The sequence below is a fragment of the Sphingomonas brevis genome (genome assembly GCF_023516505.1).
GTDB classification, from domain to species: domain Bacteria; phylum Pseudomonadota; class Alphaproteobacteria; order Sphingomonadales; family Sphingomonadaceae; genus Sphingomicrobium; species Sphingomicrobium breve.
The window spans coordinates 2,058,671-2,145,000 of sequence record NZ_JAMGBB010000001.1 but is presented as its reverse complement, the minus strand read 5'-3'; the positions used below and the strand labels follow the sequence as shown (position 1 = coordinate 2,145,000).

Sequence of the window (86,330 nt, the reverse complement as noted above, 5' to 3'; positions counted from 1 at the left end):
TGTACCGGAAACCGCCCGGCAGGGTGCCGTCGGCGCCGAAGGTCAGACGCCGGGCGCGGGTGCTCCAGCCGAGGTTGGCGAAATTGACGCCGGAATTCGTGCCGCGAAGATCGTCGCCGTTGGGGAAGCCGACATAGCCGGCGTCATATTGCAGCAGGCCCTTGGGCTTGAAGCTGAAGCCGGCGTCCTTGTCCTCCAGCTGCGGCGCACCCTTCCACGACGGAAGCGCCTTGGCCTGGGCGGTCTGGATCTGGGTGATGGCCTCTTGCAGCGCTTCCACCTGCGCCTGGAGCAGTTCGATCTTGGCCTGGGCGTCGTCGAGTGCCTGGGCTCCCTGTATGGCCGCATCCGCGGTCGCGTCCGACGCGTCGGGCTGCGCCTCGGGTTCCTGCGCGAGCGCCGCCGTGCTGATAAACAAGGCGCTACCGGCCAGCAGTGCGCGAATGAAAATGATACGCTTCATTATATTCCCTTTCCCCCGCCTCACCCCCGGTGAGGCCTGATGTGCGTCGCCCGAAGGCGACACACATGGCTTGCGTGACGAAGAACCTTTACTTGAGTTCGGCGAATTTGACTGGGGTCAGATTACGCGCGGCCTGCTGCGAGCGGGCACGGATTGGCGCCGGGGCCGAAACCAGTCCGCCGGCCAGCATGTAGCCCTTGGGGCCGATCGCGCTCTCCTTGGTCATTTCGGCAACGAAGGCGCGGATCGCCGGGATGGCAGCGACGTGCGCATTCTTGACGTAAATGTAGAGCGGACGAGCGCCCGGATATTGGAACGCCGCGATGGTCTGGTAGGTCGGCTGAACTCCGTTGACCGCCACGCCCTTGATGGTTGCCGCATTCTCTTCGAGGAAGCTGTAGCCGAAGATGCCAAGCGTGCCCGGATTGGCGCCAAGCTTCTGGACGATCAGATTGTCGTTCTCGCCGGCTTCGATATAGGCGCCGTCGGTGCGGATGCCGGTGCAGATCGCTTTGAACTTGGCTTCGTCGGCCTTTTTCATCGCGGCCATCGCCGGATTGGCTTCGCACGGCGGGGTCAGCAGCAACTCACCCAGCGCATCGCGGGTGCCTGACGTGGTTGGTGGACCGTAAACCCGGATAGGGAGCGCCGGCAGCTTGCCGTTGACGTCCTTCCAGGTCTTGGCCTTGTTCGGCTTGCCGTAAGGTGTCTTGGCCAGCGCCAGGTAAAGATCCTTTTGCGTCAGGCCGGCGATCCCGGTCGCCTTGGCGGTCGCGATCGCGACGCCATCGAGGCCGATCTGGATTTCGGTGACGTCCTTGACGCCGTTGGCCGCGCACAGCTTGGCTTCCGAAGCCTTCATCCGGCGCGAGGCGTTCTCAATGTCCGGGAAGCGTTCGCCGACGCCGGCGCAGAACAGCTTCATGCCGGCACCCGTGCCGGTCGATTCGATGATCGGCGTACCGAGGCGGGGGTTGGCGCGAGCAACTCGCTCCGCGGCCATTTTGGCGAACGGATAGACGGTCGAGCTGCCGACGGCGCGCAAGCTGCGCGCATCGGCCATCGCCGGAAGTGAGAATGCGGCTACCGCGGTAGCGGCATAGATATATGTCTTCGAGGTCATGTGACAGGTCCCTTTGAGCGAACACCTCCGTTCGCCGACAGGGAGCGGACTAGGCCGGAGCCGAGACGCGATCGTGACTGTAATATTACCGTTTCGTGACGGTAACGGTCGAGGTTTTTCGGCAACAAAAAAGGGGCGGCAAGATGCTCTCGCCGCCCCTGGCTATTCAAAATAAATGAAGGCCTCAGGCCGCCGGAGCGACCTCGTCCCCGTCATCGTCGACCCGCGGCTTACGGGCGCGGCGGCGCGGCTTGGGCGCTTCTTCTTCCTCCATGTCGACATCGATCGCGCCGATCGAGGGAGGCAAAACGCCGAGCGAAATCCGTTCGTCGCTCTCCTCTTCGTCGCGCTCATCGCGATCTTCACGCCGGGCGCCATTGGCTCGGGCCTCGCGATCGCCGCGGTCGCCACGCTCGAACCGCTCGCGGCCGCGCTCGCGGTCCCGGCGAGGCCGCTGGCGAATCTCTTCGCCATCGTCGTCAACTGATTCGCCCTCGGCGACCAGCTCCTCGTCACCTTCGATCCCGTCGTCCTCTTCATCGCGGCGCGGACGGCGCTGGGCCTGCTGCTCCTCGAAGCGCGAGCGGTTGTCCTCAAGCACGCGGAAATAATGGTCGGCATACTGAAGATAATATTCGGTCTGGACGCGGTCGCCGGCGAGCTGCGCGTCGCGCGCCAGGCTCTTGTACTTTTCCAGCAGCTGGGCGGCGTTGCCGCGCTGCCGATTATCCTGGCGATTGGCGCCGGCGTTACCGGGCATACCCTGCGGACGCTGTCCGCCGCGGCCACGACGACGGCCGCCCTGACGATTGTTGATCAAATTCTGTTTCCCTGTCGCACTGGCGCCGGTCTCAACCGGTCGCCGCTCAATCTTCCCTTCAACGGAAGTGTGGTCTCCGTCGCGGCGGCCCGGCCCGCGCCATTGCGCAAGTCGACCCTCCCTTTGCCGTCAAACGCATCTGCGAAAGCGCGGCGATGTCGTCGGAGGTAGGTGGCGGGGGCGCATCATTTTCTAGGGGAGCGGCCCCGTCCCTGGACCCCGATGTAATGGTGACCGCCAGAAATTCCAAGCCTTTTCGACTAACCGCGGATGATCAGCGCCCGCGGACGGTCGGCGAGATCGAGAGCAAGCGCCGGCGACAGGCCCTGCTCCATCAGCAGCGCCGACGCCGCCTCGGCCTGATCGAAGCCGATCTCGATCGCCGCCAATCCGCCGGGCGCCAGCAGCCGGCCGATTTCAGGCGCCAGCCTGCGATAGTCATCAAGGCCTTCCGGGCCGGCGAACAGGGCTTCGGCCGGCTCATATTCGCGGACGCCAGGACCGGTTTCGGCGCCGGCGGCGATATAGGGCGGATTGCATAGCAAGAGATCGAACCGCGCATCGATTCCCTCGGCCCAGTTGCCGATCCGGAACTCGGCGCGTCCGCCGACACCCAGCCGGTGAGCGTTCCGCCGGGCATAGGCCAGCGCCGCATCCGACGCGTCGATGCCAAGGCCGGTTGCCTTCGGCCATTCGTCGAGCGCAGCGAGCAACAGGGTTCCCGGGCCAGTCCCGAGATCGAGGATGCGGCTTGGTCCAGCCGTCCCGGCGAAATGTTCCACCGCCGCGGCAATCAGCGTTTCGCTGTCCGGCCGAGGCACCAGGGCGCCGGGTCCTACCTCCAGGTCGATCGTCCAGAATCCACGATGGCCGGTGATATAGGCGACCGGCTCGCCCGACCGGCGCCGCTCTACCAGGTCGAAAAATGTCGCCGGAGTTTCGCCGCGCGGTTCGTCTAGAATCAACCGGTCGCGGCCAATGCCAAGTGATGCCGCCATCAGCAGTTCCGCATCGAGCCGCGGAGTGTCACTGGCCGACGACAATATTTGCGTCGCGCGGCTCAACGCCCGGGGGATCGCGGTCACGCCTCTTCCAGGCTGGCCAGCCGCTCCGCTTCGTCTTCGGCGACGAGCGCCTCAACCAGCTCGCGAAGGCCCGGACCTTCAAGAATCGCGTCAAGCTTGTGCAGGGTCAGGTTGATTCGATGGTCGGTCACCCGCCCTTGCGGAAAATTATAGGTGCGAATCCGCTCCGACCGGTCGCCTGAGCCAACCATCGATTTGCGCGCCCCGGCGCGCTCCGAGGCCAGCCGCTCGCGCTCCAGCTCGAACAGGCGGGTGCGAAGCACCTTCAGGGCCTTTGCCTTGTTCTTGTGTTGCGATTTCTCATCCTGCTGAATCACGACCAGGCCCGTCGGCAAATGGGTGATGCGGACCGCGCTGTCGGTCGTGTTGACCGACTGTCCTCCGGGGCCCGACGAGCGATAGACGTCGATGCGAAGGTCCTTGTCGTCGATGTGGACGTCGACATCCTCTGCCTCCGGCAGCACCGCCACGGTCGCCGCCGAAGTATGAATCCGACCGCCGCTTTCGGTGACCGGCACGCGCTGGACGCGGTGCACTCCGCTTTCAAACTTCATTTTGGCGAAAACGCCGGCGCCGCTGATCGAGGCGACCGCTTCCTTATACCCGCCCACATCAGCACCCGAGGTGCTGATCAGCTCGAATTTCCACCCCTGTTCCTCGGCAAAGCGCTGGTACATCCGAAGGAGGTCACCGGCGAACAGCGCGGCCTCATCGCCGCCCGTGCCGGCCCGAACTTCAAGCATCGCGGCGCGATCGTCGGCTGCATCCTTCGGCAGGAGCTGGACGGCCAGGGCGCGCTCCGCTTCCGGCAGCTTGACCTTTATCTCCTCCGCCTCGTGAACCGCCAGCTCCTTGAGCTCCGGCTCGGCGGAGGGATCATGAGCAAGGCCGGTCAACACTTCCAGCTCGGCGCGCAGGCGCCGCACTTCCCGCGCGGCGGCGGCGACCGGTTCGATCTGGGCATATTCCTTGCTGAGGCGAACGAAATCCTCCGGCGCCAGATTCGGCGCGGCCATCGCCTCGGCGAGATCGTGCTTCTTCGTCTCGATCGAGACGATCCGGTCGAGCGAGATGGTTTTCATGCGAGCAGCGCCTCGACTCGTGGCTCGTCGTTCGATTTGACGCGGCGAGTCACCGCCCCCTCCGCAAATCCCAGTACAACGATTTCCTTCGCACCCTTTTTCACGGCCCGATCGAACCGCTTGCGCGGGCTTCCGGTCGCGATCAGCTCGACCGCAAGGCCGGCGGACCTAAGCCGGGATGCCGCGGCCAAGGCCGCATCCATTGCCGCATCGTCCTCGACCACGATTGCGGCATCGATCGCCTCCGGCGCGGGTTGGCCAATGAGCATTGCTAGCCGCTCGATCCCGGCCGCCCAGCCAATTGCCGGTGTGTGTGGGCCGCCGAGCGATTCGATCAGCCCGTCGTAGCGACCGCCGGCAATGACCGCGCCCTGCGCGCCGAGCTGGTCGGTGACAAATTCGAACGCGGTGTGCCGGTAATAGTCGAGACCGCGAACCAGCATCGGGTCGAGTTCGTAGCCGACGCCTGCCGCTTTCAGCCCGTCGCGCACCTTGCCAAAGAACTCTTCGGCCGGGGCCGTCAGCTTCATTTCCGGGGCGGTATCGACGAACGGCCGATCGCGGGGGTCCTTGCTGTCAAGGATTCGAAGCGGGTTTTTCTCCAGTCGATCCCGGCTATCATCGCTGAGGTCCGCGCGATGGGCAGCGAAATGGTCGATCAGCGCACTCCGCCAGGCATTGCGGCTTTCGGCATCGCCCAGCGAATTGAGCTTGAGCGTAACGGCCTTGATGCCAAGCTCGGCCAGCAGCTGCGAACCCAAGGCCAGGATTTCCACATCGGCCTGCGGCTCCGCCGCGCCGATAATCTCGGCATCGAGCTGGTGAAACTGACGGTATCGGCCCTTCTGCGGTCGTTCGTAACGGAAAGCTGCGCCATGAGTGGCGACCTTGAGCGGCGCAAACTGCTGCCAGCCCTCGCTTAGATAGGCGCGACAAATGCCGGCGGTGAATTCGGGCCGCAGGGTGATGCTGTCGCCCGAACGATCTTCGAACGAATACATTTCCTTGGAAACGACATCGGTGGTCTCGCCGATGGTGCGGGCGAAAACGGCGGTCGGCTCGATCAGCGGTACTTCGACCCGCTTGAAGCCATACAGGCGGCGCACACGATCGAAGGCCGCAACCACTTCGTGGAAGCGGTCGGCCTCTTCGCCAAGCAGGCTTTGCGTGCCCCGGATCGGCTGCGGTGTTTCAATCTTTGCCATTGCTGTGCCGGGCGATAGCGGCAAGCAAGTCGTTCGCCAACTGCCTGCCCGGCCCAGAATTCCGGGCCGGGCTGCCGGGTCGGCGTTATGCTTCGCCGGCGATGTCCGGGCGCGAGCGGGCGTCGGGCGCCAGCCACCGGTAGAGGCTGCCGCCAAGCACCGCGCCGATGATTGGCGCGACCCAGAATATCCATAGCTGCTGAAGCGCAAGCCCGCCGACCACCAGCGCGGGTCCCGTGCTTCGCGCCGGATTGACCGACGTATTGGTGACCGGGATCGACACCAGGTGGATAAGCGTCAGGGACAGGCCGATCGCCAGCGGGGCGAAGCCGGCCGGTGCCTGGCTATGCGTCGAGCCCATGATCACCAGCAGGAAGAAGGCGGTCATGATGATCTCGATCAGCACTCCGGACATCATCGAATAGCCGCCCGGTGACTGGCTTTCGACGCCGTTCACGGCGAGCCCGTTGGGGGCGAGCATAAAGTCCGGCTGGCCGCGGGCGATGCAATAGAGCGTATAGGCAGCGACAATCGCCCCAAGCACCTGCGCGACAATATAGACCGGCATGTCCTTGGCATCGAACCTGCCCCCGGCCCAAAGCCCGACCGTTACCGCCGGATTGAGATGGCAGCCCGATACATGGCCGATCGAATAGGCCATGGTGACTACTGTCAGGCCGAACGCGAGCGACACGCCCAATAAGCCTATGCCGACGTTCGGAAATGCCGCCGCGAGCACCGCACTTCCGCACCCGCCAAGCACCAGCCAGAAGGTGCCGAGAAATTCCGCCACGCCCTTTTTCGTCATGCTGTTCATGATGCCCCTCTCCCTGTTAGAAGCCGGGTTTGGGTGTGCCGCAGCACTGCAGCCTTGAACAGCGGGAAATCCCCGAGGGGTGGTCTTAAAGGCCGCGCGCCGCTAGAGGCGCGCCCATCATGAATATCGACCTGATTCCCGTGGGGCCCAATCCCCCACAAACCGTCAACGTGCTCATCGAAGTGCCGATCGGCGGAGAGCCGGTCAAATATGAGTTCGACAAGAAGAGCGGCGCGATGGTCGTCGATCGCATCCTGCATACGCCGATGCGCTATCCGACCAACTATGGCTTCATCCCCCAGACGCTATGCGGCGACGGGGATCCGCTCGATTGCCTGGTGATGACCCGCTGGACGCTCCAGCCCGGTGTCGTGATCGCGGTTCGCCCGGTCGGCGTGCTCTATCTGGAGGACGAAGCCGGCGGCGATGAGAAGATCCTGGCCGTGCCGATCACCAAAATCTCGCCCTATTATCAGGATGTCGAAAATTACACCGATCTGCCGCCGATCGTGGTCGAGCAGATCGAGCATTTCTTCACCCACTATAAAGACCTCGAGCCCGAGAAGTGGGTTCGGGTCGGTACCTGGGGCGATGCCGAGGCGGCGCGCCAGGTAGTGCAGCAGTCGATCGAAATGGCGAAGACCGGGAAGGTCTCCGCCTAATTCGATTGTTGCTCCTGTCTCCGTTGCCGCTGCTGCTGGATGAAGCGGCGAGGGATGAAGAGCTTCCTGAACGTAAGGCCGAACGTCCGCCCGACAGGCTCGAGCAGGTCGGGCTGGTAGCTTGACGGCGTAGTGCCGCTGTCGTCGCGTACCTTCGGCCGGTTGTTCAGCACATTGTCGACATCGAACCGGATTGAGGCGCCGCGGAAGAACGGGTGCTTCGCGACAAGATCGAAATTCTCGCTCAAGTTGGCGAACAGCCTTAGGTCCAGGTCGAAGTAGGGTGAGAATCTGAGGTCGCCGGACGAGCTGTCGACAGTCGTCCCGCTGCGCCAGTTGCCCTGCAACCGAGCGCCATATCCATTGTTGTAATAGCCGGTTTCGAACTGGATTTCGTGCCGAGGCCGTCCACCCAGATTATTCACCGGCTCCCCGTGAAGATAGTCGAGCTTGGGAATGCCATCGGCAATGGTGACCTCATCGACCAGGTTGAGCTGGTGGGTGAGCGAGAAAGTCAGCCGCCCACCCTGGCGGCGGCCGCCACCGAACCGACCGCCGCCAGGCCCCCCGAAACCGCCGCCTCCCCCGCCGGGGCCCCGCGCCGCGCCTTCGCTATCCGGCGGCGGCGGCGTACTATTGTCACCCTGCCGCGTGCGCTCGGCGGCGAAGCGTTGGCGGAAGGCGTTGATGGCGGCTTGCGACGGCCGCTTCGAGGCCAACGGCTTGGTGAAGTCGAATCCCCAGCGGAACGTGTCGCGGCGCGATTGCTCGAAATTCACCGGCGTCTGGTCGACGCGAACCAGCTGTCCGATCGTCTCGCCCGGTTCCGGCGGATTACGAGTGAAGCGGTCGGGGAACGCGTCTTCAAGTGCCTCGCTTGCCGCGGGGAAGCCTGCCTGCGGATGATCGATCGTTTCGTGGACATAGTCGGCGCGAAGGCGCAGGTCGGTCTCGGCAAACGGCTGCCAATGACCGCCGATCTTGAACACGTTGCGCGTATCGGAACGAAGGTCGGGATTGCCGCCCGTGACGGTGGTCACCAGCACGGTGTCACCGGTCGCAAAGTCGAAGAAGCTGACGTTGGGTGTCTCGAGCGGAGGATCGCCAAGTTGCTGCAGCGATGGCGCTCCTTGCTCGCGGGTCCAGCTGGCGTTGAAATTGAGCCTTTGCGCCGGCGTCCAGCTGAGCCCCGCGCCGAGGCTGGTAAGCGTTCCGAAGTCGCTCAAATGGGTTAGTCCGGCATTGGCGTTGGCCGTTAGTCGGCCAATCGCCGCACTGCGCTTGGTGATTGGCAAATCGAGACTCGCCGTGCCTTCAAGCGTTCCGCGATTCAGATCGGATTTCGACCGATCGCCGTCGTGCGTCGCTTCGCTGTCGATGCCGGTCAGGCCGGTCCCCAACCGGAAAGTGGCAGTGGCTTCCCCCGCAGGCAGCGCAAACAATGGTCCCGTCGCGGTTCCATCGAGCGCGAGGTTGTAACGGTTTGATCGGCTGCGATCGCGTGGAAGCATCTCGACCGGGCCGAGGTCGCCAAAGGGGTCGAGCGTCGGGTCGCCGGCATCAAGCCGATCCTGAAGGTCGGTCAGGTCGGGCCCATTGTCGGTGCGCGTGATGCTGTGATTGAGTTCGGCATTGCCGGTGGACGACAGGCGCCACTTCCCACGCTGAGTGTTGAGTGCGGTCCCCAGCCGAACCGAGTCCGTCCGGCTTGTGCGGGTCAGTGGCGCATCGTCCGGAAAAGCGCGCTCGATCAGTTCGCCGCCATCGTCAAGAGTTCCGGTAGGGACTCCGAATCGCGACTTGCTCGATTCCCGTTCGGCTTCAAGATTGATGGTCGCAGACACATCGCCGAGGATGGTGCGGTTGTGGGTGCCTGACAGGCGGATATCGGTATGGGAAGCAACCAGGGTCCGGAACGGCCGGGAGTCGACGGCGTCGGTTTCCGGCGCGACCAGGTCGAGTTCGATATCGCGTTCGTTTTCGTAGAGCGGCGAATTCCCCTCCGCATGGGCGTTGAAAGAGGTGCGCGTGCCGTCGGCGACGATCAACCGGGTGACGTCGCCCAGGCCGGAGACATAGCCCCCGTCGGTGGCGCCCTTGCCGCGGATCTCGGCACTGGTCGAATTGAACCTGCGGCGAAGGACGATGTTCACCACACGCTGGTCCGCGGGATAGCCATATTTGAGCGCGACTTCCTCAGGCAGGATTTCCATCCGCTCGATTGCCTCGGGCGGCAGGTCGCGCATTTCGCGAAACCCGGAGATGCGCTGGCCGTTCAGCAGCAGGATTGGCCGGCCCCCGGCACGACCGCGGGCGCTTCCAATTTGCGAGGCGATCGAGTCCAGAAGTTCGCTGACACTGGTTGCGCCGGTGGCGCGGATGTCGCGCGAATTCAGCGTGTTTTCCGGCGGAATATCGCCGACCACCGAACCGCGAGGCCGCTGGCCCTGGACGACAATCTCCTCGCCCGCCGCCTCCCCATATTCATCTTCCGATGGAGCCGCCGCGGCAGCGTCAGGCTGGGGGGTCGACGGCGGCGGGGCATCCTGGGCGACGGCTCCAGCCGAAGCTGTTGACGCAAGCAGGATGAAAAGCAGGGGTTGGGCACGCGGCATTGGTCAGGGAACTCAGTCAGGGGAAACTAGGTCCCTGCTGACTTCATTTGGATGAAGTCCGCATGACTGGCAGGCCGCGCTGTGGCGGGCTTTCGACGAACGGGCCTAGCCCTTCAACGCCTGCACCGCCGCCAGCGTCTTGGCGACATGGTCTTTCCAGTCGAGTTCGGAATGGACCATCACGATCCGTCCCTTGCGGTCGATGACATAGCTTGTGCGATCGGTCAGCTCGGGCTTCTGCTTCAAGACCACGTCATAGGCCTTGATCGTTTCCGGCGACGCCGTGGCGACGGGGAATTTGCTCCGGCATGCCTCGGTCGAGAATTTCTTGAGCGTATCGAGATTGTCGGCACTCATTCCCACTACCCGGGCCCCGGCCTTGCGGAATTGCGGCATGGCGTCGGCAAAGGCCTTGGCTTCCAGCGTGCAGCCCTGGGTGAAGGCCTTGGGGAAGAAATAGAGCACCAGCGGCCCGCGCTGCAGCTGGTCTTTCAAATGCAGCTTGAACGGCTTGCCGCCGACCGCGCCATAGGTTGTGAAGTCGGGCGCCTGGGCACCGACCGGCAAGGCAGCGCCGAGCGGCTGGGATGATAGTGCGAAGGTGGCAAGGGCGACGGTCAGCAAAGCGCGCATCGGGGCGACTCCTACGGCAATTTGGCGGCACGCTAATCCTACCGAGCCGCGATGGCTAGCAGCCGTCGGGAAAACCGGCGCGCTCGGGATGCTTGGGAGTGATGGTGCGAAAGAAGGCAAAGGCCGGCTTCATGTCGGCCTGATATTGGCCGGTCGGGTGGATCAGCGCCCCGAACACTGCGCGCCGCGTCGGATAATCGGGTCCGGCCGCAAGGATCGGAACACCGGCCTTCAGCGCGATCTGGTAGAAGCCGCTTTTCCATTGGGTGGTGAAGGAGCGGGTGCCTTCGGGCGCGACCACCAGGATGAAATCGTCATGGGCGCGGAATTGATCGACGACCTGGCTGACGAGGTCTTGGGATTTGCTGCGGTCGACGGGGACGCCACCGAGCGCGCGCATGAAGCCGCCCAGCGGCCAGCGGAACAGGCTATGCTTGCCGACGAAGCGGATCTGACGGCCGACCGCATGGACCGCGCCCATGAACACCAGGAAATCCCAGTTCGAGGTATGCGAGGCGCCCATGATGACGAACTTGCGATCGGGCGGAAGTTGGCCGGAGATGCTCCAGCCGCTGCGGTAAAACCATTGCAGCAACAGCCAGCGAACCAGCCGTTCCAGCCAATTGAGTTGGAGATTGGTGTCGATCAGCCGAGGACCGAGCCGATGATCCAAATGGCGGACATGGCGATCACCACCAGCAGCAGCGATATGCCAAGGACATAGCGGACTCCCTGCGCTTTGACGGCTCCGCTAGCTTCGGTCTCGTTGAGATGGACCTCTTCGCCTTGCCGTTCCATCGCCGCCTCCATCTTATACTTGTCAAACGAGCGGTCGAAGGCGATGGTGCCACAGCTAAGGCAGGAAAAACAGATGGTGAGGTTGGCTGGCGACAAGACCTTAGCGGTCTTCCGAAGCCAGCCAGCCGGTTAGGATGTAGATCAGGATGGCGACCGGGCCGGTCATCAGCGTGGCGACGATAACGCCGAGGCGGACGATGAGCACATCGACCTGGAGCCAATCGGCGAGTCCGGCGCACACGCCCATGACCTTGGCGCGGCTTTGATTGATAACGAAGCGACCGTTCATGGTCTGACTTCCTTTGCGTCTGTTGCGATTCAGGCGATCGGCATCGAAGTAGCGGCCGAAACGAACAGCAACGACGTGATGAACGCGCCGGCAAGGCTAACTGCGAGCTGGCGACCGTCGAGGAACGAATAAGTCATTTTCAAAACTCCCTTGTGTCCAAGCCCGCGATTGGGCTTGCCACTACTATTGCAGGGAGCGTGCCAATTGAAAATTATCGTTTGTTTTCAATGATTGTGATGATATTGCCAGCCGCAGAGTTGGGAAGTTTCCTGAACATTTAGCAAGATTCACCGCGGCGGCGGTCAAAATTGGTCGAAATCGCTCGCTCGACATGTTCGCCCTGTCCGTTTCCGGACAAAGATTTCGGACCGATGAACAAACTTGGCCGTGGGCAATGGTTCTGCAGGTGGTCGGCTTAGCCCTGGAGCGTTCCCTGGGGAGCAGGGCGCGGCGCGCGCTCGGCGGCCGGCGCCTTGGCCGGACGGCACTGGGCGTAGAGGGTCGGATAATCGAAGTCGCCATTTTCATTGAGCGCGGCAGGAGTTGCGGCGAGGCAGGCCTGGCGGCTTTCATAACGGGTCGACAGGGTTGCCACGGGCGTGCAGCCGGCCGACCCGTCGGCGCATCCCAAAATAGCGATGACGTAGAAACCCGGTCCCATATCGTTACCTCCAACCCGATAACGGCGAATAAAAGCCGCTTGTTCCAAACGGTTCGTCGCATCCGTTGCGGAAGGGCGAGCTCGCCCCTACGTCCAAGGAGATGAGCAGCGGCGCCCCCCAGATCGAAAAGCCCAACGGCGGCTTTTCGGTGCTTTGGCGGTTCCTGCCGATGCTGTGGCCCAAGGACGATCTTGAGCTTCGCGTCCGGGTCATCATCGCAATGGTGCTGGTCCTTGCTGGCAAGGCGATCACGCTGGCGATGCCGTTCGCCTACAAGGCCGTCGTCGACGCAATGAGCGGAGACAGGCAGGCATGGATGGCCGCGCTGATGCTGGTGTTCGCTTACTCAGCGGCCCGGTTCGGCGGCGTGCTGTCGGATAATCTGCGCAACGCCATTTTCGAAAAGGTCGGGCAGAGCGCCGCGCGGCGTCTGGCGGCGCGCGTGTTCCGTCACGTTCATTCGCTGAGCCTGAGATTCCATCTGGAGCGGCGCACCGGAAGCCTGACCAAGATCGTCGAGCGCGGCACCAAGAGCATCGACATGATGCTCTATTTCCTGCTGTTCAACATCGCGCCGACGGTGATCGAGCTGGTCGCGATCTGCGTCATCTTCTGGCTGAAATTCGGCCCCGGACTGGTCGCGGCGACGATGGTGTTCGTCGCGCTTTACATCATCTTCACCCGCAAGGTGACCGACTGGCGTACCCACCTGCAGCGCGAAATGAACGACGTCGATAACAAGGCGATCGGGCGGGCGGTCGACAGCCTGCTAAACTACGAGACGGTCAAATATTTCGGCGCCGAGGAGCGCGAGGCACGGCGCTATGACGACGCTATCGCCAGCTTCACTCGTGCCGCGGTCCGCAACGAGGTCAGCCTGGCCTGGCTCAATATCGGCCAGAGCCTCATCACCAATTTGATGATGGCCGGGGCGATGGGTTTCACGGTCTGGGGCTGGAGCCAGGGCAGGTTCACGCCGGGCGACGTGGTGCTGGTCAATTCGTTGCTGATGCAGCTGTTCCGCCCGCTCGACATGCTCGGCTGGGTCTACCGTTCGATCCGCCAGGGGCTGATCGACATGGAGGCGATGTTCGATCTGACCGATACGCCGGCCGAGGTGGTCGACGTAGCCAGCGCGCCGGCCCTGACCGTCGGCGACGGCCATGTCCGGTTCGAAGAAGTGGCCTTCGGCTATGAGCCAGAGCGGATCATCCTCAAAGGCGTGACGCTCGACGTTCCGGCCGGGACGAGCATGGCCGTGGTCGGGCCGTCGGGTGCAGGCAAGTCGACCCTCGCCCGGCTGCTCTACCGCTTCTACGACCCGACCGCGGGCCGGATCACGATCGACGGGCAGGATATCGCCAAGGTCCAGCAGTCGAGCCTCAGGAGCGCAATCGGAATCGTCCCGCAGGACACGGTGCTGTTCAACGACACGATCGGTTACAACATCGGCTATGGCCGCGAGGGCGCCGGCCAGCCGGAGATCGAGGGCGCCGCCAGGGGCGCGGCAATCGACACGTTCATCGCCGCCTTGCCGCAGGGCTATGAGTCGATGGTCGGCGAGCGCGGGCTCAAGTTGAGCGGCGGCGAAAAGCAGCGTGTGGCGATCGCGCGCACCTTGCTGAAGGACCCGCCGATCCTGATCCTTGACGAGGCAACGAGTGCGCTCGACAGCCGCACCGAGGAAGCGATCCAGTCGACACTCAACGCCGCCGCGCGCGGCCGGACGACGATCATCATTGCCCATCGCCTGTCGACCATCGTCGGCGCGGACCAGATTGTGGTGCTCGACGCCGGCCGGGTAGCCGAGCGTGGCACACATGCCGAGTTGTTGGCGAAGGGCGGGCTTTATGCCGAGCTATGGGCGCGGCAAGCCGCGGAGCGCGAGCTTGAGGAAGTTGTGGAGGGGTAGGCGATGGCCAGGATCGTGTTCGGGATGAACCAGTCGCTCGATGGCTATGTCGACCATGACCGGTTTGGACCTGGCCCGAAACTGTTCCGCCACTTCATCGAGCAGGCGCGCGAACAGGCGGGCAGCATCTATGGCCGCAAGCTGTACGAGATCATGGCCTATTGGGACGAAGACCGCCCGGAGTGGGACGAAGCGGAGCGCGAGTTCGCGCAAGCCTGGCGAGCCCAGCCGAAATGGGTCGTGTCGCGCACGCTTACGTCGGTGGGACCCAATGCCACGCTGGTCGAAGGCGATTTGGAAGCCGCGATCCGCAAACTGAAGACCGAGGTCGACGGCGAGATCGAGGTCGGCGGCCCGGACCTCGCGAAAAGCCTGACCGAACTCGGCCTGATCGACGAATATCGCATCTACCTCCACCCGGTCGTGCTGGGTGGCGGCAACCCCTATTTCCACGGGCCCCGCCCGCCGCTTCGGTTCGTCGCCAGCGAACAGGTCGACGAGAATGTCATCCGGCTGACCTACGTTCCTGCCTGACCCCCAACTACCCGGTCCATGCAGCGAAATGGACGCGGCGTCAGCGATCCGTCATATTTGCAGTCAACGCGCCGACTCGGCGGTGGAGGGACGATGCACCGGCAGCTCGACGACAAGACATTGGTCAACGGCCAGATTTCGCCCGCTGACATCAAGGAATTGAAGGCGCTGGGCGTAACCCTGATCGTCAATAACCGACCCGACGGCGAGGACGTGGGCCAGCCGGAAAGCGACGATATCGAAGCGGCGGCAAAGGCGGCCGGGATCGATTACCGCCATGTCCCGATCGCGCGGGGGCTGGGCCCGTCGGACGTCGAGGCGATGCGCGAGGCAATGCATGCGACCGGCGACGGCAAGATGTTCGCCTTTTGCCGCTCCGGCAATCGCTCGACGCTGGCCTGGGCCGTGGCGCGAAGCGAGGACGGAGCGCCAAGCGAGGAGCTGCATCGACAGGCAAATGAAGCCGGCTTCGATCTAGGACCGGTGGCCCATTTGTTGAGGGATTAGTCGCGCTCTTCGCGCAGGATCTGGGCGGCCTGCTCAAAATCCTCGTCGAGCACCATTAGCCTGACGCTGATCAAGCCGCCGCCGCCGAAAAAGCTGTTTGCCTCCGCATCGAAAATGATCGTGTCGATGCCCTCGGCTTCCAGCGCCAGCCGGGCGAGATCCGCCTCGACCCGCGTTCCGAAGGTCGCCAGCGGGACCAGGCTCAAGCAGCAGATCCGCCGACGGTGATGCCGTCGATCAACAGACTCGGCTGGCCGACCCCTGCCGGCACCGACTGACCACCCTTGCCGCACATGCCGACACCCTCGTCCAGCGACATGTCGTTGCCGATGCCCTTGACCCGGGTCAGCACGGTCGGACCGTCGCCGATCAGGGTCGCACCCTTGATCGGTGGCCCGAGCCTGCCGCCTTGAATGCGATAGGCCTCGGTGCAGCCGAACACGAACTTGCCGCTGGTGATGTCGACCTGCCCGCCGCCGAAGCTCTTGGCGTAAATGCCGTCCTTGACCCGGCCGATCAGCTCCTGCGGGTCATCCTGCCCGCCAAGCATGAAAGTGTTGGTCATGCGCGGCATCGGCGCGTGGGCGAAGCTCTCACGGCGGCCGTTGCCGGTCGGCTCCATGCCCATCAGGCGGGCGTTGAGGCGATCCTGGAGATAGCCCTTCAATATGCCGTCCTCGATCAGCACGGTGCGCGAGGTCGGCGTGCCCTCATCGTCGATGCTCAAGCTGCCGCGGCGATTTTCGATCGCGCCTTCGTCGATCACCGTGACTCCAGGCGCCGCAACCCGCTCGCCGATGCGGCCGGAGAAGGCCGAGGTGCCCTTGCGGTTGAAATCGCCTTCGAGGCCATGTCCGACCGCTTCGTGCAGCAGCACGCCGCACCAGCCGTTGCCGAGCACAACCGGCATTTCGCCGGCCGGGGCGGCCACGCTTTCAAGGTTGACCAGCGCGAGGCGAAGGGCCTCGTCGATCGCCCGGTTCCAGGTCGCGGGTTCGAACAGATGGTCGTAATGGTAACGGCCGCCGAGGCCGAAGCTGCCGGTTTCGCGGCGGTCTCCCTGCTTGGCGACGATCGAGACGTTGAGCCGGACCAGCGGTCGGACGTCGGTGGCAATGAAGCCGTCGGCACGGACGATCTCAACCACCGACCAGCTGCCGGACAAGGCGACGCTGACCTGGGCGACGCGTGGGTCGCGGGCGCGGGCGGCGGCGTCGATCGCCTGGCACAGCTCGACTTTCCTGGCGAAGGGAATCGCCGACAGCGGGTCGTCGGAGCCGTACATCGAGCGGTTGGTGCGAGCCGGTGCGGCGGCGGCAGGCCCCTTGGCCGGATCGAGCAGCTTCAGCGTCTGGGCGGCCCGGTCGATCGCGGCGGTGCTGATCTCATTGGCGTGGGCGAAGGCGGTCATCTCGCCGGTAACACCGCGCAGGCCGAAGCCCGAACCGGTGTGATAATCGGCGGCCTTCAACCGGCCGTCGTCGAAGCCAAACGCTTCCGACACCCGATATTGGAGGAACAGCTCGCCATCGTCATGGGCAGCGAGGTGGCGGGTTGCCAGCGACGCCGCCTCGGCCGGATCGAGGGTCCGGTAGAGATAGTCGCGCGGGTTCACTGGCCGGTGTCGGCCGGTCCGCCTTCCAGCACGAAGCGGCGGTCGCAATAGCCGCAATCGACAAAGCCGATGCTGTCGTCGATCTGGTAGTAGACGCGGGGGTGGCCGAGCGCGGCCTCCACCTGGCCGGAACCGTCGCAGGCGACGCGGTGATGTTTGGTGCGAATAACTTCAGGGGGCGGCTGCATAGGCCCTATGACCTAGCATCCGCCCCCTGCCGCTTCAATAAGAGTGGGGTCTTATTGAGCGGGTAAGCTTATTGATAGTTGGCGGTCAGATCGAAATCCGCCGCGTAGACACCGGCACCCTGCGTCGCCGCGATGGTGAAGGTGCCGCCGACGCCAACCGAATAGGCGCCAAGCGAATCCATCGTGCGGGTCGTGCTGCCGCCCTGGTCAAGCACCAGCACGCCGGCCAGCGAGGTGGTCGCGTCGCGATAAAGCAGGCCACCGGCCGGCTGCGACAGGACCAGGTCGACCGTATCATTGGCCGGACCGGCACCCGAGAAGATGGCGCGCTGGCCACCGTTCACGCCGACTTCGGCGACGCCGCCGGTAACGCTGCGGCTGCCGTCGTCGGCATCGATGGTGACGCTGCCGCCGCCGCCGAGCGGATCGACGAGGATGGTGCCGAAGTCGAGATCCTGGACCCGGTTCAGCGTCAGCGGCTGAAGGATGGTTCCGCGGGCCTCGGCCTGGGCGGTTGACGAAACGACCTGAGCGCCGGCAGGCGACGCGAAGGCAACGGTTGCGGCCAGGGCCGCGAGAGCAATATTCAAGCGCATGTCTTGGTTCCCACACATTTAAGGTGAACCGAATATCGGCCATGCGCCTCAACATCGCTTCAATGCATAAGGTTTACGGCTGTTTACCGCCGAATCTTAACCAATTCGGATGCCACGCTCCCCGGCCCGGCGGCGATTGCTCTCGGCAAGCCGGCAATCGGGGCAAACATGGTTGCCGGAAAATTAAGGATGACCGGTAAGCCAAATTCCTCATTCACCAGTTCGGCTTTCGCGAGCCGGCAGGCACCGCTATGCGAATCACCATGACCGACGCGACCGAGCCTGCGATCCGCATACAGGAGCTCAGCAAGACCTATCGGTCGAAGGGCAGCGAACCCAAGCGCGCGCTCGACGCGGTCAGTTTCGATGTGCCCCGCGGGCAAATCTTCGGCCTGCTCGGGCCCAACGGCGCGGGCAAGTCGACGCTGATCAACATTCTCGCCGGGCTGGTCGTGAAATCGGGTGGGTCGGCCGAGATCTGGGGCTTCGACATCGACCAGCATCCGCGCAACGCAAAGCGGTCGATCGGTATCGTCCCGCAGGAGATTTTGTTCGATCCCTTCTTCACCCCGCGCGAGGCGCTGGAGATCCAGGCCGGGCTCTACGGCGTGCCGAAGGCGGAGCGGATTACCGATGCGCTCCTCGCCGCGGTGCATCTGACCGACAAGGCCAATGCCTATGCCCGCACCTTATCGGGGGGCATGAAGCGGCGCCTGCTGGTCGCCAAGGCGATGGTCCATTCGCCGCCGATCCTGGTCCTCGACGAGCCGACCGCGGGCGTCGATATCGAGCTTCGCCAGCAACTGTGGGACTATGTCCGCGGCCTCAACCAGCAAGGCGTGACGGTGGTGCTGACGACCCATTATCTCGAGGAAGCCGAGCAGCTGTGCGATCGCATCGCGATCATCAACCACGGCAAGCTGATCGCCAACGAACCGACCCGCGAGCTGATCGCCAAGGCGCAGGACAAGGCGGTGGTTGTCGAGGTCGACCGGGACATTGCGGCAGCGCCCGATGCTTTTTGCTTCGAGCGGATCGACCTGACCGGCCCGCGGACGCTGGAAATCACTTATCGCAAGGACAAGGTGAATGCCGGCCAGGTGCTCGACGCGTTGCAGCGGGAAGGGTTTGGAATAGTCGATGTATCGACCCGCGATCCCGACCTGGAAGATGTGTTCCTAAGCCTGACGCGCGAGGCGGCAGCTTGAGCGGGCCAAAGTCCAAAGGCGGCTCCTTCGACGTGCTGGTGGTCGGCTCGGGCGCTGCCGGGCTCACTGCCGCGCTGAACCTGGCGACGACGCTAAGGGTCGGCGTGATCGCCAAGGGCAAGCTTAACGAAGGCGCGAGCGGCCTTGCCCAGGGTGGGATCGCGGCCGTGCTGGAGCAAGGCGACAGTTTCGACGCCCATGTTCGTGATACGATGATCGCCGGCGCCGGACTCAATAACCAGACGGTGGTCGAGCATGTGGTGAGCGAAGCGCCGCACGCCATCGCCCGGCTGGTCGAGCTGGGCGTTCCGTTCGCGACCGAGAATGGCGAGCTCCACCTGACCCGGGAGGGCGGGCACAGCCATCGCCGCATCGTCCATGTCGCCGACGCCACCGGCTGGGCGGTTCAGCAGGCACTGGAAAGAGCGGCGGCGGCCAATTCCAACATCACGCTCATTCCCGACATGGTGGCGATCGACCTCATCACCGGCCGCCACGCCGCGGAGTTCTCGACGTCAGGCGCGGTGCACGGCCTCTACGCCCTGAACCGCAAGACCAGGCGGGTCGACGCGCTGACCGCCCGCGCAACGATACTCGCCACAGGCGGCGCGGGCCGGGCCTATCTATTCTCGACCGCGCCGCGCGGCGCGACGGGCGACGGCATCGCCATGGCGTGGCGCGCGGGGTGCCGCATCTCCAACATGGAATTCATGCAGTTCCACCCGACCTGCCTCTACAACCTCGAGGTCAAGAATTTCCTGATTACCGAGGCGGTGCGCGGCGAGGGCGGAATCCTGAAGCACCCGGTGACCGGCCACCGTTTCATGCCCGACTATGACGAGCGCGGCGAGCTTGCCCCGCGGGACATCGTCGCCCGGGCGATCGACCATGAGATCAAGCGCGACGGCCTCGACTATGTCCATCTCGACATCAGCCACCGCGAGCCCGAGTTCGTGAAAGGGCATTTCCCCAATATCTACGAAAAGCTGATCGGGCTGGGCATCGACATCACCAGGGAGCCGATCCCGGTCGTCCCGGCCCAGCACTATACCTGCGGTGGAGTAGTGATCGACATCCATGGGCGGACCGATGCGCCGTGCCTTTATGCCGCCGGGGAAGTGACCCAGTCGGGGCTGCACGGCGCCAACCGCCTGGCGTCCAATTCGCTGCTGGAATGCCTGGTGTTCGGCGAGGGCGCGGCCAGGCATATCCTTGGACATTGGGACGATCTGCACCAGCCGCCACCGATCCGCGGCTGGGACGAAAGCCGGGTGACGGACAGCGACGAGGAAGTGGTCATCACCCAGACCTGGGGCGAGATCCGCCGCTTCATGTGGAATTATGTCGGGATCGTCCGCACCACCAAGCGGCTGGAGCGGGCCAAGCGGCGGATCGACATGCTGCGCCAGGAAGTCAGTGAATATTACAAACATTTCCGGGTGACGCCGGACCTGATCGAGCTTCGCAACCTGCTGGAGGTCGCCGATCTGATCGTGCGCTCGGCGCTGTCGCGCCATGAAAGCCGCGGGCTGCACTACACGCTCGACTATCCGAAGACCGCCAAGGAAGCAGTCGACACGGTGCTGGTGCCTTAGGTCAGGCGCCGAACAGCAGTTTCACATGGTTGCGGAACAGGCGCGTCTGCTTGCCCATCAGAGCCTCGTCCTTAAGCGCCTTGGACATGATGATCGCGCCTTCGACGATAGTCGTCAGCTGATCGGCCAGAGCGCCGACGTCGACCTCCGATCTCGGCGGGTTCTCGGCGATGATTTCGCCGAACCAGCGCTGGAATCGGTCGCGCATCCTCAGCAGATATTCGACATTCATCCGCTTCAGTTCGCGGTCGAAAATCCGTTCCTGATAGGTGACCGTCGCGACCAGGCAGCCGGGATGGATCGTCTCCATGTCATCCATCATCTGCGCGTAGAGATTGAGGAAGATGAGGAGGGCCTGGAGCGGATCGTCGCTCAGTTCCCGGGCGCGCTGCTCAAGCCTATCGATGATTCCCTCATCCTCCGCCAGGAAACGCTCGAACAGCTCCCGCGCAAGGTCGTTCTTGTCGCGGAAGTGATAGAAGAAGCCGCTCTTGGTGATGCCGGCTGCTTCGACCAGCTCCTCGATCGAGGTCGCGGCAAAACCCTTTTCGACGATCGCTCCATAGGCAATGTCGAGGATTCGCTCGCGGGTTCGCTCGCCCTTGCTTTGCCCGCCCGAATCATACTGTACCTGGGGTGCAGTTTTCTCCACCAGCTTTTCCGCCATCCTGCCCTGCCTGGCTGCCCAAGACGTGCAAGCTACACAAATCGCACATGATTTTACAGTCTCGGAAAAACCGACCGCGCGCTTGCTAGAGCCGTGCACCGCTCGCCCGCTATCAGCGCCGCCGATCGAAAGTCAGGGAAAATGAGATGATTGGTATCTATCACTATGTCGCGCTGGCGCTGTTCGCGGGCTTCGCCCTCACCGAACTGGCGGCGAAGGGAAGGCTATTCCCGAACGTGCCCGGTTGGCAGATGAAGGGCGCGGCCTTTGCGCTGCTCTATTTCGCGGTCGGGACCTACGCCCCGCTGATGTGGGACGGCTGGCTTGGCGAGTATCGCCTGCTTGCGGCCGATACGCTGCCGCTCTGGGTACAAATCGCCGGCGGCTTCCTGCTGCTAGAGCTGGGCGTATATTGCTGGCATCGCACGATGCACAATGTGAAGCCGCTATGGCGTTGGTTCCACCAGATGCACCACAGCGCCGAGCGGGTCGACATTTGGGGCGCCTTCTATTTCCATCCATTCGACATGATCGGCTGGACTCTGCTCGGCAGCCTTGCCCTGGTGCTCGGATTTGGGGTCAGCGCCGAAGCGGCGATCACCATCAACCTGATGGCGACATTCTGCTCGATGTTCCAGCACGCCAACATCCGGACGCCGCACTGGCTCGGTTATCTGATCACCCGGCCCGAGAGTCATTCCGCCCATCATGAGCGCGGCATTCATGCCCGCAACTATGGCGACGTGCCCTGGTTCGACATGCTGCTTGGCACCTTCCACAATCCGAAGGAATTCGTCGGCCAGGTCGGATTTTACGAAAGCGGATCGAGCAAGGTCGGCGCAATGCTGGTCGGACGGGAGATCGCATGAAGCGCTTGCTTGCTATGGTGATCCTGGCAATGCCGAAGCCGGTTCGTCGAATGGGCCATTGCCGAGGCACGCGAACTGGTTAGGTTCCGGCGCATGAAATCATTGCTCCGCACCGCCGCCCTGATCGCACTGATCGCCGCCCAACCGAGTTTCGCCCAGCCGGCACCGAGCCCGGCCGACGCGCAGTTGAAGGCCCTTTACGAAGGCTATGCCGACTGGACGCAGAAGGAATATGGCTTTTACGCCGACGCCAAGGGCGAAAACCAGCCGGCCGGCTACCTGCCCAAGGCCGACCCGGCGACGCAGCAGGCCCGGGCATCGCACCTAAAGCAGGTGCTGGCCCAGCTCGACGCCATTCCGGCCGCTGAGCTGTCGCCGGCCGAGCGGGTCAATGCCGGCGTGCTGCGCACTATCCTGGATGCCGCCATCTCCGACGCGAAGTTTCGCGAATGGGAAATGCCGGTCAACAGCGACAGCAATTTCTGGACCTATCTCGACGAGCGCGACCCGCTGACCGATGGCGATGCCTACCGCCGCTACATCGCGCGGATGCGCGACATCCCGCGCTATTTCGACGAACAGATTGCCAATATGCGCGCCGGCCTGAAGCGCGGCTTCACCCCGCCGGCGGCGACGCTGGTCGGGCGTGACGGATCCATCTCCTCCTTCGTCACCGACGATCCGGCGAAGAGCGCTTTCTATTCCGCCTTCGTCCAGATGCCGGGAACGATCAGCGCGGCCGACCAGGAGAAGTTTCGTGCCGAAGGCCGGGCGGCAATCGAACAAGCGGTCGTTCCGGCTTACCGGAAGCTGCTGACCTTCTACCGCGACACATATGCGCCCGGCGCCCGAAAGACCGTGTCGGCGCGTGACCTGCCTGACGGCGACGCTTATTACCGGGCCGAGATCCGCGAATATACGACGCTGGGCGTCACGCCCGAGGAGGTCCACCAGCTGGGCCTCAAGGAAGTCGCTCGGATCGAAGCCGACATGCAGAAGACGATGCGCGACAGCGGGTTCAAGGGAAGCTTCGCCGAGTTCCTGACGTTCCTCAGGACCGACCCGCAGTTCATCGCCCGCAATCCGGACGATTTGCTCGGCGTGTCGGCTTACGCCGCCAAGCGGGTCGACGGGAAGCTGAAGGACTATTTCGAGCTGCTGCCGCGGCGGCGCTTCACGATTATCCCGGTGCCCGATGCCCTGGCGCCTTTCTACACGGCGGGCCGCGGCGGGCTCGAGAGCTGCCAGATGAACACCTACAACCTCAAGGTCCGGCCGCTTTACAATATCCCGGTGCTGACGCTGCACGAATGTGCTCCGGGCCACAGCTTCCAGGCGGCGCTGGCGGCAGAAGGGCAGTCGCTGCCGCGCTTCCGGCGCAACATCTATTTTTCCGGCTATGGCGAGGGATGGGGCCTCTACACCGAATATCTCGGCATCGAGATGGGCATTTACCGCAACCCCTATGAGCGGTTCGGCCAGCAAAGCTATGAGATGTGGCGCGCGGCGCGGCTGGTGATCGACACCGGCATCCACCGCTACGGCTGGTCGCGGCAACAGGCGATCGACTATCTCGCCGGGCACACCGCCCTGTCGACCCATGAGGTCGAGACCGAGGTCGATCGCTACATTAGCTGGCCGGGCCAGGCGCTGGCCTACAAGCTGGGCGAGCTGACCATCCGCCGGTCACGGGCCAAGGCCGAGGCCGAGCTCGGCACCCGGTTCGACATTCGCAAGTTCCACGACATGATCCTGGCGCTGGGATCGGTGCCGTTGCCCGAGCTGGAAGCGCAGGTCGATGCGTTCATCGCCAGAGCCAAGGCTGCCAAGCCCAACTAGCCAGAATAAGCGGTCGGTTGACTGGCGTAACGATTTTTGTTTCTCTCGCCGTTGGGGGATTGGATGGATCGATGGGAGGGGAGCCCATGTCCGTTGCATTCTCGCTGATGGCCAAGTTCCGTCACCGGCTGCTGTTCGCGCTGTCGCCTTCTTATCGGCGCATCCGCGCTCGGCTGGATGAGATCACGACCGGCTAGGCCGGCCTATCGCAACTTGCTGACCTTGAGGCCGTCGAGCTTGGCGCGGCCCTTGATCGATTCCTCGCTTCGGGTCAGCGCCTTGCCAATCGCCTTGAGGCTCATCCCCTTGCCCGCCAGCCGGTGAAGCTTCTGGATCTCATCGCTGGTCCAAGGCTGCTTATGACGTTCGAATTTTTCGCCCATAATCTCCCTTTCCTTGCAGGGTGGCATCGCGCGCCCACCCTGCTAAACCCCCGCCTTCATGTCCGAAGCGCAGAACCACCTCTACCTCGTCGATGGCTCCAGCTACATCTTCCGCGCCTACCACCGGCTGCCTCCGCTGACCAATCGGCACGGCGTGCCGGCCGGTGCGGTCTATGGCTATACGGCGATGCTGTGGAAGCTGGCCGACGGGCTCAACAAGGCCGACGGGCCGACCCACATGGCGGTGATCCTCGACGCATCGGAGGAGACCCATCGCAACAAGATGTACGACCAGTATAAGGCGAACCGGCCGCCGCCGCCCGAGGACCTGGTCCCGCAATTCCCGCTGATCCGTACCGCCACCCGCGCCTTTTCCATCCCGTGCATCGAGGAAAATGGGTTGGAGGCCGACGACATCATCGCCTGCTACACCTATGCGGCCGTGCGCGCGGGGTGGAAGGTCACCATCGTCAGCTCCGACAAGGACCTGATGCAACTGGTCGACGACGGCAATGTCGACATGCTCGACACGATGAACGACCGCCGCATCGGGGTCACCGAAGTTCATGAAAAGTTCGGGGTCGGGCCGGAGAAAGTCGGCGACGTGCTGGCGCTGATGGGCGACAGTGTCGACAATGTGCCCGGCGTCCCAGGCGTCGGGCCCAAGACCGCGACCCAGTTGATCCAGCAATATGGCGACCTGGAAACGGTGCTGGCGAGCACGGATGAGATTACCAAGCCGAAGCTCAAACAGAACCTCATCGAGCATGCCGAGATGGCGCGCCTGTCGCGGCGGTTGGTGGAACTGGTATGTGACAGCCCGCTGCCCGAGCCTCTCGAAGAGCTGACGCTGAAGGGGATACCGCCGGAGCCGCTCAGGGAATTCCTTGAGGATATGGGGTTCAAGTCGCTGCTGAATCGCGTCGGCAAGGAACCCGGCGCGTCGAGCGGCGGTGCCCGGCCAATTGACGTCATGGCGTCGCAGTCTGCACCCAAGCCATTGGAAAAAGAGAAGATTACGGTCGACCGGACGCAATATGAATGCGTCATCAGCGACGAGGCACTCGACCGCTGGATCGCCGAGGCGCGGCACAAGGGCTATGTCGCGATCGACACCGAGACCGACGCTCTCGACAATATGGCTGCGCGGCTGGTCGGGGTCAGCCTGGCGACCGAGCCCAACAAGGCCTGCTATGTCCCGATTGGCCATGTCGGCGGCGACCTGCTGAGCGATGCACCCAGGCAGCTTCCAACCGACCTGGTGCTTGGGAAGCTGAAGGGCCTGCTGGAAGACCCGGCGGTGCTGAAGATCGCCCATAATCTTAAATATGACTGGGTGATGCTGCAGAGGTCGGGGATCGACGTCGCGCCTTACGACGACACGCTGGTGATGAGCTTCGATCTTGACGCCGGCCGGTCGAACCATGGGCTGGACGAGCTGGCCCAGGCGCATTTCGACCATGAATGCATTGCCTTCAAGTCGGTCTGCGGGGTCGGGGCGAAGCAGATCAGCTTCGACAAGGTGCCGCTGGGCGCGGCGACCGAATATGCCGCCGAGGACGCCGACATTTGTTTGCGCCTGTGGCTGCGGCTGAAGCCGCGACTGGCGGAGGAAGGATCGACCCGGGTCTACCAGATGGTCGACCGGCCGCTGGTGGCGACGGTCGGCAAGATGGAGCGCCGCGGGATCAAGGTCGACCGCGAGTATCTGGCCAAGCTGTCGGGCACATTCGCGACCGAGATCGCGGCGCTTGAGCAGCGGGTATATGAGGCGGCGGGCGGGCCGTTCACCATCGGCTCGCCGCAGCAACTGGGTGCGGTGCTGTACGACCGGATGGGATTGTCTGGCGGGCGCAAGGGCAAGAGCGGCCAATATTCGACCGACGTCAACGAGCTTGAGCGGCTGGCCGGCGAGGGGGTCCAGGCGGCGCGGCTGGTGCTCGACTGGCGGCAGCTGACCAAGCTCAAATCAACATATACCGACGCCCTGCAATCGCAGATCAACCGCGATACCCAACGGGTGCATACCAGCTACAGCCTGTCGGGCGCGCAAACCGGGCGCCTGGCCTCGACCGAACCGAACCTGCAGAACATCCCGATCCGGACCGAGATCGGCCGGCAAATCCGCGATGCCTTTGTCGCGGAGCCGGGCCATCAGCTGATGAGCGCCGACTATAGCCAGATCGAGCTGCGGCTGGCCGCGCACATGGCGGACGTGCCGCAGCTGAAGGAGGCGTTCAGCAAGGGTGCTGATATCCACGCGATGACCGCCGAGGAATTGTTCGGGGTCGTGGATCGCGACACAAGAGGAAAGGCCAAGACGGTCAATTTCGCAATCCTCTACGGGATCAGCAGCTGGGGCCTGGCCGGGCGGCTGGGCGTACCTAAGGAGGAGGGCAAGGCGATCATCGACCGCTATTTCACCCGCTTCCCCGGAATCCGCGCCTATATTGACGAGACGCTGGCGTTCGTTCGCGAGCATGGCTTCACCCGCACCCTGTTCGGTCGCAAGACGCATTTCCCGAACATCCGCGCGCCAAACCCAAATTTCCGGGCGGGCGCGGAGCGGGCGGCGATCAACGCCCCGATCCAGGGCACCAGCGCGGATTTGATCAAGCGGGCGATGAACCGGATGGATGATGCGCTGGCCGATGCCGGCCTGTCTGACGTCAAAATGCTGCTGCAGGTCCATGACGAGCTGGTGTTCGAAGTTCCGCAAGGCAAGGAAGAAGCAGCCGCCGCAGTCGTCCGCGAGGTGATGGCCAAGGCCGCCGAGCCTGCACTCAAGCTCGACGTGCCGCTGGACGTCGAGGTCGGCTGGGGATCGAACTGGGGCGAGGCGCATTGAGCCAAGCCCAATCGACCGAGACGGCCCCATCGGCCGACCTAGCCGCGCTGGCGCGGGGCGGGCGGATCAACTTCTTCGGCTTCATCCTGCGGCTTATGGCGCGCCTGCCGTTCCTGTTCATTGCCGGCCGGATGTACGGCGCCGAAGAGCTCGGCCGCTTCGCATATGCCGTCCTGATCCTGGAATTCGCCTCCCAGTTGGCAACGCTGGGATTGAAGCGCGGGCTCGCACAGCAGCTGGCCAAGACCGACAAAGACCATGCACATGTGGTCGCCGACGCGCTGCTGGTGGCAGCGGTCGGATCGGCGATCGCAATGACGATCCTGGCCCTGTTCCCGCAGGCGATGTTCCCCAATTCCGAAATCCACGGGATGGAGTGGGCCCTGCCGGTCACCATCTTCGCGCTGGCCTGGTCGGATATCTGCCTTGCGGCGCTGGCCTATCGCCATGACGTCACTTCTACGGTGCGGGCGCGGGCGATTGTCGAGCCATGGACGATCTCGATCGTGGCGTTCGGCTGGTATTTCATCTCGAGCCGGGACGGACTGATCATCGCCTATGCGTTGTCGATGGTCGGGGCATTAGTCGCTTCGGTCATCCCGTTCCTCAAAAGCTATGGATTGCCGCATGACTGGCGTCCTGATCCCGGCACCTTGTGGCGCCTCGCCCGGCGTAACCTGCCGGTGGCGGCGGCCGATGCCGTCGAATGGGGATCGCGCCGCGTCGACATCGCAATGCTCGGCCTGTTCTTCGCGCCCGGCATTGTCGGCATCTATTATGTTGCGCAGCAAGTCGCTTCGCTTCCAGCCAAGCTCAAGACCAGCTTCGACCCGGTCCTGGGCCCGGTAATCAGCCGCAACCTCGCCAAAGGCGACAAGATCGCCGTCGCCAAGCAGGTCCGCCAGGTCGGATTCTGGGTGATTGCCGCCCAGAGCTGCGCAGCCCTGGCGCTGGGCATCCCCGGCGAGGCGGTGATGGGCTTGGTCGGTGCCGGATTCGTCGCCGGTACCGCGGCGCTAGGCTTCCTGCTGGCGGCCGAAGTCGTTGCCTCCACGGCGGCGGTTAGCGAGGCCGCGCTGATCTATTGCGCGCGCCATCGTAACATGATGATCAGCCTGGGAATGATCGGGCTTGAGGCGGCGCTGGGGGCGGGCCTGATCCTGCTGATGCGAAGCTGGCATTGGCCCTTGATGTGGCAGGCGACCGGACCGGCATTGGGGCTGATGCTGGCACTGGGCTTCGCGGCAATCATCAAATCACGGCTGCTGGCCAAGATCCTTGGCCACCCAGTGTCCGGCTGGCGCTGGCCGCTGATCTGGGCGGCGGCGGCGGCAATGGTGGCCGGCCAGATCATCATCCGCTTGCCGGAATGGGCAGAACTGATCGTCGGTATCCCGGCGATCCTGGCCGCATTTGGCGCGGTGATCTGGGTCAAGGGCTTCGGGCCCGAGGACCGCGAACTATTCCGGATGAAGAAGGAAGATATCGAGGAACTGTCGCTGCCCGATCCAGGATCGAGCGTCGAGGCGCCTCGATAATCGCCTAGTGGCGAAAATGCCTGACCCCGGTGAAAACCATTGCCAACCCCGCCGAATCCGCAGCCGCGATTACCTCATCGTCACGGATCGAGCCGCCCGGCTGGATCACTGCCGTGGCTCCGGCTTCGACCGCGGCCAGAAGGCCATCGGCAAAGGGGAAGAAGGCGTCCGAAGCGACCGCCGATCCGACGGTGCGCGGTTCCGGCCAGCCATGGGTTTCCGCCGCCTCGCGCGCCTTGATCGCGGCAATCCTTGCGCTGTCGCGGCGGTTCATCTGGCCCGCGCCGATGCCGGCGGTTGCGCCGCCCTTGGCGTAGACGATGGCATTGGATTTGACGTGCTTGGCCACGGTCCAGGCGAACAGGCAGTCCTTCAGCTCCTGGTCCGTCGGCTCGCGCTTGGTCACGACCTTGAGCATGTCCGGCGTCAGCATGCCGTTGTCGCGGTCCTGTACAAGTAGGCCGCCGGCGATCACTGCGACCGTCTGTCCCCCGCGCGCCGGGTCGGGCAGGCCGCCGGTCAGCAGCAGGCGGAGGTTCTTCTTGCGCGCGAAAGCGGCAACGGCGGCTTCGTCGGCGTCGGGCGCGACCACCACTTCGGTAAAGATGTCGCAAATCGCATCCGCCGTGGCGCCGTCGAGCGGGCGATTGACCGCAACGATGCCGCCGAAAGCCGAGACGCTATCGCAGGCCAGCGCCTGGCTCCACGCATCGAGCAGGCTGTCGCCGCTGGCGACGCCGCAGGGGTTGGCGTGCTTGACGATCACCACCGTCGGCGGGCCGTTACGAAACTCGGCGGCCAGCTCCAGCGCGGCATTGGCGTCATTCAGATTATTGTAGCTGAGCTCCTTGCCCTGGACTTGCCGCGCCTGGGCGACGCCCGGCGTCGACGGGCCCATCGGCAAGTAAAGTGCGGCCTTCTGGTGCGGATTTTCGCCGTAACGTAGCTCCTGCGCCTTCTTGCCGACGATGAAGCGCATATACGGATAGGCCTGCCCCTGGTCGGCGAAGGCGAACCAGCTGGCAATCATCGAATCATAGGCGCCGGTGAGCGCATAGGCCTTGGCCGCCAGCTTTCGCCGGAACGCGAGGTCGGTTCCGCCCTGCCGGTCGAGCTGCTCGAGCAGCTCTGAATAGTCGGCCGGGTCGGTGACGATCGCGACATAATCGTGGTTCTTCGCGGCCGAGCGGACCATCGACGGGCCGCCGATGTCGATATTCTCGATGATCTCTTCGCGCGGGCTGCCCTTCGCCACGGTCGCCTCGAACGGGTAGAGGTTGACCACCACCAGGTCGATCGCACCGATGCCATGCTCTTCCATCGACGCAGCATGGTCGGCCTTGTCGCGGACTGCGAGCAGGCCGCCATGGACCTTGGGGTGGAGCGTCTTGACCCGTCCGTCCATCATCTCCGGAAAGCCGGTAAATTCACTGATTTCACGGACCTCGACGCCAAGCTCGCGAAGTTTGGCGGCGGTACCGCCCGTCGATATGATTTCGACCCCCGCCCTGACGAGGCCGGCGGCAAGGCCCTCAAGCCCGGACTTGTCGGAAAGCGAGATGAGCGCCCGGCGGATCGGAACGATATCGGTCATGAAAATGGCCCTACGGATTAGCTTGAGCGGCGGAACTGCCAGGCAATTTCGCCGCCAATAGCGGATACTTCGCCGACGACAACCAGTTGCAGCGTGGGCACCATCCGGCCGTAGCCGTCGATGAAGATGCTCTCCTCGACCTGCAGCATCGCGCCCCGGCAACGGAAGTTCCAGGGCGGGGCTCCCGACGAGCGGAGCAGCGCTCCCATGCCGTCGGCGGTAATGGTGGCTTCGACACCCGGCGCCAGGTGGAACCGAATTGCGAAAGGCGCTGATTCCTTGATCTTGCGGCGCCCCTTGGGCGTAAGCCGGTCTTCGCCGCGCACTTCCTTGCCGTCGTTGCCGAGGCTGAGGCGGCGCTGGTGAATCAGACTGAAGCCTTTGACATAGCCATCGTGACTGGCCTCGATTCGCGAGCAGTCATTGTCCTCGCTGCGATCGACGGTGACGTCGGCGACGCCCTTGCCAAGCGTGCCGTCGGGCAGAATCGCGGTCGAATTGCTATCGCCGATGGTCAGGGTCGAATGGGCAGCAGTCGAACGCAATGCCAGGACCAGGTCTTCGGAAAGGTCGGTCGGAACAGCCCCCGGGCCGCCGCAATTGACCACCAGCCGCTGAATGCCGTCACTGATTTCCAGGGCCAGCGTCGAGGCGCAGCCGGTCGCGGCCATGCGCTGCGATGGCGGCGGAGCCGCGTCAACGACAATGATCGTGCCGAGCGCAGACAGGCGCTGGTAGCCCCAGCCGCGCGCCTGGCGCAGCGGACGGGAACGCAGCCCGCAGCCTTCGATCAGTGCCGCCAGACGCGCCGGATTGCCGGGATTGCCGCCCTGCCAGCTGCTCAATGCGCCATCGCCCATGGTGACGCCATGAAGCGCGGCCAGCGCGGCCGAGGCCGCATTGTCGAGGGCGTCGGGCAGCCCCTGCTTGGCGGCGAAGTAAGCGGCGCGGACCAGCCCGAGGCGATCGACCAGCATCATCTGTTGTTCGGGGCTGCGGGTCATCAGTCCGCCATCCTCGAACTGGGCGGCGGCGAGCGCGCGCATCAGCCCGGACTCGGCATGCGACAGACGCTTTTGAGCACCTTGCAGGGTCAGCGCCGCGACCAACGCTCCGGCCCAGGCGGTGATGCGCGGCAAGCCGGGCTGGGCCTTGTCGGCATTGGCATCGAGATGGCGGGCGCCCCGGGCCAGCGTATTGAGCAGCGCCGAACGATAACCGGAATCGCGGCTGGAAAGTATGTAGGGGGCATAAGCGGTCCAGAAGAGGATCCGTTCGCCCCACAGGTCGGGCGCCCAGGCGTCGTCCGGCCGGCTGCCATGTGCGATCAGCCAGCGGCCAACGATCGCTTCGGCGAGGCGCGCACCCTTTTCCCTGCTGGCCGAAGCGCCCAGGTCGCGCAGCCACGAAAAGCCGTGCAACTCTCGCGCAAGGGGCCCGCGAGTTCCGACCCCGGCGAAATCGACATCGACCAGGGCCAGCTCGGCACTGCCCAGCCGCAGCCTTCCGGCGAGCAATGCGTCTCCCCGAGTGCGGTCGCCGAGCACATGGTCTCGCGGGACCGCGACCAGGCGCAGCGGCTGCTTGCCCGACCCGAACAGCCGCGAGACGAGCGATCCTTTGGCAAGCCGGCCGAGCTTGTCGTCGCTCATCCGTCTCCCCGGAGCGCCGCGATGTTGGCGGCATATTTGCCGGGTCCGCCACGGAAGGCGGCGGTGCCGGCAACCAGCACGGTCGCCCCGGCGTCGATCGCCTGCGGCGCGGTGACCGCGTCGATCCCGCCGTCGACTTCGATGTCGACCACCAGATTCTTCTTGGCGACCTGGTTGGCGATGGATTCAATCTTCCGTAGTTGCGAAGCGATGAACTTCTGCCCGCCGAAGCCGGGATTGACGCTCATCACCAGCACCAGATCGATTTCCTCAAGCAGATAATCGAGCATTTTGGCCGGGGTCGCCGGATTCAGGGACACTCCGGCCTTCTTGCCGAGCGACCTCACATGCTGGACGGTGCGGTGGACGTGCGGGCCGGCCTCCGGGTGGACGGTGATGATGTCGGCCCCGGCCTCGGCAAAGGCGTCGAGGAAATTATCGACCGGCGAAATCATCAGATGGACGTCGAACGGCTTGGCAGTGTGGGGACGAAGCGCCTTCACCACCCCGGGACCGATCGTCAGATTGGGGACGAAATGGCCGTCCATCACGTCGATATGGATCCAGTTTGCCCCGGCCTCGTCGATCGCATGGACTTCCTCGCCCAGCTTGGCGAAATCGGCGGATAGGATCGAAGGGGAGATGAGAGGACGGGCCATAGCGTCGATTAGACTTGATTATGCCCGGCGGACAAGGTGTGCGGTGAAGAAGCCGTCGAGCCCGCCCTGCGGTTCCAATATGCCGGGCAAGACGCGGAGCCAGCCCCGGAAATGTGGCGTCACGCCGTCGGCCAATTCAGGCGCAGGCTGGATTCGAAAATCAGTCCGGTCCGCAAGAAATTGCTCGATCCGCTCCTCGCCCTCCTGGGGCTCGAGGCTGCAGACGGCATAGACCAGGCTTCCACCGGGCCGAACCCAGTCGGCGGCTCGGGCGAGCAGGCGGCCCTGAAGCTCGGCACTTTGTTCGATAATCGCGGGCCGGGCGCGGTATAGCACTTCCGGATGGCGGCGAAATGTGCCGGTGGCCGAGCAGGGCGCGTCGAGCAGTACTGCGTCGAAGGGCACATCTGGCGTCCAGTCGAGCACGTCGGCAACGATGGTTTTTGCCTTGAATCCGGTGCGGGCGAGATTGTCGGAAAGTCGGGCCAGACGACTTTCCGAGCGGTCCAGAGCGGTCACATCGTGACCGGCAGCGGCCAATTGCATGGTCTTGCCGCCCGGCGCGGCGCAGGCGTCGAGAACGGTCCCGGCCGAGGCTGGAACCAGACGCGCGGGAAGCGAGGCAGCCAAATCCTGGACCCACCATTGGCCATTCTCGAAACCCGTAAGCCCCGTAATCGCGCCATGGTGATCGATTCGGCGATGGCGCGGGGCAAGCGAAATGCCTTCGGGGAAAGCGGCGCAGGCATCGTCAGAGGCAAAGCTGAGGTCGAGCGGCGGTCGGCGCGCGATCGCGTTGCGGGCGGCGAGCACGATCTCTCTGCCCCAGGCCGCACGCCACCGTTCCTCGACCGTTTCAGGAAGGCGTGGAGCATCGATCGACGGCAAGCCCTGGCGCAGCAAGGTACCGAGCACGCCATGGACCAGCCGCCGCGGGCCGCCGTCGACCAGCGGCAGCGCCGTCGCGACCAGTGCATGGTCCGGCGTGCCAAGCCCGATCTTTTGCGCAAGGGCCAACCGCAGCACGGTCCGCGCCTTGCTGTCGTCGGGCAGCCGCTGGCGGGTGGCGCCATCGATCAACGCGTCGAGATCGGGCAACCGGCGCAACGTCTCCCCGGCGATGGCGCTGGCTAGCGCTGCATCGGCCGGCGGCAGGCCTCGCGCCGCCTGGGCGGCATTGTCCATCGTCTGGCCGCGGCGGAGCACGGCATCGAGGATGCGGAGCGCCGCCTGGCGCGCTGCCACGCCTTCAATTGGAGTTTGGGGGGTTGGCACCGGCCCCTTTAGGCATCATTTGCTCAGACGTGAAACGGCCAAAGCATATCAAGGCGCCGGCTTACCTCAGCCCGTCACCGCCCGTGCCTGAACCGGGCCCGGCAAAACCCGAACCGCCTGCCGGAGAAAGCGAGAAGCTCGATCCGACGCGCTATGGCGATTGGGAAAAGAAGGGAATCGCGATCGACTTCTAAGTTCCGGAACCTCAGTCTTCCTCGTCGCCCGGTGGCCGGCTGAGCATCGATTCCAGCAGTTCCCCGATACCGATCCTGCCAGCCAGCAGAGTCGCCACGGCATCGACCAGGGGCATATCGATGCCGCGTTCCTTGGCGATGCGATCGAGGACCGGCGCGGTGTGCGCCCCTTCGGCGACGGTGCGGCGATCCTTCATCAAATCGGCCGGGTTCTTGCCCTCGCCAATGGCCTTGCCGAGCGAGAAATTGCGGCTGCTGGTCGAGGAACAGGTCAGCACCAGGTCACCGAGCCCCGACAGGCCGGCCAGCGTCTCGCGGCGCCCACCCATTGCCAGGCCGAAGCGGATCATTTCGGCGAATCCCCGCGCGATCAGCGCCGCGCGGGCGTTCTGTCCGAGGCCGCGCCCCTCCGCGATGCCGCAGGCGATGGCCAGCACATTCTTGACCGCGCCGCCGACCTCGGCCCCGGCGACATCGTCGGTGCAATAGGTGCGGAAGTGGGGAAGATTGATCCGTGACCGCAGCTCCTCGCCGAGCTCGCGATTCTCACAGGCCAGCGTCACTGCGGTCGGCAGCCTGGCGGCCACTTCATGGGCAAAGGTCGGGCCCGACAGCACCGCCACCGGCGAACTGGGGCAGACCTCTTGGGCCACGTCGTGGAGCAGCTTGCCGCTCGATTCCTCAATGCCTTTCGAGCAGAGGACCAGCGGCATGTTGGGACAAGGCGAGCGCTTGAGCACTGCCCGCATATGCTGCGCGGGAGTGACCACCAGCCACGCGTCGGCCTGGGCCAGGTCGGAAAAGCTGCTGGTCGCGCGGATCGACTTTTCGAGCTTCAGGCCCTTCAGATAGACCGGGTTTTCGTGGATCTTGTTGACCGCCGAAACGACATCTTCTTCCAGCGCCCACAGCAAGGTTTCACGCCCGCCGGTCGCCGCGACCTGCGCCAGCGCGGTTCCCCAGGCGCCGCCGCCAATCACCGCCAACTTTTCGATACTCATGCCTTAACCCCCGCGCCGCGAACCTTCTCACCCTCCGGATCGAGCGGCCAGCGGGCCCGCGCCGGAACGGCGAGATCGTCGATAAGACCGGCGGCAAACCGCTCTGCGCCGGCCCAGCCGATCATCGCCGCATTGTCGGTGCAGAGCCACCCCGGCGGAACCGAGAAGCGACGGCCATTGTCCAGGGCCAATTGCTCCAGCGCCGAGCGCACCGAGGCGTTGGCGGCCACGCCGCCGGCCACCACCAGGCTCGGAGCATCGCTCTTGTCCATGGCCCGCCTGGTGCGATCGACGAAGCAGTCGACCACGGCTTGCTGGAAGCTGGCGGCAATGTCTTCCGGCCGATACTGGTTGCTGGCGACCGCGCGCTGAACCGCCGCCTTCAATCCGGCGAAACTGAAGTGCGGCTCCTTGGTGCCGACCAGCGGGCGAGGCAGCGGAACGAGCGTTGGATCGCCGTCGCTGGCAAGCGCCTCGACCGCGGGACCACCGGGATAAGCGAGCCCAAGCAGCTTGGCCGACTTGTCGAAGGCCTCGCCGGCTGCATCGTCGATGGTCGTGGCAAGGCGGCGATAGTCGCCGACCCCGCGCACCTCCAGCAGCTGACAATGGCCGCCGCTGGCGAGCAACAGCAAATAAGGAAAATCGAGCCCTTTATCGACCAGGCGCGGGCTGAGCGCATGACCTTCGAGGTGATTGACGGCGATCAGCGGCTTGCCGACCGACAGGGCCAGCCCCTTGCCGACCAGCAAGCCGACCATCACCCCGCCGATCAGTCCTGGGCCGGCAGTGGCGGCAATCGCATCAACTTCGCCGATGGCGATATCCGCTTCGTGCAGCACTTGCCTGACCAGTCCCGGCAGAATTTCGACATGGGCCCGGGCGGCGATTTCCGGCACGACGCCGCCAAACGGACGATGCGCATCATTCTGCCCGACCACCGCCTGCGCCAGGATCTGCCGGTCGCTGCCGACCAGCGCCACCGCGCTGTCGTCACAGGAGGATTCGAGGGCGAGAATGAGGGGCATTACCTCTCAGCCTTTGCCTGAAAGCCCGGCTTTGCGCTAGCGCGGGGCCGATGACCCAGCGTCCCCTCACGATCGGCACCCGCGGCTCGCCACTTGCTCTGGCCCAGGCGCATATGGTCGCGGCCGCGCTGGAGAAGACGCATGGCTGGCCGGAAGGTAGCGTCGCGATCCTGCCGGTTCGCACCAGCGGCGACCGGATCCAGGACCGGGCGCTGGCGGAAGTCGGCGGAAAGGCCCTGTGGACCAAGGAGCTCGACCTTGCCCTGCTGGCCGGCGATACGGATTGCTCGGTCCACTCGATGAAGGATGTCGAGAGCGATCGGCCGGAAGCGCTGACCATCGCCGCGATGTTGAAGCGCGCCGACGTCCGCGATCGGCTGATCGGAGCTTCGTCGGTTACGGAATTGCCTTTCGAAGCGGTGGTCGGGACCAGTTCGCCGCGCCGCGCCGCCCAACTTCACCGGCTTCGGCCGGACCTGCGAACCGTCGTCATTCGCGGCAATGTCGACACTAGGCTCGGCAAGTGCGCTGCGGGAGAGGTAGATGCGACCTTGCTTGCGGCGGCGGGCCTGGACCGGCTGGGACGGCGGGAGGTTGGAACGGTGATCGAGATCGCGGAGATGCTGCCGGCGCCGGGACAGGGTGCGATCGGCATCGAATGCCGCACCGATGACGTCATGACTGCAGGCCTCTTGAGGGCAATCGACCATTTGTCGACCCATGAAGCGGTCCTGGCGGAGCGCGCCTTTTGCCATGCCCTTGGCGGCACCTGTCATTCGCCGGTAGCCGCCCTCGCCCAGGTGCGGGGGGAGGAGATCGAATTCACCTGCGAGATATTGAGCGAGAATGGCAGCGAACATGTCGGCGAGACTGCAACCTTTGCAGTCGGCGACCTGGACGCACCGGCTGAAATTGCCCGCGCGATGCTGGCCAAGGCCCCGCCGTCAATTCGCCGCCTGTTCGAAGTCGCATGAGACAAGTTCTGCTGTTGAGGCCCGAGCCCGGCCTTTCGGCTAGCGCGGAGCGGGCGCGGCGGATGGGACTGGAGGTCATTGCCTGCCCGTTGTTCCAGGTCGAGGCGCTTGCCTGGCAGGCACCTGATCCTGCGCGATACGACGCGCTGCTGCTAACCAGTGCCAACGCGATCCGGCATGGCGGTTCCGAACTGGACAAACTCAGGACGCTCCCGGTTCATGTCGTTGGACGTGCAACAGGGCAAGCTGCTCGCGACGCCGGCTTCGAGATCGCGTCAACCGGCGGCAGCACGGTCGAGCAGCTGTTGGCGACGCTTCCAAAGGAGCTTCGGCTGCTTCACCTCGCCGGAGAAGATTATCGCGACAATGCCCGACAACGGATGGACCGATGCATCGTTTACCGGTCGGCCGCGATCCAGGAGCCGGCTTTGCCCGCGATCGAAGGGTTGGTTGTTGCCGTGCATAGCGCCCGCGCCGGGCTCCGGCTGGCCGAGCTGGCCGACCGCCGCGACGCAACCGCGATCGCAGCGATCAGCGACTCCGCGGCCGAGGCCGTGGGCGCCGGATGGGAGCGGATCGAGGTTGCGGAGCGCCCCAACGATTCAAGCCTGCTGGCCCTTGCCGCGATGCTGTGTCACACATCACGGCCAACATGACCGCGAACCCGTCCCGACAAGGTCTATCATGGTCTGCCCGGCTTGCCTGGGTGCTGTTGCTGTTGCTGGTTGGGGCGGCGGTGGCGACATGGGGCCTGTCGCGATGGGAAGCGGGCGCACGCTTTTTCGGAATCACGCAAGGTCAGCCGATTGCGGCCGTTCGCCAAAGCCTGCCGCCGGCCCCGGTCCCGCAGCCGGCAACCGCAAGCCTGGCTGCCGCCGACGCGTCACGCATCGCAGTGCTGGAAGCGCGGCTTGGCGCGATCGAGAGCCAGGCGCAGGCCGCCGCCGGATCAGCCGGCCGCGCCGACGCCATGCTGGTCGCCTTCGCCGCCCGCCGGGCGATCGATCGCGGGGTCGCGCTCGGTTATCTCGAGCCGCTGCTGGTCCAGCGTTTCGGCCGCGGGCATCAGGGCGCGGTGGCAACCATCGTCACCGCATCGCGCGATCCTGTCCGCCTCGACAGCCTGGTTGCGGATTATGAGGCACTGGGCCCGACGCTTCGTGGCGGCGGGCCTGAAGAGGGCTGGTGGGCCGGTTTCAGGCGCGAACTGGGAACGGTAGTTTCGATTCATCGGGCAGACACGCCCTCGCCGCAGCCTCAGGCGCGGTTCGACCGGGCGCGGGCGCGACTCGAATCCGGCGAGGTCGACCAGGCATTGGCCGAAACGATGCGAATGCCTGGCGCGGCCAATGCCGAACAGTGGATCGTCCGCGCGCGGCGCTATATCGCCGCCCACCGCGCACTCGACGAAATCGAATCCGCGGCACTGCTCGGCGATACGGCGGACCCAATTCCGGCAACTCAGGCCCGATAATAGCTTGGCATATCGGTCCCGATTTGCGAGTCTGCCAATGCAAGCTTCGGTTCAGCAGCGCTGACCTAAACTGCTGGAAAATTGCAAGACTTTGGGGGCCGGCGACGCCATGACGTCAATTACGCACAGGTTGCTGTTGGGTTTTGGACTAACGACGGCGGCTAGCCTGGCCGTTGGCCAACCGGCCGGGCGCGATCCGTTGGCGCCGCTTCCGCAGGGCGCCGTCCAGGCCCAGCCTTCGCCTGGCCTGCCGCCGAGATTTGCTTCGGCCAATCTGCAAGGCCGCCTCAACGGCCTTGGCCGCGGATTCAATGGTACTGCCGGTATCTCCGTCGTCTCGCTGTCGGATGGCTGGCAGGCTGATTACAACGCAACCACTTTGTTCCCGCAGCAGAGCTGCTCCAAGCTGTGGGTCGCGATCACGGCGATGGATGCGGTCGATCGGGGACGGATCAGCCTCAATGATCGGGTTACGCTCGGGCGCGACGATTTGACGCTGTTTCACCAGCCGATCAGCTCGAAGATATTGGGCAACGGCGGCCATACGACGACGCTTGGGGCATTGCTGTTCACTGCCATCACGGAAAGCGACAATACCGCCAACGACAAGCTGATGCGCTCAATCGGCGGGCCACAGGCAGTGCGTGACATGATCGCGGCCAAAAACCTCGGGTCGATCCGCTTCTACGAAGGCGAGCGCGCGCTCCAGTCGAAGATTGCCGGCCTGATCTGGAGCCAGAGCTACTCGATCGGCGACGCCTTCTACAAAGCCCGCGGCGCCTTGCCGGCATCGGTGCGCAAGGCATCGTTCGAACGCTATATCGCCGACCCTTATGATGGCGCGGCGCCCCATTCGGTCGCTCTGGCGCTCGCTCGCCTGAAGAAGGGCGAGCTTCTGTCGGCGGCGTCCACACAGCGGCTACTAGCGACGATGGGTTCGACCAAGACCGGCGCGCTGCGGGTACGCGCCGCGCTCAAGCCCGGCTGGAAATGGAGCCACAAGACCGGTACCGGTCAGAATTTCCAGGGCCGGGTTGGCGGGATCAACGACATCGGCATCCTGACCGCACCCGACGGCGCCAATTATGCAATGTCGATCATGACGGTACCCAACAAGACCGACGGCGCCTCGCAGGATTTGATGCAGGCGGTGACCCGGGCAGTGATCGCCGATCATGAAGCGCGACGTGGGTTCTGATACGACAGCAGAACGACTGAGGCTTCATCCAGGCATCCAACGGGTGCCAAGCCCCAAACTTGACCTGTTCGTTCTGCGCGATTTCCTCGATGGGCCGGAATGTGCCGCCTTGCGTGCATTGATAGATGCCAATCGCCGGCCTTCGACACTGGCCGATGACCAGGGCATCGCCCGGTTCAGGACCAGCGAAACCTGCGACCTGGATCCTGGCCAGCAATTGGTGGCCAATATCCGGCAGCGCCTGTCAGGCCTAACCGGAATCGCGGTGTCGCACGCCGAACCATTGCAGGGGCAACGCTATTCGGTGGGCCAGGAATTCAAACCGCATACCGATACGTTCAACCCGGATGGCGCCGACTATTTCCTGCACTGCGCCGAGGCTGGCCAGCGCAATTGGACCGCGATGATCTATCTCAACGAACCCGGAGAAGGTGGCGCGACGCGGTTCAAGGCGATCGGCAAGACCATCCAGCCGGAAGCGGGCAAACTCATCATGTGGAGCAACCTGCTTGCTGATGGATCGCCCAACATGGCGACCTTGCATCAGGGCATGAAGGTGCGCCGCGGCACCAAATATGTGCTCACCCAGTGGTACCGTCAGAACCCGTACGGCTGAGCTTCGGAACAGCCGCGGACTGAAGCTCCTCGGCAATGCGGTCGGCCGTACGAAGCGCCAGTGCGAGGATCATTAGGGTCGGGTTGGCCCAGCCGGCGGTGGGGAACAGCGAGCTGCCGGCAATGTGCAAGTTGGGCAGGCCATGAACCCGTCCCCACCCGTCCGTCACGCCGCGGCGGGGATCGGTCGCCATGCGCGTGGTTCCCATGTGGTGGAAGCCGCCGATCGGATGGGCGCTCACCAGCTCATCGCTCGTCCAGCGCTTTTCTCCATCCTTCAGCCACGCGGCAGGTTCGACCACGCCCAGGTCCAGCCGCCTGGATTCCCGGCCGACTGCATCGACCAGGCCGACCACGCTGTCGACATCGAGCGAAGACAGTCGCCAATCAAGGGCGACGCGAGGCATTCCAACCGCGTCCTTCTGATCGCTCAGCCTGACGCGGCTGTCGGGATTTGGCGCTTGCTCCGCGCGGACGACCAGGGCCAGGTCGAGACGGTTGATCCGCTTCATGAGCCAGGGATGAAATGGCCCCGTGAGGCCGGTGTAGCCCCGCACAAGATGCTTGGTCATTTTCCACAGTGAGCGGCCCTGCCGGGTCGGCGCAGTGCGATGTTTGACGTGCAGATAGGCGCGCTTGGCAATGGGATGCGATCCGCCTTCCGGCTGCCGCACCGCAATGGTCAGGGCGGTGTTGAGCAGGCCTTCGCGCCGCTGCAATGCTTCGGCCGGGGTCAGCGCTGGCGACACCTCGACCCCGTTGACCTTCCGCTTGGCGAACGAGGCGAGCCAGCGCCAGTCGGCGGTGCCGACGATCCGGCCGCCCCGGGCATGCGGATGTTCCATGAAATAGCGGCCGACGAGGTCGTAGCTGTTGCCGACCCCGGCCGGGGCGATGGAATTGGAGGCCAGCAGGATGCGGGGATTTTCAATGCCGCCGGCTGCCAGCAAATAGTGGCGGGCTCTGATGTCGATCGACCGTCCGCTCGGCGTGCGAATATCCAGCCGTTCAACCGATCCGGCATCCGCCTCAAGCACGATCTCGCGGACCGTCGCGTGGAGCAGGAGGGTGCAGCGCGGGTCGTCCTGAAGGTCTTCCGCCCGATCGATGGTGAAGCGGTCGAAAGCAGGGTCGAAGCACCACCAACGGACCGCCAATTCCTCGCTCGACAGGCGCTGCAGCAGCGGCGGTCGGGGAAGGCGCCCGGTATCGACCCCATCGACCCCCAGGAGTGCGCGCGCCTCGGCAAGATAATCGTGGATCTCGGCAGGACCAAACGGCCAGCCGCTGTGCGGCACCCAGTCGCGCCGCTCGAAATCGATCGCGTCATATTCGGCAACTCGGCCGCCCCAGATCGCCGTGGTCCCGCCGAAAAAGCGCAACCGGCTATGTTCGAGCGGATGATATTCATGGCCGACGATTTCGCCGCGGTTGAAGTCGGCGGTGGTATCGTGATGGTCGAGCCCGCCGCTTTCGATCAGCACGACACTGCAGCCGCGCGCCAGCAGGCGCCGGGCCGCGGACTGGCCAGCCGCGCCTGATCCGACGATCGCGACGTCGGCGGTTACGGCTTCAGGGGCCTCCCAGGCACAATCGATCCGCATTCACCCCCATTTTCCGCCATAGCTCGCGGTTAACGCACGCTACATACATAAGAACCCGATTGTTAGGGTTCCATTGCGCGAAGGTGGCCAAAATGCAGCAAGCGTGCCGTCGAGGTCACAGCTAATCGATGTCGGACGCGGCGACTCCATCGCGGAGTTTCACGGGGATCCTCAAGTAGCGAACCCCGCTGGCCTCGGCCGGCGGAAAGCGGCCAGCGCGCATGTTGACCTGGATCGAAGGGATCAGCAGCCGCGGCGTCTGCAGGCCTTTGTCGCGCTCCTGCCGCATGGCGACAAACTCGTCCTCGCTGACGCCGTCATGGACGTGCTTGTTGGTGCGGCGCTCCTCGGCGACGGTGGTTTCCCAGGCGAACCGGTCACGGCCCGGCGCCTTGTAGTCGTGGCACATGAACAGCCGGGTTTCGGGCGGGAGCGCCAACAGCCTGCGGATCGAGCGATAGAGCTGGCGCGCACAGCCGCCGGGAAAATCGGTCCGGGCAGTGCCAAAGTCGGGCATGAACAATGTGTCGCCGACGAACACCGCATCGCCAATCCTGTAGCTCACGCAGGCAGGCGTGTGGCCCGGCGTATGGATCACTTCGACACAAAGGCCGCCGACCTCGAGCAGGTCGCCGTCCGCGAACAGCCGGTCGAAGTCGCCGCCGCCCGCCTTGACATCCTCCGCGCCAAAGATCGGCCGGAAGATGTTCTGAACGTCGCGAACATGTTCCCCGATCGCGATCTTCGCACCGGTCCGCGCCTTGATCAGCGGCGCGCCCGACAGATGATCGGCATGGATATGGGTTTCGAGCACCCATTCGATGGTGACGCCCAGATCCTCAGCGGCCTTGAGCAGTTCGCCCACCGAATCATCGTCAACCGTGCCTCCGGCCGGATCGAAATCCAGCACCGGATCGATCGCCACTCCCCGCTTCGAAGTCGCGTCCCAGACGAGATAGGTGACCGTGTTGGTCGGCTCATCGAAGAAGGCCCGGATTTGCGGTTCGACCCCCATTACGCGACCCTACTCGCTGGCCGGAGCGCTAGGCGCGCCAATCGACCAGATGTGACCGAACGGGTCCTTTAGCTGGCCGTAACGATCTCCCCAGAACTGGTCGGCCATTTCGAGGACGACCGTGCCGCCGGCGCGCAGCGCGCGGTTCCACCAGCCGTCGGCATCGTCGACCTGGAGGTGAAGCAGCACCCCGACCGGCGGGCCGAGATCGGCGCCGCCGTGATGTTCGGCGAAATGGTCGTGGAGCATCAGCGAGGCGCCGTTGACCTTCAAATGAGCATGCATCAGCCGGCCGTCGTCGGCCGGGTGGCGCATCAGCTCCTCGGCGCCGAACGCCGCCTTGTAGAAATCGATCGCCTCGGCGGCCCGGCCCCCGCCGATCGCGAGGTGCGGCGTCAGGCCGACATCGGGTTCCTGGAGCTCCATATCGTTCATTCGACTCACTCCTTGCCTTCACCGCCCACTACTCTTATAGGCGCCCGTCTTTCCAGATCATTGGAAGAACGAACGGCCCGGCCAGTTAGGGCTGCCGTGGCAGTTCGATAACGTCGCGTCCATGGACGCAACAAGGAGACGAAAATGCCCAAGCTCAAGACCAAGAGCGGCGTCAAGAAACGCTTCAAGCTCACGGCCACCGGCAAGCTGAAGCACGGCGTAGCCGGCAAGCGCCACCGGCTGATCAGCCATAACGCCAAGTACATCCGCCAGAACCGCGGCACCGAAGTCCTGTCCGAAGCCGATACGGCCCGGGTCAAGGCTTGGGCGCCCTACGGCCTGAAGTAAGGAGGTACTGAACAATGGCACGCGTCAAACGGGGTGTAACCACCCGCAGCAAGCACAAGCGGATTTTGGACAATGCGAAGGGCTATTACGGCCGCCGCAAGAACACCATCCGCATCGCCCGCCAGGCCGTCGAAAAGGCCGGGCAGTACGCCTATCGCGACCGCAAGGTGAAGAAGCGGAGCTTCCGCGCCCTGTGGATCCAGCGCATCAACGCGGCGGTTCGCGCCGAGGGCCTCACCTATGGCCAGTTCATCCACGCGCTGAAGCTCGCCAATATCGACCTCGACCGGAAGGTCCTGGCCGACATTGCGATGCATGAAGCCGAAGCGTTCAGCGCGATCATCGCACAGGCCAAGGCAGCACTGCCCAAAGCAGCGTAAACCCTGTCCTCGCGAAAGCGGGGATTAGCCGAACGATATAAGTAAGGGCGTCGGGACTTCGGTTCCGGCGCCCCTTTCTATTGCAGCAACCTGTAAGCCGGCAGCGTCAGAAACTCCTCGAACTCTTGCGTCGTGACGAGATCGTGCAGCAGGCGGGCGGCGGGCTTGAGGTTGGGGAGGTCGCCAAGCGCCGCCAGCTCCTCGGCCAACCACTCGTCGAACAAGTCGAGACTGAAACGCCTGCCATCGTCGAACGCCGCTTCGAACCGCAGCCATTGCCATAGCTGGGCGCGGCAGATCTCCGCCGTCGCGGCATCCTCCATCAGATTGTAGAGCGGAACCGCCCCACGCCCGCCGATCCAGGCAGCGATATATTGGACGGCGACGCGGATATTCTCGCGGGCACCAGCTTCGGTGCGGACGCCCGAGTGAAGCTCGAGCATTTCATCGCGGCCGGGAATGCGGTCGGGGATCCTTGAAAGCTGGTTGGGTCCGGGCATCGCGGCGAACGCCTCCATCGCGACCGGAACCAGCGCCGGATGGGCGACCCAGGTGCCGTCATGGCCGTTGGTCACTTCGCGCAGCTTGTCGGCGCGGACCTTGGCCAGCGCGGCCGCATTCGCCGCATCGTCGCCCTTGACCGGAATAAAGGCCGACATGCCGCCCATGGCGTAGGCGCCGCGGCGATGGCAGGTGGCGACAAGGCGCAGCGAGTAAGCAGCAAGGAATGCCTTATCCATCGTCATCGCCGAACGGTCGGGCGTCAGCCTGTCGGGCGATCGGCCGAGGCGCTTGATATAGGAGAAGATATAGTCCCAGCGGCCGCAGTTGAGGCCGACGATATTGGCACGCAGCGCATGAAGGATCTCGTCCATCTCGAACGCGGCGGGCAAGGTCTCAATGAGGACCGTGACCTTGATCGTTCCGCGCGGCAGGCCCAGCCGCTGTTCGGCATAGACGAAGATATCGTCCCACAGTGCGGCCTCGTGCCGGCTCTCCAGTTTGGGCAGGTAGAAATAGGGGCCCGAACCGGCGTCGAGCGATGCCCGAGCGCAGTGCCAAAGGTAGAGGCCGAAATCGAGGAGAGCGCCGGCGACAGGCTCGCCATCGACGGTCACGTGGCGTTCGGTGAGATGCCAGCCGCGCGGGCGAACGAGCAGGACGGCGGGATCGGCGCCCAGCGCATAATGTTTGCCGCTGTCGGGATCGGTATAGTCGAGCCTGCCCAGCCAGCGATTGCGGAGGTTGACCTGACCCTGGATGAGTTCGTCCCAGACGGGCGACGTTGCGTCCTCGAAATCGGCCATGAACATTTTCGCGCCCGAATTGAGCGCGTTGATCACCATCTTGGCATTGGTCGGCCCGGTGATCTCAACCCGGCGATCGGTAAGGTCGGCCGGAATTGGCCCCACCCTCCAGTCGCTTTCCCGAATGTGGCGGGTCTCCTCGGGGAAATCGGGCAGCTCGCCCGCGTCGAACCGCATCTGCCGTTCGATCCGCGCCGCCAACAGCCCCCGCCGCCGGGCATCGAAGTGCCGGTGAAGCTCGGCGACGAAGCCCAATGCTTCGTCGGTCAAAATGTCGGCGGCGCCATTAGCGGCAGATGGCACCGCCCGAACTACCTGCCGTTCGATCACTTCGGTCACACGCGCGCTTCCTGCGTGATCACATAGCGGGTTGTGGCGCCGAGCCGGTCACGGAAGCTGAGCCGCGTCCATTCGGTGCGGGCTCGATTGAGGTCGGGGAAAGGACCGCTAATCTCTTCCGTGCCCGGCACGACCTCGTCGAAGCGGCAATTGCGATATTCGCCGCCAAGTACCCAGAAACGTAGTCCCATGGCTGTTCTCCCTGGTTAGCCGTTGGTGTCAGGCATGCGCGAACTGCGCGGCTTCGGTGGACTCATTGAGCGCAACGGTCGACGCCTGGCCGGCCGAAATGGCGGTGGCGATGGCGTCGAAATAGCCGGTGCCGACCTCGCGCTGGTGGCGGGTCGCGGTGTAGCCGAAAGCCTCGCTGTCGAACTCGGCCTGCTGCAGCTCCGAGTAAGCGGTCATGCCGCGGTCGCGATAGCCCGAAGCGAGTTCGAACATGCCATGGTTGAGGCTGTGGAAACCGGCCAAGGTCACGAACTGGAACTTGTAGCCCATCGCACCGAGCTCGCGCTGGAACCTGGCGATGGTCGCCTCGTCCAGCTTGGCCTTCCAGTTGAAGCTGGGCGAGCAATTATATGCGAGCAGCTTGCCCGGATGGACGCGGTGGACCGCTTCGGCAAAAATCCGCGCCTCCTCGAGATTGGGATGGCTGGTTTCCCACCACAGCAAATCGGCGTGGGCGGCAAAGGCCAGGCCGCGGGCGATGCAATGATCGAGTCCGCTGCCTTCCTTCAGGCGGAAGAAGCCTTCCGATGTCCGCTCGCCCGTTAGGAACTGCCGGTCGCGCTCGTCGACGTCGCTGGTGATAAGCCGGGCGCTCTCGGCATCGGTGCGGGCGACGAGGATGGTCGGAACACCGGAAACGTCCGCGGCCAGCCGCGCCGCGTCGAGGTTGCGGATTGCGGCTTGCGTCGGGATCAACACCTTGCCGCCCAGGTGGCCGCACTTCTTTTCCGAAGCCAGCTGGTCCTCGAAATGGACACCGGCAACGCCTGCCTCGATATAGCTTTTCATAATCTCGAAGCAGTTGAGCGGCCCGCCGAACCCGGCCTCGGCATCGGCGACGATCGGCGCGAACCAGTCGCGCGCGCCTGAACCATTTGGGCCGCTGCCCTCCATATGCTCGATCTGGTCGGCGCGCTGGAGGGTGCGGTTGATCTTTCGCGCCAGTTCCGGCCCCGTGTTCGCCGGATAGAGCGACTGGTCGGGATACATTGCGCCGGCGGTGTTGGCGTCCGCCGCCGCCTGCCAGCCGGAGAGGTAGATGGCCTCGAGGCCGGCGCGGACCATCTGCATCGCCTGGTTGCCGGTGACCGCGCCCAGTGCCCGGACCGGCTCATCGCGCTTCAGCAACTCCCACAGCCTCAAGGCACCGCGTCTGGCGAGGCTATGCTCAATCGGCACCGAGCCGCGCAGCCGGATCACGTCCTCGGCCGAATAGGGCCGCTCGATGCCGTCGAAGCGTCCGGCGGGGGCGATTACGACCTGGTCAAAACTTGTCATGGCACGGTCCTTCGGTGACGCGGTGGATTACCCTGCGGAATCCACCATGCGAGGCGGAAAGAAGCATCGGCAAAAAGCGTAGTCCTGTCATAGATTGACTTGTGATGATTGGGCGAAATTGACAGAAACTGCCGAATGTCCAGCAAGCTATTCCTCGGCCATCGCCTTCGCCGCCTCCGCCGCGACCACGAGCTGTCGCAAACCGACATGGCCCAGACTCTGGCGATCAGCCCCAGCTATCTCAACCATCTCGAGCGCAACCAGCGGCCGGTGACGGCAGCCCTGCTATTGAAACTGGCCGAGCTGTATGAGGTCGACGTCCGGACCTTTGCCGCCAACGGCGGAGCGCGGACTGGACCGGACGCGCTGGCCGAGATTTTCTCCGATGCGCTGCTCAGCGACCTCGGCGTTCCGCGTTACGAGCTGGCAGAGCTGGCCAACAATGCTCCGGCGATCGCCGATGCCATCGCCAGGCTCTACGGCGCGCTGAAGGAGGCCGCGCGCAATCCGGAGATCGCCAGCGCCGGCGATGCCCGAGCGCTGGTCACGCCGGAAAATTGGGTGCGCGACTATATCCAGCAGCACCGCAACTATTATCCGGCGCTGGAGGAAGCGGCCGAGACGCTGGGCGGGGCACTGAGCGATCCCCTGTCGATGGCCGAGCCGATGCGGCGACGCTTGAAAGAAGCCTGGGGGATTTCGGCCCGGGTCGTGCCGCAGGACGAGCTCGGCAACGTCAGCCAGCAATATGACCAGGACCGGCGGCTGTTCCTGATGTCGTCGCAGCTCAGGCCGGAGAACCGTACTTTCGCCCTGGCCTACCAGCTGGCGCTGGTCGAGTTTGCGGCGGTGCTCGAGCGACTGGTGGCCGAGGCCGCTCCGCCCGACGAGGGGGTTCGCCAGCTCCTGCACATGAGCCTCGCCAATTACGCCGCCGGCGCGATCATGATGCCCTATGGCCGCTTCCTCGCCAGCGCCGAGCAGTATCGCTTCTCGATCGACCGGCTGTGCGGTGAATATGGAGCAAATGTCGAACAGGTCGCGCACCGGCTGACGACGCTCAACCGGCCAGGTGCTCGGGGAGTCCCCTTCTTCATGCTGCGGGTCGACCCGGCCGGGAACATCAGCAAGCGCTATGCGGGCGAGAATTTCCCCTTCTCTCGGTTCGGCGGCACCTGCCCGCGCTGGAACCTCCACGCCGCGTTCCAGGCCAATGGCCAGGTCGTAACCCAGCTGATCGAGACTCCCGACGGCCAGCGTTTCTTCACGGTCGCAAGGACGATCGAGCGACCGATCAAGAGCGACCTGTCGGGCGGGCTGCTGGCGATCGGCCTCGGCTGCGACATCCGCCACGCCCACCGGCTGCACTGCGCCGAAGGCTATGACCTGGAAAGAGCGCCGGTTACTCCGGTCGGGCCGGCCTGCGCCATCTGTCCGCGGATCGACTGCGGATATCGCGCGACTCCGCCAGCCGGGCGGATGCTGGCGATCGACCGGACCCGGAAGACGATTTCGCCCTTCCCGTTCGTGGCGGGGTGAAACCACATCGGCATCGCGAGGAGCGGAGCGACGCGGCGATCCAGGGTTGGATTGCTTGGCTCCGCTCGCAATGACGGCAACGGCTATGGCGCAACAGGCTCCCGCTCCAAAGCTGCCCGGTCCCATTTGAGCAGGTCGGCGGCAACGTCATAGCTCGATTGCAGAAACGCCGTCAGCTCGCCCTCGGGATCCGGGGAGCGGCGTACCGCTTCATAGGGCAGGACATATTCGCCGAGGGTTTCGTCGAAGCTGGCGGATGAGGGCGCGACCCTGGCGGTGCGGAATCCCGCTGGCTCGGGATAGGCGTAACTGTAGAAGATCGGCTCGGCCGCCGTGACACCGCCCGGCCAGAAGCCGGCGCTCGATTCCTCATGGCTGTACGCTTCGCGGGTGATGCGGTCGGGAAGGCCCGGGATTCCGCCGGGATGCTGGGGTGCGGACCGGCCGGAGAAGCGAGTCACGGCGAGGTCGAAGCTGCCCCAGTATAAATGGACCGGACTTGCCTTGCCGAGAAAGCCGGCACGAAAGCGCCCGAACACCGGGACTATCCGTTCCAGCGCGAGGTGAAGCCGCTCGGCTGAATCGGGCCGGTATTCGCGTGGGCCGACATCCTCGGCGAATGGAACGGCGTCGGGCACCTCATTGGGACGCCCATGAAAATTGGACGGGAGGCCATGGGCCCGGAGCATTTCGACAAGGCAACGGTGAACCGCGGCGACGCTACCGAGATCGAGCGGCAGAAAATCGCGCTCGCCATCGCCGACGTGCAGCACGATCGCGTGGCGGCAGAGGTCGAGGGTCAGGCCGAAGTGCTGGCCGTTCGCCGCGATCGGTTCGATCGCCAGCCCTTCGGCGACCGGGTGAAGCGTCGCATGCCACCCATGATTGGCCCAGGGCGCATGAGCAACGCGCATCTTGCCGAGCATCTGGCTGGCAAGGTGCAGCAGCGCGAATGTCGGACCGTCATGTTGGGCATCCAAAGCCGGCCAGCCATTGTCCATGGCGCTTCTCCTTGCGCTTTCCCCCTAATCCCTGCTTAAGCGCGCCTTCGCAATTGCCCAAGGGAAGTTAATGTCCGTCGACCCGCTTGCAGCCCGCTTTGCGCAAGAGATCGCCGCCGCCGCCGACCTTGCCGCGCTGGACGCGGTGCGAGTGGCGGCGCTCGGCAAATCGGGCGAGGTTACCCAGCTGTTGAAATCGCTGGGCACGATGGATGCCGAGACGCGCACCGCCGAAGCGCCCCGGATCCATGGCTTACGCGAAGCGGTGAGCGAGGCAATCGCGGCGAAAAAGGCGGCGCTCGAAAATGCCGAGCTCGAACGGCGGCTGGCGACCGAGCGGCTCGACCTGTCGCTGCCGTCGATCGAAGCGCCGCGCGGCTCGATCCACCCGGTAAGCCAGGTGATGGACGAGCTGGCCGAGATTTTCGCCGACCTCGGATTTTCGGTCGCGGAAGGGCCGGAGATCGAGGACGACTGGCACAATTTCACCGCGCTCAACATTCCCGAGACGCATCCGGCGCGGGCGATGCAGGATACTTTCTACATGGACGAGAGGGGCGCGGACGGCGCCCCCAAGGTGCTGCGCACCCACACCTCGCCGGTACAGATCCGGACGATGCAATCGAGCCCGCCACCGATCCGGGTGATCGCGCCAGGCCGCGTCTATCGCAGCGACAGCGACGCGACCCACACGCCGATGTTCCATCAGATTGAGGGACTGGTGATCGATCGCAAGATCACGCTGGGCCATCTCAAATGGACGTTGGAGACCTTTCTCAAGGCCTTCTTCGAGCGCGACGACGTCGTGCTCCGGATGCGGCCGAGCTACTTCCCCTTTACCGAGCCGTCGGCCGAGGTCGATGTCGGCTGGTCGATGGAAAAGGGCCGCCGCGTGGTCGGCGGCAACGAGGGCTGGATGGAAGTGCTGGGCAGCGGCATGGTCCATCCCAAGGTCATCGCCAATTGCGGCCTCGACCCTGACGAATGGCAAGGCTTCGCCTTCGGCACCGGCGTCGACCGGCTGGCGATGCTCAAATATGGAATGGATGATTTGCGCGCCTTCTTCGACGGCGACCTTCGCTGGATGAAGCATTACGGCTTCCGCTTCCTCGACGTGCCGACGCTCAGCGGGGGAGTGGGCGCATGACGCACTTTAGGCCTAGCCGAACCCCGTTCGTGTCGAGCGAAGTCGAGACACGCTGGCACCCAAGTCCCTCGACTTCGCTCGGGACGAACGGAATTATTGTATGAAGTTCACCCTTTCGTGGCTGAAGGATCATCTCGACACGGGTGCCGACGCGGCGACGGTGGCGGAGACGCTGACGCGCATCGGGCTTGAAGTCGAAGGCGTCGACAATCCGGCGGAGGCGCTGAAGCCCTTCACGGTCGCGCGCGTGCTGACCGCCGAGCGTCACCCGCAGGCCGACAAGCTGCAGGTGCTGACGGTTGACACCGGCGACGGCGGCCAGCCGTTGCAGGTCGTGTGTGGCGCGCCCAATGCCCGCGCCGGCCTGGTCGGCGTGTTCGGCGGTCCGGGCACCTATGTCCCGGGCAGCGATTTCACACTGAAGAAGGCGGCGATCCGCGGGGTCGAGAGCAACGGCATGATGTGCTCGGCGCGCGAGCTGCAACTGGGCGAGGATCATGACGGGATCATCGAGCTTCCAGCCGATGCGCCGGTCGGGACCAGCTTCGCCGATTATGCCGGGCTGGACGATGCGGTGTTCGACGTCGCCATCACGCCCAACCGGCAGGATTGCATGGGCGTGCGCGGAATCGCCCGCGACCTCGCCGCGGCCGGCCTCGGCAAGCTGAAGCCGCTCGACGTGCCGTCGATCGAGGGCAGCTTCGACAATCCGGTCGAGATCAGGGTCGAGGACAGCGAAGGCTGCCCCGCATTCTTCGGCCGGACCATTCGCGGCCTCACCAATGGCGCTTCGCCCGAGTGGATGCAGCGGCGGCTGAAGGCTGCCGGACAGCGGCCGATCTCGGCGCTGGTCGACATCACCAACTATGTGATGCTCGACCTTGGCCGGCCGGCCCATGCCTATGACCTCAATGAGCTGAAGGGCGCCGTATCGGCCCGCCGCGCCGCGGACGGCGAGAAAGTGCTGGCGCTCAACGAGAAGGAATATGTGCTCGACGGCACGATGACGGTAATCGCCGACGAGGCCCAGGTCCACGATATCGGCGGGATCATGGGCGGCGAACATTCGGGGGTTAGCGCAGTCACCACCGGGACCTTGCTCGAAATCGCCTATTTCACGCCCGACAATATCGCCCGCACCGGGCAGAAGCTGCAGCTGACAAGCGACGCTCGCAGCCGGTTCGAACGGGGCGTCGACCCGGCCTTTCTCGATGACGGGCTGGCAATCCTGACCGGCCATGTGCTCGAGATTTGCGGCGGCGAGGCAAGCCGGGTGACCCGCGCCGGCCAGCCGCCGCTTGAGGAACGGAGCGTCAGGTTCGATCCCGACCGCACCCGCGATCTCGGCGGAATGGACGTTCCCGTCGACGAGCAGAAAGCGATTCTCGAGCGGCTCGGATTCCGGATCGAGGGCGACCAGGCGTTCGTCCCCAGCTGGCGCCGAGATGTCATCGGTACCGCCGACCTGGTCGAGGAAGTGACCCGAATCGTCGGTTACGACCGGATCCCGTCGGCGCCATTGCCGCGCGCGGAAGGCGTTGCTCGTGCCACCGCTACCCGATCCCAGATGGTCGAGCGCAAGGTGCGGCGCGCGGCGGCGGCGCGCGGCCTCGATGAAGCGATAAACTGGAGCTTCATTGGCAAGGATGATGCGGATTTGTTCGGCGGTGCCAGCCATGTGGTGGCCAATCCGATCAGCGAAGACATGAAATATATGCGGCCGTCGATGATCCCCGGGCTGGCCGCGGCGGCGCGGCGCAACGCCGATCGCGGCGCGTCCTCTATCCGCCTGTTCGAAGTCGGGCGCCGCTACATGGCCGATGCCGAGCGGCCGACGGTCGGCATCATGCTGGCGGGCGACAAGGCTCCGCGAAGCTGGCTTGTCGCCAAGGGCGCCGATTTCGACGCGTTCGACGCCAAGGCCGAAGTGCTGGCGCTGCTCGATGCCGCCGGGGCGCCGGTCGGCAATCTGCAGCTCGGCATGGGCGCGGGCGACACCTGGCATCCTGGCCGGTCGGCGACCTTGAGCCTGGGCAAGAATGTCCTGGCGGCGTTCGGCGAGCTTCATCCGCGGATCGAACGGGCGCTCGAAGTGCCGGCGGGAACGGTCGCGGCGGAAATCTACCTTGACGCCATCCCGGCCGCGCGCAGCAGCGAGCGAGCGCGCGTCGCCTTTGCGCCGCCGGCGCTGCAAGCGATCAGCCGCGACTTCGCCTTCATCGTTCCGGCCGGTCTGGCCGCGGACTCGTTGGTCCGGGCGATTCGCGGCGCCGACAAGGCGCTGATCACCGACGCCCGCCTGTTCGACCGGTTCGAAGGAACGAGCGGCCTGAGCCTGGCGGTCGAGGTGACGCTGCAACCGGTCGACAAAAGCTTCACCGATGCGGAGATCGGCGAGGTGTCGAAGAAGGTCATTGCCGCAGCCGAGAAGCTCGGGGCGAGGTTGCGGAGTTAGGCCGTCACCCCGGACTTGATCCCGGGTCTGCCTTGATTCTGGCGCCGTCTGAAGAACAGGCGGATCCATGCCCGGACCGGTACTGTCCCCCAGACAGTGCCGCATGCCGGACATCAAGCCCGGGATGACAAAGGTCAGTTGAGCGCGTTGATTGCCTGATGAACTCGGGCTTCGACGTCATCGCGCTTGAGGCCCGGCGGGATCGTCTCGCCCACTTTGAAGTGGATGGTGCCTGGCTGCTTGACGAGGCCGCGCGGCCATAGCTTCCCGCTGTCATGCGCCACCGGCACGACCGGCAGGCCGAGCGCTCGATAAAGGCCCGCAAACCCGGGGCGAAGCGGCGGCGATTCGCCGACCGGTACCCGCGTTCCTTCGGGAAAAATTACCACCGGCCGGCCTTCCGAAACCGCCTCCTTGCCTTTGGCCATCATCTCCCTGAGCGCCTGCGCCCCGGCTTCGCGATGGACCCCGATCGATCCGTAACGAAGTGTCACCCAGCCGAACAAGGGCATGGTGGTCAGCTCCCGCTTCATCACCACTACCGGGGTCCGGGCAAAGCGCAGCGCCTCGACCGTTTCGACCATCGCCTGATGCTTGACCGCGATAAGGAAGGGGCCTCCGGGAATCTCTCCGTCCCATTCGAACCGGATGCCGAGGACATGGCGAACCAGCCAGTGGTGAAAGTCGGACCAGCCGTGGACCACCTTCCTGACCGGAGGGGTCCCGAACGGCGAGACCAGGATAACCGTCAGCACATAGATCAAGGTGCCGGGGTAAAAGAGCAGGAAGAATAGCAGCGAGCGAATGGCAGACATGTGGGTCCAGACCTAGATATCGAGCCAGACGCTCAGGCGGCGCAGCACATATTTATTATACTCGGCGAACAAGGTGCCGAAGTTGGGCTCGGTCCGGACCGCGTCGGGAATGATCTTCACGTTGCGGTCGATCTGCCGGTTGAACTCATAGCGGGCCCGCCGCATGTGCCAGTCGCTGGTGACCAGGCGGATGCTCTTGTAATGATGCCGCTCGATCCAGCGCTTGGCTTCCTCCGCATTGGAACGGGTGTCGACCGATTCCGACCCGAGGTCGACACAGCAGTCGAACAGCTTTCCCGGTGCATGCAGCCGGGCGACCAGATCGACCTTCCTGACCGAGGGATCGGCACCGGCAATGAGTAGCCGCCTGCCCTTGCCTTCCGCCAGTAGCTTCGCGCCATGTTCGATCCGGCCCTTGCCGCCGGTGATGGCGACGATCGCGTCGACATTGGGCGAATCGGCCGGTGCCGGATCGCCCAGCGTCACGGCGAAAAGCGCGAACCCGAGGACGTAAAGAATAGCGAGGAATGCAAGGGCGCGGGCGATCATAGACGCTCGCGCAATGCCCTGAGCAAGGCCGACCTGGCAACTAGGGTTGCCAGCAGGGCAATGGCGATCGGCAAGGTCACCAGCCAAAGGGCATCCTGCCAGCTCAGCGGGGACGCGCCCGCAAGCATGGTTGCCTGGCCCGCGCCGCCAATGATTGCGGCGACGCTCAGGCCGGCCACCGCCCCGCCGATGATTCCGCCAAGCAAGGCGTCGATCCCGATCTGCCGCACGAACAGCCGCGCCACCTGGTCATCGGTAGCGCCGATCCCGTGCATCACCTCGATCGTTCCGCGATGCGTGTCGAGCGCGCCTCTCGCCGCCAGCACGACCGCGGCCGCGCTTGCCAGAGCGATCATCAGCACCAGCCCTAGCGCCAGCAAAGTCAGCCCGCGCAGTGCCTTGAGCAAGGGCGCGAGACTGGCCTGGTGGGCAATCAAGCGCGCCGATGGCACCGCTTTCTGGACTGCCCTTGCAACGGCCGCGGGTTTCGCTCCAGGTTTAAGATCGACGTCGATGATCGCCGGGAGCGGCAGGTCCGCCTCTTTCGACGCCGGCCCGAGCCAACGCTCGAGCGTTCGGCGAAGGTCGGCCGGATCGACTTGCTGGACACGGGAAACGCCTGGACTGGCCCGGGCAGCGGCGATCGCCGCCGGGGCCCTGGCGGCGCCGTCGGAGATCTGAATCGAATAGCGATGTTCTACTCCGGCCCGGACGACCGATCCGGTGTTGGCCAGTGCAAGTCCCGCGGCGGCGACCACCACCATAACGAAGCTCATGATGGCGATCAGCAAGGGCACTGGGCCGCGAATGCCGCTCGACGGGATCAGCCGCTGTTCGGCGTCGGAGATGGTCAATTGGCTCATTGCGCGCGGCCCGGCGGATGCTTGAGCAGGCCGGTCGGATCGACCAACAAGCCATTCTCGAGGCGGATCAGCTGGGCGCCCGGAGTCGCCGCGATCAGGCCGACATCATGGGTGGCGACGATAACGGTGGTTCCAAGCCGGTTCATCGCGGTCAGCAGGTGAAGGATGCGTGTCGCCATCGCCGCATCGACGTTGCCGGTCGGCTCGTCGGCGATAATCAGTTCGGGGCGGGCAATGACCGCCCGGGCGATCGCGACCCGCTGCTGTTCGCCGCCCGAAAGCGTCGGGGGCCGGGCGCTGGCTCGGTCGGCCAGTCCGACCCAGGCCAGCATTTCTCGGACGGGGCCTTCGACCTCGGCGTCGCCGTGGCCGGCGATCCTCAGAGGCAGGGCGACATTGTCGAACGCTGACAGATGCCGGATCAGCCGGAAGTCCTGGAACACCACGCCGATCCGGCGGCGATAGCCGGGCAGGGAGTCGCGAGGCGCATGATCGAGCTGGTCGCCGAATAACGCCATCCGCCCACGCGTCGGTCGCTGGGCAAGGTAGAGCAGCTTCAGGAGAGAGGTCTTGCCGGCGCCGGACGGCCCGGTGAGAAAATAGAACCCGCCCTCGTTAAGTCGGAAATCGAGATCGCGCAGCACTTCCGCGCCCGTGCCGTAGCGCAATCCCACCCGGTCAAATTCGACGATCGTCCCCGGCAAGCGCCACTTCCTTTCCCCGCCGATGGTTTGGCACGGCGCGCCCCGCCTTGCAAAGCCACGAGCAATGCTGCTTAACTCGGTTAACTGCTTTCGGAAGGCCCCCCGCGCAGATGATCCTGACCTGTCCCGCCTGCGACACCAAATATGTCGTGAAGGACGACGCCATACCACCAGGCGGACGCCAGGTGCGCTGCGCCTCGTGCAAGCATAGCTGGCATCAGGATCCGGAAGGAATGGTTGTCGCGGCCGAGTCCGTCGCGGTAGATTTTGCCGGACCGCCCGAACCGGCCCCGGAAATTGTCGAGCAGCCCTTCGCGGAGGCGCCGCCCGAAGCGGTCGAGGAAGGCCTGATCGCCGGGGAGCCCCAGCCGGAAGTAGTGGAAACATATGGCAGTGATTGGGCGCTGCCATCTGCGGAAGGGCCGATCGAGCCGCCACCAGCCGACGAAGTATCGATGGAAGAGGCACCGGCCGTCGCCGACGAGTGGCGGAGGAGCGAGCCTGCCGCCGAGTTCGATCCCGGATCGGAAACACAGGCTGTGACTGACGAGGCGCCAGCGCTCGCCGAGGATCCGCCGCTCCCGGCTGAGGCGCAGGCGCCGGCCGTCGTGGAAGCGCCCGCTGCTACCGCCGACGAAGAATTCGTCGGCTATGCGCCGATCGAGGACGAAGAACGCCCGCGGCGGCGCTGGCCGCTGATCCTTGGCTTGCTTGCACTGATCGCGGTGGCAGCCGCTGCCTTCTGGTTCCTGGCGCCCCCAGAGTGGAAGCAGCGCGCGGGGATCGCCCAGGCCGGCGCGACTCCGTTGCAGCTGATGATCACGACCAACGACCGCCAGCCGCTGGAAAGCGGCAACGAGCTGATCGCGATCAGCGGCCGGGTGATCAATCCGACCGACCAGGAACAGAATGTGCCGCCGATCCATGCCGAGCTGCGGGACAAGCAAAGCAAGGCAGTGGTTCACCGCTGGACCATCGCGCCGCCGGCGAGAGTGCTCGCGCCGCGCAGCAGCGCCAGCTTCAACAGCGCCGAGATCGATGTTCCCAAGGGCGGCGACGAGCTGACCATCACCCTTGGTCAGGTTGAACCTTAAGCTATTGAAATTCCAGCAGTTCTGCTGGCCTGACCTGACCATCGGCATCGATCAGCGAAGCTGACCGGCGAAGCGCGTTGGGCGGGACCAGGTCATGGCCCGGTCCGAATTTCACCCCCGAAATGATCTGGATCCGCGCGGTGGCGTGGGCGGTGACTGACGGGCGAAAAGCGGAGGTCGGCGCGGGCGTCGACGTAGCCGACTGGGCCAGGCTTGCGGCTGCCAGGATCGTCAATGGTCCGACCATTACCCCGTCATAATGCGGGGCGAGCGATATGGTTAGCGCCTTGTTTACCATGCTGTCCCAAATTGGGTCGGCAGATGGCACTGGATCAGGCCGTTGCCAGCATGGTTTCGCTTTGCTAGAGGCCGCGCCCTACCCAGGGCAGCGCCCCGTCAAGGACGCGCTGCTTTTTTCACGAGTGCGGTCGTGGCGGAACTGGTAGACGCGCAACGTTGAGGTCGTTGTGGGCGAAAGCCCGTGGAAGTTCGAGTCTTCTCGACCGCACCAGTATGAAATCAAGGACAGTCTGGGAGACTGTCTGATTTCATGCTCATCCCATTGAAAATTCTGGTTATTCCAAAAGTCGTCTTGGACGACTTATGGTTAATGCGGGCTCTGGACCGCGCTACCGCCGGTTGCCGACAGGGCAATTTGGGGCGACTTCAGGATGCGGATCACGCCCAGTCGGATCACCGATTTCTGCGCGTTGAGCTCAATCGTGCGATCGATCGCCGCCGCCACGCCCGCGGCGCCCGCGGATTCGGCCGTTAGGCGCAAACTGTAGCGCCCATAAGGGATCCGGTCGAACAGGAAGAAGCCGTCATAGTCGCTTCGGCCGGTAGCGACGACTTTCCCGGCGGAGTCGATCAGCTCGATATCGAGGCCTTCGAAGCCGCGCCCGTCGCTCTGTGCAAGCACCCCTTCGACGTCGCCCGATCCGACCAGGCCGATCTCGATCTTGGCGGAGACGCCGGGGCGCGGAACCACGACTTGCAGCGCTTTTCTGGGAGCAAGAGAGGGGTCGTCGAGACTCGACGTATCGATGCCGACCGCGATCGGCTGATACGGTTGCAGACCGCCAACCCGGACAAGCCCTTGCCTGTCGGTGGCGTCTTCAGACACGCGCTGGCCGGTGGTGATCGTCGCTCCGGCCTGCCACGGCTCCGTCGGATCGCGCACGCCATTGTCATTATTGTCGCGATAGACACGCGCTTCGACCAATCCGGTCGAAGCGAGCCGCTGGTTGGTCAGCTTGAATCCTCCGCCGGACGAATCGAGGGAAAAATTGAGGTTGATGCCGGCGGCGACGCTGCCGTCGGTGCTGGCCTCCAGCGAGGCCGCGGCCGCCAGGCTGTTGAAGCGGCGAATGTGTGAAATTCGGGCGTGGCCACGCCTGCCGGAAGCGTCATAGCCAAGTGCCCCCTCCCAATCGGCCTTGTCGGACGCCGACCAATAGGCGCTGACTTCGGCGCTTCGGAACCGGCTTTGCGGCTGGAACTCCCAGCGTGCCTCGCCGCGCAGCCGGACCGATTTGATTCGTCCGGTCGCCAGCAGGCCGAGCTCGAGCTTGTCGTCGTTGAAATTCGACGATCGTCCCAGCTGGTGCTGCCAGTCGATTAGGGTTGTAAGGTTGAAATTATTGATATTGGTAGACAATCGCCCAATCGCGCCGACCGAGCGATTGCCGTCGCCGCGATCGGCCAGGCGCACGTCCGTGTGGGCGACGATGCTCTGCCGGCCAAGCCTGATCGGGGCATCGAGCGAGAGCCGGCCTTCCCGGTAGCGCCGTTCGCGTTCGCCATTGACCACGAAATTGTTCGCCACCAGGGCATCGGCGCTAAGGTTGACCGAGCCAAGCTGCGCGACCGCGGCAAGCCGCCCCGCGGTACCGCCCCGCCCGTCGCGCGCGATGGCGACCTCGACCAGCGACGTGCCAATCGACTGGCGCACCGAGCCTTCGACGAATGTCAATTTCTCATTGTCTGCCAATAGCATAGCGGCAAGCGCTCCGATCGAGGTGCGCTTGCTGAGGCCATGTTCCAATTGCACTGCAGCCTGAAGATCGGCGCGCGAAAAATCCACGCGCCCGTTCAGGCGTTCGAACCCGCCGCCATCGTCTCGATCCAGCAAATTGCCGACCAGATTGCGGTTTGGCTGGCTGATTCCGGCCCAATACCAGGTTTGCCCCGCGGGAACCTGGCTCTGGCCGACATTGATGGTCTCCAATCGGCTTCGGCGTTGCCCCTGCGGGCCATAAAGCACGATTTCGAACCGATTATCGCCGTAGTTCAGCGCAATGTCCTCGAACGCATAGCGCTGCGAGCCGTCCGAATGGCTTAATGCAAGTAATTCTCCGTTGCGATAAAGCTCCGCATCCCATCCCGAAGGCAAATCGCCGTCGAAGCGGGTCCGGTCGAACGCCACAGGGTTGAACAGGGGCCGATTGGTGACCTCCAGACCGCGGCCGGTGGAACCCGGTATCAGCCGGTGGGCCAGGGTTTGCACGTCGCCGACCGCGAAATGGGTTGCGTTGAGCGGTCCCAGCAGGCCGCCGTCGGGATCCGAACGATAGGCGGTGATCCTGAGTGTTTCCGACCGGCCCTTTTGGTCGGTGGACAGCATGCTGTCATAGGACAGGCGGGCGATTTCGCCGGCCGCCAGCACCGATGCGCTGCGATCGACCCTCATTCCGGTCGACGCCTGATAGGTCGCGCCGGCATGGACGATGAAGTCCAGCGCTGGAGCGCGCCACATCCGATAGGGCAACTTTACCTGCGGAAGCCCCTCGAGCGGCATTGAGGCCGGCCGCAGCCGGGCGGCACGCTGCTCGCGCTCGCGGGCAAGCTCGACCGGCAGCTTCGCTTCGGAATCGAGCATGAGCACCGATCCCTGCATGACTGGCTTGACGCCGAGGTTGAACCAGCGGCCGAGCGCGGCGCTGTCGACGCACCACCCCTCCGGCGTCTCGCGAATCGTCCCTTCGCTGATCTTTTCCTGCTTGTCGCCAAAGCGGGCGGTTCCGGCCGCCTGGTCGATGTCGATCTTGTTCTCCTCGTGGAAAGCCCAGCCGGAAGCCTTCCTCGCCGCCAGATCGATCTTCATCGGCAGGTCGAGCGTGGTGAGGAAGTCGCCGAACACCACGCAGGTACCTTCGGGCGTCGCATAGGCCCGGACCCCGTCGCCGAGCCGCAGCTGGCGAATGTTGACGTCGAGCAGGAACTGCTCCTCGGGGTCCGCGGTCCAGGCAGGGCCAACCGGGCTCGCGGCCCATGCAGCAACAGCGCCGGCCACGACCAGCGCTGCGCACGCCAAGGCGCCGCGCATCCACCGGATGGGCCCCTGCATGGTAATGGTTTCCGCCCCCGCGCCTTGCCGCCTAGCGGAGAACCGCGGTGGTTTCCGCGAGCGTCACCGGACCGGTGTCGGTCGGCTCGACATATTGGACGGTAACCTGGCCATTGGCATTGGCGACCTGGGCCGGATCGATCGGGATGGTCACCGAACGCTGTCCGATTTCGGTGTAGACGGCGATGCCGCTGACCAGCGCGATGGGTTCGGCTATGCCGGCCTTGAACACCTTGATCGCGCCAAAAGTCGAACGGTCGCCGGCACGGTTGATATCAAGGGATATCGCCGGCCTGCCCTCTGCGGTCACCTTGCGGACATTGGCAATGGCGGCCTTGGCCTCGAGACGGCCGAGACGGATGATCACCGGAATGGTCACGCCGTAGATCGGCCGCAACTGGAACGCGACGCCGTCAATCTTCTCCGGCGCAACCTGCGGCCGGGGCGGAGGAACGGCCCGAAACAGCATATGCACCCGATATTCGCCGTCCGGCAGGCCCTCGGGCGCGCGAGCCGACAGGCGGATCGCCTGCGGCTGATTGGGTGGCAGGGTAATCCGCCGCGGCGCGTAGAGCAGCATTTCCTGCGCTGCCTTCTCGCCGGCATTGGGATCGGTCACGTCGACCAGATTGCCGTCGGGAGTCATCCGCCGAAGCTCAGCCGTGACCCGATAGGTGGCGACATCGTCGCCGATGTTATTGAGGATCACTTCGGCCCCGCGGCGTCCGTCAAGGACAACCCGCGTCGGCGCGACCAGCAGGTCGCCGACCCCCGCCTCGGCTGCCGGCGACGCCAGCATCAGGACGGGCGCGGCCAGGGCAAAGGCGGCAAGACGACGGGACAGGGTAGCGACCATGAAATTTCCTCCGAAACGATACGGAGGAAAATGCCCTCAAAATGGTTATTATTCGGCTAACCATTTTCAGAAACCTCATGGGCATGAAAATGGGGGCCGCCGATCGCTCGGCAGCCCCCTGTCCAAAGCGCCCGGCAACCCAGGCGCTTCACCTTCCACTAATCAATATTCGACGGTGACGTTGATGTCGCCGACGTAAAGACCTTCCGGCGACGAAGCCAGGACCGCGACGGTGCCACCGACGTTGAAGTCGGTGCCTGCGGCGCCCGAATTTGGAAGCGTCACATTGGCCGGGGCGCTTGGCGTGAACGCGAGCGAGGCCGCCCCGTTGACCAGGCTGGATGCCGTCGCGGTGATCCTCACGAGCTGGTTGTTGGCACCGGTAACATGAAACTGGGCCGACTGCGCGCCAGTGGTATCGCAGGTGACATTGGCAGCGGCACCGCAGGTGACGGTGCCAGCCTGGTTAATTGACACGCTGTCGTTGCCGGTGACGACGATGGTGCCGAAGTGAAGGTCACGGGTCGCGGCCAGGGTCAGCGGCTTGACGATGTTGACGCGCGCCTTGGCGACCGGAGTCGCGGGCAAGGGAGCGGCCATGGCCGGAGTCGCGGCAATGGTCGCGGCGGCGGCCAGCGCCGCCAGGCGAACGAAATTGGTCATGATGAATTCCCCACTTGATTCGAAACATGGCGGTTGGCCGAGCGAAACCGTCCAATCCGTATCCGCACCATTAACCTTAACGGCTTACGGCTTTGCTCAATGACATGGTTTCCAGCGCGTTAACTATTGGGCGCGTTCGGATCCGGCCGATGGCGAACTATAGATAGTCAACGTCGATCGGCACATCACCGCGGAACGCGCCGCTAAGATCGCCAGTCACATGGAGCACGCCGCCGACCCGGAACTTGAGGCGGCCGGTACCATCGAGCCGCGGCATTTGCGGCAGGTCCGATCGCAGCGATTCGAGGCGAATGACGCCCCCGGAGTAGCCGTGTAGTTCGATCTGGCGCGGCAACTCGATTCGAACATATCTGTCGGGCTCGCCGCGAATCATTACTTCGCCAACCATCGCCCGTGCGCTGATCGCGGTGATCGAGCCGGTGGCGTTGCGCGCACCGTCCGGGCCTAGCTCGGCGCTGCCGTCACCCACCCCGGTAAGGACCAGGCGATCGAAGTCGAGATTGACCTCGACATCCAGCTTGACCGGATTGGCGGGCTTGTCGTCGGGTAGTTCGGAATTCGGTGTGCACAGGCTGCACGGGACCCGCACGTCCTGCGGCATCGCAGGCGCGGCCAACCCCAAGACGCCAAGCAGCGCCAGGGTGAACTGGGCGGTCATTCTGCCCCTCATGCGTCCAACGCTAGGCGCGCGACGTTGAAACAAGGTTAATGGCGCTTTCATCCTTCATTGCGGAGAGATGACGCCGACGTCGGCCGGGCAAGCTTGTCGGAACCAAAGGAAGCCAATAGGAACTCAATGCCAATGGCCTCTTCCTCCCCGTCCCGCGTCAAGGGAATGTTCGTCGCGGCCCTGAAATGGGGCGCCGCCATCTGCCTTCTCGGGCTGATCGGCCTCGTCGTCGCCGTTGCGGTCGCCATGACCCAGCTGCCCAACTACGATCAGCTCAGCAAGCGATCCGACCTCGGTCAGATGATCCGGGTCCGCGCCTCCGACGGCAGCTTGCTGGTGTCGCTTGGTCCCAGCTTCGGCCGCTGGCTGGCCTATGACGAAATCCCGCCGACGATGCGCGCGGCGATGATCGCGGTGGAGGACAAGCGGTTCCGTAGCCATATCGGGGTCGATCCGATCGGCGTTGCCCGATCGTTCAAGGTCCGGCTGGACAGCGGACGCTGGCGCCAGGGCGGATCGACCATCACCCAGCAACTGGCCCGAAACATCTTTCTGACCAACAGCCGGACCTTCGGCCGCAAGGTCAAGGAAGCGGTGCTGGCGCTGGCGCTGGAGCGCAAATTCACCAAAAACCAGATCCTCGAGCTGTACCTCAACCGGGTCTACTTCGGCGGCGGCGCTTATGGGATCGATGCGGCCAGCAGGACTTTCTTCGGCCATGGCGCCGAGCGACTGAACCTCGGCGAGGCGGCGATTGTCGCCGGCCTGGTCAAGGCGCCTTCCAACTATTCGCCCACCGCCGACGTCGAAGCCGCTCGCGGCCGGGCGAGCGTGGTCCTGAACTCGATGGTCGAAAATGGTTTCCTGCCAGCGGGCGAGGCGGTCGCTGCCCATCCGGCCGAGGTCAAGGTACAGCCGGCCGCCAAGCAGAACAGCGTCCGCTACTTCACCGATTGGACCCTGCCGCAACTCGATACGCTGATCGACGAGACCAGCGAGCCGATTGATGTCTACACCACGCTCGATCCGGCGATGCAGGCCGCCGCCGACCGGGCGATCAACGGCTACAGCCCGCCGGGAGCCCAGGGCGCGCTGGTGGCGATGGATCGCGACGGCGCGGTCCGGGCGATGGTCGGCGGCCGCAACTATGTCGATTCTATCTACAACCGGGCGACCCAGGCCGAGCGGCAACCCGGTTCGTCTTTCAAGCTGTTCGTTTATCTCGCCGCGCTCGAATCGGGGATGAAGCCGAGCGACATGGTGGTCGACAAGCCGGTGACGATCGATGGCTGGACTCCGCGCAATTCCACGCGGACCTTTGCCGGGCCGGTCTCCTTACGCGAAGCCTTTTCCCGTTCGATCAATACGATCAGCGCCCAGATCGGCGATTCGCTCGGCTTCGGGACGATCGCCGACATGGCCCACCGGTTCGGCATCTCGGGCAGGATATCGACCTTCCCGTCGATGGTCCTTGGAACCAGCGACGTGCGGCTGATCGACATGACCCGGGCTTTCGCGTCGGTCCAGAACCGCGGCATCAGCGTCGTCCCCTACGCGGTCAAAAAGGTGGTCACCGCCGATGGCCGCCTGCTCTACCAATATCAGTCGAACGAGCAGCGAGTGCTGGTGGCGCCATGGGTCGCGGCGGAAATGACCGACCTGCTGCAATCGGCGGTTCTGTCGGGTACCGGCCGCGCCGCCCAGATCGGGCGGCCGGTGGCGGGCAAGACCGGTACGACCTCGTCCAACAAGGACGGCTGGTTCATCGGTTTTTCGAGCGGGCTTACGACTGGTGTCTGGATGGGCCGGGACGATGCCAGGACGGTTGCCGGGCTTCAGGGCGGCACCGCGCCGGCAAGGGCCTTCGCCGCGTTCATGAAGGAGGCGGTGGCCAAACGGCCGGTCGAACAGTTTGAGACCCAGGCGCCAATGCCGGATTGGCAGCTTGAGCCTGACGAGGAAGCGTGGGGCTTCAACATGGAAGAGTCGGCCCCGCTGGTCGATGCCGACGGCAACCCGATCGCCACCCAGCAGCCGGACCCGCTCGCCCCGGAGCAGCAGCGGCCCCAGGATGGTAGCCAGGTCGACCAGCAATGGCTGGACGAGGTGCTGAAGCGCAATCCAGAGAACCGGCCCCCGCCGCCGCGCGCGGCACCGCCACGACAACAGCTACCCCAACAGCAACCGTCAGAGCCGCCGCCCGACCCGCTTCAGCCGCGGCCCTAGCGCGCGCAATTCCGCCCGAGCGGCGGGAACGTCACCTCCGTAAAGGCAGGCCTCCAGCGTCCGGAAGGCCGGGCCATGGTCCATGTGGCGGCGGTGAGCGACCTCGTGCGCCACGACCCAGCGCAACAGGTGCGGCGGGGCCAGGACCAGACGCCAATTGTAGCGGATCGACCCATTGGACGAGCAGCTTCCCCACCGGCTCGATGCGTCGCCGACTGCGACCGATCTCACATCGACTCCCGCGGCGCGGGCGATCTCGGCCGTTAGGTCGCTCAGCAAGCGCCGCGCTTCGCCGCGCAAGAAGCGTTCGATCCTTGCCGCAAACGCATCTTGCGGGCCGCCGCACGCCAGGACGTCGGCGGACAGTATCGGGGTTCGCGAAAGGCTGGGTTGCCAGTGCAGCAATATGCTGCGGCCTTCGAATGGAATTTCGGCGCCCGGGACAAAGGGTTCACCCGGCTGAAGGCGGGTCAGCTGTTCCTGCACCCAATCGCGCTGGCCCCGGGCCCAATCCAGCGCGGTCTTGCGGCTCATCCGGCGGGGGTGTGTCAGAAGCAGCTTTTCGCGCGCCTCGTCGAGCCGCAGCCTCATGGCACGGGCGCGCGGATGCGGGCGAAGCTCAATTGGCCAGGGCAGTTCCGGTACGGTCAGGGATTCAGAGCGGGCGGTCGACAAGATGCCATTCCAGATCGCCGGCATCGACTTCGCTGACCGTCCAGCCGCGGGTCGACTGGCCTGCCTCATGCACCGACTCCCGGCTGCCGGAAATCAGATAGTGCCAGTCCGGCAGCGGCTTCCCTTCCCAGCGCAGCCGGTAGGCGCAGGTCGTCGGCAGCCATTCAAGTTCGTCGAGCTTGGCCGGGTCGAGTTTTACGCAATCTTCGACCAGCTTCTTGCGATTGGGATAGTCGGTGCATTGGCCGGCCCGACGGTCGAGCAATTTGCAGGCGACGTTGGTCGGAAACAGCTCGCCCGTCTCGTCATCCTCGAGCTTGTGCAGGCAGCAACGCCCGCAGCCATCACACAGCGCCTCCCACTCGCCGCGGTCCAGCGACGACAAAGGCTTTTCCCAAAAGGCTTTTCCGCTATTCATGCTCAACTCAGACTTGGTCCGCCAAGGCGGCCAGATCAAGGCGCAAGCGCAAGGGGAATGAAATGAAGTCGGGGTGGGTAAAGGCAGGACTGGCTTTGGCATTGCTTGCCGCACCACTTCCGGCGGCGGCGCAGGATTTGATGAACGGGTCCGAGGGCGAGAGCTTCTTGAAGGCGATCGATGATGGCGATGTCGGCAAGGCGCTGCCATTTCTCAACGAACCGGGTTCCAGGGTTGCCACCTATCGTGGCTACAAGGGCGACACGGCGCTGCACATCGTCACGAAGCGCCGTGACATCACCTGGGTCGCCTTTCTGCTGACCAAGGGCGCTGATCCCAACATCGGCGATAATCAGGGCGATACATCCCTGATCATTGCGGCCCGTGTGGGCTTCGAGGAAGGCGCCAGGGAAATGCTGGCGAGAGGTGCCCGGCCTGACGCCACCAACCGGCGTGGGGAAACTGCACTGATCATTGCGGTCCAGCAGCGCCAGCCGCACCTGGTCCAACTGCTTCTCCAAGCGGGGGCCAATCCGGACAAGGCCGATCATGCCGCCGGCTATACCGCGCGCGACTATGCAAAACGCGACACTCGCAATCCCCAGCTGCTGAAACTGATTGAGACGGTCAAATCGACCAGGAAGCAAGTCGCCGGACCGTCGATCAACTAGAAGGCGTCGCCCAGCGACGGATCGATCTGGGCCGATAGCCGCCGGGCGGCGCGGCGGGCAAAGCGCAGCGTCTCTGCCTTGCGCCGTGCCGGCGCCAGCAACCGGGTCGACGGCTCCCGCATTACCGCCGCATCATATCGGTCGGCAATCAGCAGTCCGGCATCGCCCGGCAGGAACCGTTCCTGTTCCAGATAATGCGCGAGTTCGTGAGGCACCGCCCAGAAGAAGCGGTCGCAATAGTCGAGATAATCGGTCCACTTCTGGTCGCCCAGCAAGTCCGCCTTGCTGACCTTGATTTCGACGATCGTCAGCTCGCCCTTGGGCCCAATCGCCATCAGGTCGGCGCGACGTCCGTTGGGCAGGGGCACTTCGCACATCGCGAACAGTTCGTGGCGGCAGAACAGCCGAGTAACGCCGCGCGCAACCTCCGCCGCGATCGGCGGGCCATCGATGAAGCAATCGGGAATCGGACTCGAAGCCATGGCAACGAGTTAGAACAAAAAGAGACCGCCGGAAAGGCGGCCTCTTAGTTTACGAACGATCGATCAACGATAGAAGATGTGATTGCCGAGCGTGCCGACCCGCGACATACGCCAGCCCGGCGACACGCGGCGAGCGTGGAAAAACAGCGCCTTTCCCATCGGCGAGGGATGCAGCTTCTCGTCGACGATCTTGGCGATCGCCACCGCATCTTTCCAATCCTGGCTGGCGCGCGGAATATACGGCATCGAATGGCCGCGGACGAAGCTGAACTGGCTGCGCTGATAGACCACGCCGCAATAGCTTGACGGGAAGCGGCCGGAGGCGGCGCGGTTAGCGATGACATGGCCGACAGCAAGCTGGCCGGACAGGCTTTCGCTCTTGGATTCGAAATAGATGGCGCCGGCGAGGCATTCGAGCTCGCGGCTGCCAGGATCGCTGCTACGCAACTTGGCCACGGTTTCTGCCAGCGTCTCTCCGGGTTCGATCGTATCGTCCGGGGACTGAACCGTCGCGGACTCGGCTTCAGGCGCCGGAGCCAACGGATCGACATTTTGCTGAAGTAGCTGCTCGACCGGGGCGTCCGGGAGCGGAGTCCATTCCGCGGCAGGCATCGGCGCCGCATTTGGGTTAACTTGCGCCGGCGCGACCGAAGAACCGGTCAGCGCGGCAATCACCAGGAAGGTGGAACGAAAAGGCACAAACATGCAGACTATCACTTGGGCGGTGAACCGGCCGTTCGGCGAGCTGCCCGGGGGCATGCTTGCCGAGGGTGATTCCCCGACTGCGTGGCACCTCAGTCCGGTTCAACTCACCGGCAAGCGGGTGCCCCCCGCATTGGTATCGGAAGCCCTGATTTAGGATTGGTTCCCTAGGGTCAACCCTGAGAGGTCGTTTCAGCGATGAACCGTTCCGGGTGCGGGATGTCCAGTTCAATTAACCATAAATCTTCATCGAAACGAACGCGTTTTTGGCTCCAATCCGCCAACGCCGAGGCGTCCGCCCCTTCCGCCGGACCGACAATTTGCCAGCGATATTCACCGTTTGTTGCCAGCGTACGTTCGAGGCAGGCCGAATGATTGCCCCGACGAGCGATTAGCAGAATCAGCGCTCCACGGTCGTTGTCGCCCCGCTTAAGAATGGTTCCAAAGCCACCCTCGGCTTCGGCCCGGCGAACCAGCGCGGCCGCCTCGAGCTGGGCCGGGAGGCGTTCAGCCATCAGCCGGCGCGATAGCCGTCGAGCCCGGAAAGGGCGATGTGTGAGCGCATGAAGGTGCCAGTCCCGCGGGCACACTCCTCGCCCTCGCAATCGACAATTCGCGCCTCGGCGACAAACACCCTCCGCTTGCCGGAAACCCAGCGCCCCTCGGCCCGAGCTTCCCCCTCGCGCATCGGCTTGGTGAAGTGGAGATTGAATGCGGTCGTCAGCAGGAAGCGGTCGCTGACCAGGCCATTGGCGGCATAGAAGGCCGCGTCATCGAGCATCTTGAAATAGAGTGTTCCGTGAGCCGCACCCGCCGCGTGAAATGTATCGGGCGCGACATTGAAGCGAATCTCGCTTCGGCCGGCTTCCGGCAAGGTCAGCCGGGATTCGAACAGATCGTTGACCGGGGCGGAGGCATAGAGGGCTTCGAGCGCCCTGAGATGCGCGTCCTCCCCCGACAGCCGTTCAGGCGGCATCGCGTTCCTCAGCACCCATCAGCACCGCGGCCATTGCATCGCGCGACCGGGCGCCGCGCAATTTCTCGACGATTCCAGCATGACGCATCAGCCGGCTGACCGCCGCCAGCGCCTTTAGATGTTCGGCGCCCGCGTCGGGCGGCGACAGCAGCAGGAAGACGAGATCGACCGGCGCTCCATCGATCGCTTTATAGTCGATCGGCGCCGCCAGCCTGACGACCAGCGCATAGACGCGGTCGAGTTCGGCCAGCTTGCCATGCGGGAATGCCACCCCGCCGCCAAAGCCGGTCGAGCCGAGTCGCTCGCGGTCGGCAATGGCGTCGGCGATCAGCGACGGATCGAGCGACAAGCGTGCGGCGGCAATCTGCGCCAACTGGTTCAACAGCTGGCGCTTGTTGCCAGCGGCCAGGTCGACGCGGATCGCATCAAAATCGAGAAACTGGGAAAGCTGCATTGCAAAATCATCCAGGACTGGCGGTTACGCGCGAACAAGGGTTTGTCGCGCCGTTAGCCGGACGCGCAGCCCTTGTCACTTCGACGAAGGTTCGACCCAGCCGATGGTTCCATCATCCCGGCGATAGACCATGTTGTACTGACCGCTGTTGGGATTGCGGAACATCAGCGCGTTGGTGTTGCGAAGATCCAGCATCATCACCGCGTCGGACACGCTGGCTTCGGGGATATCGACCTTTGTTTCGGCGACAATCGCCGGAGCGGGAGGGATGGGTTCTTCCTCGTCCGCGGGCGCGGCGAACACCGTATAGGCGGCACTCTCCTCGATGATGTCGCCGTCAGCCTCGCCGCGCCGCTCGCGAAGCCGGTCCATGTAGCGCTTTAGCTGGCGCTCGATCTTGTCGGCGGCGCCGTCGAAGGCGACGTGAGCATCGTTGGCGCGATTGGACGATTTCAGCACCACGCCCTGGTTGACCGGGGCGACGATGTCGCAGGTGAAATCCTCATAGGGTCCGCGGCCGAACGTCACATTGGCGGCGACCGCGCGGGAAAAATAGCGGTCGGCCATTGCCGACAGCCGGTCGGAGACATGGGAACGCAGCGACTCTCCGGTAGCGACCTGATGACCCGCGACCCGAATGTCCATTTTCGCTCTCCTTTCAACTCCAACGCGGCACAGGCCCAATGGAATCAGGCGGCACCACGTTCCGAAGTGGGAGCGAGGAAACGATCCCACAAGGGACTGACAATCTTGACCAGGAACGCCCGATGGCGCGCGACCTCGTCCGGACCGGCGGCGTGCGGTCGCGGCGGGCGAACCGTGCGCGTGACAGATTCGGCCAACTCCAGCGCGGCGGAATCCTCTTCCGGCGCCGAGGCGACCAGGCCGAGGCCGATCTGCCGGCCGCCAGTGAGCTCGATATAGACCTGGGCGAGTAGCTGGGCGTCGAGCAAGGCGCCATGCTTGACGCGTTGCGAGCGATCTACACCGAACCGCGTGCATAGCGCGTCGAGGCTGTGCTTCGCACCGGGATGGCGGGTGCGGGCAAGGACCAGCGTATCGACCATCCGGGCCATTGAAACGGCGGCGCGGCCGCAATTTTCCAGTTCGTGATTGAGGAAGCCGAAGTCGAAACTGGCGTTGTGCGCGACCAGCGGCGAATCCCCGATGAACTCGAGCAGTTCCTCGGCCTTGTCGGCAAAGCGCGGCTTGTCCGAGAGGAAAATATCGCTCAGCCCATGGACCGCCTCGGCCTCGCTAGGCATCGACCGGTCGGGATTGAAGTAGCAATGGAAGTAGCGCCCCGTTTCGATTCGGCCGATCATTTCGATGCAGCCGATTTCGACCATGCGGTCGCCGCCCGCGGGCGACAAACCCGTGGTCTCCGTATCGAAGACAATTTCTCGCATGAGACCCTTAAACACCCGTCGGCAGGCCGAGACAAGTCAGGATATTATGGACCTGGGCGCGGGTTTCATCCAGCGTGCCCGATGTGTCGACGACAAAGTCGGCACGCTCCCTCTTTTCCTCGTCGGGCAACTGCCGGGCAAGAATCTGTGCAAACTTCTCCTCGGTCATCCCCGGCCTTGCCAGCACCCGTTCGCGCTGGAGAGCGGGGGGCGCGGAGACCACGATCACCTGGTCGAACGCCTCGTCGCCGCCGGTCTCGAACAACAATGGAATGTCGAACAGCAATGCCGGCGAATCGCCATGCTCGACGATAAACCTGGTCCGCTCGTGATGAACCGCCGGATGCACCAGAGCCTCCAGCGCAGCGAGTTCGTCCCGGTCGCCGAGAACTGCGAGCGACAGAGCGTCGCGATCGACCGCGCCATCGCGTGTGGTGTTGGGAAAGCGCGCCTCGATCAGCGGAACCAGCAACCCGCCCGGTCCTTGCAGGCGCCGCACCACCTCGTCGGCGTCGAACGTCGGAATGCCGGCCTCGGCAAACATTGCCGCCACCGTCGACTTGCCCATGCCGATCGATCCCGTGAGGGCCAGGGTGATCATGGATGCAGCAATTGCCAGAGTTCGCCATCGCGGTCACGCGGCGGCTTTTGCCCGAACAGCAGTTCGAAGCTGGTCGCGGCCTGTTCGACCAGCATGTGCAGACCGTCCACCGTCTGAAGGCCACGAGCCTTGGCCGCGGCGATCAGGGGCGTCTCCGCCGGGTCGTAGACCATATCGAATACCCATCCCTGGTCCGGCATATTGTCGAGGTCGCAATTGAGACAGTCGCGTCCTGCCATGCCGAGCGGGGTGGCGTTGATCAGACCGTCGCTGACGATCGTCGCGGTGAAGATTGCCGGTTCCGCCTCGAGGCCGAATTCGACCGCAAGCTTGATCGCCTCTGCAACGTCGCGGGCCTGGATCCGGACGTTGGCCAACCCGACCAGCTTCAGCGCGACCAGTGCCGCCCGCGCCGCGCCGCCATTGCCGAGCAAGGTGACGCTGCCCATTCTCGCCTTTGCCTCGTGCAGACGGACTAGCAAGATGGCGATGGCTCCAACGTCGGTATTGGCCGCTGCCAGCTTTCCTTCGCGCATCATCAGGAGGTTTGCCGCCCCGGCCGCTACCGCCCGGTCGGATGCGCCATCCGCAAGCGTTACCGCGTCAAGCTTCAATGGCATGGTGACGTTGGATCCGCGCCAGTCCGAATCGGCTCGTTTGCCGGCGAGATAGGCAGGCAGTTCGGCCCGGGTCACCCGGCGCCGGCAGTAGGACGCGTCGATGCCCAATGCCTGGAGCCAGAAGCTGTGGATCACTGGCGACAGGCTATGGTCTACGGGATCGCCGATCACTTCGGCATAGGGCCTCGTCATGGCTCGATGATCCCGCGTTCCCGGAGCGCGCCGAGCAGCGGCAGGAGCGGCATTCCAAGGATAGTGAAATGGCTTCCCTCGACACGATCGAACAGGGTCACGCCGCGACCCTCCATCCGGAACACGCCGACGCAATAGCCAACTTCGGGCCATTCCCGGTCGAGGTAGGATTGGATGAATTCCTCGCTTAGCCGGCGCACTTCGAGCACCGCGGTCTCGCCATGGCTCCAGCCGACCTGGCGCTGGTTGGCCAGCGCGACTGCGCTCGACAACAACATCGTCCGTCCGGAAAATATGCGAAGGTGAGTGGCGGCATCCTCGCGTGTCCGCGGCTTCGAATAGCGAGTCCCGTCGACCGTCAGCGTGCTGTCGCTGCCGATCACCCAATCGTCCTGGCCGACGAGGATCGACGACGCCTTGCCCTCTGCCAGGCGCAAGGCAAGGCTCTCTCCATCAAGGCCGGCCGCTTTCACCGCATCTTCATCGAAATCGGGCGGCCGGACGGAAAAATCGATTCCGGCCTGCTCCAGCATCGACCGCCGAATTTGGCTGTTACTGGCCAATATCAACGACATATCGCCCCAGGGGAAAAGTCTGTGGAAAAATCACTGTATCGTCCTAGCGCGAAGGCGGGGATCGCCCAATGGCCAGGTTCCGCCAAATTACGCCCGAACCGGATTCGAGACTCTGTCCACAGGGGAAAATGTTAGTCCACAGGCTGTGAATCACGGGAGAGTCGTCTCGCGACTCGCGCATCTCCACTGAGTCGCGTCCATATGGCCCCTGTTGGCAAAGTCGGGAGCCGCGCTTAAATCCGGCTGCCAACGCCCCATCATAATCATCTAACTAATATTCTAATATATAAGAGGAGAAGTAAGGGTGGCCTCGGCCTTGCCTGACAATGCGCACGACCGTGGCGACAAGCCCCTGCTGGCCGTCCTCAAGGGTGAACGGCGCGATCCTCCGCCCATGTGGCTGATGCGCCAGGCCGGCCGCTACCTGCCCGAATATCGCGAGTTGAGGGCGACCAAGGGCGGCTTCCTGGAGCTGGCCTATGATCCCGCGTCGGCCGCTGAAATCACCCTGCAGCCGCTGCGGCGATTCCCGTTCGACGGGGCCATCCTCTTCTCCGACATTTTGGTTGTGCCGCATGCCATGGGAATGGACCTCAGCTTTACCGCCGGCGAAGGGCCGCGCCTGGCCCCGCGGCTGGCGGAGGCGAATGTCGATGACCTGAGGCCGGCCATGGAACGGCTCGACCCGATCTACGAGACGGTTCGACGGGTTAAGGCGGAGCTCAAGCCCGAAACCACCTTCCTCGGCTTTGCCGGTTCGCCCTGGACGGTGGCGACCTACATGATCGCCGGGCAGGGCAGCCGCGAGCAGGCCGAGGCGCGCCAGCTGGGCTATGCCGATCCCGGCAAGCTGGATTCGATCCTCGACAGGGTTGCCGAGATCACCGTCGATTATCTGTCGGGCCAGATCGAGGCAGGGGTCGATGCCGTGCAGCTGTTCGACAGCTGGGCCGGCAGCCTGTCCCCGGCTCAGTTCGAGCGATTCGTCATAGCCCGCACCGCCTGGATTGTCGGAAAGCTGAGGCAGCGGCATCCCGACACGCCGATCATTGGCTTCCCCAAGGGCGCCGGCGGCAAGCTCTGCGCCTATGCAGCCGAGACCGGAGTCGACGCGATCGGGCTGGACGAGACGGTCGACCCGGCCTGGGCCGCACGCGAACTGCCCGCCGGCCTGCCGGTGCAGGGCAATCTCGATCCTCTGGCGCTGATCGCAGGCGGCGCCGAACTGGAGAGCTCGGTGCGGCGCATCCTTGACGCGCTCGGCGACCGCCCCCACATCTTCAACCTGGGCCACGGGATCCAGCAGACTACGCCGATCGCGCATGTCGAGCAGCTGGTAGCGCTGGTGAAGGGGTAGGGGCTCAGATGCTCAGCCAATATCAAGGGTTTCTTGGGCTTGCCTATCCGTGGGTCAAGGCGGCCCACATCACCTTCGTCATCTTCTGGATCGCCGGGCTGTTCATCGTCCCGCGCTATTACATCCATCACCAGGCGACGACTCCCGGATCGGCCGAGGATCGCGCCTGGATCGAGCGGGAGGACAAGGCCCGCACCGTGATCCTCGCCCCGGCGATGCTGCTGGTGTGGCTGCTAGGCCTGCTGCTGGCGATTCACCTCAACCTGTGGGGGCAGTATTGGTTTACCGCCAAGCTGGCGCTGGTGCTGCTGCTGACCGCCTACCAGGGCTGGATCGGTTCCTACGGCCGCAAGCTGGCCGGAGGCCATCGCGAGCTCGACGACAAGCGCCTGAGGCTGATGAACGAGGTGCCGGGCATTCTTACCGCCCTGATTGTCGTCTTGGTGATCGTCCGGCCTTTCTGACGGCCGTCTCGTTTCGGAAGCTGGCTGCACCCCGTATTGACTTGACCAGAGGGCAATCTTAACGCCCTCCCAAGACGGCTGCATCGGCCCGACTCTCCTATTTCGCCGGTGCGCCCACTCCTATTCTGCGACGTCCTGTCGCAAGACATTGAATTTCAATCACAAAATACTTTGAAAGACTTAAATTAATGCATCTCAAGGACCTCAAGAAGAAGACCCCCGCCGAACTTGTCGCGCAAGCGGAAGAAATGGGGATCGAAGGCGCATCGACGATGCGCAAGCAGGACCTGATGTTCTCGATCCTCAAGCTTCGTGCCGAAAGCGGCGCCGAGATCAACGGCCAGGGGACGATCGAAGTCCTCAACGACGGCTTCGGATTCCTTCGCAGCCCAGAGGCCAATTACCTTGCCGGGCCCGACGACATTTATGTCGCGCCCAACATCGTCCGCCGTTTCGGATTGCGTACCGGGGACACGATTGAAGGTGAAATCCGCGGCCCCAAGGACGGCGAGCGTTATTTCGCGCTGACCAAGATTACCCAGATCAATTTCGACGATCCGGAAGCGGTCCGGCACCGGGTCAATTTCGACAATCTGACGCCGCTCTACCCAGATTCGAAGCTGACCCTCGACAGCTCCGACCCTACCCAGAAGGACAAATCGGCGCGCGTCATCGACATTGTCGCTCCTCAGGGCAAGGGGCAGCGCGCGCTGATCGTCGCCCCGCCGCGCACCGGCAAAACCGTCCTGCTGCAGAACATCGCCAAGGCGATTACCGACAATCATCCGGAGGTGTTCCTTCTGGTGCTGCTGGTGGATGAGCGGCCTGAGGAAGTGACCGACATGCAGCGCAGCGTGAAGGGCGAGGTCATTTCCTCGACGTTCGACGAGCCCGCGTCGCGTCACGTCCAGGTCGCCGAAATGGTGATCGAGAAGGCCAAGCGCCTGGTCGAGCATAAGAAGGATGTCGTCATCCTGCTCGACTCCATCACCCGCCTTGGCCGCGCCTACAACACGGTCGTGCCGAGTTCGGGCAAGGTATTGACCGGCGGTGTCGATGCCAATGCGTTGCAGCGGCCGAAGCGCTTTTTCGGCGCGGCGCGCAACATTGAGGAAGGCGGATCGCTGTCGATCATCGCCACCGCGCTGATCGATACCGGCTCGAAGATGGACGAGGTGATCTTTGAAGAGTTCAAGGGCACCGGCAACAGCGAAATCGTGCTCGACCGCAAGGTCTCCGACAAGCGCATCTTCCCGTCGCTCGACGTCGGCAAGTCCGGCACCCGCAAGGAAGAACTGCTCGTCGAGCAGAGCGTTCTCAGCAAGATGTGGGTGCTTCGCCGCATCCTGATGCAGATGGGCACGGTCGATGCGATGCAGTTCCTGCTCGACAAGATGAAGGACGCCAAGTCGAACGAGGATTTCTTCGCCTCAATGAACCAGTAGCAGCTGTCATCGCGAGGAGCGCAGCGACGTGGCGATCCATCGGGAACGAACCTTGGATTGCTGCGCTTCGCTCGCAATGACGGTCAAAGGTTGATCATGATCAGCGGGTTCAGCTTCTCCAGCATCTTCACTGCCGCCGGGATGGCCAAGCTTGGCCAGATCGTCGTCGGCGACCTGACCATGGCCGGCGACAATGTCGTCATCATGGGTTCGCTGGCCGCGGGGCTTCCGGAGCGGGACCGCAAGCGGGTGCTGATGCTCGGCGTGGCCATGGCCCTGGCCTTCCTGATCACCTTCGCCGTGCTGGCGACGCAGCTGCTCAAGATTACCGGGCTGGTGTTCGCCGGCGGCCTGCTTTTAATGTGGGTCGCTTACAATATGGTGCGCGAGTTGCACCCCCGGCCGCTGGTGACCCACGACGATCCTGATACCGCGGAGATTGAGGGTCCGCCGGCAACCAAGACATTCCTCCAGGCAGCGATCCAGATCACCATCGCCGACCTCAGCATGAGTCTCGACAATGTGTTGCTGGTGGCCTCGATCGCGCGCGACAATCCCGCGCTACTGTTCGTCGGGCTGACCTTTTCGGTGCTGTTCATGGGCTTCGCGGCCAACTATGTCGCCAAGCTGATCCAGCGATATCATTGGATCAACTACATCGGGCTGGCGGTGATCCTCTATGTCGGCGTCAACATGATCTACGAGGGGTGGGTCGGTGGCGAGCATGTGCTCGGCCTCCGGAACGCGCTGGGACTTTCATAACAGGGGTCAGGGATGAGCTTCGCGACTGCTGAAATGGTTCAACAGGAACCGGGGTTTGCAATGTTCGACTTACTGCTGGTGATGATTGCGGCGGCGGTTGCCGGATTGGGCGGCTTTGCCGACATGTGGGGCGCGATCGTCAAGGATTTCGCGAACATTACCGATCCGGGCGCATTTTCCGCCTTTGCCCAGGTGCTGATGATCGACCTCGTACTCGCGGGGGACAATGCCATCGTGGTTGGCGCGCTTGCCGCGGGGCTTCCTGCCGAGCAGCGCCGCAAGGTCATCGTGATCGGCGTGGCTGCGGCGCTCGTGCTGCGGATCCTGTTTGCTCTGATCGTCACCCAATTGATGCAGGTGATCGGACTGATCCTGGTTGGCGGCTTGCTCCTGCTGTGGGTCAGCTGGCGGATGTGGCGCGATCTTCGCGCGCCGCAGGATTGCTCTCCAGGTTCGGAAGAGATCGTCGGCGACGAGCATAGCGGCCTCCGCCCCGCCAAGAGCTTTGCCGCGGCGGCCTGGGCCGTTGCCGTCGCCGATGTGTCGATGAGCCTCGACAATGTCTTGGCCGTGGCTGGCGCGGCCCGCGACCACCCCGGTATCCTGATCGTCGGCCTGGTGTTCGCGGTCGCCTTGATGGGCATCGCGGCCAATATCATCGCCCGTTACATCGAGCGCTATCGCTGGATCGCCTATATCGGGTTGGTGGTGATTGTCTGGGTCGCCGGCAAGATGATCTACGACGGCTGGATCCACCCTGAGGTCGGGATCGGCCGGCTGTTCGCCTAGCCGCTTGCGGTTTTGCGGGGGCGGCGCCAATGGCAGCCCTCGTGACCGCTAATGACACCATCGTTGCCCTGTCGAGCGGGCGTCCGCCCGCGGCGATCGCTGTCGTCCGTACCAGCGGCCCGCAGGCATTTGCCGCCGCCGAGCGGATCGCGGGCGAACTGCCGGCCGCCCGAACCGCGGTTCTGCGGCGGCTGGCTGATCCGGCCAATGGCAGCTTGATCGATCAGGCGCTGATTGTCCGGTTTGACGGTCCGAACAGCTCGACCGGTGAAGATATCGTTGAATATCAATGTCATGGCGGCCGGGCGACGATTGACGCTTTGATCAATGCGCTGATTGGTGAAGCCGGGATGCGGTTGGCCGAACCGGGCGAATTCACACGCCGTGCATTGGCCAACGGTCGGATCGATCTGACCGAGGCGGAAGGCCTGGCCGACCTGCTGGCCGCCGAGACCGAGCTGCAGCGTCGGTCGGCGATGGCGCGGGCAGGGGGAGCCTTGCGGGCTAGGCTCGACGACTGGCGCGAGCGCTTGCTGGCGCTGGCGGCGCGCGCCGAGGTGGCAATTGATTATGCCGATGAGGAGGATGGGGCGGAAGACGTTGAGCTTCGATCGGCAATCAGGATGCTCGCCGATGATATGGCCCTTCTCGTCGAAGCGCCTCGTGTCGAACCACTGCGCGATGGGATCAGGGTCGCGGTAGCGGGTCCACCAAACGCCGGAAAATCTAGTCTTGTCAATGCGTTAGCGCAGAGCGAAAAGGCGATCGTGACGCCAATCGCAGGGACAACGCGCGACGTTATCGAAGTCCCTATCGCCATTGCCGGGACCCCTTTCGTGTTGGTCGATACGGCCGGTCTCAGAGAGTCTGCCGATGTCGTTGAGAACATCGGTATCGGCCGCGCGCGCCAGGAGGCGGAGGGTTCCGACATGTTGATTTGGCTGGGGTCGAGCCATGACGCCCCTAATCATCGCGAACTGATCCAGGTGGTGGCGAAGTCGGATTTGGGCGTCAGCGAGGCACTCGGCCTTCCGGTTTCCGCGATCACGGGGCAGGGATTAGACCAATTAACCGTGGAGTTGTTGCGACGGGCGAGCGCAATGCTTCCACGGGGCGATGAGCTCGCATTGGATCGTCGCCAGCACGATCTGCTTAGCGAAGCACAGGCGGCGTTGTGTCGAGCCGGGGAGCTGGACGATGCGGTGCTGATCGCTGAAGAACTGCGCGTGGCCCGGTTGGCTATCGACCGCATATCTGGTCGTGCCGGCGTTGAGGACTTGCTCGACACGCTGTTCGGCCGATTCTGTCTTGGGAAGTGACATTCGGTTTCGACTGTCCCCCGGACAGTCTCCAAACGAATGTTTCACGTGGAACGCTGATCGGCTAAGGGCATCCGATGTTCGACGTTCTGGTCATCGGTGGCGGCCACGCCGGATGCGAAGCGGCCTGCGCCGCCGCGCGGCGTGGTGCGCGCGTGGCGCTATTGACCTTCCGTGCCGACGATCTCGGCCAGATGAGTTGCAACCCATCGATCGGCGGGGTGGGCAAGGGGCATCTGGTTCGAGAGGTTGACGCGATGGGCGGAATCATGGCCCGCGCCGCTGATCGCGCTGCTATCCATCGCCGGATGCTCAATGCCAGCAAGGGGAGTGCCGTCCGTGGGCCCCGGATACAGGCTGATCGGAGCCTTTATCGTCGTGCCGTTGCGGAAGCCGTCGCCGCGGCCGGCATTGCGCTGATCGAAGGTGAAGCGATTGCGCTACGACTCTCGGGCAAATCGGTTGCGGGGATTGAGCTCGCAGACGGATCATCGATCGACGCACGCACGGTGGTCCTGGCCACCGGCACCTTTCTTGGTGCCACCATGTTCCGCGGTGAGGAGCGTTGGTCAGGCGGCCGGCAAGGCGGGCAGTCGGCGTCCGCGCTTGGAGGCCAGATCCGGGAACTTGGGCTTGCACAGGGGCGTCTGAAAACGGGTACGCCGCCACGGCTCGACGGGCGGACTGTCGATTGGACGCGGACCCTGGCGCAGCCGAGTGATCGCCTCGACTGGACAATGGCGCTAGCGCCCAATGATTGTCCACTTCCGCAATTAAGTTGTGCAATTACAAGAACTAATGTGCGAAGTCATGACGTCATTCGCGCCGGAATCGGTCGGTCGCCCCTCTTTGCCGGAGCAATCGAAGGCAGGGGCCCACGTTATTGCCCGTCGATCGAGGACAAGGTTCATCGTTTCGGTGATCGCGACGGCCATCAGATCTTTCTCGAACCCGAAGGGCTGGCCGATCATCTGATATATCCCAACGGTATTTCAACGTCCTTGCCTGCCGATGTTCAACTCGACCTGGTTCGCAGCGTCGAAGGGCTGGAACGCTGCGATATCGTCCAGCCTGGCTATGCGGTCGAATATGAATATGCCGATCCGCGCCGCCTCGATCCGATGCTTCAGCATGGTGAGGTGGGCGGGCTGTTCTTCGCCGGCCAGCTCAACGGCACGACCGGTTACGAGGAAGCTGCTGCCCAGGGGCTGGTTGCCGGGTTCAACGCTGCCGCGGTGGCGCGCGACTTGCAGGAAGCGCGATTCGACCGGAGCAACAGCTATATCGGCGTAATGATCGACGATCTTACCTTGCAGGGGGTGAGCGAACCTTACCGGATGCTGACTGCCCGGTCCGAATATCGCCTACACCTTCGTGCCGATAATGCCGTTTCGCGCCTCGGCCCAATGGCAATGGAATTGGGGACGCTCACGAGCGGGCAAGCGGCCCTCGTGCAGGAGCATCTTGAAGCAAAGACGCAAGCGGTTGCGTTCCTCGAACGGAAGGTCTCGGGCATGGAATTGGGCCTGCTCGATCCTGCCCGCAAGAGCCTGGCCGAATGGGCGCGGCGCGGCGATGGAATTGCCGCGGCACGTTCCCTGATGGCTGATGGCGCCGCGGCGACCGAGGCGCTCGACGATGCGGTCTACGCCCCCTATCTCGCTCGTCTGGAGGGTGAATTGGCTAGCCGGAGCAAGGACCGGGCACTGGGCATTCCACCTGGTTTCAATTTGAGCCAAGTGCCTGGTTTATCTAACGAAATGCGAGAGCGGCTCGAAGCCGCCGGACCCGCCGATCTTGACCAGGCATCACGGGTGCCCGGGGTCACGCCGGCGGCCATGTCGGCGCTGCATTTCGCTTTGGTTCGCCAGGCCGCATGATTGACCCCAATGAGCGCTGGACGTCGGTGCTCGCCTGTCTTACCGACGAGCTGCGTGCCAGCGTTCCACGTGAAACATTCGAATCGCTCGATCGATATGTCGAGCTGCTGATCGAGGAAAATCAGCGCCAAAATCTGATTTCCCGCTCCACCGTCGACGAGATTTGGCGACGCCACATCGCCGACAGCGCCCAGATTGTCCGCTTTGCGCCACGGGTCGACTCATCATGGCTCGACGTCGGCTCGGGGGCAGGGCTTCCGGGCCTCGTGGTCGCAATTTTGACCGAAGGTCCGATTACATTGGTCGAGCCCCGCAAATTGCGGGCCGACTTTCTTCACCGTGCCGCCGAGGCGCTCGGCCTATCGCATCGCGTCACCGTTCATTTGGCCAAGGCGGAGCGAATCAGTGGCTCGTTCGACGTGATTACGGCGCGTGCGGTGGCCTCGCTCGACGCTTTGCTCAGGATATCCCGCCATCTGTCCACAGATAAAACGCGCTGGCTGTTCCCAAAGGGGAAAAGTGCGAAATCGGAACTGGATGAGGCTCAAGGGAAATGGCAGGGTGTGTTTCATCTGGAACCAAGCCGGACGGATCCCGAAGCGGCAATCATTATTGCCGAACATATCCAACCGAGGGGGAAGCGATGATTCGCGTTGCGGTCGCCAATCAAAAGGGTGGGGTGGGCAAAACCACCACCGCAATCAATTTGGCGACGGCATTGGCCGCGATCGGCTGGAAAGTCCTGCTGGTCGACCTCGACCCCCAGGGGAATGCCTCGACCGGGCTCGGCATCGGCCGCGCCGCCCGTGAGCGTTCGACCTATGACGTGCTGTTGGGAGAGGCGAGCATTATCGAATCCGCGGTGGCGACCAAGGTGCCGAGGCTCGACTTGTTGCCGGCTACCGTCGATCTGTCAGGCGCCGAAGTGGAGCTGGTGGCGATGGACGATCGGACCCACCGCCTGGCCCAGGCGTTTGACGAAGTGCCGGCCGGCCGCTGGGACATTTGCCTGTTGGATTGCCCCCCCTCGCTTGGTTTGCTGACCGTCAACGCTCTGGTCGCCTCGCGCCACCTCCTCGTCCCGCTTCAATGCGAATTCTTTGCTTTAGAAGGACTTAGCCAGCTTCTGCAGACGGTGGAGCGAATCAGGTTGGCCTATAATCCGCAGCTGTCGATCCTCGGCGTCGCACTGACCATGTTCGATCGGCGGAACAATCTTTCGTCCCAGGTTGCGGAAGATGTCCGGGCCTGTCTGGGCACATCAGTGTTCGAAACGGTGGTGCCGCGCAACGTCCGCTTGTCGGAAGCTCCAAGCCACGGCCTGCCAGCCTTGATCTACGATCTTCGCTGCCCAGGTTCGGAAGCTTATGTCCGCCTTGCCCGCGAGATCATAGCTCGACTGCCACAGCTCACGGCGGAGGCGGCATGAAGAAGGCGACCGGACTCGGGCGCGGTCTTAGCGCGCTGATCGGCGAAGTCCCGGCAATTCGGCAGGACGGGCAGGCAACAAGCAGCGTTCGTTCGATCGAAGTCGCCCGTATCCGGCCGAACCCCGCGCAGCCGCGGCAGGTCTTCGACGAAGCAGCAATGGCTGAGCTTGCGGCGTCGATTGCCGAGCGCGGCGTGCTTCAGCCGATAATCGTCCGGATGGTGGACGATGGCTATGAGCTGGTTGCCGGCGAACGTCGCTGGCGCGCTGCTCAACGGGCTCAACTCCATGAAATCCCTGCATTAATTCGTGAATTCGACGAGGAATCGCGGGCCGAAGTGGCGCTGATCGAGAATGTCCAGCGCGAGAATCTCAACGCCATTGAAGAGGCCGAGGCCTATCGTCGGCTGATCAGCGGTTATGGCCACAGCCAGGAGGTCGTCGGAAAGCTTGTGGGCAAGTCGCGCAGCCATGTCGCGAATTTGCTCCGCTTGCTGGAACTTCCCGATTCAGTGCGCCTAATGCTGTTGAGAGGCGATATCAGCATGGGCCATGCGCGAGCTGTCGCGACCGCTCCGGACCCTGAAGCCTTGGCCAATGAAATCGTTGAAGGGGACTTGTCGGTCCGCCAGGCGGAACATCTCGCCAAGAAGGTCAGGCCCGGCGCTGGATCGGATATTGGGAGAGCCTCGGCGCGCAATGCCCTGCGCCCGGTCGATGCAGATCTGGCGGCACTGGAACGTCAATTGAGCGATTTGCTCGGAATTCGGGTCAAGGTCACTCACGGCAAGAGCGGCGGCTCGGTCGCGCTCCACTACAGCACCCTCGATCAGCTCGACCTTATCTGCCAGCGACTCTCCGGCGAGCCGATTTAATCTAGCGCCTTGCTGCCCGCGCCAGCGTAACCAAAGTCTCTCCCAACGCCGCCTCGTCGGCCAACGGTCGAAGCATGATCTGTCGCTCGAGACTCGCGACACGCGAGGCCGCCTCCGACAGCCGCTCCGCCGGCCACACGGATAAAAGCCGCTCGATCAACGGTTTGTCCTTCCAGAACAAAGCCTTACCCATTGACGTCATGACGGCGTCAACCCGCTCGCCGCGCTCAATCCGGGCGCGCAGCGGCGCCAGCATCAACAATCGCCGCTGAAGCGCGCGAAGAATCGGCACCGCTTCCGATCCGCCGTGAGGAAGGCGCCCCAGCTCATCGAGCAATAGGTCCATCCGCCCGGCCAACGCCAAATCGCCAATCCGCATCAAATCGGCCTCGGCCGAATCCGCACCAAGGATGTCCACGGTATCCGGATCAAGATCGCGCGCATTGTCGGTGTCGGCCCCAAGATAAAGCGCGAACTTCGCCAATTCCTGCAATGCTATCGCCTGGTTGCCGGCAGCCGCCGAAGCGATCCGCCGGGCAAGATCCGGCGAGACCCGCAGGCCCTGTTCCCGCCCGAGATCGATGACGATCCGCTCAAGGTCGCGGCCTTCCGGCACATAGCTGATATGCGACCAGGCCGCGGGATGTGTTTCCGCCAGCTTGAGCAGTGCCGACGTCTTGCGCAGCGAACCGGCGACCGCAATCACCGAACTTTCGCTAGCGGGCGCTTCGAGCAACGCCGCCACACCCTCAGCGATTTCGTCGCCGGCGGGCTCAACCCAGATGGCCCGTTTGCCGCCGAACAGGGAAATGGCGCCGGCCTCATCGGCCAATGTTGCCGGATCGGACTTAATTACCTGGCCAAGTACGACGAATTTGTCGGCATTGCCGAGCCCTCTGAGCAATTGCCCGGCAAGGCTCCGCGAACCAGCCTCGTCCGGGCCATGAAACAGGTAGAAGCGAATGGCCGGATCAGGACGGTCGAGCGCCTTGGCGAGGCCGGTCCTGACCGCCTTCATTGCCCGGTGGAACTGCGCATGAACAAGGCCAGGCGCGACACCATCTGGTCGGCGACAACCTGGGCGAGCCGCTCCTGGGCGGTCTGCTCGGCAGCCACGGTGGCATATTCGGAGCTGACGATATCGATACCGGCGTCGGATCCGGCCGTCGCATCAAGTACGACTTCGCCAGTTTTCAATTCGACCAGCCGGTAGCGAGCTCGCAATGTGCGCCGCTCACGGGTCGCCGAACTATCGCCGCGAATGCCGAACGAAGTAAGATTGTCGTCGAGCTCGACTTCCAAGCGATAGGATGCATTTCCGGATTCGCCCCCCAGCCGATCGACCAAGGCGTTTCGAACCAGCCAGCCGGCGCGTTCCGGAATTGCCGCGACCTGGATGGTGGTGAGCCCGCTCGCGACCTGACCCGACGAGCCGCCGCCATACATCGGCTGCAGGCCGCAAGCGCCGAGTAAAAGCGCCAGGGCCAGGGCGAAGCCGTATGACGTTGGGCGGGTCATGCGACGATATTGACCAGCCGGTCGGGAACCACAATCACCTTGCGCGGCGAACCGCCACCCAATTGAGATTGAACCTTCGGCAAGGCGAGGGCGCGAGCCTCGGCATCCTCTCGGCTGATGCCGCGCGGAGCAGTCATCGTCTCGCGCAGCTTGCCGTTAACCTGCACGGCGATCGTGACTTCGTCATCGACCAGCATCGCCGGATCGAAGCTTGGCCAGGCCGCGTCGGCAATCATGCCGTCTTCGCCGCGCGTGGCCCAGGCTTCCTCGGCCAAATGGGGGGCACCCGGAGCGACCAGCAGCAACAGGGTACGAATGGCCTCGTCACGAGTCGCCGAGGGCTTGGCTTTCTCGATCGCGCTGGTGAGCTCGTAAAGCGCGGCCACCGACTTGTTGAATTGAAGTCCCTCGATTGCTTCACCGACGGCTGCGATCGTCCTGTGCAACTTCTTGGCAAGCGCGATGTCCTCGCCATCATTGCCGGCCGGGGACCGTATCAGCCGCCACACGCGCTGGACGAAACGAGCGGCGCCCTCGATCCCGCTCTCCGACCATTCCAGGTCGCGCTCGGGGGGCGAATCCGACAGCATGAACCAACGCACCGCGTCCGCGCCGTAACGGGCGAGGATCGGCTCGGGGTCGACCGTATTCTTTTTCGACTTGGACATTTTTTCGACGCGCCCGCGGCGAACCTCGGCCCCGGTAGCGCGCTCGACCAGAGTGCCGCCTTCGCGAATCTCGATCTCATCCGGATTGAGCCACCGGCCGTCGGGGCTCTCATAAGTTTCATGGGTGACCATTCCCTGTGTGAATAGCCCCTTGAACGGCTCCTTGATCGAGATTTTGCCCATCCGCTCGAGCGCGCGCATCCAGAAGCGGGCATAGAGCAGGTGGAGGATCGCATGCTCGACCCCCCCGATATATTGGCCGACCGGTAACCACTTCTCGGCCTCAGCGCGGTCGAACGGCTGGTTCTCTGGCTGACTTGCGAAGCGGATGAAATACCAGCTGGAATCGACGAAGGTGTCGAGCGTGTCGGTTTCGCGCCGCGCCGGTGCACCGCAACTTGGACATTCGACCCTGGTCCAGCTTGGGTGGCGGTCAAGCGGATTTCCGGGCACGTCGAAGCTGACATCCTCGGGCAGAACCACCGGCAGCTGATCGCGCGGGACGCCGACCGGGCCGCAGGCGTCGCAATGGATCACCGGGATCGGCGTGCCCCAATAGCGCTGGCGCGACACGCCCCAGTCGCGAAGGCGATATTGCGTCTTGCCCTTGCCCCACCCCGCCGTCTCGGCGCGGCGAATGACTTCGGCCTTGGCCTGCTCGCTGGTAAGGCCGTCGAGGAACTGCGAATTGACCGCCACTCCCGGCTCGGGCTCCGGCTCGGTGATTGGTGCCGATGCGCCGTCGCCATCCGCGGCGACGACCCGGCGGATCGGCAGGCGGTATTTGCTGGCGAATTCGAAGTCGCGGACATCGTGGCCGGGAACGCCATAAAGAGCGCCGGTGCCGTAATCCATCAACACGAAATTGGCGATCCAAACTGGCAGCCGCCAATTGGCGTCGAACGGGTGAATTGCCTCCAGCCCGGTATCGAAGCCCAGCTTT

Annotated in this window: 91 protein-coding genes and 1 tRNA gene (2 of these 92 running past the window's edge); 36 read left to right on the top strand and 56 right to left on the bottom strand. The window is 64.2% G+C overall.

The genetic code is table 11. The features are described 5' to 3' along the window. The 7 genes from LZ518_RS11125 to aqpZ form a co-directional block, all read right to left on the bottom strand. On the bottom strand, positions 1-463 hold the beginning of the coding sequence (locus LZ518_RS11125) for an OprO/OprP family phosphate-selective porin (protein ID WP_249916055.1). The gene continues 1,058 nt to the left of window position 1, outside the view; the window shows 463 of its 1,521 coding nt (coding positions 1-463); it begins with the start codon at positions 461-463; its stop codon lies beyond the left edge, outside the window. Positions 464-551: 88 nt separating this feature from the next. Further along, positions 552-1,586, bottom strand: coding sequence for a substrate-binding domain-containing protein (locus tag LZ518_RS11120; RefSeq protein ID WP_249916054.1), 1,035 nt, complete (start codon positions 1,584-1,586; stop codon positions 552-554). Between the two features lie 184 nt (positions 1,587-1,770). Beyond that, positions 1,771-2,406 (bottom strand): DUF4167 domain-containing protein, encoded by a 636-nt coding sequence (locus tag LZ518_RS11115; RefSeq protein ID WP_249916053.1) that lies wholly within the window; start codon positions 2,404-2,406, stop codon positions 1,771-1,773. Between the two features lie 260 nt (positions 2,407-2,666). Continuing rightward, positions 2,667-3,482 (bottom strand): peptide chain release factor N(5)-glutamine methyltransferase, encoded by an 816-nt coding sequence (prmC, locus tag LZ518_RS11110; protein ID WP_249916559.1) that lies wholly within the window; start codon positions 3,480-3,482, stop codon positions 2,667-2,669. 5 nt (positions 3,483-3,487) lie between these two features. Further along, the gene (gene prfA, locus LZ518_RS11105; protein ID WP_249916052.1) at positions 3,488-4,573 is read right to left on the bottom strand and encodes a peptide chain release factor 1; all 1,086 of its coding nucleotides are present in this window, start codon (positions 4,571-4,573) and stop codon (positions 3,488-3,490) included. After that, on the bottom strand, positions 4,570-5,778 hold the full coding sequence (hisS, locus tag LZ518_RS11100) for a histidine--tRNA ligase (RefSeq protein ID WP_249916051.1): 1,209 nt from the start codon (positions 5,776-5,778) through the stop codon (positions 4,570-4,572). The genes prfA and hisS overlap by 4 nt, the downstream gene beginning before the upstream one ends. Before the next feature lie 85 nt (positions 5,779-5,863). After that, entirely contained in the window at positions 5,864-6,595 is a 732-nt protein-coding gene (aqpZ, locus tag LZ518_RS11095; RefSeq protein ID WP_249916050.1) for an aquaporin Z, read from the bottom strand. Between the two features lie 119 nt (positions 6,596-6,714). On the opposite strand from aqpZ, the gene ppa reads away from it, so the two are divergent. Next, positions 6,715-7,257: an inorganic diphosphatase gene (gene ppa, locus LZ518_RS11090; RefSeq protein WP_249916049.1), complete on the top strand. Its 543-nt coding sequence runs from the start codon at positions 6,715-6,717 to the stop codon at positions 7,255-7,257. Here ppa and LZ518_RS11085 read toward each other — a convergent pair. From LZ518_RS11085 to LZ518_RS11060, 6 genes are all read right to left on the bottom strand, one after another. After that, a complete protein-coding gene (locus tag LZ518_RS11085) occupies positions 7,254-9,872 on the bottom strand; it encodes a TonB-dependent receptor (protein WP_249916048.1) in 2,619 nt (872 codons plus the stop codon). The two genes, ppa and LZ518_RS11085, sit on opposite strands and share 4 nt — an antisense overlap. A 105-nt stretch (positions 9,873-9,977) precedes the next feature. Beyond that, entirely contained in the window at positions 9,978-10,505 is a 528-nt protein-coding gene (locus tag LZ518_RS11080; protein WP_249916047.1) for a peroxiredoxin, read from the bottom strand. 55 nt (positions 10,506-10,560) lie between these two features. After that, on the bottom strand, positions 10,561-11,178 hold the full coding sequence (locus tag LZ518_RS11075; protein WP_249916046.1) for a lysophospholipid acyltransferase family protein: 618 nt from the start codon (positions 11,176-11,178) through the stop codon (positions 10,561-10,563). Continuing rightward, positions 11,151-11,303 carry a hypothetical protein gene (locus LZ518_RS11070; RefSeq protein WP_249916045.1) on the bottom strand — a complete coding sequence of 51 codons (153 nt, stop codon included), beginning with the start codon at positions 11,301-11,303 and terminating at the stop codon, positions 11,151-11,153. Before LZ518_RS11070 ends, LZ518_RS11075 begins: the two co-directional genes overlap by 28 nt. Positions 11,304-11,403: 100 nt before the next feature. Beyond that, on the bottom strand, positions 11,404-11,592 hold the full coding sequence (locus tag LZ518_RS11065; RefSeq protein WP_249916044.1) for a PspC domain-containing protein: 189 nt from the start codon (positions 11,590-11,592) through the stop codon (positions 11,404-11,406). Positions 11,593-12,007: 415 nt separating this feature from the next. Continuing rightward, on the bottom strand, positions 12,008-12,253 hold the full coding sequence (locus LZ518_RS11060) for a hypothetical protein (RefSeq protein WP_249916043.1): 246 nt from the start codon (positions 12,251-12,253) through the stop codon (positions 12,008-12,010). A 101-nt stretch (positions 12,254-12,354) separates the two neighbouring features. Between LZ518_RS11060 and LZ518_RS11055 the strand changes: the two genes are divergently transcribed. From LZ518_RS11055 to LZ518_RS11045, 3 genes are all read left to right on the top strand, one after another. Continuing rightward, complete coding sequence (locus LZ518_RS11055; RefSeq protein ID WP_249916042.1) at positions 12,355-14,166, top strand: ABCB family ABC transporter ATP-binding protein/permease; 1,812 nt, start codon at positions 12,355-12,357, stop codon at positions 14,164-14,166. A 3-nt stretch (positions 14,167-14,169) separates the two neighbouring features. Beyond that, entirely contained in the window at positions 14,170-14,700 is a 531-nt protein-coding gene (locus tag LZ518_RS11050; RefSeq protein ID WP_249916041.1) for a dihydrofolate reductase family protein, read from the top strand. Between the two features lie 93 nt (positions 14,701-14,793). After that, complete coding sequence (locus tag LZ518_RS11045; protein ID WP_249916040.1) at positions 14,794-15,207, top strand: protein tyrosine phosphatase family protein; 414 nt, start codon at positions 14,794-14,796, stop codon at positions 15,205-15,207. Here LZ518_RS11045 and LZ518_RS11040 read toward each other — a convergent pair. From LZ518_RS11040 to LZ518_RS11025, 4 genes are all read right to left on the bottom strand, one after another. Then, positions 15,204-15,413 (bottom strand): putative signal transducing protein, encoded by a 210-nt coding sequence (locus LZ518_RS11040; RefSeq protein WP_249916039.1) that lies wholly within the window; start codon positions 15,411-15,413, stop codon positions 15,204-15,206. The genes LZ518_RS11045 and LZ518_RS11040 overlap by 4 nt on opposite strands. After that, entirely contained in the window at positions 15,410-16,822 is a 1,413-nt protein-coding gene (gene tldD, locus LZ518_RS11035) for a metalloprotease TldD (RefSeq protein WP_431358222.1), read from the bottom strand. The genes LZ518_RS11040 and tldD overlap by 4 nt, the downstream gene beginning before the upstream one ends. Next, entirely contained in the window at positions 16,819-17,010 is a 192-nt protein-coding gene (locus LZ518_RS11030) for a zinc-finger domain-containing protein (protein ID WP_249916038.1), read from the bottom strand. The genes tldD and LZ518_RS11030 overlap by 4 nt, the downstream gene beginning before the upstream one ends. 68 nt (positions 17,011-17,078) lie before the next feature. Then, the gene (locus LZ518_RS11025) at positions 17,079-17,606 is read right to left on the bottom strand and encodes a DUF4402 domain-containing protein (protein ID WP_249916037.1); all 528 of its coding nucleotides are present in this window, start codon (positions 17,604-17,606) and stop codon (positions 17,079-17,081) included. 263 nt (positions 17,607-17,869) lie between these two features. Here LZ518_RS11025 and LZ518_RS11020 point away from each other — a divergent pair, with 263 nt between their 5' ends. Then, positions 17,870-18,814 (top strand): ABC transporter ATP-binding protein, encoded by a 945-nt coding sequence (locus tag LZ518_RS11020; RefSeq protein WP_249916036.1) that lies wholly within the window; start codon positions 17,870-17,872, stop codon positions 18,812-18,814. Beyond that, the gene (nadB, locus tag LZ518_RS11015) at positions 18,811-20,409 is read left to right on the top strand and encodes an L-aspartate oxidase (protein WP_249916035.1); all 1,599 of its coding nucleotides are present in this window, start codon (positions 18,811-18,813) and stop codon (positions 20,407-20,409) included. Before LZ518_RS11020 ends, nadB begins: the two co-directional genes overlap by 4 nt. A gap of 1 nt (position 20,410) precedes the next feature. Here the strand turns inward: nadB and LZ518_RS11010 are convergent, their stop codons facing one another. Next, the gene (locus tag LZ518_RS11010; RefSeq protein ID WP_249916034.1) at positions 20,411-21,076 is read right to left on the bottom strand and encodes a TetR/AcrR family transcriptional regulator; all 666 of its coding nucleotides are present in this window, start codon (positions 21,074-21,076) and stop codon (positions 20,411-20,413) included. Between the two features lie 146 nt (positions 21,077-21,222). Between LZ518_RS11010 and LZ518_RS11005 the strand changes: the two genes are divergently transcribed. Continuing rightward, positions 21,223-21,945, top strand: a complete 723-nt coding sequence (locus LZ518_RS11005) for a sterol desaturase family protein (protein WP_249916033.1) — start codon at positions 21,223-21,225, stop codon at positions 21,943-21,945. Positions 21,946-22,038: 93 nt separating this feature from the next. Continuing rightward, positions 22,039-23,784 carry a DUF885 domain-containing protein gene (locus LZ518_RS11000; RefSeq protein WP_249916032.1) on the top strand — a complete coding sequence of 582 codons (1,746 nt, stop codon included), beginning with the start codon at positions 22,039-22,041 and terminating at the stop codon, positions 23,782-23,784. Between the two features lie 203 nt (positions 23,785-23,987). On the opposite strand, the gene LZ518_RS10995 is transcribed toward LZ518_RS11000, so the two are convergent. Continuing rightward, complete coding sequence (locus tag LZ518_RS10995) at positions 23,988-24,167, bottom strand: hypothetical protein (RefSeq protein WP_249916031.1); 180 nt, start codon at positions 24,165-24,167, stop codon at positions 23,988-23,990. Between the two features lie 58 nt (positions 24,168-24,225). Here LZ518_RS10995 and polA point away from each other — a divergent pair, with 58 nt between their 5' ends. Beyond that, positions 24,226-27,015: a DNA polymerase I gene (gene polA / locus LZ518_RS10990; protein WP_249916030.1), complete on the top strand. Its 2,790-nt coding sequence runs from the start codon at positions 24,226-24,228 to the stop codon at positions 27,013-27,015. Further along, positions 27,012-28,553: a lipopolysaccharide biosynthesis protein gene (locus LZ518_RS10985; protein WP_249916029.1), complete on the top strand. Its 1,542-nt coding sequence runs from the start codon at positions 27,012-27,014 to the stop codon at positions 28,551-28,553. The genes polA and LZ518_RS10985 overlap by 4 nt, the downstream gene beginning before the upstream one ends. A 4-nt stretch (positions 28,554-28,557) precedes the next feature. Here the strand turns inward: LZ518_RS10985 and purH are convergent, their stop codons facing one another. Genes purH through LZ518_RS10965 form a run of 4 tightly spaced genes read right to left on the bottom strand, consistent with a single transcriptional unit; the run spans position 28,558 to position 33,733 of the window. Beyond that, complete coding sequence (gene purH, locus LZ518_RS10980; RefSeq protein WP_249916028.1) at positions 28,558-30,147, bottom strand: bifunctional phosphoribosylaminoimidazolecarboxamide formyltransferase/IMP cyclohydrolase; 1,590 nt, start codon at positions 30,145-30,147, stop codon at positions 28,558-28,560. Between the two features lie 17 nt (positions 30,148-30,164). Then, positions 30,165-31,799: a heparinase II/III family protein gene (locus tag LZ518_RS10975; protein WP_249916027.1), complete on the bottom strand. Its 1,635-nt coding sequence runs from the start codon at positions 31,797-31,799 to the stop codon at positions 30,165-30,167. Further along, positions 31,796-32,458 (bottom strand): ribulose-phosphate 3-epimerase, encoded by a 663-nt coding sequence (rpe, locus tag LZ518_RS10970; protein ID WP_249916026.1) that lies wholly within the window; start codon positions 32,456-32,458, stop codon positions 31,796-31,798. The genes LZ518_RS10975 and rpe overlap by 4 nt, the downstream gene beginning before the upstream one ends. 18 nt (positions 32,459-32,476) lie before the next feature. Further along, positions 32,477-33,733 (bottom strand): RsmB/NOP family class I SAM-dependent RNA methyltransferase, encoded by a 1,257-nt coding sequence (locus LZ518_RS10965; RefSeq protein WP_249916025.1) that lies wholly within the window; start codon positions 33,731-33,733, stop codon positions 32,477-32,479. Between the two features lie 29 nt (positions 33,734-33,762). Here LZ518_RS10965 and LZ518_RS10960 point away from each other — a divergent pair, with 29 nt between their 5' ends. Beyond that, positions 33,763-33,927 carry a DUF1674 domain-containing protein gene (locus LZ518_RS10960; RefSeq protein ID WP_249916024.1) on the top strand — a complete coding sequence of 55 codons (165 nt, stop codon included), beginning with the start codon at positions 33,763-33,765 and terminating at the stop codon, positions 33,925-33,927. 11 nt (positions 33,928-33,938) lie between these two features. Here LZ518_RS10960 and LZ518_RS10955 read toward each other — a convergent pair whose 3' ends face one another. Further along, complete coding sequence (locus LZ518_RS10955) at positions 33,939-34,928, bottom strand: NAD(P)H-dependent glycerol-3-phosphate dehydrogenase (RefSeq protein ID WP_249916023.1); 990 nt, start codon at positions 34,926-34,928, stop codon at positions 33,939-33,941. Beyond that, on the bottom strand, positions 34,925-35,956 hold the full coding sequence (tsaD, locus tag LZ518_RS10950) for a tRNA (adenosine(37)-N6)-threonylcarbamoyltransferase complex transferase subunit TsaD (RefSeq protein WP_249916022.1): 1,032 nt from the start codon (positions 35,954-35,956) through the stop codon (positions 34,925-34,927). The genes LZ518_RS10955 and tsaD overlap by 4 nt, the downstream gene beginning before the upstream one ends. A 50-nt stretch (positions 35,957-36,006) precedes the next feature. On the opposite strand from tsaD, the gene hemC reads away from it, so the two are divergent. From hemC to LZ518_RS10925, 5 genes are all read left to right on the top strand, one after another. After that, positions 36,007-36,930 carry a hydroxymethylbilane synthase gene (gene hemC / locus LZ518_RS10945; RefSeq protein ID WP_249916021.1) on the top strand — a complete coding sequence of 308 codons (924 nt, stop codon included), beginning with the start codon at positions 36,007-36,009 and terminating at the stop codon, positions 36,928-36,930. Then, positions 36,927-37,586, top strand: a complete 660-nt coding sequence (locus tag LZ518_RS10940) for a uroporphyrinogen-III synthase (RefSeq protein WP_249916020.1) — start codon at positions 36,927-36,929, stop codon at positions 37,584-37,586. The genes hemC and LZ518_RS10940 overlap by 4 nt, the downstream gene beginning before the upstream one ends. After that, a complete protein-coding gene (locus LZ518_RS10935; RefSeq protein WP_249916019.1) occupies positions 37,583-38,404 on the top strand; it encodes a hypothetical protein in 822 nt (273 codons plus the stop codon). The genes LZ518_RS10940 and LZ518_RS10935 overlap by 4 nt, the downstream gene beginning before the upstream one ends. A gap of 109 nt (positions 38,405-38,513) precedes the next feature. Further along, a complete protein-coding gene (locus LZ518_RS10930) occupies positions 38,514-39,602 on the top strand; it encodes a serine hydrolase (protein WP_249916018.1) in 1,089 nt (362 codons plus the stop codon). Further along, positions 39,580-40,218, top strand: coding sequence for a prolyl hydroxylase family protein (locus LZ518_RS10925; RefSeq protein WP_249916017.1), 639 nt, complete (start codon positions 39,580-39,582; stop codon positions 40,216-40,218). Before LZ518_RS10930 ends, LZ518_RS10925 begins: the two co-directional genes overlap by 23 nt. On the opposite strand, the gene LZ518_RS10920 is transcribed toward LZ518_RS10925, so the two are convergent. The 3 genes from LZ518_RS10920 to LZ518_RS10910 all read right to left on the bottom strand — a co-directional run bounded on the left by LZ518_RS10920 (position 40,184) and on the right by LZ518_RS10910 (position 43,271). Continuing rightward, positions 40,184-41,821: an FAD-dependent oxidoreductase gene (locus LZ518_RS10920; RefSeq protein WP_249916016.1), complete on the bottom strand. Its 1,638-nt coding sequence runs from the start codon at positions 41,819-41,821 to the stop codon at positions 40,184-40,186. The two genes, LZ518_RS10925 and LZ518_RS10920, sit on opposite strands and share 35 nt — an antisense overlap. 121 nt (positions 41,822-41,942) lie before the next feature. Continuing rightward, positions 41,943-42,836 (bottom strand): MBL fold metallo-hydrolase, encoded by an 894-nt coding sequence (locus tag LZ518_RS10915; protein WP_249916015.1) that lies wholly within the window; start codon positions 42,834-42,836, stop codon positions 41,943-41,945. Between the two features lie 9 nt (positions 42,837-42,845). Further along, complete coding sequence (locus LZ518_RS10910) at positions 42,846-43,271, bottom strand: VOC family protein (protein ID WP_249916014.1); 426 nt, start codon at positions 43,269-43,271, stop codon at positions 42,846-42,848. Between the two features lie 144 nt (positions 43,272-43,415). Between LZ518_RS10910 and rpmI the strand changes: the two genes are divergently transcribed. Next, complete coding sequence (gene rpmI, locus LZ518_RS10905; protein WP_249916013.1) at positions 43,416-43,619, top strand: 50S ribosomal protein L35; 204 nt, start codon at positions 43,416-43,418, stop codon at positions 43,617-43,619. Positions 43,620-43,633: 14 nt separating this feature from the next. Next, positions 43,634-43,999 (top strand): 50S ribosomal protein L20, encoded by a 366-nt coding sequence (gene rplT / locus LZ518_RS10900; protein WP_249916012.1) that lies wholly within the window; start codon positions 43,634-43,636, stop codon positions 43,997-43,999. A 77-nt stretch (positions 44,000-44,076) separates the two neighbouring features. Here the strand turns inward: rplT and aceB are convergent, their stop codons facing one another. From aceB to aceA, 3 genes are read right to left on the bottom strand one after another with little or no spacing between them, the layout of a single operon-like run. Then, positions 44,077-45,645 (bottom strand): malate synthase A, encoded by a 1,569-nt coding sequence (gene aceB / locus LZ518_RS10895; RefSeq protein WP_249916011.1) that lies wholly within the window; start codon positions 45,643-45,645, stop codon positions 44,077-44,079. Next, complete coding sequence (locus tag LZ518_RS10890; RefSeq protein WP_249916010.1) at positions 45,642-45,836, bottom strand: DUF4170 domain-containing protein; 195 nt, start codon at positions 45,834-45,836, stop codon at positions 45,642-45,644. The genes aceB and LZ518_RS10890 overlap by 4 nt, the downstream gene beginning before the upstream one ends. 28 nt (positions 45,837-45,864) lie before the next feature. Next, positions 45,865-47,154: an isocitrate lyase gene (aceA, locus tag LZ518_RS10885; protein WP_249916009.1), complete on the bottom strand. Its 1,290-nt coding sequence runs from the start codon at positions 47,152-47,154 to the stop codon at positions 45,865-45,867. A 135-nt stretch (positions 47,155-47,289) separates the two neighbouring features. On the opposite strand from aceA, the gene LZ518_RS10880 reads away from it, so the two are divergent. Next, on the top strand, positions 47,290-48,693 hold the full coding sequence (locus LZ518_RS10880) for a helix-turn-helix domain-containing protein (protein ID WP_249916008.1): 1,404 nt from the start codon (positions 47,290-47,292) through the stop codon (positions 48,691-48,693). 83 nt (positions 48,694-48,776) lie between these two features. On the opposite strand, the gene LZ518_RS10875 is transcribed toward LZ518_RS10880, so the two are convergent. Beyond that, positions 48,777-49,694 carry a DUF5996 family protein gene (locus LZ518_RS10875; protein ID WP_249916007.1) on the bottom strand — a complete coding sequence of 306 codons (918 nt, stop codon included), beginning with the start codon at positions 49,692-49,694 and terminating at the stop codon, positions 48,777-48,779. A 70-nt stretch (positions 49,695-49,764) separates the two neighbouring features. On the opposite strand from LZ518_RS10875, the gene pheS reads away from it, so the two are divergent. Further along, the gene (gene pheS, locus LZ518_RS10870) at positions 49,765-50,841 is read left to right on the top strand and encodes a phenylalanine--tRNA ligase subunit alpha (RefSeq protein ID WP_249916006.1); all 1,077 of its coding nucleotides are present in this window, start codon (positions 49,765-49,767) and stop codon (positions 50,839-50,841) included. A gap of 100 nt (positions 50,842-50,941) precedes the next feature. After that, complete coding sequence (gene pheT / locus LZ518_RS10865) at positions 50,942-53,296, top strand: phenylalanine--tRNA ligase subunit beta (RefSeq protein ID WP_249916005.1); 2,355 nt, start codon at positions 50,942-50,944, stop codon at positions 53,294-53,296. A 134-nt stretch (positions 53,297-53,430) separates the two neighbouring features. On the opposite strand, the gene LZ518_RS10860 is transcribed toward pheT, so the two are convergent. The 4 genes from LZ518_RS10860 to ftsE are packed head-to-tail and all read right to left on the bottom strand — an operon-like array spanning position 53,431 to position 56,227. Then, positions 53,431-54,111 (bottom strand): lysophospholipid acyltransferase family protein, encoded by a 681-nt coding sequence (locus LZ518_RS10860; protein ID WP_249916004.1) that lies wholly within the window; start codon positions 54,109-54,111, stop codon positions 53,431-53,433. A 12-nt stretch (positions 54,112-54,123) separates the two neighbouring features. Further along, the gene (locus LZ518_RS10855; protein WP_249916003.1) at positions 54,124-54,660 is read right to left on the bottom strand and encodes a YdcF family protein; all 537 of its coding nucleotides are present in this window, start codon (positions 54,658-54,660) and stop codon (positions 54,124-54,126) included. Beyond that, positions 54,657-55,523, bottom strand: coding sequence for an FtsX-like permease family protein (locus tag LZ518_RS10850; protein WP_249916002.1), 867 nt, complete (start codon positions 55,521-55,523; stop codon positions 54,657-54,659). Before LZ518_RS10850 ends, LZ518_RS10855 begins: the two co-directional genes overlap by 4 nt. Then, complete coding sequence (ftsE, locus tag LZ518_RS10845; RefSeq protein WP_249916001.1) at positions 55,520-56,227, bottom strand: cell division ATP-binding protein FtsE; 708 nt, start codon at positions 56,225-56,227, stop codon at positions 55,520-55,522. The genes LZ518_RS10850 and ftsE overlap by 4 nt, the downstream gene beginning before the upstream one ends. 110 nt (positions 56,228-56,337) lie before the next feature. Between ftsE and LZ518_RS10840 the strand changes: the two genes are divergently transcribed. Further along, positions 56,338-57,321 carry a zinc-ribbon domain-containing protein gene (locus LZ518_RS10840; RefSeq protein ID WP_249916000.1) on the top strand — a complete coding sequence of 328 codons (984 nt, stop codon included), beginning with the start codon at positions 56,338-56,340 and terminating at the stop codon, positions 57,319-57,321. A gap of 1 nt (position 57,322) precedes the next feature. Here the strand turns inward: LZ518_RS10840 and LZ518_RS10835 are convergent, their stop codons facing one another. Beyond that, positions 57,323-57,556, bottom strand: a complete 234-nt coding sequence (locus LZ518_RS10835; RefSeq protein ID WP_249915999.1) for a hypothetical protein — start codon at positions 57,554-57,556, stop codon at positions 57,323-57,325. A gap of 189 nt (positions 57,557-57,745) precedes the next feature. On the opposite strand from LZ518_RS10835, the gene LZ518_RS10830 reads away from it, so the two are divergent. Then, positions 57,746-57,832: transfer RNA gene (locus LZ518_RS10830), tRNA-Leu, on the top strand. A gap of 96 nt (positions 57,833-57,928) precedes the next feature. Here LZ518_RS10830 and LZ518_RS10825 read toward each other — a convergent pair. The 4 genes from LZ518_RS10825 to LZ518_RS10810 all read right to left on the bottom strand — a co-directional run bounded on the left by LZ518_RS10825 (position 57,929) and on the right by LZ518_RS10810 (position 62,868). Then, positions 57,929-60,670, bottom strand: coding sequence for an MSCRAMM family protein (locus LZ518_RS10825; RefSeq protein ID WP_249915998.1), 2,742 nt, complete (start codon positions 60,668-60,670; stop codon positions 57,929-57,931). 31 nt (positions 60,671-60,701) lie between these two features. Next, entirely contained in the window at positions 60,702-61,526 is an 825-nt protein-coding gene (locus tag LZ518_RS10820; RefSeq protein WP_249915997.1) for a fimbrial biogenesis chaperone, read from the bottom strand. A gap of 162 nt (positions 61,527-61,688) precedes the next feature. Further along, positions 61,689-62,189 (bottom strand): DUF4402 domain-containing protein, encoded by a 501-nt coding sequence (locus LZ518_RS10815; protein WP_249915996.1) that lies wholly within the window; start codon positions 62,187-62,189, stop codon positions 61,689-61,691. A gap of 157 nt (positions 62,190-62,346) precedes the next feature. Continuing rightward, on the bottom strand, positions 62,347-62,868 hold the full coding sequence (locus LZ518_RS10810) for a DUF4402 domain-containing protein (RefSeq protein ID WP_249915995.1): 522 nt from the start codon (positions 62,866-62,868) through the stop codon (positions 62,347-62,349). A 138-nt stretch (positions 62,869-63,006) separates the two neighbouring features. Between LZ518_RS10810 and LZ518_RS10805 the strand changes: the two genes are divergently transcribed. Continuing rightward, on the top strand, positions 63,007-65,106 hold the full coding sequence (locus tag LZ518_RS10805) for a transglycosylase domain-containing protein (RefSeq protein ID WP_431358221.1): 2,100 nt from the start codon (positions 63,007-63,009) through the stop codon (positions 65,104-65,106). Here the strand turns inward: LZ518_RS10805 and LZ518_RS10800 are convergent. Further along, positions 65,068-65,805 (bottom strand): M48 family metallopeptidase, encoded by a 738-nt coding sequence (locus LZ518_RS10800; protein WP_249915994.1) that lies wholly within the window; start codon positions 65,803-65,805, stop codon positions 65,068-65,070. The genes LZ518_RS10805 and LZ518_RS10800 overlap by 39 nt on opposite strands. Beyond that, positions 65,762-66,199 carry a YcgN family cysteine cluster protein gene (locus tag LZ518_RS10795; RefSeq protein WP_249915993.1) on the bottom strand — a complete coding sequence of 146 codons (438 nt, stop codon included), beginning with the start codon at positions 66,197-66,199 and terminating at the stop codon, positions 65,762-65,764. The genes LZ518_RS10800 and LZ518_RS10795 overlap by 44 nt, the downstream gene beginning before the upstream one ends. A 62-nt stretch (positions 66,200-66,261) precedes the next feature. Between LZ518_RS10795 and LZ518_RS10790 the strand changes: the two genes are divergently transcribed. After that, entirely contained in the window at positions 66,262-66,870 is a 609-nt protein-coding gene (locus LZ518_RS10790; RefSeq protein ID WP_249915992.1) for an ankyrin repeat domain-containing protein, read from the top strand. On the opposite strand, the gene LZ518_RS10785 is transcribed toward LZ518_RS10790, so the two are convergent. Next, positions 66,867-67,352 (bottom strand): MmcB family DNA repair protein, encoded by a 486-nt coding sequence (locus LZ518_RS10785; protein WP_249915991.1) that lies wholly within the window; start codon positions 67,350-67,352, stop codon positions 66,867-66,869. The two genes, LZ518_RS10790 and LZ518_RS10785, sit on opposite strands and share 4 nt — an antisense overlap. Before the next feature lie 63 nt (positions 67,353-67,415). Further along, entirely contained in the window at positions 67,416-68,057 is a 642-nt protein-coding gene (locus tag LZ518_RS10780) for a cell wall hydrolase (RefSeq protein ID WP_249915990.1), read from the bottom strand. On the opposite strand from LZ518_RS10780, the gene LZ518_RS10775 reads away from it, so the two are divergent. Then, entirely contained in the window at positions 68,056-68,211 is a 156-nt protein-coding gene (locus LZ518_RS10775) for a hypothetical protein (RefSeq protein ID WP_249915989.1), read from the top strand. The two genes, LZ518_RS10780 and LZ518_RS10775, sit on opposite strands and share 2 nt — an antisense overlap. Before the next feature lie 16 nt (positions 68,212-68,227). Here the strand turns inward: LZ518_RS10775 and LZ518_RS10770 are convergent, their stop codons facing one another. The 8 genes from LZ518_RS10770 to LZ518_RS10735 form a co-directional block, all read right to left on the bottom strand. After that, a complete protein-coding gene (locus tag LZ518_RS10770) occupies positions 68,228-68,569 on the bottom strand; it encodes a DUF1491 family protein (protein WP_249915988.1) in 342 nt (113 codons plus the stop codon). Further along, the gene (locus tag LZ518_RS10765; RefSeq protein WP_249915987.1) at positions 68,569-69,030 is read right to left on the bottom strand and encodes a PaaI family thioesterase; all 462 of its coding nucleotides are present in this window, start codon (positions 69,028-69,030) and stop codon (positions 68,569-68,571) included. Before LZ518_RS10765 ends, LZ518_RS10770 begins: the two co-directional genes overlap by 1 nt. Beyond that, positions 69,020-69,484 (bottom strand): PTS sugar transporter subunit IIA, encoded by a 465-nt coding sequence (locus LZ518_RS10760; protein WP_249915986.1) that lies wholly within the window; start codon positions 69,482-69,484, stop codon positions 69,020-69,022. Before LZ518_RS10760 ends, LZ518_RS10765 begins: the two co-directional genes overlap by 11 nt. 75 nt (positions 69,485-69,559) lie before the next feature. Further along, positions 69,560-70,129: a ribosome hibernation-promoting factor, HPF/YfiA family gene (gene hpf / locus LZ518_RS10755; RefSeq protein WP_249915985.1), complete on the bottom strand. Its 570-nt coding sequence runs from the start codon at positions 70,127-70,129 to the stop codon at positions 69,560-69,562. Between the two features lie 44 nt (positions 70,130-70,173). Next, positions 70,174-70,893, bottom strand: a complete 720-nt coding sequence (gene dnaQ, locus LZ518_RS10750) for a DNA polymerase III subunit epsilon (protein ID WP_249915984.1) — start codon at positions 70,891-70,893, stop codon at positions 70,174-70,176. A 7-nt stretch (positions 70,894-70,900) separates the two neighbouring features. Continuing rightward, on the bottom strand, positions 70,901-71,494 hold the full coding sequence (coaE, locus tag LZ518_RS10745) for a dephospho-CoA kinase (RefSeq protein WP_249915983.1): 594 nt from the start codon (positions 71,492-71,494) through the stop codon (positions 70,901-70,903). Beyond that, entirely contained in the window at positions 71,491-72,306 is an 816-nt protein-coding gene (locus LZ518_RS10740; RefSeq protein WP_249915982.1) for a shikimate dehydrogenase family protein, read from the bottom strand. The genes coaE and LZ518_RS10740 overlap by 4 nt, the downstream gene beginning before the upstream one ends. Further along, positions 72,303-72,881, bottom strand: a complete 579-nt coding sequence (locus LZ518_RS10735; protein WP_283938190.1) for a Maf family protein — start codon at positions 72,879-72,881, stop codon at positions 72,303-72,305. Before LZ518_RS10735 ends, LZ518_RS10740 begins: the two co-directional genes overlap by 4 nt. Before the next feature lie 304 nt (positions 72,882-73,185). Between LZ518_RS10735 and hemE the strand changes: the two genes are divergently transcribed. The 10 genes from hemE to LZ518_RS10685 all read left to right on the top strand — a co-directional run bounded on the left by hemE (position 73,186) and on the right by LZ518_RS10685 (position 83,201). Further along, on the top strand, positions 73,186-74,238 hold the full coding sequence (hemE, locus tag LZ518_RS10730; protein WP_249915980.1) for a uroporphyrinogen decarboxylase: 1,053 nt from the start codon (positions 73,186-73,188) through the stop codon (positions 74,236-74,238). Positions 74,239-74,246: 8 nt separating this feature from the next. Beyond that, positions 74,247-74,702, top strand: a complete 456-nt coding sequence (locus LZ518_RS10725) for a HemJ family protein (protein ID WP_249915979.1) — start codon at positions 74,247-74,249, stop codon at positions 74,700-74,702. A 188-nt stretch (positions 74,703-74,890) separates the two neighbouring features. Then, a complete protein-coding gene (rho, locus tag LZ518_RS10720; RefSeq protein WP_249915978.1) occupies positions 74,891-76,147 on the top strand; it encodes a transcription termination factor Rho in 1,257 nt (418 codons plus the stop codon). A gap of 96 nt (positions 76,148-76,243) precedes the next feature. Beyond that, positions 76,244-76,909, top strand: coding sequence for a YjbE family putative metal transport protein (locus LZ518_RS10715; RefSeq protein WP_249915977.1), 666 nt, complete (start codon positions 76,244-76,246; stop codon positions 76,907-76,909). Positions 76,910-76,969: 60 nt separating this feature from the next. Continuing rightward, positions 76,970-77,698 carry a YjbE family putative metal transport protein gene (locus LZ518_RS10710; RefSeq protein ID WP_249915976.1) on the top strand — a complete coding sequence of 243 codons (729 nt, stop codon included), beginning with the start codon at positions 76,970-76,972 and terminating at the stop codon, positions 77,696-77,698. A gap of 29 nt (positions 77,699-77,727) precedes the next feature. Then, a complete protein-coding gene (gene mnmE, locus LZ518_RS10705) occupies positions 77,728-79,017 on the top strand; it encodes a tRNA uridine-5-carboxymethylaminomethyl(34) synthesis GTPase MnmE (protein WP_249915975.1) in 1,290 nt (429 codons plus the stop codon). A gap of 77 nt (positions 79,018-79,094) precedes the next feature. After that, a complete protein-coding gene (mnmG, locus tag LZ518_RS10700) occupies positions 79,095-80,897 on the top strand; it encodes a tRNA uridine-5-carboxymethylaminomethyl(34) synthesis enzyme MnmG (RefSeq protein ID WP_249915974.1) in 1,803 nt (600 codons plus the stop codon). Next, positions 80,894-81,544 (top strand): 16S rRNA (guanine(527)-N(7))-methyltransferase RsmG, encoded by a 651-nt coding sequence (gene rsmG / locus LZ518_RS10695; protein WP_249915973.1) that lies wholly within the window; start codon positions 80,894-80,896, stop codon positions 81,542-81,544. Before mnmG ends, rsmG begins: the two co-directional genes overlap by 4 nt. After that, complete coding sequence (locus LZ518_RS10690; protein WP_249915972.1) at positions 81,541-82,326, top strand: ParA family protein; 786 nt, start codon at positions 81,541-81,543, stop codon at positions 82,324-82,326. Before rsmG ends, LZ518_RS10690 begins: the two co-directional genes overlap by 4 nt. Next, positions 82,323-83,201 (top strand): ParB/RepB/Spo0J family partition protein, encoded by an 879-nt coding sequence (locus LZ518_RS10685; RefSeq protein WP_249915971.1) that lies wholly within the window; start codon positions 82,323-82,325, stop codon positions 83,199-83,201. The genes LZ518_RS10690 and LZ518_RS10685 overlap by 4 nt, the downstream gene beginning before the upstream one ends. A gap of 1 nt (position 83,202) precedes the next feature. Here the strand turns inward: LZ518_RS10685 and holA are convergent, their stop codons facing one another. The 3 genes in view from holA to leuS are tightly spaced (each overlapping or abutting the next) and all read right to left on the bottom strand, a layout consistent with a single transcriptional unit that may run on beyond the window. Then, positions 83,203-84,219: a DNA polymerase III subunit delta gene (gene holA, locus LZ518_RS10680; RefSeq protein WP_249915970.1), complete on the bottom strand. Its 1,017-nt coding sequence runs from the start codon at positions 84,217-84,219 to the stop codon at positions 83,203-83,205. Beyond that, positions 84,216-84,719, bottom strand: coding sequence for an LPS assembly lipoprotein LptE (gene lptE / locus LZ518_RS10675; RefSeq protein ID WP_249915969.1), 504 nt, complete (start codon positions 84,717-84,719; stop codon positions 84,216-84,218). Before lptE ends, holA begins: the two co-directional genes overlap by 4 nt. After that, a protein-coding gene (leuS, locus tag LZ518_RS10670; RefSeq protein ID WP_249915968.1) for a leucine--tRNA ligase crosses the window boundary here: on the bottom strand, positions 84,716-86,330 show its 3' portion. Its footprint extends 908 nt past the window's final position; 1,615 of the gene's 2,523 nt are visible here — the last part of the coding sequence; its start codon lies beyond the right edge, outside the window; its stop codon occupies positions 84,716-84,718. The genes lptE and leuS overlap by 4 nt, the downstream gene beginning before the upstream one ends.

Excerpts from the sequence above, each read along its gene's own strand:
- LZ518_RS11120 (WP_249916054.1), bottom strand. The coding sequence starts at position 1,586 with ATGACCTCGAAGACATATATCTATGCCGCTACCGCGGTAGCCGCATTC.
- prfA (WP_249916052.1), bottom strand. The coding sequence starts at position 4,573 with ATGAAAACCATCTCGCTCGACCGGATCGTCTCGATCGAGACGAAGAAG.
- hisS (WP_249916051.1), bottom strand. The coding sequence starts at position 5,778 with ATGGCAAAGATTGAAACACCGCAGCCGATCCGGGGCACGCAAAGCCTG.
- aqpZ (WP_249916050.1), bottom strand. The coding sequence starts at position 6,595 with ATGAACAGCATGACGAAAAAGGGCGTGGCGGAATTTCTCGGCACCTTC.
- ppa (WP_249916049.1), top strand. The coding sequence starts at position 6,715 with ATGAATATCGACCTGATTCCCGTGGGGCCCAATCCCCCACAAACCGTC.
- LZ518_RS11085 (WP_249916048.1), bottom strand. The coding sequence starts at position 9,872 with ATGCCGCGTGCCCAACCCCTGCTTTTCATCCTGCTTGCGTCAACAGCT.
- LZ518_RS11080 (WP_249916047.1), bottom strand. The coding sequence starts at position 10,505 with ATGCGCGCTTTGCTGACCGTCGCCCTTGCCACCTTCGCACTATCATCC.
- LZ518_RS11070 (WP_249916045.1), bottom strand. The coding sequence starts at position 11,303 with ATGGAACGGCAAGGCGAAGAGGTCCATCTCAACGAGACCGAAGCTAGC.
- LZ518_RS11065 (WP_249916044.1), bottom strand. The coding sequence starts at position 11,592 with ATGAACGGTCGCTTCGTTATCAATCAAAGCCGCGCCAAGGTCATGGGC.
- LZ518_RS11060 (WP_249916043.1), bottom strand. The coding sequence starts at position 12,253 with ATGGGACCGGGTTTCTACGTCATCGCTATTTTGGGATGCGCCGACGGG.
- LZ518_RS11055 (WP_249916042.1), top strand. The coding sequence starts at position 12,355 with ATGAGCAGCGGCGCCCCCCAGATCGAAAAGCCCAACGGCGGCTTTTCG.
- LZ518_RS11050 (WP_249916041.1), top strand. The coding sequence starts at position 14,170 with ATGGCCAGGATCGTGTTCGGGATGAACCAGTCGCTCGATGGCTATGTC.
- LZ518_RS11045 (WP_249916040.1), top strand. The coding sequence starts at position 14,794 with ATGCACCGGCAGCTCGACGACAAGACATTGGTCAACGGCCAGATTTCG.
- LZ518_RS11030 (WP_249916038.1), bottom strand. The coding sequence starts at position 17,010 with ATGCAGCCGCCCCCTGAAGTTATTCGCACCAAACATCACCGCGTCGCC.
- LZ518_RS11025 (WP_249916037.1), bottom strand. The coding sequence starts at position 17,606 with ATGCGCTTGAATATTGCTCTCGCGGCCCTGGCCGCAACCGTTGCCTTC.
- LZ518_RS11020 (WP_249916036.1), top strand. The coding sequence starts at position 17,870 with ATGACCGACGCGACCGAGCCTGCGATCCGCATACAGGAGCTCAGCAAG.
- LZ518_RS11010 (WP_249916034.1), bottom strand. The coding sequence starts at position 21,076 with ATGGCGGAAAAGCTGGTGGAGAAAACTGCACCCCAGGTACAGTATGAT.
- LZ518_RS11005 (WP_249916033.1), top strand. The coding sequence starts at position 21,223 with ATGATTGGTATCTATCACTATGTCGCGCTGGCGCTGTTCGCGGGCTTC.
- LZ518_RS11000 (WP_249916032.1), top strand. The coding sequence starts at position 22,039 with ATGAAATCATTGCTCCGCACCGCCGCCCTGATCGCACTGATCGCCGCC.
- LZ518_RS10995 (WP_249916031.1), bottom strand. The coding sequence starts at position 24,167 with ATGGGCGAAAAATTCGAACGTCATAAGCAGCCTTGGACCAGCGATGAG.
- polA (WP_249916030.1), top strand. The coding sequence starts at position 24,226 with ATGTCCGAAGCGCAGAACCACCTCTACCTCGTCGATGGCTCCAGCTAC.
- purH (WP_249916028.1), bottom strand. The coding sequence starts at position 30,147 with ATGACCGATATCGTTCCGATCCGCCGGGCGCTCATCTCGCTTTCCGAC.
- LZ518_RS10975 (WP_249916027.1), bottom strand. The coding sequence starts at position 31,799 with ATGAGCGACGACAAGCTCGGCCGGCTTGCCAAAGGATCGCTCGTCTCG.
- rpe (WP_249916026.1), bottom strand. The coding sequence starts at position 32,458 with ATGGCCCGTCCTCTCATCTCCCCTTCGATCCTATCCGCCGATTTCGCC.
- LZ518_RS10955 (WP_249916023.1), bottom strand. The coding sequence starts at position 34,928 with ATGAGTATCGAAAAGTTGGCGGTGATTGGCGGCGGCGCCTGGGGAACC.
- tsaD (WP_249916022.1), bottom strand. The coding sequence starts at position 35,956 with ATGCCCCTCATTCTCGCCCTCGAATCCTCCTGTGACGACAGCGCGGTG.
- hemC (WP_249916021.1), top strand. The coding sequence starts at position 36,007 with ATGACCCAGCGTCCCCTCACGATCGGCACCCGCGGCTCGCCACTTGCT.
- LZ518_RS10940 (WP_249916020.1), top strand. The coding sequence starts at position 36,927 with ATGAGACAAGTTCTGCTGTTGAGGCCCGAGCCCGGCCTTTCGGCTAGC.
- LZ518_RS10935 (WP_249916019.1), top strand. The coding sequence starts at position 37,583 with ATGACCGCGAACCCGTCCCGACAAGGTCTATCATGGTCTGCCCGGCTT.
- LZ518_RS10930 (WP_249916018.1), top strand. The coding sequence starts at position 38,514 with ATGACGTCAATTACGCACAGGTTGCTGTTGGGTTTTGGACTAACGACG.
- LZ518_RS10925 (WP_249916017.1), top strand. The coding sequence starts at position 39,580 with ATGAAGCGCGACGTGGGTTCTGATACGACAGCAGAACGACTGAGGCTT.
- LZ518_RS10920 (WP_249916016.1), bottom strand. The coding sequence starts at position 41,821 with ATGCGGATCGATTGTGCCTGGGAGGCCCCTGAAGCCGTAACCGCCGAC.
- LZ518_RS10915 (WP_249916015.1), bottom strand. The coding sequence starts at position 42,836 with ATGGGGGTCGAACCGCAAATCCGGGCCTTCTTCGATGAGCCGACCAAC.
- LZ518_RS10910 (WP_249916014.1), bottom strand. The coding sequence starts at position 43,271 with ATGAACGATATGGAGCTCCAGGAACCCGATGTCGGCCTGACGCCGCAC.
- rpmI (WP_249916013.1), top strand. The coding sequence starts at position 43,416 with ATGCCCAAGCTCAAGACCAAGAGCGGCGTCAAGAAACGCTTCAAGCTC.
- rplT (WP_249916012.1), top strand. The coding sequence starts at position 43,634 with ATGGCACGCGTCAAACGGGGTGTAACCACCCGCAGCAAGCACAAGCGG.
- LZ518_RS10890 (WP_249916010.1), bottom strand. The coding sequence starts at position 45,836 with ATGGGACTACGTTTCTGGGTACTTGGCGGCGAATATCGCAATTGCCGC.
- aceA (WP_249916009.1), bottom strand. The coding sequence starts at position 47,154 with ATGACAAGTTTTGACCAGGTCGTAATCGCCCCCGCCGGACGCTTCGAC.
- LZ518_RS10880 (WP_249916008.1), top strand. The coding sequence starts at position 47,290 with ATGTCCAGCAAGCTATTCCTCGGCCATCGCCTTCGCCGCCTCCGCCGC.
- LZ518_RS10875 (WP_249916007.1), bottom strand. The coding sequence starts at position 49,694 with ATGGACAATGGCTGGCCGGCTTTGGATGCCCAACATGACGGTCCGACA.
- pheS (WP_249916006.1), top strand. The coding sequence starts at position 49,765 with ATGTCCGTCGACCCGCTTGCAGCCCGCTTTGCGCAAGAGATCGCCGCC.
- pheT (WP_249916005.1), top strand. The coding sequence starts at position 50,942 with ATGAAGTTCACCCTTTCGTGGCTGAAGGATCATCTCGACACGGGTGCC.
- LZ518_RS10860 (WP_249916004.1), bottom strand. The coding sequence starts at position 54,111 with ATGTCTGCCATTCGCTCGCTGCTATTCTTCCTGCTCTTTTACCCCGGC.
- LZ518_RS10855 (WP_249916003.1), bottom strand. The coding sequence starts at position 54,660 with ATGATCGCCCGCGCCCTTGCATTCCTCGCTATTCTTTACGTCCTCGGG.
- LZ518_RS10850 (WP_249916002.1), bottom strand. The coding sequence starts at position 55,523 with ATGAGCCAATTGACCATCTCCGACGCCGAACAGCGGCTGATCCCGTCG.
- LZ518_RS10840 (WP_249916000.1), top strand. The coding sequence starts at position 56,338 with ATGATCCTGACCTGTCCCGCCTGCGACACCAAATATGTCGTGAAGGAC.
- LZ518_RS10825 (WP_249915998.1), bottom strand. The coding sequence starts at position 60,670 with ATGCAGGGGCCCATCCGGTGGATGCGCGGCGCCTTGGCGTGCGCAGCG.
- LZ518_RS10820 (WP_249915997.1), bottom strand. The coding sequence starts at position 61,526 with ATGGTCGCTACCCTGTCCCGTCGTCTTGCCGCCTTTGCCCTGGCCGCG.
- LZ518_RS10815 (WP_249915996.1), bottom strand. The coding sequence starts at position 62,189 with ATGACCAATTTCGTTCGCCTGGCGGCGCTGGCCGCCGCCGCGACCATT.
- LZ518_RS10810 (WP_249915995.1), bottom strand. The coding sequence starts at position 62,868 with ATGACCGCCCAGTTCACCCTGGCGCTGCTTGGCGTCTTGGGGTTGGCC.
- LZ518_RS10805 (WP_431358221.1), top strand. The coding sequence starts at position 63,007 with ATGCCAATGGCCTCTTCCTCCCCGTCCCGCGTCAAGGGAATGTTCGTC.
- LZ518_RS10800 (WP_249915994.1), bottom strand. The coding sequence starts at position 65,805 with ATGCCGGCGATCTGGAATGGCATCTTGTCGACCGCCCGCTCTGAATCC.
- LZ518_RS10795 (WP_249915993.1), bottom strand. The coding sequence starts at position 66,199 with ATGAATAGCGGAAAAGCCTTTTGGGAAAAGCCTTTGTCGTCGCTGGAC.
- LZ518_RS10790 (WP_249915992.1), top strand. The coding sequence starts at position 66,262 with ATGAAGTCGGGGTGGGTAAAGGCAGGACTGGCTTTGGCATTGCTTGCC.
- LZ518_RS10785 (WP_249915991.1), bottom strand. The coding sequence starts at position 67,352 with ATGGCTTCGAGTCCGATTCCCGATTGCTTCATCGATGGCCCGCCGATC.
- LZ518_RS10775 (WP_249915989.1), top strand. The coding sequence starts at position 68,056 with ATGCAGACTATCACTTGGGCGGTGAACCGGCCGTTCGGCGAGCTGCCC.
- LZ518_RS10780 (WP_249915990.1), bottom strand. The coding sequence starts at position 68,057 with ATGTTTGTGCCTTTTCGTTCCACCTTCCTGGTGATTGCCGCGCTGACC.
- LZ518_RS10770 (WP_249915988.1), bottom strand. The coding sequence starts at position 68,569 with ATGGCTGAACGCCTCCCGGCCCAGCTCGAGGCGGCCGCGCTGGTTCGC.
- LZ518_RS10765 (WP_249915987.1), bottom strand. The coding sequence starts at position 69,030 with ATGCCGCCTGAACGGCTGTCGGGGGAGGACGCGCATCTCAGGGCGCTC.
- LZ518_RS10760 (WP_249915986.1), bottom strand. The coding sequence starts at position 69,484 with ATGCAGCTTTCCCAGTTTCTCGATTTTGATGCGATCCGCGTCGACCTG.
- hpf (WP_249915985.1), bottom strand. The coding sequence starts at position 70,129 with ATGGACATTCGGGTCGCGGGTCATCAGGTCGCTACCGGAGAGTCGCTG.
- dnaQ (WP_249915984.1), bottom strand. The coding sequence starts at position 70,893 with ATGCGAGAAATTGTCTTCGATACGGAGACCACGGGTTTGTCGCCCGCG.
- coaE (WP_249915983.1), bottom strand. The coding sequence starts at position 71,494 with ATGATCACCCTGGCCCTCACGGGATCGATCGGCATGGGCAAGTCGACG.
- LZ518_RS10740 (WP_249915982.1), bottom strand. The coding sequence starts at position 72,306 with ATGACGAGGCCCTATGCCGAAGTGATCGGCGATCCCGTAGACCATAGC.
- LZ518_RS10735 (WP_283938190.1), bottom strand. The coding sequence starts at position 72,881 with ATGTCGTTGATATTGGCCAGTAACAGCCAAATTCGGCGGTCGATGCTG.
- LZ518_RS10725 (WP_249915979.1), top strand. The coding sequence starts at position 74,247 with ATGCTCAGCCAATATCAAGGGTTTCTTGGGCTTGCCTATCCGTGGGTC.
- rho (WP_249915978.1), top strand. The coding sequence starts at position 74,891 with ATGCATCTCAAGGACCTCAAGAAGAAGACCCCCGCCGAACTTGTCGCG.
- LZ518_RS10715 (WP_249915977.1), top strand. The coding sequence starts at position 76,244 with ATGATCAGCGGGTTCAGCTTCTCCAGCATCTTCACTGCCGCCGGGATG.
- LZ518_RS10710 (WP_249915976.1), top strand. The coding sequence starts at position 76,970 with ATGTTCGACTTACTGCTGGTGATGATTGCGGCGGCGGTTGCCGGATTG.
- mnmE (WP_249915975.1), top strand. The coding sequence starts at position 77,728 with ATGGCAGCCCTCGTGACCGCTAATGACACCATCGTTGCCCTGTCGAGC.
- mnmG (WP_249915974.1), top strand. The coding sequence starts at position 79,095 with ATGTTCGACGTTCTGGTCATCGGTGGCGGCCACGCCGGATGCGAAGCG.
- rsmG (WP_249915973.1), top strand. The coding sequence starts at position 80,894 with ATGATTGACCCCAATGAGCGCTGGACGTCGGTGCTCGCCTGTCTTACC.
- LZ518_RS10690 (WP_249915972.1), top strand. The coding sequence starts at position 81,541 with ATGATTCGCGTTGCGGTCGCCAATCAAAAGGGTGGGGTGGGCAAAACC.
- LZ518_RS10685 (WP_249915971.1), top strand. The coding sequence starts at position 82,323 with ATGAAGAAGGCGACCGGACTCGGGCGCGGTCTTAGCGCGCTGATCGGC.
- holA (WP_249915970.1), bottom strand. The coding sequence starts at position 84,219 with ATGAAGGCGGTCAGGACCGGCCTCGCCAAGGCGCTCGACCGTCCTGAT.
- lptE (WP_249915969.1), bottom strand. The coding sequence starts at position 84,719 with ATGACCCGCCCAACGTCATACGGCTTCGCCCTGGCCCTGGCGCTTTTA.